Consider the following 112,003-nt stretch of genomic DNA (forward strand, 5'->3'; position numbering starts at 1 on the left):
CACCGCGCCGAGGAACCCCAGCAGCGCCGGCCGGCCCTCGTCGCCGGCGGTGAAGGCCGCCAGGCGTGCGAGACCGGCCTGCGGTTTGGGGGGAGTGGGAGCGATCGCGGACATGGGTCTAGGCCGACCGGTTGGCGGCCAATCTCGCGAGTTCGGTCAGGCCGGCCTTGGCCGGCGCGTTGATCGGCCCGCTCTCGAGCAGACCCAGCGCGTGGTTGGTCAGCAGTTCGATGCGGCTTTCCACCGCGGCCAGTGCGCCGACCGATTCGATGATGTCGCACAGCTGGCGGACCGCGCCGTCGGTGAGCTCGGTGCCGATGCCGGCGCGCAGCCGATCGGCGGCGTCGGGGTCGGCCGCGGTAGCCCGCTCCAGAGCCTCGGCCAACAGGACGGTGCGCTTGCCGGACCGCAGGTCGTCGCCCGACGGCTTGCCCGTCACCGCGGGATCGCCGAACACGCCCAGCACGTCGTCGCGCAGCTGAAACGCGACACCCAGATCGGTGCCGAGCTCGTAGAAGATTCGCTGCACGTCGGGTCGGTCGGCGGCGGCCGCCGCGCCCAGCTGCAGCGGTCGCGAGATCGTGTACGACGCGGTCTTGTAGGTGTTGACGTTCATCGCCGACTCGATCGACTCGGCGCCACTGGATTCCGCGACGATGTCGAGGTATTGGCCGCCGAGCACCTCGGTGCGAATGTCGGACCACACCCGCCAGACGCGGCGCTGGTCGGCGACGGGCAGATCCACCCCGGCGACGATGTCATCGGCCCACACCAGCGACAGGTCACCCAGCAGGATGGCCGCCGACCGGCCGAACTGCACCGAGTCCCCGCGCCAGCCGCGGCTGCGGTGCAGGTCGGTGAAGTGGACGTGGGCGGTGGGCCAGCCGCGCCGGGTCGCCGAATCGTCGATGACGTCGTCGTGGACCAGGGCGCAGGCGTGCAGCAGCTCCAGTGCCGAGAACAGCAGCAGGATCCCGTCGTCCACGCTCGCGTCGGGCTCGGCGGTCACCGCGCGGTATCCCCAGTAGGCGAAGGCCGGGCGGACTCGTTTGCCACCACGCAGGACGAAGTCCTCGAGAGCGGCGATGAGCCCGTCGTAGTCGGTGCCGATGTACGCGGCGTCGGCCCGGCGGCCTGCCAGGTATCCCCGCAGTTGATCGGTGACGGCGCCGGCCAGCTGGACGGCCGACGGGGCTGCTGCTTCGACGCTCAGCGCGGCGCCCCTTTCTGTGTACGAGGGTGGGTGCGCAACCAGAGTAAGGCGTCGGGGGAACTTTGCCCCACCAAGCGGCTAGCTCTCGCTTTGATCAGCGTTGGCGAATCGGGGTGAGCGGTCCCGGCTGACCCATGCCAGCGACCCGATCACGCCGCAGACCACCAGCGCGCCGAGCCCGAGCCACAGTGCCGCGCCGGTGAACGAGCGGGTGCTGGGATCGGTGTAGCGGGCCTGGGCGCTCATCGTGGAGACGACACCCGGCTTGAGCTTCCACTCGACGACGTCGGTGTCGATCCGGTCGCCGTTGGTCGACGTCACTTCGCCGGGGAAGGACACCGTCAGCTCCACATCGGCGTCGGGATCGCTGACGCTGGTCAGGTCGACTCGGCCTTCGAGGATCACCAGATTTCCCGCCCGCCGCAGCGAGATGTCGACGCCGGCCGCCTCGCGGTTGAGGTTGGCCAGCTGCGGCACCTCGGAGAAGCTCAGGTTGGAAAACACCGCCTGGGAGCCGACGTAGTCGTCGGTGTCGTACTTCGACACCGAAATCTTCTGGCTGAACGGCACATTGAGGTCGAACTGCGGACCCTGGTCGTCGGAATCGCGCGGTTTCGCCGCGGCCAGGATCTGGCCGGAAACCTGATCGTCAGGCGACACCGTGATCGAGGCGTGCACGCGCACGCAGCCGACCGCCAATGGCGCCACGAGGAGCAGCAGCAACGCCACGGCGCGTAAGCGCAGGCGGCGGGATCGGTCGCGCACGTGGGTATCGTGCCAGATTCGCGCTAAAGCGGGAGGCTGCGGCCCAGAATGGCGAACGCGCGCGGGTCGCCGGCGAAGTGGTAACCGCGGATCACGTCGGTGAAGCCCAACCGCCGGTACAGCCGCCATGCGCGGTTTGCCTCGCCGATGATCTCCGGGGTGGACAGCAGCACGTGGGCCTCGCTGCGGCCGGTCAGCAGCCGCCGGGCCAGGGCCTCGCCAAGGCCCCGGCCCTGGGCGCTCGGGTGGATGTGCAGCTCGGTGAGCTCGAAGTAGTTGCCCATCAGCCGGCCCACTTCCTCGGCCGGCACGCCGATCCGGTGCAGGCCCGCCACCACCTGCTGCTGCCACCACTGGTCCGGAGCTCCGCAGTAGCCGTACGCGATGCCGAGCAGGGGAGCGCCGTCGAGCGCCTCGGCGCTGGCCTGCTCGCCGACGGCGGTGTCGGTCTCGACCGCCGCAACGGCTTTCCAGCCCTGTCGCCGGGTGTGCTCGAGCCACATCGCGGCGCGCTGGCTCTCGGTGCCACGGGGGTAGCGCATGGCATCGACGTACACGGTCAGGGCGTCCTGGAGGCGCTGCGCCATGTCGTTGGCCGACAGATCGATGAGGAAAGTCGCCAACGCCTCGGTGCCCTTCGGAGTCTGCTGATCAGTCATGGGTGTACGGCCATTATCGGTGCAGTCCCGGCCGGGCCTGCACCGGTGAGGTGATGACGGGCCTCTTACGTGATGATGGCGGGAACAGAACAACCCCTGGACACAGCTACAATCGGGTGGACCAACTAGGTGGTACGGCGCACCTTCAGCTCGTATCATTTGGTTAGTTGCCCGGGGAATCGCTGGGCAGCCAAGTTTTATCGGAATCGTGACCGGCCGCGTCGGCAAGGAGGGACGAATGCCACTCTCCGATCATGAGCAGCGCATGCTCGATCAGATCGAGAGCGCTCTCTACGCCGAGGATCCCAAGTTCGCCTCGAGCGTACGAGGCGGAACTCTGCGGGCTCCCTCCACGCGTAGACGGCTTCAGGGTGCCGGCCTGTTCGTGATCGGTCTGGCGATGCTGGTCGCCGGTGTGGCGTTCAAAGCCACCATGATCGGCAGCTTCCCGATCCTCTCGGTCGTGGGCTTCGTGGTGATGTTCGGCGGCGTCGTGTTCGCGATCACCGGCCCGCGCGTCGCCGGTGGGCGGGACAAGTCCGGCCCGTCCCCATCGTCTGGCTCGCGTCAGCGCAAGGCCAAGGGTGGCGGCGGATCGTTCACCAGCCGCATGGAGGATCGCTTCCGGCGTCGTTTCGACGAGTGAGCAGCAGCTTCACGCATACGGGGTAGCCAGCCGGCTGCCCCGTTTTTTGTGCCTCCAACCCTCCCCACTCCGCCCCACCGGGCGCTGAGCTGGACTTTTGGTGCCCACCGGAGAGCGCTGGCGGGCCAAGAACTGCTTGCGGTGGCAGACAGTGGTGGATGTGGGCCGAAATCGATGCATTATGTGGAGCAAAGTGGGGGATTGTGGGGTATTGTGGCGGTTAACGGGGCGACGGCTCCGGGGCGGTAGGAGCAAGGAGATGTGCACAGCATGTTTCTCGGCACCTACACGCCCAAGCTCGACGACAAAGGGCGGCTGACACTGCCCGCCAAGTTCCGCGACGCACTGGCAGGAGGGTTGATGGTCACCAAGAGCCAAGATCACAGCCTGGCTGTCTACCCGCGTGCGGAGTTCGAACAGCTGGCCCGGCGGGCTACGCAGACCTCGCGCAGCAATCCTGAGGCGCGTGCGTTCCTGCGCAACCTGGCCGCCGGCACCGATGAGCAGCATCCCGACTCCCAGGGCCGGATCACGCTGTCCGCGGACCATCGGCGCTACGCCAACCTGTCCAAGGACTGCGTGGTGATCGGCGCCGTCGACTTCCTCGAGATCTGGGATGCCCAGGCCTGGCAGGAATACCAAGAAACCCACGAAGAGAACTTCTCCGCGGCCAGCGATGAAGCACTCAGCGACATCATCTGAGCTGGCCGCCCAGCCGGAGGTAGCCCGTGCATCGTGGCCTCTGCCCGAACCGACCCTGACGTACTTCCCCAACGCCAGGTTCGCGATCTCGGACAGGGACCTCGATTCAGGGGCGCGCCCACATTCATCCGGAGGTCCCGTCGTGGTTGACGAATCCGGCCCCGAATCCCGCCATGGGGGCCACGTCCCCGTCCTGCTGGACCGCTGTGTCGAGCTCTTGGCCCCCGCGCTGGCCCGCCCGGGAGCGATCCTCGTCGACGGCACACTGGGCGCGGGCGGGCACGCCGAACGCTTCCTGACCCAATTCCCCGAGCTGCGCCTGATCGGCCTCGACCGCGACCCCGGTGCGCTGGCCATCGCGGGCGCCCGGCTGGCGCCGTTCGCCGACCGGATCACCCTGGTCCACACCCGCTACGACGGCATCGCCGACGCGTTGGTCGAAGCCGGTTGCACGCCTTCGGATTCCATCGACGGCGTGCTGCTCGATCTCGGCGTTTCCTCGATGCAGCTCGACCAGGTCGAGCGCGGGTTCTCCTACGCCAAGGACGCGCCGCTGGACATGCGGATGGACACCGACGCCCCGCTGACCGCCGCCGAGATCCTCAACACCTACGACCGCAAAGAGCTGACCGACATCCTGCGCCGCTTCGGCGAGGAGAAGTTCGCCCACCGGATCGCGGGGCTGATCGTCGAGCGCCGCCAGCGGGCACCGCTGTCCACCACCGGCGAGCTCGTCGAGATCGTCTACGCCGGCATCCCGGCACCGGCCCGACGCACCGGCGGTCATCCCGCGAAGCGGACCTTTCAGGCATTGCGAATCGCGGTCAACGCCGAGCTGGACTCGCTGTCGGAGGCGCTGCCCGCGGCCCTGGACGCGCTGCGCGAGGGCGGGCGCATCGTGGTGATGTCGTACCAGTCGCTGGAGGACAGGATCGTCAAGACCACGTTCGCCGCGGCGACGGCCTCCCGGTCACCGGCGGGGCTGCCCGTCGAATTGCCCGGCTACGAGCCGGAATTCAGCGCGATCACCCGTGGCGCCGAGCGGGCCGACGCAGACGAGATCGAACGTAATCCGCGCAGTGCGCCGGTCCGGCTGCGGGCACTGCAACGCGTGATGCCGGGCAATCCTCGACGGGGAGGGAAGAACTGATGAAGGTCGGGCGTAAGCCAGCGGGTCCGGGGGACCGTCGCGAGGCCAAGAGCGAAGCCAAGCGGGGCAAGAAAGAGGACCCGAAGAAGGCCGCCAAGAAAGGCACGACCGCAACCGCGCGCCGTCGCGGCGCCGAGAGCGCGGCGCGGCCCGCGCGCACGTCGGCGCGCCGGCCCCACGAGCCCCGCGCGCTGCGCCAGGGCCCGCAGACCGCACCCGTCGCCCGGCCCGCCGAACGCCCGGCACGGGCCAAGAACGTCAGCCAGGCCAAGGCTCGGGCGAAGGCGCGTAAGGCCAAGGCCCCCAAGGTTGTCCGGCCGCCATTACGCGATCGACTGATCGCCCGGCTCGCCGGCATCGATCTGCGCCCGCAGACCTTGATGACGAAGGTCCCGTTCGTCGTCCTGGTGATCGGGTCGCTCGGGATCGGTCTGGCCGTCACGCTGTGGTTGTCCACCGATGCCGCGCAGCGGTCCTATCAACTGGGCGCCGCGCGCTCCACGAACGAGGCGCTCTCGCAACAGAAAGAAGCGCTGGAGCGCGATGTGCTCGAGGCCGAGTCCGCGCCCGCCCTGGCCGAGTCCGCACGCAATCTGGGCATGATCCCGTCGAAGGACACTGCCCACCTGGTGCAGGACCCGACGGGCAACTGGACGGTGGTCGGCAAGCCCAAGCCCGCCGAGGGCGCACCGCCGCCACCGCTGAACAACAAGCTGCCCGACGCGGTGCCGGCACCCCCGGCCGCGCCCGCCCCGCCCGCCGCGCCCGCACCGAAGCCGGGAAGTTCGCCCGAGGTTCCCGTGCGTGTCGTACCGACTCCGCTCGCCACGCTGCCGTTCAATGGTGCAGTGACTTTGCCGCCCGGAGCCGTGACGGTCCCGCCCGGAACTGTTCTACCGCCCGCTGCGGTGGCCGTACCTGGTGCAGTCCCGCTGCCCGGTGCGCCGATGCTGCCCGCTCTGGCACCCCAGCCCGGTGTGCTGGCCGTGCCCGCCGGAGTCCCGCAGCCCGCACCGCTGGCTGCCCCGGCCGACGCCGCCCCGCCGGCGGTGACCCCTGATGTCGCCCAAGCCGTGCCGGTCGCGCCCGTCGCGCCCGCCGGAGCGGGCCAGTGAGTCGTCGGGACAAGTCCGACAAGGTCACCGGACCGGCGAAGGCCACGCGCCAGCGCTCCCGGGTGGTCAAGACCCAGCCCGATCCGGGACCCGGCCGCTCGGCCAAGGCGCGCCGCACCCGCGAACTCGTCGAAAGCGGCAGCCGCACAGCATCATTCGTGTTCCGCCATCGGGCGGGCAACATGGTCATCTTTCTCGCGCTCGGTGTCGCGGCCGTCCAGCTGTTCAACCTCCAGGTGCCCCAGGCTGCCGGTCTGCGCGCCGAGGCCGCCGGACAGCTCAAGGTGACCGACGTCGAAAAGGCCGTCCGCGGCAGCATCGTCGACCGCAACTTCGACAAGCTCGCGTTCACCATCGAGGCGAGGGCGCTGACCTTCCAGCCGGTCAAGATCCGCAAGCAACTGGCCGAGGCCAAGGAGAAGTCGCCCGCCGCACCGGATCCCGACAAGCGGCTCACCCAGATCGCCACCGAGGTGGCGGGCAAGCTGGGTAACAAGCCCGATGCGGCCACCCTGCTCAAGAAGCTGCGCAGCAACGAGACCTTCGTCTACCTCGCCCGCGCCGTCGACCCGGCGATCGCCGATGCGATCACCAAGAAGTTCCCCGAAATCGGCGCCGAGCGCCAAGATCTGCGGCAGTACCCCGGTGGTGCGCTGGCGGCCAACCTCGTCGGTGGCATCGACTGGGACGGCCACGGCCTGCTCGGCCTCGAGGACTCGATGGATGGGAAGCTGTCGGGCACCGACGGGTCGATCACCTACGACCGCGGGTCCGACGGGGTGGTCATCCCCGGCAGCTACCGCAACAAGCACGACGCGGTGAACGGCTCCACCATTCAGCTCACCATCGACGACGACATCCAGTACTACGTGCAGCAGCAGGTCCAGCAGGCCAAGGACCTGTCTGGCGCCAAGGACGTGTCCGCAGTCGTGCTGGACGCGAAAAGCGGTGAAGTGCTGGCGATGTCGAACGACAACACCTTCGACCCCAGTCAGGACATCGGGCGCCAGCAGGACAAGCAGATGGGCAATCTGGCGGTCACCTCGCCCTATGAGCCCGGGTCGGTCAACAAGATCGTCACTGCCTCATCGGTGATCGAGTACGGGCTGTCGAACCCCGACGAGGTGCTTCAGGTACCCGGGTCGATCAACATGGGCGGCGTCACCGTCGGCGACGCATGGAACCACGGCGTGATGCCGTACACCACGACCGGCGTGTTCGGGAAGTCCTCCAACGTCGGCACTCTGATGCTCGCGCAGCGGATCGGGCCGGAGCGGTACTACGACATGCTCGGCAAGTTCGGGCTCGGCCAGCGCACCAACGTCGGGTTGCCCGGCGAGAGCGCCGGCCTGGTGCCGCCGATCGACCAGTGGTCGGGCAGCACGTTCTCGAACCTGCCCATCGGACAGGGTCTTTCGATGACGCTGTTGCAGATGACCGGGATGTACCAGACCATCGCCAATGACGGGGTCCGTATCCCGCCGCGAATCGTCAAGTCCACCATCGCTGCCGACGGCACTCGCACCGATGAGCCGCAACCGGCAGGCATCCGGGTCGTTTCGCCCGAGACCGCCCGCACCGTGCGGAACATGTTCCGCGCCATCGTGCAGCGCGACCCGATGGGGTACCAGCAGGGCACCGGCGCGCCGGCTGCTGTCGACGGCTACCAGATCGCCGGCAAGACCGGCACCGCGCAGCAGATCAACCCGGCCTGCGGCTGCTACTACAGCGACGTCTACTGGATCACCTTCGCCGGTATGGCGCCCGCCGACGATCCCCGCTACGTCATCGGCATCATGATGAACAATCCGCAGCGCAACCCGGACGGCACACCCGGTCACTCGGCGGCGCCGCTGTTCCACAACATCGCCGCCTGGCTGCTGCAGCGGCAGAACGTCCCGCTCTCGGCCGACCCCGGCGCGCCGCTGATCCTGCAGGCCACATAGCCGCGCGAGCCGAGTTGCTCGGTAGGGTGACAACCCGATGAACAATGCCCTGCGGCCCCGCACCACTCCGGCGCTGATCCTGCCGACGCTGGCCGCCCGGGTCGGCGCGGTACCCGCCGGCGGCGGTGTGGCTCCCGAGGTGGCGATCACCGGCGTCACTCTGCGCGGCCAGGAGGCACGGGCCGGCGATCTGTTCGCCGCGTTGCCCGGCTCGTCATCACACGGCGCCCAGTACACGGGCGTGGCCATCGAGAACGGCGCCGTCGCGGTGCTCACCGACGCCGAAGGCCTGACCGTCATCCAGCGCACGCTCGGCGCGCCCGCGGTACCGGTTCTCGTCCATCCCGCGCCCAGGACGGTGCTCGGGCAGCTGGCCGCGGCGGTGTACGGCCACCCGTCGGATCGGGTCGTGGTCATCGGTGTCACCGGAACGTCCGGCAAGACCACCACCACCCACCTGATCGAGGCGGGCCTGCAATCGGCCGAGCGGACGCCCGGCCTGATCGGCACCGTCGGCGTGCGGATCGCCGGGGCCGACGTGCCGAGTGCGCTGACCACCCCGGAGGCCCCGGCCCTGCAGGCGCTGCTGGCCGTGATGGCCGAGCGAGGGGTCGACACCGCCGTCATGGAGGTTTCCAGTCACGCGCTGGAACTCGGCCGCACCGACGGCATCCGCTTCGCCGCGGGTGGGTTCACCAACCTGTCGCGCGACCACCTCGATTTCCACCCGACGATGGACGCCTACTTCGAGGCCAAGGCCCGGTTGTTCGACCCGGCTTCGCCCGCGCATGCCGCCGTCTCGGTGATCTGTGTCGACGACGAGGCCGGCCGCAATATGGCCCGCCGCGCCGCCGACGCGGTCACGGTGTCCGCCGAAGGCCACCCCGCGAACTGGCGCGCCGAGGATGTGGTGGTGCTCGACGGCGGCGGGCAGGAGTTCACCGCGGTGGACCCCGTCGGTGTGCATCACCGGCTGCGGATCGGGCTGCCCGGTCGCTACAACGTGGCCAACGCGCTGCTCGCGCTGGCCCTGCTCGACGCCGTCGGGGTGTCACCCGAGCAAGCCGCGCCGGGCCTGCGCGATGCCACGGTCCCCGGCCGGCTCGAACGCGTCGAGCGCGGCCAGGACTTCCTGGCTGTCGTCGACTACGCGCACAAACCCGGTGCGCTGCAGGCGGTGCTGGAGACCCTCAAGCGGCCGCGGGGCAGGCTCGCCGTGGTGTTCGGTGCGGGCGGTGACCGCGATCCTGGCAAGCGAGAACCCATGGGCCGCATCGCCTCCGAGCTGGCCGACCTGGTGGTCGTCACCGACGACAACCCCCGCGACGAGGAGCCGCAGAGCATTCGCGCGGCGATCCTTGCCGGCACCGGGCAGGGAAGCGCTGAAGTCGTCGAGATCGGCGACCGGCGCGCGGCGATCCGGCATGCCGTGGCCTGGGCCCGCGAAGGGGATGTCGTGGTCATCGCGGGTAAGGGGCATGAGAAGGGGCAGACCGCGAACGGGCAGACCCGGCCGTTCGACGACCGTGACGAGCTCGCGGCCGCCCTCGACGAACGGGGTGCCGCCCGATGATCGCGCTGACCGTCGCCCAGATCGCCGAGATCGTCGGCGGCGAACTCGCCGATATCAGCGCCGAGGAGGCCGCCCGCCGAACCGTCACCGGGACCGTCGAGTTCGACTCGCGGAAGGTCGGCCCCGGCGGGCTGTTCCTGGCGCTGCCGGGCGCGCGCTCCGACGGTCACGACTTCGCCAAAGGCGCCGTCGAGGCCGGGGCCGCGGCGGTGCTCGCGGCGCGGCCGGTCGGGGTGCCCGCGATCGTCGTCCCGCCCACCAGCAGTTCAGTGGCCATTGACGCCCAGGCCGGGGTGCTCGAACACGACGTCGACGGCTCGGGCGCGGCCGTGCTGGCCGCCCTGGCCAAGCTGGCCGCGGCCGTCGCCACCGAACTGGTCGCGGGTGGGCTGACGATCGTCGGGGTCACCGGCTCGTCGGGCAAGACGTCGACGAAGGATCTGATCGCCGCGGTGCTGCGCCCGCTCGGGGAGGTGGTGGCTCCGCCGGGATCGTTCAACAACGAGCTCGGCCATCCGTGGACGGTGCTGCGGGCGACGGAGGACACCGACTATCTGGTCCTGGAGATGTCGGCGCGCCATCCCGGCAACATCGCCGCGCTGGCGGCGATTGCTCCGCCGTCGATCGCGGTGGTGCTCAACGTCGGCACGGCCCATCTGGGTGAGTTCGGCTCGCGTGAGGTCATCGCGGCCACGAAAGGTGAACTGGTAGAAGCGGTTCCGTCCTCCGGAGTGGCGATCCTCAACGCCGACGATCCGATGGTGGCGGAGATGGCAGCCAGGACGGCCGCGCGGGTGGTGCGGGTCGGGCAGTCCGCCGCGGCCGATGTCCGGGCTGTGGATGTCGAACTCGACGTCCTGGCCCGGCCGCATTTCACGCTGATATCGCCGGTCGGCTCGGCCATGGTGCAACTGGTCGTGCACGGCGAACATCAGGTCGGCAACGCGCTGAGTGCGGCCGCGGTGGCACTCGAATGTGGAGCGACACCCGCTCAGGTGGCCACGGCGCTGTCCACCGCGGGCCCCGCGTCGCGGCACCGCATGGAGGTGCACACCCGAGCCGACGGCGTGACCGTCGTCAACGACGCGTACAACGCCAACCCGGATTCGATGAAGGCCGGTCTGCAGGCACTGGCCGTGATGGCACGCTCGGGTGGACGGCGTCGTAGTTGGGCAGTGCTGGGTGAGATGGCGGAGCTGGGCGATGAGTCGATAACCGAGCACGATCGCGTCGGCCGACTCGCCGTGCGCTTAGATATCAGTCGACTCGTCGTCGTCGGAACCGGGAGGCCCATGAACGCCATGCATCACGGGGCGGTCATGGAGGGATCCTGGGGTTCGGAATCCACCATGGTCGACGACGCCGACGCTGCCCTGGAATTACTGCGCGCCGAAGTGCAGCCCGGTGATGTCGTTCTGGTCAAGGCATCGAACTCCGCGGGTCTGGGGGCGCTGGCCGAGGCGCTGTTGGAGCCCACCTCATGAGACTGATCCTGATCGCCGTCGGCATCGCGCTGACGGTGTCGATCCTGCTGACCCCGGCGCTCATCAGGCTGTTCACCCGCCAGGGCCTCGGCCACGAGATCCGCGAGGACGGCCCGCCCAGCCACAAGGCCAAGCGCGGAACGCCGTCGATGGGCGGGGTGGCGATCCTGGCCGGCATCTGGGCCGGCTACTTCGGCACGCACCTGGTCGGTCTCGCGCTCGACGGCGACGGCCCGTCGGCCTCCGGGCTGCTGGTGCTCGGGCTGGCCACCGCGCTGGGCGGGGTCGGCTTCGTCGACGACCTGATCAAGATCCGGCGCTCGCGCAATCTCGGCCTGAACAAGACCGCCAAGACGGTCGGACAGCTCACTGCCGCGGTGCTGTTCGGCATCCTGGTGCTGCAGTTCCGCAACGCCGACGGGCTGACTCCGGGCAGCCCGGAACTGTCCTATGTGCGCGAGATCGCCACGGTCACCTTGAGTTCGGCGGTGTTCGTGCTGTTCTGCGTGGTGATCGTCAGCGCCTGGTCCAACGCGGTGAACCTGACCGACGGCCTGGACGGGCTGGCCGGCGGCAGCATGGCGATGGTCAGCGCCGCCTACGTGCTGATCACCTTCTGGCAGTACCGCAACGCCTGCGCCACCGCGCCGGGGCTGGGCTGCTACAACGTCCGCGACCCGCTGGATCTGGCGGTGCTGGCCGCAGCGACCGCGGGGGCATGCATCGGCTTCCTGTGGTGGAATGCCGCGCCCGCCAAGATCTTCATGGGTGACACCGGGTCGCTGGCGCTGGGCGGCATGATCGCCGGGCTGTCGGTCACCAGCCGCACCGAGGTGCTGGCGGTGGTGCTCGGCGCGTTGTTCGTCGCCGAGGTGACCTCGGTGGTGGTGCAGATTCTGGCCTTCCGAACCACCGGGCGCCGGGTGTTCCGAATGGCGCCGTTCCACCACCATTTTGAGCTGGTCGGCTGGGCCGAGACGACGGTGATCATCCGGTTCTGGTTGCTCACCGCGATCGCCTGCGGGCTCGGGGTGGCGTTGTTCTACGGCGAGTGGCTGTCGGCCATCGGGGCCTGACGTGCTGCCCGGTCTGGCTGAGCTGAGTCCGGGGGCGCAGGTCCTGGTGACCGGCGCCGGGATCACCGGACGCGCGGTCGTGGGCGCCCTGGCGTCCTGGGATGTCGGCATCCGGGTGTGCGACGACAATGTCGACTCGCTGAAAGCATTGGCGGCCAACGGTATTGACACCATCACGCCCGCGGAGGCGGTCGCCGGGATCGGTGACTTCACGCTGGTGGTCACCAGCCCGGGTTTCCCGCCGAGTGCGCCGGTCCTGGCGGCGGCGGTCGCAGCCGCGATCCCGATCTGGGGTGACGTCGAGCTGGCCTGGCGACTGGACGCGGCCGGGCACTACGGGCCGCCGCGACGCTGGTTGGTGGTCACCGGGACCAACGGCAAAACCACCACCACCTCGATGCTGCACGCCATGCTGGTCGCCGACGGGCGCCGCGCGGTGCTGTGCGGCAACATCGGTGACCCGGTGCTCGACGTGCTGAGCGAACCGGCCGATTTCCTGGCGGTGGAATTGTCCAGCTTCCAGCTGTTCTGGGCGCCGTCCCTGCGCCCGGCGGCGGGCGCGGTGCTCAACGTCGCCGAGGACCACCTCGACTGGCACGGCTCGATGGCTGCCTACGCCGAGGCCAAAGCCCGCGCGCTCGACGGAGCGGTCGCGGTGGTCGGGCTCGACGACCCCGTTGCGGCCTCCCTGACTTCGACTGCAGCAGCGCCCGTCAAGACCGGCTTCCGGCTCGGCGAGCCTGGGCCAGGGGAGTTCGGCGTGCACCACGGCATGCTCGTCGACCGGGCGTTTGCCGACGACCTCGCGCTGGCCCCGGTCGCCTCGATCCCCGTCGCAGGCCCGGTCGGTGTGCTGGACGCACTCGGTGCGGCCGCGCTGGCCCGGGCCGTTGGCGTCGCGCCCGCCTCGATCGCCGACGCGCTGGCCCATTTCCAGGTGGGCCGGCACCGCGCCGAACGGGTGGCCGTCGTCGACGGCGTTACCTACGTCGACGACTCCAAGGCCACCAACCCGCATGCTGCCCAGGCCTCGGCGCTGGCCTACCCGCGGGTGGTGTGGGTGGCCGGCGGCCTGCTCAAGGGCGCTTCGGTCGACGAGATGGTCACCGCGGTCGCGGATCGGCTGGTCGGAGCCGTGCTGATCGGCCGCGACCGTGCCGTGGTTGCCGACGCGTTATCGCGACACGCGCCCGATGTCCCCGTCATCGAGGTTGTGACGCGGGAGGATGCTGTGGTGCATGAGACCAATGAGTCAGCTGTTACTCATGAGACTCGCGTGGTCGACGCCTCCGGGCCCGGCCTGGGTGCCCAGGTGATGACCGAGGTCGTCGCCGCGGCGGCAAGCCTCGCCCGTACCGGTGACACCGTGCTGCTGGCTCCTGCCGGCGCCTCGTTCGACCAGTTCGCCGGCTACGCCGACCGTGGCGACACGTTCGCCGCCGCCGTGCGCGCCGCGGCCCGGTAGCCGCCGTGGCCAAGATGCTGTCCCGGCTGCGCCGTCGCGGCTCGGCGGACGCTCCCGATACCGCCGCCGAGGGGGACACCGCCGACGCTCCCGAAGGGGCCGATACCGAATCCGCCACCGAGCCCGTCGCCACCGCTGAGGCGCCCGCCGAGTCCCGGTTCCGGGTTCCGCGCAGGTTCGGCACCTGGCTCGGCAGGCCGATGACGTCGTTTCACCTGATCATCTCGGTGTCCGCGCTGCTCGTCACACTCGGCTTGATCATGGTGTTGTCGGCCTCGGGTGTGCACTCCTACGACGAGGACGGCTCGCCCTGGGCGATCTTCGGTCGCCAGGTGCTGTGGACCTGCGTCGGCCTGATCGGATTCTGGATCGCGCTGCGGGTGCCCGTGAGCTTCCTGCGCAACACCGCGTTCTCCGCATTCGCGGTCACCATCGTGATGCTGGTGCTGGTGCTGATCCCCGGTATCGGCCACGAATCCAACGGCTCGCGCGGCTGGTTCGTCTTCGCGGGTCTGTCGATGCAGCCGTCGGAGCTGACCAAGATCGCGTTCGCCATCTGGGGCTCGCACCTGCTGGCGACCCGGCGGATGGAGCGGGCGTCGCTGCGCGAAATGCTGATCCCGCTGATCCCCGCCGCCGTGGTGGCGCTGGTGCTGATCGTCGCCCAGCCCGACCTCGGGCAGACCGTGTCGCTGGGCATCATCCTGCTGGCCATGCTCTGGTACGCCGGCCTGCCGCTCAAAGTGTTCGTCAGCTCCCTGCTGGCGGCCGTCGGCGCGGCCGCGGTGCTGGCGGTCTCGGAGGGTTACCGCTCCGACCGGGTGCGATCCTGGCTCGACCCCGGCGCCGACGCCCAGGGTTCGGGCTATCAGGCGCGCCAGGCGAAATTCGCGCTGGCCAACGGCGGCGTCTTCGGCGACGGCCTGGGCCAGGGCACCGCGAAGTGGAACTACCTGCCCAACGCCCACAACGACTTCATCTTCGCCATCATCGGCGAGGAGCTCGGCTACGTCGGAGCCTTCGGGCTGCTGGCGCTGTTCGGGCTGTTCGCCTACACCGGCATGCGGATCGCCAAACGCTCGGCCGACCCGTTCCTGCGCCTGCTGACCGCGACAGCCACGATGTGGGTCATCGGTCAGGTCTTCATCAACGTCGGCTACGTCATCGGCCTGTTGCCGGTCACCGGGATTCAGCTCCCGCTCATCTCGGCGGGCGGAACATCAACGGCGACAACGCTGTTCATGATCGGACTGATGGCAAACGCCGCCCGCCACGAACCCGACGCGGTGGCCGCGCTGCGCGCGGGCCGTGAGGACCGGATGAACCGGATCCTGCGGCTGCCGTTCCCCGAGCCCTACGTGCCGCCGCGCCTGGAGACCGCACGCGACCGGCTGCGCGCCAAGCCGGCCGACAAGGCCGCCAAACCGGCCAAACCGGCCGCCGGGAAACCCGCCAAGAAACCGGCTCGCAAAGCCCAACCCGCCCGCGAACGTGCCGCTCTACCTGCTAAAACCCGGACGGCCCAGCGACCCACCCGACGCTCAGGGCATCATGGTGACGCTCCGCGCAACAGCGCGCAGCATCCGAATGAGGGAAGCAGCCGCGCACGGCGGTCCCGCACATTGGAAGGTCAGCGTTACGGGTGAGTGTCTCGGTGTCGGTTGTGCTTGCTGGTGGAGGCACCGCCGGGCATGTCGAACCGGCCATGGCGGTTGCCGACGCGTTGCGGACGCTGGACGCGGATATCCGGATCACCGCGCTGGGTACGGCGCGTGGCTTGGAGACCCGGCTGGTGCCTGACCGCGGTTACGACCTGGAACTCATCACACCCGTACCGCTGCCGCGCAAACTGAACGGCGATCTCATGCGCCTCCCGATCCGGGTGCGCCGGGCGGTGCGGGAAACCCGTGCCGTGCTCGACCTCGTCGAGGCCGACGTGGTGATCGGATTCGGCGGCTATGTCGCGGTCCCGGCCTACCTGGCGGCACGGCGTCGTGTCCCCGTCGTCGTGCACGAGGCCAACGCACGGGCCGGTATCGCCAACAAACTCGGCGCCCGCAATGCCCGCAAAGTGCTGGCGGCCGTACCTGATTCGGGACTGCGGCACGCCGAAGTCGTCGGTATGCCGGTGCGGGCGTCGATCACATCGCTGGATCGCGCCGCGCTGCGCGCGCAGGCCCGGGAGCACTTCGGCTTCGCCGACGACGCCACGGTGCTGCTGGTGTTCGGCGGCTCCCAGGGCGCTGCCTCGATCAACCGCGCGGTATCGGCCGCGGCCGAAGACCTTGCCGCCGCGGGTGTTTCGGTGCTGCACGCGCACGGCCCCAAGAACACCCTGGATCTGCGGACTCCGAAACCGGGTGAACCGCCATATGTGGCGCTGCCCTACCTGGACCGGATGGACCTGGCGTATGCCGCCGCCGACCTGGCGATCTGCCGGTCCGGGGCGATGACGGTGGCCGAGGTGTCCGCGGTCGGACTGCCCGCGGTCTACGTGCCGCTGCCGATCGGCAACGGGGAGCAACGGCTCAACGCGCTGCCGGTGGTCAATCCCGGCGGTGGCCTTCTGGTCGAAGATGCCGCGCTGACACCGGATTTCGTTGCCCGCGAAGTCACCGGTCTGCTCACCGACGGGCCACGGCTGCAGGCGATGACGGCGGCCGCCGCCCTGGTCGGCCACCGCGACGCGGCACAGCGGGTCGCCGAGGTCGCGCTGGACATCGCGCGAAAGGGCAAGCGGTGAACGCGCTTCCGCCCGAACTGCAGCGGGTGCACATGGTCGGGATCGGCGGCGCCGGGATGTCCGGTATCGCCAGGATCCTGCTCGACCGCGGCGGCATGGTGTCGGGATCCGACGCCAAGGAGTCACGCGGGGTGGTGGCGCTGCGCGCGCGAGGCGCCGCGATCAGCATCGGCCACGACGCGGCCAACCTGGACCTGCTGCCCGGTGGGGCGACCGCGGTGATCACCACCCACGCCGCGATCCCGAAGACCAATCCCGAATTGGTCGAGGCCCGCAGGCGCGCAATCCCGGTGATCCTGCGCCCGGTGGTGCTGGCCAAGTTGATGGCCGGGTACCGCACATTGATGGTGACCGGCACAGCCGGCAAGACGACGACGACGTCGATGATCATCGTCGCGTTGCAGCACGCCGGGCTGGACCCGTCCTTCGCCGTTGGTGGTGACCTGGGGGAGGCAGGCACCAACGCGCACAACGGAAGTGGTGACTGCTTCGTCGCCGAGGCCGATGAGAGTGACGGCTCGCTGCTGGAGTACACCCCCGACGTGGCGGTGGTGACCAATATCGAGGCCGACCACCTGGATTTCTTCGGTACTGCCGAGGCCTACAGTGCCGTGTTCGACGCATTCGTGGAGCGGTTGGCCCCCGGGGGTGCGCTGATCGCGTGTGCCGACGACCCAGGTGCCGCTGCGCTTGCCGACCGATCCGAGGAACTCGGCATTCGGGTGCTCCGCTATGGCAGTGCGCAGGATGGTCAACCGTTGCCTGGCGTTGCGGCGACACTCACCGGCTGGGAACAGCATGGCACCAATGCGGTGGCGCACTTTGCGCTTGCGGGCGAACCACATCCACGGGTGCTGCGGCTGGCGGTGCCGGGACGGCATATGGCGCTCAATGCCCTTGCCGCACTGCTGGCCGCGGTTGAGGGCGGTGCCCCGATCGACGAGGTACTCGACGGGCTGGCCAGTTTCGAGGGTGTGCGGCGGCGCTTCGAGCTGGTGGGCACGATCGCCGGGGTGCGGGTTTTCGACGACTATGCCCATCACCCCACGAAAGTTCGTGCCGCGCTGTCGGCGTTGCGCACGTTGGCCCGAGAGGGCGAGAAGACCCATGCTGGAGCGGGGCGGGCCATTGTTGTGTTTCAGCCCCACTTGTATTCGCGGACAAAGATTTTCGCCAAGGAGTTCGGGGAGGCTCTGAGCGACGCGGACGAGGTGTTCGTGTTGGACGTCTACGCCGCGCGCGAGCAGCCGATGCCCGGGGTCAGTGGAGCGTCGGTGGCCGAGCATGTCAGCGTGCCGGTGCACTACGTGCCCGACTTCTCGGCGGTGGCCGCGAAGGTTGCCGCGGTCGCGCGGCCGGGCGATGTCGTCGTCACCATGGGCGCCGGTGACGTGACGATGCTGGGCCAGGAGATCCTGACGGCGTTGCACACCAGGGCAAACCGGTCGATGCCGGGGGATACCCGGTGAACGAGGAAGGGCGGGACGAAGGCGAAGCCGAGGACGCCCCCATCCTGCCCAAACCGACAGATGGCAGCGAAAACACGAGTGACGACGTGCACAACGTCGATCTCGACGAAGAACCGGACAGCGCACCCGACGAGAAGCCTGACCTCGAGGGCCCGCGCATGCGGGAACGCCGCGAGCGCGCCGAGCGTCGCGCCGCGCAGGCCCGCGCGACGGCGATCGAAGATGCCCGCCGCGAAGCGAAGCGCAAGGTTCGCGGGCAAACGGTGGAGGCCCCGAAGCCGCTGGGCCGCAGCGCTGTTCGCGGCCTGAAGCTGCTGACCTGGCTGATCGTGCTGACGATCGTCAGCGTCGGGCTCGGCCTGATCCTGTATTTCACCCCGGTCATGTCGGCCCGCTCGCTGGTGATCACCGGCATCGGTGCGGTCACTCGCGAGGAGGTCGTCGACGCGGCGAAGGTCGCGATCGGCACCCCGCTCCTGCAGATCAATACCGACCAGGTCGCCGACCGGGTGGCCGGCATCCGGCGAGTGGCCAGCGCACGAGTACAGCGGGAGTACCCGTCGACGCTGCGGATCACGATCGTCGAGCGGATCCCGATCGTGGTGAAGGACTATCCCGACGGACCGCACCTGTTCGACAAGGACGGCGTGGATTTCGCGACCGCGCCGCCCCCGCCCGGGCTGCCCTATATCGACGTCGACCACCCCGGGCCGACCGATCAGCCGACCCGGGCCGCGCTCGAGGTGATGACGGCGTTGCGCCCGGAGGTGGTGGCTCAGGTGAGCCGGGTGGCCGCGCCGTCGGTGGCGTCGGTGACGCTGACGCTGACCGACGGCCGGACCGTGGTGTGGGGGACCACCGATCGCACCGAGGAGAAGGCCGAGAAACTGGCCGCGCTCCTGACGCAGCCCGGCAAGGTCTACGACGTCTCGAGCCCGGACCTGCCCACGGTCAAGTGAGAAATTGCCGGCGACACCCCGGCGCGCCTCCCCAATCCAGCCCCGACCAGCCATACCGTTCTGGTTGCGCGGCCCAACCTGACATAACTCTAAGCCTCTAGTAGAGGTTAAGGGTTTGCCACACAAGCCGCAAGACCCGATCCCCACCTGGGAGGAAGACAGACGATGACCCCCCCGCATAACTACCTCGCCGTCATCAAGGTCGTTGGCATCGGCGGCGGCGGCGTCAACGCCGTCAACCGAATGATCGAGCAGGGACTCAAGGGCGTGGAGTTCATCGCGATCAACACCGACGCCCAGGCGTTGTTGATGAGCGACGCCGATGTCAAGCTCGACGTCGGCCGTGACTCCACCCGAGGGCTGGGTGCCGGCGCCGACCCCGAGGTCGGCCGCAAGGCCGCCGAGGATGCCAAGGACGAGATCGAGGAGCTGCTGCGCGGCGCCGACATGGTGTTCGTCACCGCAGGTGAGGGCGGCGGCACCGGCACCGGTGGCGCACCCGTCGTCGCGACCATCGCCCGCAAGCTCGGCGCGCTGACCGTCGGTGTGGTGACCCGGCCGTTCTCCTTCGAGGGCAAGCGCCGCTCGAATCAGGCCGAGTCCGGCATCCAGGCGCTGCGCGAGAGCTGCGACACCCTGATCGTCATCCCCAACGACCGGCTGCTGCAGATGGGCGATGCCCAGGTCTCGTTGATGGACGCCTTCCGCAGCGCCGACGAGGTGCTGCTCAACGGCGTGCAGGGCATCACCGACCTGATCACCACGCCTGGCCTGATCAACGTCGACTTCGCCGACGTCAAGGGCGTCATGAGTGGAGCGGGCACCGCCCTGATGGGTATCGGCTCGGCTCGCGGTGACGGCCGTGCGCTCAAGGCTGCCGAGATCGCGATCAACTCGCCGCTCCTCGAGGCCTCGATGGAAGGCGCCCAGGGCGTTCTGCTGTCGGTGGCCGGCGGCAGCGACCTCGGGCTGTTCGAGATCAACGAGGCCGCCTCGCTGGTGCAGGACGCCGCGCACCAGGACGCCAACATCATCTTCGGCACGGTCATCGACGACTCGCTGGGCGACGAGGTCCGGGTCACGGTCATCGCCGCCGGGTTCGACTCGGCCAGCCCGAGCCGCAAGCCCGTCGTCGGTCCAGGGACCACCGGCGCCCAGCCCATCGCACCCGGTGCGGCGGGCAAGCTCAGCTCCTCGCTGTTCGATCCGATCGACGCCGCGAGCGTGCCGGTGCATACCAACGGTGCGACGGTGAGCATCGGTGGTGGCGACGACGGCGGAATCTCCGACGACGACGTCGACGTGCCGCCGTTCATGCGGCACTGACCCACCTTTCGCTGCAGGGATACTGGGTTTGTGACAGTCATCCGTCGCGTGACCACCACCCGCGCCGGTGGTGTCTCGGCGCCACCGTTCGACAAGTTCAATCTCGGTGACCACGTCGGCGACGACCCCAAAGCCGTTGCGGCCAACCGCAAACGGCTGGCCAGTACCATCGGGCTCGCCGACGACCACGTGATCTGGATGAACCAGACGCACAGCGATCACGTCGCGCTGGTCGACGAACCCCGCACCGAAGCACTCGACGACACCGACGCGCTGGTGACCACCACGCCCGGGTTGGCGCTGGCCGTGGTGACCGCCGACTGTGTGCCGGTGCTGATGGCCGACGCCAAGGCGGGTGTGGTGGCCGCGGTCCATGCGGGACGTGTCGGCGCCGCCGACGGCGTGGTGCTGCGCGCCCTGGAGGCCATGCTGGCCAACGGCGCGCACACACCGGACATCTCGGTGCTGCTGGGCCCGGCCGTCAGCGGCGCCAACTATGAGGTGCCCGCGCAGATGGCCGCCGACGTCGAAGCCCGACTGCCCGGCAGTCGGACCAAAACCGCCAACGGCACGCCGGCACTGGACCTGCGGGCCGGGATCGCCCGCCAATTGATCGATGCGGGTGTGACGGCCATCGATGCCGACCCACGCTGCACGGTGGCCGACAAGAATTTGTTCAGCCATCGGCGCGACGCTCCGACCGGTCGGCTGGCCTGTCTGGTGTGGATGGAATGACGGAAGCGGCGGGCAGGGAAGCCGATCTCGCGACCGCCCTGGCCGCGCTGCGAGAACGGCTCGCCGATGCCGCGCAGGCCGCCGGCCGCGATGTCGGCGACGTCGAACTGCTCCCCATCACCAAGTTCTTCCCGGCCACCGACGTCGCGATCCTGTGGCGGCTGGGTTGCCGGGCGTTCGGCGAATCCCGCGAACAGGAGGCATCGGCCAAGATCGCCGAGTTCGGCGAGCTCACCGGTGCCGACGGCGTGCGCTGGGACATGGTCGGCCAGATTCAGAGCAACAAGGCCAAAGCCATTGCGGCATGGGCGGATACGGTGCACTCGGTGAGCACGGCCAAGGTGGCCGCCGCGCTGGATCGCGGTGCCGCGCACGCCATGGAAGAAGGCAGCCGGACCGCGCCGGTGCGGGTGTTCGTTCAGATCAGCCTCGACGGCGACACCTCCCGCGGCGGCGTCGACATCGGTGATTCCGGTGCGGTCGACGCGCTGTGCGCGCAGGTCGCCGACGCCGGCGCGCTGCGGCTGGCCGGCCTGATGGCCATCCCGCCGCTGGGCGCCGACCCCGACGCCGCGTTCGCGGCGCTGGCCGCCGAGCACGAGCGGGTCGTGCGCAACCACCCCGACGCGACAGAGCTGTCGGCGGGGATGTCCGGTGACCTGGAGGCCGCGGTGCGACACGGTTCGACGTGTGTGCGTGTCGGAACCGCGCTTATGGGACAACGTCCTCTAACGTCTCCCTGAGTAGTCACTCCAGTCACATCTTCATCACAGACACCGAACTTCACGCATTCAGAAGGGTCCAGCGATGAGCACTCTCCACAAGGTCAAGGCCTACTTCGGCATGGCGCCTTCGGACGATTACGACGACGAGTACTACGACGACGATGACCGCGGCGCTCACCGCGGCTACTCCCGCCGTGAGCGCTTCGCCGATGACGAGTACGAGCGCCCCGGTCGCTACGACGACCCGCGGATGGCGCGTGAGTACGAGGATCTCCGGGACCCGCGCGAGGCCGACTACGCGCCGACCGGCGGCTTCCGCGCGCAGTACGGCGACGAGCCGCGGTTCCGCCCGCGCGAATTCGAGCACCCCGATATGGGGCGCCCGTCCCGCTTCGGCTCACTGCGTGGCTCGACCCGCGGCGCACTGGCGATGGACCCTCGCCGGATGGCCGAACTGTTCGAGGCCGGCAGCCCGCTGTCGAAGATCACCACGCTGCGGCCCAAGGACTACAGCGAGGCCCGCACCATCGGTGAGCGCTTCCGCGACGGCCAGCCGGTGATCATGGATCTCGTGTCGATGGACAACGCCGACGCCAAGCGGCTGGTGGACTTCGCCGCCGGCCTGGCCTTCGCCCTGCGCGGGTCGTTCGACAAGGTCGCCACCAAGGTGTTCCTGCTGTCGCCGGCCGACGTCGATGTCAGTGCCGAGGAGCGCAGGCGGATCGCCGAAGCGGGTTTCTACAGCTACCAGTAAGCGGCCTGACGGCTGGTCGTCGGAAGCACTGGAAGACTTGGGTAGGCTGACGGCGTCGCGCTGGGCAATCCAGCGATGTCGTCAATGTCACATCCGCTGTTGATTAAGGGCCGGCTTTAGTTGTCGCTGTTCTTCGAAATCCTTGGCTTCGCGCTGTTTGTCTTCTGGCTGCTGCTGATCGCCCGGGTCGTCGTCGAGTTCATCCGCTCGTTCAGCCGGGATTGGCACCCGCGCGGGCTCACCGTCGTGATCCTCGAGCTGATCATGACCGTCACCGACCCGCCGGTGAAGCTGCTACGTCGCCTTATCCCACAATTGACGATCGGCGCCGTCCGGTTCGATCTGTCGATCATGGTGCTGCTGCTGGTGGCGTTCATCGGGATGCAGCTGGCCTTCGGCGCTGCCGCCTGAGAGCGGCAAGCTACCCCATGATGCGGTGAATCGCGATTAGCCACGCCGTGGCGGTGGTACCGAATAATTGAAATTAGCTCTTAATTAGGCAACCGGCGGTTCTGGTGTGACAGGATGGACGCCAGTTACAGTACGGACCGAACGTTTGACGCGTTCTACTCTTTGCAGACCGGTTTGACCGCCCAGACCCGAGGGGGCAGATGATGCCGCTTACACCGGCCGACGTGCACAATGTGGCATTCAGCAAGCCGCCCATCGGCAAGCGAGGCTACAACGAGGACGAGGTCGACGCCTTCCTCGACTTGGTGGAGAACGAGCTGACTCGCCTCATCGAGGAGAACTCCGACCTGCGCCAGCGGGTCGCCGAGCTCGACCAGGAGCTGGGTGCCGCCCGCTCCGGTGGCGCCGTACCGCAGCCCACTCAGGCGATTCCGCTCTACAAGCCCGAGCCGGAGCCCGAGCCCACGCCGGCTCCCGCGCCCGCACCGCAAGCCGCCCCGGCGCCCGCGCCGAGCCCGGCCGCCAGCGAGGAACAGGCCATCAAGGCGGCTCGCGTGCTGGCCCTGGCCCAGGACACCGCCGACCGCTTGACCGGCACCGCGAAGGCTGAGGCCGACAAGCTGCTGGCTGATGCCCGCGCGAACGCCGATCAGATCGTCTCGGAGGCGCGGCACACCGCGGAGACCACGGTCGCCGACGCCAAGCAGCGTTCCGAGGCCATGCTCAGCGATGCGCAGACCCGCTCGGAGACCCAGCTGCGCCAGGCGCAGGAGAAGGCCGACGCCCTGCAGGCCGACGCCGAGCGCAAGCACACCGAGATCATGGGCACCATCAACCAGCAGCGCACTGTCCTCGAGGGACGGCTGGAGCAGCTGCGGACGTTCGAGCGCGAATACCGCACCAGGCTCAAGACGTACCTGGAGTCCCAGCTCGAAGAGCTCGGGCAGCGCGGGTCGGCCGCACCGGTCGATTCCGGTGCCAACAGCGACGGCGGCGGGTTCAACCAGTTCAACCGGGGCAACAACTAAAAGCCCTGCGTCGACTGGAGGTTGATCGATGCTGATCGTTGCCCTGGTACTGGCGGTGATTGGCCTCGCGGCCCTGGTCACTGCGGTCGTCACCAGCAATGAGCTCGTTGCGTGGGTGTGTATCGCCGCCAGCGTGATCGGCGTCATCCTGCTGATCGTCGACGCGATCCGAGAACGGCAGAACCGCCGCGGCGGTGAGGCCGAGGCTGTGCCGGCAGCGGTGGGCGCCGAGTCCATGGAGTCGTCGGCCACCGCCGAGACCACCGCCTATTCGGAGACCGACGAGACGGTCGACTCCACGTATTCGACGTTCGACGCCGACTATCCCGACGACGAGGCGGTCACCGAGGAGCCTGCCGACGAGGTGTCGGATGCCTCCGACGAGGCCGCTGATGAGCCCGACGAAGCGGCCTCGGAACCCGAAGGCGGGTCCGACGAGGAGTCGGCCGAGGAGAAGCCGGACGAGTCCGGCTCACGCTGATTCTTTTCGGTGCCCGCCGGGGTAAAGGAACACCATGGGCATCCACTACGAAAGCGTCGTCGATCATCCCATCGACGAGGTGTTCGCCTGGCACACCCGGCCCGGCGCCATGCGGCGGCTGATCCCGCCGTGGCAACCGATGCACGTGGTGACCGAGACCGAGTCGCTGGCCGATGGGCGCGCGGTCCTCGGCTTGCCGGGTGGGCTGCGCTGGATCGCCCGCCACGATCCGGCCGGTTTTGACCCGCCGCACCAGTTCGTCGACGTCTTGTCCTCCGACGGCCTGATGACGCTGCCACCTCGGATCATTGGGTGGTGGCGCCACATTCACCAATTCAGCGACGCCGGTGCGGGCAGCACGCGCGTGCACGACGAGGTCGACACGACGGTGCCGGGCGCGGCGCTGCGCGCGACCTTCGTCTACCGGCATCGCCAGCTGGCCGACGACCTCGCCGCGCATCGGGATGCCGCGCGGGCGGGTGCAGGCGATCTGTCCGTGGCCATCACCGGCTCGTCGGGCCTGGTCGGAACCGCGCTGACGGCACTGCTGACCACCGGTGGGCATCGGGTGATCCGACTGGTGCGCGGCGAGCCCGTTCGGCCCGACGAACGCCGTTGGGACCCAGATGATCCCGCTCCTGACCTGTTCGAGGGCATCGATGCCGTCATCCATCTGGCTGGTGCGACGATCGCCGGACGGTTCACCGACGCCCACCGCAGGGCGATCCGGGATTCGCGGATCGAGCCGACCCGTCGACTGGCCGAAGTGGCCGCCAAGACCACCGGATTGCGGGCGTTCGTCAGCGCATCGGCGATCGGCTTCTACGGCTACGACCGCGGCGATGCCGTGCTGTGCGAGGACAGTGCCCGCGGCGACGGTTTCCTGGCCGACGTGGTCGCCGACTGGGAGGCGGCCACGGAGCCTGCGGCCCGCGCCGGGGTCCGGACGGTGTGCGTGCGCACCGGCATCGTGCAGGCCGCCCGCGGGGGCACACTGCGGTTGATGCGGCCGCTGTTCTCCGCGGGTCTCGGCGGCCGGCTCGGCAGCGGTCAGCAGTGGTTGTCGTGGATCGGCATCGACGACCTGCTGGATATCTACTACCGGGCCGCCTACGACGACACGTTGGCCGGGCCCGTCAATGCCGTTGCGCCAAACCCGGTGCGTAACAACGCATATACCAAGGCGCTGGCGGCCACACTGCACCGTCCCGCGGTGGTGCCGGTCCCGTCGATCGGGCCGCGAATACTGCTGGGCAAGCAGGGTGCCCGTGAACTGGCCGAGGCCGATCAACGCGTGCTGCCCACCAAGCTGCAGACGCTGGGGCACCGATTCCGGCAGCCGGCGATCGAGGACGTGCTGGCCCATCAGCTGGGCCACGAGAGTTAGTCAGGGTAATCCGGGGAGCCCCGCCACGACCGGAGGCTGCGCAGCAGCGGGCTCTTCTTGTACTCATGGCCGGCCATCCTGCCCAGGATGTCGTCGAGGGTGATCACCGCGTCGGCGATGTACGGCCCCTTGTTGAGCATCACGCACTCGGCGCGTTCAGCCATTGCCGCATCACTGATTTCGGCGCGTGACGGCCTGCCGGTGGTGGCCAGTTGCTCGAGCACCTGGGTCGCCCAGATCACCGGCAGGTGGGCCGCCTCGCACAGCCACAAGGTCTCCTCCTGCAACTCGGCCATCCGCTCGTAGCCGGTCTCCACCGCCAGATCCCCGCGGGCGATCATCACCCCGACGCGGCGGCGGCGCATCGCGGTGAGCAGCAGCTGCGGCAGATGTTCGAAGGCCTGACGGGTTTCGATCTTCAGCACGACACCGAGATCGTGGTCGCCGAGGCAGTCCAGCTCGTCGAAGAGGCGGATGACGTCGGCGGGTTCCCGGACGAACGAGAACTGGACGACGTCGGCCAGCTCGACCACCATGGCCAGATCGGCCAGGTCCTTGTCGGTCAGCGCCGAGATGGGCAGGTTGGTATCGGGTACGTTGATTCCCTTGGCGGAGCGCAGCTTTGCCGTACCGTGCGGGGGATGGTCGATGCGGACGTCGATGGTGTCGGCGGCCACCTCGATCACCTCGCCGCCGATCTTGCCGTCGTCGAAGAAGATCCGCTCACCGACTTCGACGTTGTCGAAGACCTCAGGCAGCGTGCACCCGATCCGGGGTGACTGGTCGTCATCGACCGGGGCGGGGGAGCAGTCCCGGGTCACGCGGACGACGTCACCGGCGGACAGCCGGATGGCCTGTTCGACGGCGGGCAGTTCACCGATGTCGGTGGTGTCTTTCCCGCCGGCCTTCAACACGGTTCCGGTGCCCACGTAGGTCGTCTTCTCGGTGGTGACGACGAACCCCCCGGGAGCGGCCGCGGCGAGCAGCAGCCGTCGTTTGGATCCGCGGGTGTCGCGCAATATGAGCTCGTCACCTTCGGCGCGGCGGGCCAGCCACTCGGAGTCGACCGGCAGCGCGGTCAGGCCGGGCTCGGGTGGGCGGGCCGGACGTTTGGCCGAGGTCAGCCAGCCACGGGCGGCGGCCACCACTTGCCCGTGTGCGTTGCGGGTCGGACGCAACCGCGCCACCTGCGGGCCGGGCTCCAACGGACCCGTGCGCAACTTGGGGCCGCCGAGATCCATCGCCACCAGGCAGGTGCGCCCGGCCGCCGCGGCCGCCGATCGGACGTTGGCGGCCATGGCTTTCCATGCGGTGGCGTCGTCGTGTGCACAGTTGATCCGGGCGATCCGCATGCCGGCATCGACGAGCGTGCGCACCATCGCGGCGTCCCCGGCGGCTTCCGACGGCAGGGTGACCATGATCCGCGCCGCCCGGTCGTCGGCGGCCGGGCCGAGCAGCTCGACAGCGTTGCGTTCGAGCAGTCGGGTGCCCTCGGTGACCTCTACGCAGGCTTCCTCGGCCGGTGTCCAGCCCTGGCCGCGCATCGCCGCGATGGCGGCCGACACCAATTGCAGGGTCGCCTGCACGTGGGCTTCGCTGCGCCCCAGGGAGGACAGCCCGAAGCCGGTGAGCCGTTCCTGAAGATCGCGAAGGTCCGTCTGACGCAGCGCCCAGTAGTGCACCAAATTGATGGCACTGCAATAGTTTTCGGTGGCGACCGCAGCCGTCCATGGCCGCCACCTGGCCTCGGCGTCGGCGAGGCTGGACAGGAGAGCGTCGACGTCGCTCTGTAGCCGGTCCAGTTGTTGCGGCGTGGCGGACATGGCGGGCACGCTAGTCATCTCAAGTTGCGAGTAGGTGAACGGTTGGGTGCAGGTAAGGGCCGGCTGAATTGTCGCTACTTCGCCGGTGGCAGCGGCGGGGCGTCGTCGGGTGCCAGCTGCGCGCCGATCCTACGGAACAAGGTGTCGGCCTCGTTGGCATAGTCGCCCTGTGCTTCGAACGCGTCCTGGGCGTAGGTGACGGCCACGGCGATGGCGATCTTGCGGCTGGGCAGGTAGGCCTCGATGGCGGCGTAGCCGGAGAACAGCGGGTTCTGCAGGAGCCAGTTCCCGGAGATCACGATGCCCAATCCGTAGGTGTAGAAGTCGGTTTGGACCCCGCACGTGGTGCAGCCCGGCAGTGGCGTGGTCTTACCGCGCAACTGCGTCGAGATCATCTTCTGGTAGGAGTCACCCGACAGCAGGCGGCCCGAGCCGATCCCCTCGGCGGTCGCCGCCAGGTCGTAGATGTCGGTGGTCTGGATCGCGCCGTGGGTGATGGTCCACGACGGATTCCAGAATGTGGACTCCTCGTAGAACGGTGCGCCTGTCGGGATGTGTAGGGCCTGGCGGCGTTCCGAGCTGAACGCGTGCAGCGCCGGTTCCGGAATGTCAGGAGTGAACGAGTTGGTCGTATTCGTCAGGCCGAGGGGCCCGAGTACCTTCTCGTTCAACAGCTTCGGCATGTCCTGGCCGGTGGCCTTCTCCAGGGCCAGGCCCAGCAGCACGTAGTTGGTGTGGGCGTAGTTCCAGTTCGTGCCTGGTGTGTAGAGCAATGGCTTGTCCAGCGCGTAACCGAGCAGCTGGTCGGTTGTCCACTGCCGGAACGGATCTCGGTAGAGCTCTGCGTTCATCGGTTCGTTGCCGATCACGTAGTCGACGTAGCCGGACGTCATCTGCGCGAGCTGGCCCAGAGTCACCCGGTCGGCGTTCGGCACGTCGGGCAGCCATCGGGAGAGCGTGTCGTCGAGGCTGACCTTCTTCTCGTCGACGAGTCGCAGCAGCAGGGTGGCCACGTATGAAATCGCCACCGCGCCGTTGCGGAAGTGCATCGCGGTGGTGGCGGGCACCCCGGTCATCGACTCGCCGTCGGCGCGGGTCAGCACCTCCTTGCCGTCGACGGTGACCCGGACCAGCGCCGAGCGCAGGTGCGCCTTGGCCATCGTGTCGCGCACGATCGTGGCGATCGCGTCGGCCTGCGCGGACGTGGTGGGTGCGGTCGCGGGCGTGGTCGGCGACCCGCACCCGGTCAGCACCATCACCGCGGCCAGCGTGACCGCGACGACGGACCGGACCGCGCCCATGACGGGCTAGCCGGCGACCTTGTCGAGGAAGCCCCGAACCAGCAGGCGCAGCCGCCGGGCGGCGTCGTCGACGTGGGTGGTGGTGTCTGACCGCAGGTCGTCAGCACTCAGCCCGAGCTTGACGATGTCGCCACCGCCGCGGTTGCGATCGTCGTCGATCCACAGCTCGAGCAGCTTGTGGTCGAGTTCAGGGTGGAACTGCAGGCCCATCGCCCGGCCGAGGACGAAAGCCTGTGTGGCCCGGTCATTCTCGGCCACCACAGTGGCTCCCGGCGGGGCAGTGAATCGGTCGAAGTGCCACTGGAACCACGGCCCGTCGTCGGGCACCAGATCGGGGTCGGCACTGCGCACCCGATGCCAGCCGACCTCGGGATCAGTCGAGCGCGCCACCGAGCCGCCGAGCGCGGTGGCTACCAGCTGGCCGCCGAAGCACACCCCGAGCACACCGACGCCGTGCTCGACCGCACGCCGCACGACGTCGATCTCACCGGCCACCCACGGCAGTCGTTCGTCGTACACCGCCCACCGGGATCCCAGCGGCACGATCACGTCGTAGCGGGTCGGGTCGGGGAAGGTGACGTCGAGCACCGGGTCCGACGCTCGGTCGGCGGGAACCACCTCGAATGTGTCGACGTCGAAACCGAGTTCGGTGAACGTCTCGCCGAGTAGCGCCTCAGGCGCGATCGGATCGTTGTAGATGAACAGGACCTGGCGGGGCACCCGATCACGGTACGGCAGGAACGCCGCTATACGCAGTCCGAGGCGCCGTCGACCACCAGCACCGCGCCGTTGATATAGCTGCTCTGCGCGGTGCACAGGAACGCGATGGCGGGGGCGACCTCGCCCACGGTGCCCATCCGCCCGGCGGGAATGTGCGCGATCTCGGTCGCCACGATCTCCGGCACGGCATGCATCGGCGCGGTCATCGCGGTCTCGATGGTGCCCGGCGCGACGGCATTGATCCGGATTCCGTGCTTGGCCCACTTGACCGCCAGGTTGCGGGTGACATTGATGACACCGGATTTCGCCGCCCCGTAGCCGGGCACCATGGTGACCGCACGCAGCGCCGACATCGACGCCAGGTTCACCACGCTCGCGCCGCCGGTCGCGGACGACGCCTTGAGTGCGCGACGCAGCGCCACCGTGAGGCGGTAGGGCCCGGTGAGATTCAGCGCGACCGAGGCGGCGAACCCGTCGGGGGTGGACTCGTCGAGGCCGCCGGGGAAGTTGGCGCCGGCGTTGTTCACCAGGACGTCGAGCTCGGGGATGCTCTCGGCCAGGCTGTCAATGGATGCACTGTCGGTGAGCACAAGTTGGCGGTAGGTCATCCCGGACAGGTCGGTGTCGTAGTCGGCGGCAGCGGGTTTGGTGCCGGTGACGATGACGTCGGCTCCCGCGTCGCGGAACAGCACGGCGACGGCATGCCCGATCCCGCTGGTCGCCCCGGTGACCAGAGCCCGGGTACCGGTGAAGTCGAAACTCAGCTGGGCGGTCATGTGTACCTTTCGATCTGCTTGGTCAGCCACGCGGTTTCCCAGAAGTTGACGCTGCCCGCGAGCAGGTGTTCGTGGGCGTGTTTGAGGACCGCTCGCGCCCCGGCATGCTCGGGGATCGCCTGGGTGACGAGCTCGGCGAGGTGGATGGCCTCCAGCGGGCGATCGCCGTCCAGATGGGCGCGGGCACGGTCGGTCAGGGCGTCGGCACCGGCCAGCTCCACCAGGTCGGCGCTGACGGCGTCGGGTCCGACCGGGTACAGCTCCGTGGTCGAGCGGTGGTGAAACCAGCCGGAGTAGTTCTCCCAGATCGCGCGCACATCCCAGGCGAGCTTGCCGTAGCCCTGGCCGACCTCGAGATGCTCGGGCAGCGTGATCTCGCGCATCAATGTCAGAACGTCCTTGCCCGCGTTCATCCCTGCGACGGTTTCGTCGTGCAGGTACTGGACGGCGTCGCGCAGCCTGGTCAGCTCGGCGTCGATCAGGTCGGCCCCGCGGATGGGGTCGAAGTGTCCGGTGAGCAGGGTCTCGGGCTGCAGGGCGCGGACCCGTTCGATGGTGTCGATGACCGCCAGTGCATCCCGGTAGCGGTCGCCGCGAATGGTGACCAGGTTCGGAATGTGTCCGACTATCGGCCCGAAGGTGTTGCTGCACAGGCATACTCGCTCGTCGGGCAGCCAGATCACCATGGAGTCGGTGGTTTCCCCGCCCGGGGTGGCGATCAGCTCGAAGCGGCGGTCGCCGACGGTCAGCTCGAGGCGTTCGTCGACGACGATGTCGGCGGTGGCGGCGCTCTGGGCGGGGAGCTTCTTGCCGAACCGGTCCTGGATGTGCTTGATGCCGTCGGCGAGGCGACCCGAGAAGGCGAAGGCGCTGCGGTTGGCGCGGTAGGGCAGTAGCCGCTCGTTGTCGTCGCGCCATTGCTCCCAATTGGCTTGCGCCACAACCTTGGTGTCCGGGTCGCGCAGAGTGTCCAGACCGCCGACATGGTCGTAATGGCCCTGGGTGATCAGGATGTAGCGCACCGGCGACGAGTCGACGGCGTCGAAGACGGCGCGGTGCACCGGGCCTTCGAATCCCATGCCGGTGTTGACGACGACGCGGCCCTCGGAGGTGGTGAGCAGGTAGGCGTTGGTCAGGCCCGGTGAGCACCAGATCCCCGGCGCGACTTCCTCGGCGTGTTCGGCCGAGGCCGGTGCCATGGCGTCGGCGCCGGGGCGGCTGCGGTAGATGGGTTGCACGGTTGACCTCTAGATCTCGGGGCGGACGTCGAAACGGTCGAAGTAGAAGGCGAACCGGGAGCGCAACTCGTCCGGATCGACACCGAAGTGTTTCCTGATGTCGTAGGGGATGCGGCCCTTGGCGCCGCGACGATTGCTGTCGATATAGGCCTGGAATCGCCTGGCCACCTTGGGCGGAATGTCTACGCCCGCTTGCTCGTAGAACGAGGTGAGCACCGGCATCTCGTTGCCGTTCAGATGATGGAAGCCGATGTCGACACTGCGTTCGGCGGGCACGAGCTCCCGGTCCCGCACACACGCGCTCAGTAACCGGTGGATCCGGTCGCTCCAGTAGTCGACCAGCCAGTCCGGGTCGATGCTGCTGCGGCGCAACCGATCCGAGTACGCCATCATCGTGATCGCGGATTGGATCACGGCGACGGGGTCGCGGTGGGTGAACGCGACGGTGGCGTCGGGGAATGTCGTCATCAGCGGGCCGAGCTGTTCGGCGTGCTGCGGCGACTTCAGCACCCAGGTCCGCGGGCCCCGCAGGAACGTCAGCGCCTGCAGCACCGTCTTCAGGTAGCCGTAGTGGCGGGTCTGGTCCAGCCCGAGGTAGTAGTCGCGCCAGCCGGGTACGCGGGCATGCCATTCGAGGACGTAGCCGGCCATGTCGAGGTCCAGCAGTTCGACCTCTTCTTCGATGGCCTCGGGGAAGCGGTCGTGCATCGCGGCCACGTACGGCGTGCTGGCCATCAGCGCCTCGTGCTCGGCTTTGACGCGGGCATAGCGGGGATCCACCCCGAAGACGTCTGGCCCCTGCCCGAGCGCCGGGATCGGATCCTCGCTCTCCCAGTACGGCAGGGCGCGCCGGCGTGGGTCCTCGGCGATCAGGTTCACCAGATGGGTGGTCCCTGAGCGGGGCATGCCGACCACGATCAGCGGCCGCTCGATCGGGATCGAGGCGATCTCGGGGTAGCGCTTGAGCAGGTCGACGAGGGACAGCCGGTTGCGGACCTTGCGAACCACTCTGGCGCGCAAGGAGCTTCGAATCAGCTGGCGCAGCCCGGTGTCGGCTTCGATGGCCGCCACGTGGGCCGCCAGCCGGTCGGCGAATCCGTCGTCGTCGGCCAGGTCGTCGGCGCCGGCCTCTTCCACGGCTTCGGCGAGCATGGCGTCGAGGTCGAAGGTGACCTCGCGGGACTCGGTGTAGTCGAGGATCTGCCGCTGGGTGTCGGTCAGCACCGGGTCGGTCAGGTCGTCGAGGTTCAGCGTCTCCATTGATGACTGCGTCGTCATGACTTGTTCCTGTCGAATATTCGACGTACCGTTCGGCAATATGACGCTCAACGTAGACCCAGCCAAGATGGCGGGTCAAGCGTCCTCACCGCCCACCGGACGGGTGATCGCCGTGATGGAAATGCTCGGCGCCGACCCCGCCCGGCAGTTCTCACTGGCCGAGATCTCCCGCACGCTCGACATCAGCCGGGCCACCGGTCACGCCATCCTGGCCACGCTCGTCGCCCATGAATGGGTGACCCGCGATCCGCGCTCGGCCCGCTATGCATGGGGGCCCGCCATCGCCAGCCTGGCCAAACCTGCCGACCTCTTCCGCGGCGAGCTGGAGGAGTTGGCCGCGGCTACCGGCACGCAGGTCTATCTGGCCCGCCGCGAGGCCAACAGTCTGGTGATCATCGACGTCGCGGGCGAGAGCCTGACCGCGCCGCGGATCGGTCGGGGGACCAAGACCCCGTTCGTCGCGCCATTCGGCCGCGACTACGTGGCGTGGTCCTCCGCGGAAGCCCAACAGGCGTGGCTCGAGGCGATCGGCCAGCCCAGCGGTGCCCTGCGCAAGCGAATCTCGGCCGTGCTCAACGAAACCCGCGAACGCGGCTTCGTGGTGGAGCGGCTCACCCGGGAGTATCTGCGGGTGTATTCGGCGCTACAGGCGCTGTCCGGTGACGGCGAGGTGGACGCGATCACCGCGCAGCTCGCGAAAGCGTTCGCCGATCTCAGCGTGATCGACGTGCTGCCAGGCGAATTGGGCGAGGGCGCGACCCACAGCATCGCCACGGTGTCGGCACCGATCGCCAATGCCGAGGGTGTGGTGACGATGTCGGTCACCGCCGCGCCGTTCGCCACCGTGGATTCGCGGGAGATCACCCGGCTCGGCGAGCGGGTTCGGCTGGCGGCCATCGCAATCGGCGAGCGGCTGAACCGCTACGGCGATCAGGCCTGACCCCACCCGTCCTCGCGCCAGGCCACCCAGTCGATCTCGACGAGGGCACCGACGGCCAGTCCCGTTGTACCGACGCAGGTCCGGCTGGGCAGCCGGTCGGGAAACCACGGCGCGTAGGCGCCGTTGAACGCCGCGTAGTCGGTCCAGTCGGTCAGAAACGCCCGCACCGACACCACGTCGCCGATGCCACCTCCGCACAGCTCGGTGACCCGCAACAGATTCGCCAGCACCTGATCGGTCTGGGTGGCCACGTCGTCACCGACCACCGCGCCGGTCGGGTCGGTCGGCATCTGCCCGGTGACGTAGAGGGTCTGGCCTGCCGCGGTCGCGTGCGAGAACGGCGCCACCGCGGGCGGTACGCCGTCGGCCGGCGTGAACGTGAACGCCTGAATACCACTCATGCAGCGGGATTCTGCCAGCGCGGGAAGCAGCGTTTGTCGATTCGGCCGTGCACGCCCTGCCGCTGATCGACCACCTGGGTGACCGTGAAGTCCACCGCCACCGACATGAACGAGTACGCGTCGGCGCGGGAAAGCCCGAAGTGGTTCTGCAGGAGCTGAAGGGTGCGCAGGGTCGCGCACTTCATCGCGGCGTCCAGGCTGTCCCCGAAGCCGTGCACCAACAGCTCGGTCGCGGTCTCCAGCACCGGAACGATGAAGGGAAGGTCGCGGCGAATAGTCAAGCGCAGCAGGCCATTCAACGACGATTCCAGCGCGGTGCCGCTGACCTCGCCGTCGCCCTGAGATACGTGCGGATCGCCGATCGACAGCTTTGCGCCGGGCACCTGGACGGGGTAGTACATCCGGCCGCCGGCACCGATGCGCCAGTTGTCGACATTGCCGCCGTGATCGCCCGGCGGGACCGACGAAACGCGCACCGGCTCGGCCGGCGCGACGCCCATCGTGCCGAAATGCGGGCGCAGCGGCACCACGACGCCGGGCAGCGCCGGTTCGCGGCTGGCGGCATCGGGGGTGACGATCGTGCCGGGCTCGTTGGCCAGCGGGGTTGCGGTCCAGTCGTAGCCGAACAGCGCGCGTCCCAGCAGCGCGTCGACGTCCAGCTCGTAGACGGTGACCCGCTCGACGGGAATCTCGTTGTAGAGGTAGCCCCAGTGCCCCGCGAGGTTGGACCCGTAGGGCAGCCGCGGAGTCGCTTCCAGGATGTCGACCTGGAGCACGTCACCCGGTCGTGCCCCGGCCACCGCGATCGGCCCGGTGAGAATGTGCGGTCCGGGCCCGCGCTCGTCGACCTCGGCGAACACCTGCGCGATGCGCTCGTCCATCAACAGGTCGGGAGCGTCGCCCGCGTGATGGGTGAGCGTCTCGATCGCCACCAGATCGCCGGATTCGACGGTCAGGGCGGGCGCCTGCCGCGGGTCGAAATACCCCCAGTGCACGGTCTGCGCCGTCGCCGGAAGGTGGTGCACTGTCATAAGCGTCAGATCATGCCAGCGGGTCCCGCATGGCGCGCGGCGAGAATTACACCGCGTGGTAGCGGCGTTCGGGACGTCCCGCCCCGTACTGCAGTCGCAGGCCGACAGCGCCGATGCTGAGGAAGTGCTCGAGGTAGCGGCGGGCGCTGACCCTGGAGATGCCGACCAGTTCAGCGCATTCGGCCGCCGACACCTCGCCGGCCCCGCGCACCGCGCTGAGCACCAAGGCGCCGGTTTCCTCGCCGAGGCCCTTGGGCATGGGCGCATGCCCACCGGTGGCGGCCGGCCGCCCGAAGAGGTTGTCGACGAAGCTCTGGTCGATTCCCGCGGTGGAGCCCAGTGCGTCCGCCCGGGCCGCGAACGCTTCCAATTTGGTTCGCAGCTGGTCGAATTCGAACGGTTTGATCAGATAGTCGGCGGCGCCGCCGTCCAGCGCGCCGCTCACGGTGTCCAATTCCCGTGCGGCGGTGATCATGATGACGCCGACCGCGTCACCCTCGGCGCGCAGCCGCTGCAACACCTGCAGGCCCGTCATGTCGGGAAGGTAGACGTCCAACAGGATCAGATCCGGGCGCAGCTCATGTGCGGCGTCGAGTGCGGCGGCGCCGGTGTGAGCGACGTCGACAGTGTGGAAGCCGTCGATACGGTCGACGAAGCGCTGATGGATCTGCGCGACCATGAAATCGTCGTCGACGACCAGCACTTCACGCATGGCTGACCGAATCGACGCGGGGCAGTCGCGCGATGAACAGCGCGCCGCCACCGGGCGCATCGTGGACCTCCGCCGTACCGCCGTGCTGGGCGGTGATCAATCGGACCAGGGCCAAGCCGATCCCGCGACCCCCGGGGACATCGGGTTTGGAGGTCACACCGCGGGAGAAGATCTGCTCGCGCTGGGCCTGTGGTACGCCGGGGCCCGAGTCGGCGACCGCGATGGTGAGCTCGTCGACATCGGAGATGCTCACCGTAACTGTCGGTGCGGCAGTGCCTTCGGAGACGTCGACGGCGTTGTCGATCAGATTGCCCAGCACGCTGATGACGTCGGTGGCCAGCGCCGGGGTCAGTGCGCTCAGGTGCGAATCGGCGGCCAGTGCCAACTTCACTCCGCTCTCGGCGGCCAGCGTGGTCTTGGCGATCAGCAGAGCGGCGACGGCAGGGTCTGAAATATGTTGGGTGACAGCGTCACTGATTTCGGCTCGCCGTCGGGTCAACGCGCCGACCAGGTCGCGCACCGAGTCGTATTCGCCCAGCTCGACCAGCCCGGAGATGGTGTGCAACTGGTTGGCGAACTCGTGCGTCTGGGCTCGCAAGGTATCGGTCACGCTCTTGTGCGAGGACAGCTGGCCCTGCATCGACGCCAGCTCAGTGCTGTCCCGCATCGTGGTCACGGTACCGATCCGCTGGCCCTGGCTGGTCGCCGCACGCCGGTTGAGCGCGAGAACCCGGTTGGGGGTGACGATCACGACGTCGTGTCCGTCCTCTCCGGACATCAGGAAGTCGGCCACCGCCGGATCGATGCCGGCCTCGCGCACTTTGGTGTCGACGGCATCGGGCCCGATGCCGAGCAATTCCTGGGCGCTGTCGTTGACGACGGTGATCACCCCGTCTGTGTTCACCCCGATCACGCCTTCACGAATGCTGTGCAGCAACGCTTCTCGATGTTCGGCCAGCCCGGCGATCTCGGCCACCTCCAATCCGCGGGTATGGCGTTTGATCCGCCGCGAGAGCAACCACGACGCGGCAAGGCCCAGCGCCGCGCCAAGGCCGAGGTAGACCAGCAACCGCTCGCCCGCACCACTGAGCAGTTGCCACACCGACGGATACGGCTCGCTGACCGACACAGCCGACAGCATCGCGCCGGTTGGCGACAGGATCGGGACCTGCCCGGCCAGTGCGTGGTGGCCGTCGACATCGAGATCGCCGAACCAGGCGCGGCCCTGGACTACCCGAGACGGTCCGAAATCCGCACTGTGGCCCACGCGCGACGGATCCGAGGACACCCGAACCAGCCCGGACGGGTCGATGATCTCGGCGAGTCCGGCGCCTGACAGCGCGACCGCCCGATCGACGTCAGGTGCCAAGATCTGCGACGCGAAAGGATCGTTGTAGCGGTCGCGCACGATCGGAGTCGAGGCCAGGTTCTCGGCGACGGCGATCAGCCGCTGGCCGCGCACCTCGCGGAACTCCTGGGTGGACTGGGCCACCGAGACCGCGGCCACCGCGATCAGCACGACCGCCACCACGAGCAGTTGGAAGGCGAGGAACTGGCCCGCCAGGCTCCGCCCGCTACGTACCAGCGATGACCACAACGACCACAACTTCCTCTGCGTCCTAAAGAGTGACCTGCATCACCCTGTAAGCCAATATTACTGAGCATCACATCAATGCGAAGGGGCACGACGATGTTGCGGCGTAGTCGACCACGATCAATCCGGCTGATTGCCATCGCGGTGATCTCGACGCTGCTGCTCGCCGGCTGCGGCGTGACACGTGGCGACGACCCGTCCGGTCTTCACCGGCTGAGGATGATGGTGCCCAACAGCCCCGGTGGCGGCTATGACCTGACCGCGCGAACGGCGGTGAAAATCATGGAGGACCAGGACATCACCGGCCGGGTCGAGGTGTTCAACGTTCTCGGCGCCGGTGGCACCGTCGCGATGGCACGGCTCATGAACGAGCGCGGTAATGACGACTTGATGATGACGATGGGTCTGGGTGTCGTCGGCGCCACGTACACCAACGGATCCAAGATCAAGGCCTCCGATGCGACGGCCCTGGCGAAACTGATCGAGGACCCGGGTGCCATCTTCGTGCCCGCCGATTCACCGTTCAAGACGGTCGCCGACTTCGTCGCCGCCTGGAAGGCCGACCCGTCGAAGATCACCATCGGCGGTGGCTCCTCGCCGGGCGGACCCGATCATCTGTTCCCGATGGAACTCGCCAAAGCCGTTGGCGTCGAACCCAAGCGCGTCAACTTCGTCACCTACGACGGTGGCGGCGACCTGCTCACGGCGCTGCTCGGCAAGAAGATCACCGTGGGAACCTCCAGTCCGGGCGAGCTCATCGACCAGATCGAGGCGGGCCAGCTGCGGGTGCTCGCGGTGTCCAGCGAGCAGCGTGTCCAAGGCGTCGACTCACCGACGCTCAAGGAAGCCGGTATCGACCTGACGTTCGCCAACTGGCGCGGTGTCCTTGCGCCACCGGGCATTTCCGACACCGCCAAGCAGCAGATGGTGAAGGTGCTCGAGGAGATGCACGGCACGCAGCAGTGGCGGGACGCGCTGGCCAAGAACGGCTGGACCGACGCGTTCGTCACCGGGCCTGCCTTCGAACAATTCCTCACCGATCAGGACAACCGGGTCTCGTCGACTCTGACCGAATTGGGGCTGCTGTGAGCATTGACGACAAACAGACTGAGCAACGCACGGTCGACTATGCGCAGTACATCGTGGTCGCCGTCCTGGCGATCGTCGGCGGATTTCTGGTCTACAACGGACTGACCCTGGACGAGGGCTTCGCCAAGGTGGATCCCGTTGGGCCAAAATTCTTTCCGTTGGTCATCGGCATCGCGGCGTTGGTGCTCGCGGTGATCCTGGCCGTCGCAATCCCACGCGGCAGCAAGGGCGAGGCCGACGCCGGTGAGGACATCGATCCCGAGGCGCCGGGCGATTGGCGCACCGTCGGACTGCTGATCGTGCTGTTCGTCGCGCTGATTGTGCTAGTCCATCCGCTGGGCTGGGTGATCACCAGCGGGCTGTTCTTTGCCGGTGCGGCAACGATTCTGGGCAGCAAGCACTACGTGCGCAACATCGTCATCGGCGCGGCACTCGCACTGGCCAGCTTCTACGCGTTCTACTCAGGGCTCGGAATCCCGCTGCCCGCAGGCATCTTGGACGGGATTCTGTAAATGGACAACTTCAACTGGCTGCTGCAGGGTTTCGCCGAGGCGGCGACCCCGATGAACCTGCTCTACGCCGTGATCGGGGTGCTGCTGGGCACGGCGGTGGGTGTCTTGCCCGGCATCGGACCGGCCATGACGGTGGCTCTGCTGCTTCCCATCACCTACAACGTCAGTCCCAGTGCGGCATTCATCATGTTCGCCGGCATCTTCTACGGCGGCATGTACGGCGGATCCACCACATCGATCCTGCTGAACACGCCGGGGGAGTCGTCGTCGGTGATCACCGCGATCGAGGGCAACAAGATGGCGAAGGCCGGCCGGGCCGCACAGGCCCTGGCCACCGCGGCCATCGGCTCGTTCGTCGCGGGCACCATCGGCACCGTGCTGCTGGCCGCGTTCGCACCCGCGATCTCGCGCTTCGCGGTCACCCTCGGTGCGCCGTCGTATCTGGCGATCATGCTCTTCGCGCTCGTGGCGGTGACCGCGGTGCTCGGCTCGTCGAAGCTGCGTGGCGCCATCTCGCTGGTGCTCGGCCTGGCGATCGGCATCGTCGGTATCGACTTCCTCACCGGTCAGCCGCGGGCCACGTTCGGCATCCCGCAACTGTCCGACGGTATCGACATCGTGGTGGTCGCGGTCGCCATCTTCGCGGTCGGAGAGGCGCTGTGGGTCGCGGCGCATCTGCGGCGCAGGCCCGCCGATGTGATTCCGGTCGGCCGACCGTGGATGGGGCGCGACGATTGGCGGCGCTCCTGGAAACCGTGGTTGCGCGGCACAGCATTCGGATTCCCGTTCGGTGCGTTACCCGCGGGCGGGGCCGAACTGCCCACGTTCCTGAGCTACATCACCGAGAAGAAGCTGTCCAAGCATCCCGAGGAGTTCGGCCGGGGCGCCATCGAAGGGGTGGCCGGACCCGAAGCGGCCAACAACGCGTCGGCCGCCGGCACCCTGGTGCCGATGCTGTCGCTGGGCCTGCCGACCAACGCCACCGCCGCGGTCATGCTGACCGCCTTCGTGTCCTACGGAATCCAGCCCGGGCCAACGCTTTTCAGCAAGGAACCGCTGTTGATCTGGACGCTGATCGCGAGTCTGTTCATCGGCAACCTGCTGCTGTTGGTGCTCAACCTGCCGCTGGCGCCGCTGTGGGCCAAGCTGCTGCGTACGCCGCGGCCGTATCTGTACGCGGGCATCCTGTTCTTCGCCACGCTCGGGGCGTTCGCGGTGAACGTGCAGCCGCTGGATCTGGCGCTGCTGTTGATCTTCGGTCTGCTCGGGCTGATGATGCGGCGCTTCGGATTACCGGTGCTGCCGTTGATCATCGGCGTAATCCTGGGGCCGCGCATCGAACGGCAACTGCGCCAGAGCCTGCAGCTCGGCGGGGGCGAGTGGTCGAGCCTGTTCACCGAGCCGGTCGCAATCGTGACGTACGTGTGCATGGCGGTGCTGCTGGCCATCCCGCTGGTGCTGCGCCTGCTGCACCGCGATGAGGAGACGCTGCTGATCGTCGAGGACGACAAGGATCAGAGGGAGAAGGCGAAGACAACATGATCGTCGTGGGATATACCAACGACCAGTTCGGCGCGGCGGCGCTTTCCGCAGGCATCGCCGAGGCGGCCCTGCGCGACACCGACTTGCTGGTGGTCAACTCGACACAGGGGGACTCCTACGTCGACGCCGCGTTCGCCCACACCCGCAAGGTGCACGACATCGAGGACCGCCTGAAAGACTGCGGGGTGCGCTACGAGCTGTCGCAACCGGTCGGGGTGTACGCCGCCGATGCACTGCTGGAGGCGATGGAGCGCCCGGAGGCCGAACTGCTGGTGATCGGGCTGCGGCACCGCAATCCGGTCGGCAAACTGCTGCTGGGCAGCGTCGCGCAACAGCTACTGATGGAATGCCCAAAACCCGTGCTCGCGGTCAAGCCTGGCTAATACCGAATAATGGAATCATGACCGTTTCGTTGATGGTGTGGGTCGTGACGTGCGCGGTGATCCTCGGGTTGTTCGTGTTCGACTTCTACGCGCATGTACGCGTGCCGCACGAGCCGACCTTCAGAGAGTCCGCGATCTGGTCGTCGGTGTACATCGGCCTGGCGGTGGTGTTCGGGTTCGTCGTGTGGTGGTTGTGGGGTGGCACCTACGCCGGTGAGTACTTCGCGGGTTATGTCACCGAGAAGGCGCTGAGCGTGGACAACCTGTTCGTGTTCACCGTGATCATGGGGACGTTCGCGGTGCCGCGACAGTTCCAGCAGAAGCTGCTGCTGATCGGCATCGTGATGGCGCTGATCATGCGGGCGGGGTTCATCGCCGTCGGTGCCGCGGCCATCAGCACGTTCAGTTGGGTGTTCTACCTCTTCGGAATCTTCTTGGTACTCACCGCCGTCAAGCTCGCGAAGGAAGCCGGCCACGAAAAAGAGGTCGAGGAGAAGCGCGACAGCCGGATCATCGCCCTGGTGCGCCGGTTCGTCCCGACCACCGACGACTACGACGGCGACAGGTTCCTGTCCAAGCTCGACGGCAAGCGGGTCGTCACACCGATGTTGTTGGCGCTCATCGCGATCGCGTTCACCGATGTGTTGTTCGCGCTGGACTCGATTCCGGCGATCTACGGCCTGACCGAACAGCCCTATATCGTGTTCACCGCGAACGCATTCGCGTTGATGGGTCTGCGCCAGTTGTACTTCCTCATCGGCGGCCTGCTTGACCGGCTGATCTACCTGTCCTACGGGCTATCGCTGATCCTGGCGTTCATCGGCGTCAAACTCGTGCTGCACGCTCTGCACGAGAACAGCCTGCCGTTCATCAACGGCGGCCGGCATGTTGCGGTGCCCGAGATTTCGACGGGCATGTCGATAGGCGTGATCGGGGTGGTGCTCTTGGTGACGACGGTGGCGAGCCTGGCCAAGACGCGGGGACGCGTCGAGTCGAGCTAGTTGCTGGTCGGACAGTTGAGGTCCACGTAGACCGAACCGGGGTTGCCCGGGTCCATCCGCATCATCAGGCTGCCGTCCGGCATCATCATGACGACGAGGCCGTGCACGCCGGTGACGGTGCATCGGGACAACGGCATCGTCGACGGGCTGTTGAATTGCACGCTGTACCCCTGGTCTTGCAATGCCTTGACGACATCGGCGGCCGAGCCGCTGGTGGGAATGGCGGCGGCGGTCGCGGGCGCGGACAGTGCCGCGCCCACGGCGATGCCGATCGCGGCGGCGACAACGGTGACCTTCATGTCGGACTCCTCGAGTACATGCACCGCGTTGCGGCGCTTTGATGTTCCGACAGTGAGTGATTCGCGGGCACATGTGCGTTACGCCCCCGATGTGACGAACTTCTTACCGCCAGTCGCGAAACGCGTCGAGGAGCCTGGTGCGAAAGGCAGGGTCGAGCTGTTCGGGACCGATCCGGCCGACCGTGTCGACGGTGGCCTGAAACTGCTGGAGGTAGTTCGCGCACCCGTCACAGTCGAGCAGGTGCAGGTCGAAACGGGCTCGCGTCGGCAGGTCGAGCGATCCGTCGAGGTAGGCGGTGACGAGCTCGACGAACTCGTTGCAGTCCATCGATTCTGTGCTCACGGCGCCTCCCTCACGTAATCCTCGAGCGCCTGCCTGATCGCCGCGCGTCCGCGGTGCAGTAGAACACGTTGGTTCGCCACGGTCAGGCCCAACAATTCGCATACCTCCGCCGAGTCGAACCCCATCATGTCCCGCAAGGTGACAACGGCCCGTTGGCGCTCAGGCAGCTTGTCGAGTTCGCGGCGGGCGAGAGCGATGAACTCGGCACCCAGCACCGACCCCTCGGGCGTGTCGGGAAACGCCGAAGGGGCGCTGTCATCGCGCCAGTGTCCGGGCCAGGCGGGATCGTTCATGGGCCGGAATCGAGCCGGGTCGACGGTCGTGGCGCCGAAGGCCGACAGCTCGGCATCGAGGACACGCTGATCCCGGACGCCGCGGGTCTTGGCGATATTGATCATCACGGTGAAAAGCCAAGTGCGAAGCGAGGATCGGCCCTCGAATTTCGCGATGCCCTTGATCAAAGCGATCCAGGTCTCCTGGACGACTTCCTCGGCTGCTTCGTTGGTTCGGACGTAGCCGCGGGCAACCCTCAACAGTGCCGGGGTGTGTTGGTCGACCAAGCTGGCAAAGGCCGACTCGTCGCCGGCCCGCAACGATGCGAGCAACGTCGATTCGTCGTACCCCGTCCCGGTCATCGGGTCGAAATACTATCCCGTCAACGGTATTCCGGATTGGCGAAATCATAGCGACAGCCGGCATCCCAGCCCGTTCGAACGTTGCCGTACGCCGGTATGCCACCGGCGCTTCGCAGCATCTTTGCCAGATGCATCAGGTTCCAGGTCATGAACGTGGTGTTGCGATTGGTGAAGTCGTTCTCGGGCCCCCCGGAGCCCGGATCGAGGTACGACGGTCCCGGGCCGGCCTCGCCGATCCATCCGGCATCGGCCTGCGGAGGGATGGTGTAGCCGATGTGCTGCAGTGTGTAGAGCACGTTCTGTGCACAGTGCTTGACCCCATCCTCGTTTCCGGTGATCAGGCAGCCGCCGACCCGGCCGTAGTACAGGTATTGGCCGGCATCGTTGAGCAGATGCGAGCCTCCGTAGAGCCGTTCGTGTACCTGTTTCATCACCGAGCTGTTGTCGCCGAGCCAGATCGGGCCGGCCAGCACCAAAATATCTGCGGCGAGGACTTTTTCGAAGATTTCCGGCCAGTCGTCGGTGGTCCAGCCGTGCTCGCGCATATCGGGCCACACGCCGGTGGCGATGTCGTGGTCGACGGCCCGCAGCTCGTCGACGACCACACCGTGCTTGACCATGATCGACCTGCTGATGTCGACCAACCCCGCAGTGTTACTGGGTTCGGGTGAACGCTTCAGGGTGCAGTTGATGAACAGCGCGCGTAAACCGGTGAAGTCATGCTCAGGACGGGCCATCAGGCGCCTCCTCTTCGTCGTCCCCAACTGGCAGTGGGGCATTGCGCTGAAACCGTTACAGCGGGCGGGTCTGTAACGCATCGCGTACCGCGTGGCACCCAGCGGTCGTACGAGCACCCTTCAGAAAGGTTTTCACCATGACGGCCACCCACACGTCGACCCCTGTCGGCGCAACAGCTTCCACGACGTCGCACTTCGGCGCACTGGCCGCCCGCTACGGCCTCGTGGTCGTGATCGCCTGGATCGGAGTCCTGAAGTTCACCGGTTACGAAGCCGAGGGCATCCAGCCGCTGGTGGCGAACAGCCCGTTCATGAGTTGGATCTACGACTTTCTCTCGGTCACGACGTTCTCGGCGCTATTGGGCGTCGTCGAGCTGGCAACGGCACTGCTGCTCGCCGTCAAGCCCCTGTCGGCAAGACTGTCGGTCGTCGGCAGCGTCGCCGCTATCGGGCTCTTCATCGCCACGATCAGCTTCCTGTTCACCACGCCGGGGGTCGGTGAGCAATCCGCCGGCGGCTTTCCTCTGCTGTCCTCGACGGGTCAGTTTCTGGTGAAGGACATCGCCCTGCTCGGCCTGGCGATCTGGACTCTCGCGGACGCAATACGCGCCGTTCGTGCTGGGCGGCCCGCCGGAAGCTAAAGCGCCTCCCGCACACACTGACGAAGCCAGCGATGCGCACCGTCGGCATCGTGGCGAGGATGCCATGCCATGCTGATCGTCAACGGTGGGAGATCGAGCGGGATCGCAAAAGTGTTGAGGTTCAACGCCTCTATCGCGTAGCGCCCCAGCCCGGCCGGCATCATGGCGACGAGATCGCTACTGCGGACGAGGAACAGGCCGCCCGCCGGGGTGGGGGCGCAGACAGCGACGCGGCGTTGCAGGCCGTGTTCGGCGAGCAATTCGTCGACCGGCCCGCGCAGCCGTCCCCGGCGCGAGAACACGACGTGCTCGGCATCGGCGTAACGCTTGACGGTGACGCGCCGCTTCACCAGTGGATGTCCGGCCCGCACGACACCGATCATGCGGTCGGTGACCAGATCCTCGACCCGGATCTCTGGGTCGACATGACTGGTCTGGCCCACCTCGAGGTCGACACTGCCGTCACGCAACGAGTGGGTGTCCTCGTGGCTCTCGCCGACGAAGCGCAGCACCACGTCGGGTGCTTCGGCCCGTACGCGTGTCAGGAGCCGCTCGGCGACCGTGCTGAGCATGCCGATATCGCCGATCTGCAACGAGAACGTGCGTGACAACCGACGTGGCTCGATGGCCTTGGGTGATGCGAAAAGCGTTCGGGCACGGTCGATCACGTCGCGCACGTCGGCCTGCATCGCCAAGGCGCGGGGAGTGGGGACCATCTGCCGGCCGGCCCGCACCAGCACGGGATCGTCCAGCTTGCGCCGTAGCCGCCCCAGTGTGCGACTCATCGCGGGCGCCGAGGTATGCAGACGTTCGGCGGCCAGACCGACGCTGCGCAGCTCGAGCAGCGCATCGAGCGCCAGCAGCAGGTTCATGTCGAGGTCGTTCGTGGATTCCATTTCAGATAATCCCTACTTATCAATGATGCACTGGAGGTAATCCAGAATCGAGCATACGTTGAGTTCATGACAAACTCCCTCACAACCCCTGCGGTTTCCGTTGTCCTGCAACGCCTTCTGTCGAGCGAACAGGCGGGTGACGAGGCCGCCGTCGCGGCGGTGCTCGACGCGCCGCACTCGCCGTGGGATCTCGATGCCGGCCAGCGTGCTGACGTGTTCAAGGACGTCTACATGTCCGTCTCCGGTGCGGGCGGGCAGCTGCTCTACCTGTTGGCCAGGGCGACGGGGGCACGCAACGTCGTCGAATACGGCACCTCATTCGGGGTGTCCACGATCCACCTCGCGAGCGCGGTCCGCGACAACGGCGGTGGCACCGTCATCACCACCGAGATGCAGAGGGGCAAGGCCGACGCCGCGCTGGGCAACTTCGCCGATGCCGGCGTCGCCGATCTGATCGAGCTGCGCTTCGGCGACGCCCGCGAGACGCTGGCCGAACTGCCATCTGTGCCGGACCTGGTGCTGCTGGACGGCTGGCCCGATCTGGCGCTCGATGTCCTGCGGGTGCTCGAGCCGAACCTGCGGGCAGGCACCTTGGTCCTGATCGACGACGTGACCGCCGACTTCGGCCGCGATGTGCACGGGGCGCTGCTGGCCTATCTCGGGGATGAAGCCAATGGGTACGCGACGATGACGGTGCCGATCGGCGACGGCATTCAAATTGCCGTCCGACTGTGAAGAGAGTGTCCGAGGGGGGACTTGAACCCCCACGCCCGTTAATAGGGCACTAGCACCTCAAGCTAGCGCGTCTGCCATTCCGCCACTCGGACCTTCCCCTGAAGACCAGCCCAGGGGCGCTTAAGGCTAACGGATCGAGCACTCCAGTCCCAAATGAGGCCGGCTCAGGCGCTCGGCAGCCGTCCGGCGATCTGCCCGGCGATCGCACTCGCCGCCGCTGTGGGCCCGTTCAAGCTGCATGCCTCGACATCGACCGCGACATTGCTGTGCACGGTCAGCGCCCGCTGGCAGTCCCACTTCATCGGGCTCTGCTGCACCCGCGACACCGCCAGCACGTTGTTGTCGGTGCTGGTCTGGCCGACCGACCACACCTGGGGCGGACCGATCGGCTGGGCGTAATCCAGCTGCCGGTTCGAGCAGGCCGCCCAGCCCTGCTGCGACGCGGTGAAGAAATCGGCCGCCGCCTGCGCGCTGGGGAAGGCCACCACCGCCTGCACGGCATAGTGCGACCACTCCTGCGACGTCGGCGGGTCGCGCAGCACCTGGCCGTGCACGGCCGTCGACCCGCTGCTCGCATACACACCCTGCTGGGCGGCACCGGCAATGGCCAGGCAATTCACGTCGGCGAAGTGCGCGCTGTCGTTCCAGGCCTTGTTCACATCGGTGGTGACGACCACGTCGTCGCTCGACAGCGCCGCACCGACGTCGGGAGCCGACAGCAGCAGGGTCGGCAGGGCATCCGGGCTGGTCAGCGGTGCCGGGGAGGTGGGCATCGCGGTCCCCGCCGTGATCGCTGAACAGCCGCTGACCGACAGGCACAGCGCCGCGGCGATCAAGGGGAGGCGGGGGGTCACCCGGTAAATCAAACCCTATATCGGCGTGTTGCGCGAGTGGTTGAAGGGAATCTTGTGATAATGCGCGACCTCCACTCCCGCAACGCCGAGCAGCCAGTGGTAGGAAAGGGGACTGTGACAGAACCTCAGGACGAAGTGGTCGATCTCGTCAGCGCCCTCATCCGGTTCGACACCTCCAACACCGGTGACCTGGCCACCACCAAGGGCGAAGCGGAATGTGCCCTCTGGGTCGCCGAGCAGCTCAGCGCGGTCGGGTACACATGCGAGTACGTCGAGTCCGGTGCGCCGGGCCGGGGCAACGTCTTCGCCCGCCTGCCCGGGGCCGACCGCACCCGCGGCGCCCTGCTGATCCACGGCCATCTCGACGTCGTTCCCGCCGAGCCGGCCGACTGGAGTGTGCACCCGTTCTCCGGCGCTGTCGCCGATGGCTATGTGTGGGGCCGCGGCGCGGTCGACATGAAGGACATGTGCGGCATGATGATCGCCGTCGCCCGGCACTTCAAACGGGCCGGCATCGTCCCGCCGCGGGATTTGGTTTTCGCCTTCGTCGCCGACGAGGAGCACGGCGGCACCTACGGCGCCCAGTGGTTGGTGGACAACCGGCCCGACCTCTTCGAGGGCATCACCGAGGCCATCGGCGAGGTCGGCGGCTTCTCACTCACGGTGCCACACAAGGACGGTGGCGAGCGCCGGCTCTACCTGATCGAGACCGCCGAAAAAGGCCTGTCGTGGATGCGGCTGACCGCCCGTGGCCGGGCCGGTCACGGCTCGATGGTGCACGACGACAACGCCGTCACCGCCGTCGCCGAAGCCGTTGCCCGCCTGGGTCGTCACCAATTCCCGTTGGTGCTCACCGATTCCGTGGAGCAGTTCCTTACCGCAATCGCCGAGGAGACCGGTTACAGCTTCGACCCGGCCTCGCCGGATCTCGAAGGGACGATCGCCAAACTGGGTGGCATCGCCCGCATCGTCGGTGCGACGCTCCGAGACACCGCCAACCCGACCATGCTCAAGGCCGGCTACAAGGCCAACGTCATCCCGCAGACCGCCGAGGCCGTGATCGACTGCCGGGTGCTGCCCGGGCGTAAGGAGGCGTTCGAGCGGGAGATCGACGAACTGATCGGTCCCGACGTCACCCGGTCCTGGGAGCGCGACCTGCCGTCGTACGAGACGACGTTCGACGGCGACCTGGTGGACGCGATGAACGACGCACTGCTCGCGGTCGATCCGGAAGCCCGCACCGTGCCCTACATGCTGTCCGGCGGTACCGATGCGAAAGCCTTTGCTCGCCTTGGTATTCGCTGCTTCGGATTCATCCCGCTGAGGCTGCCGCCGGAGCTGGATTTCGCCGCGCTGTTCCACGGCATCGACGAACGGGTGCCGGTGGACGCACTGCAGTTCGGCGTGAAAGTGCTCGAACACTTCTTGAAGAACTGCTGACACACACGAAAGGAAGCCCGTCACATGGCATTTCCCTACAACCCCTACGAATTCCTCCCCGAACTGCCCGGTTTCACGCTGACCAGTACCGATTTCGAAGACGGTCAGCCGTGGAAGAACGCTCAGGTCAGCGGCATCATGGGCGCCGGTGGTGAGGACGTCTCGCCGCAGCTGAGCTGGTCGGGCTTCCCGGAGGAGACCCGCAGCTTCGCCGTCACCGTCTACGACCCGGATGCTCCCACCGCGTCCGGCTTCTGGCACTGGGCGGTGGCCAACCTGCCCGCCACGGTGACCGAGCTGCCATCCGGCGTCGGTGACGGTTCTCTGCTGCCCGGCGATGCTCTGACCCTCGTCAACGACGCCGGCATCCGCCGCTTCCTCGGCGCCGCACCGCCGCAGGGTCACGGCTATCACCGTTACTACGTGGCCGTGCACGCCCTCAAGGTGGAGAAGCTGGAGCTCACCGAGGACGCCAGCCCCGCCTACCTCGGGTTCAACCTGTTCATGAATGCGATTGCGCGCGCGGTCATTCACGGCACTTACGAGCAAAATTAGGGCCGTCGCCGCGCTGGCCGCCATGGTGTTGGTGGCCGGCTGCAGCACGGCAATCGACGGGAAGCCCCAGGCGACGACACCCGCGCTGGGGCCACCGGCGCCGGTGGCGTGGTCGCCATGCCGCACGGCCGGTGCCGAATGCGGTGCGGTCGAGGTCCCCGTCGACTACTCCGAGGACCACGGCCCCGTCGCGCGTTTGGCTCTGGTCCGCTTTCCGGCGACCGGCCAGAAGATCGGCTCGCTGGTCGTCAATCCTGGCGGCCCCGGCGTGTCCGGCGTCGACGCCGCGGTCAAGCTGGTGAATTCGCTGCCGCCGCAAGTCCGTCAGCGGTTCGATTTCGTCGGATTCGACCCACGCGGCATCGGTGCGTCTACTCCGGCGCTGTGGTGCAACTCCGATGCGGACAACGATGCGAACCGTGCCGACCCGCAGGTCGACTACAGCCCTTCGGGTGTCGAGCACATCGAGAACCTCCAAAAGCAGTTCGCCCAGCGCTGTTTGGACAAAATGGGCGTGGATTTCCTGGCCAATGTCGGCACGCTCAACGTCGCCCGAGACCTGGACCGGATCCGGATGGCGCTGGGTGACGAGAAGCTGACGTATCTGGGCTACTCGTACGGCACCGACATCGGATCGACCTATGCCGAGGCCTACCCGGACAAGGTGCGGGCGATGATCCTCGACGGCGCCGTCGACCCCAATGCCGATCCGCTGCAGGCCGGCATCGACCAGGCGGCCGCCTTCCAGAAGGCGTTCAACGATTACGTAGCCGACTGCATCAACAGCGGCAATTGCCCGCTCGGAGATGACCCCGCCAAAGCCGTCGACGCCTACCACCGCCTGGTTGACCCGCTGGTGGCCGATCCTGCTCCCACACTTCATGACCGCGAACTGGGTTACAGCGACGCGATCACCGGCACGCTGTTCGCGCTGTACTCGCCGACGATGTGGTCGACTCTGTCCTACGGACTGTCCGAGCTGGCCCAGGGCAGGGGCGACGTCCTGCTCAAGCTGGCCGACGCATACTGGAGCCGCGACAGCCACGGCCACTATACGAACGCCAATGACGTTCAGAACGCCGTCAATTGCGTCGACGCACCACCCAACGCCGACCGGGCGAAGGCCGTCGATCAAGACCGGCAGCTGCGTCAGGTGGCACCCTTCGCCACGTATGGACCCTTCACCGGCAATGCGCCCCTTGGCATTTGCGCGTTCTGGCCAGCGCCGCCATCGAGTGGGCCGCACGTCGTGTCCGCGCCCGGCCTTCCGCCGGTGTTGGTGGTCTCCACCACGCACGATCCGGCGACGCCGTACCAGTCGGGTGTCGAGCTGGCCAGGGATCTCGGAGGCGTGCTCTTGACGTTCGACGGCACACAACACACGGTGGTGTTTCACGGTGAAACGTGCGTCGACAACTACGCGACGGCCTACCTGATCGATCTTGCCCTGCCGCCCAAGGATTCTCGATGCTGAAAGCTCTCGCGCTGCTGGTTGCGGTGGCCTGCGTGGCCGGATGTAGTTCAGAGACAAGCCCGTCGCCGTCAGCCGATGTGCAGAGCTACACCGTGCCGTGGGTGGGATCCCCGGACTTCGCCAACCTGCGGCGCACACTCAAGGTCGAGGCCTCGGTCAACGGTGGCGCGGCATCGCCGTTCACCGTCGACACGGGGTCGGTGGGCGTCGTCGTGCCCGCCTCGGAGGTGCCCAACATTCCTGCGGGTGCCCCACCCGGAACCCTGACCTACAGCTCCAGCGGGCTGCAGCTCACCGGGGTGTGGGCGACGGTTCCGGTTCGGTTTCCGGGCGCCGTCAACGCCACGGGCGCCACCGTCGCCGCCGAGACAACGGTTCCGGTACTGGCCGTGACGAGCTCGAAATGCCTTGGCGGTGGCGTCAACTCACACAATTGCACCGGCGATATTCCGCACATGATGGGCGTTGGGTTCGGCCGTGGCGACAACCGGCCGCCGACCTACAACCCGTTGTTGAACCTCACCGAGATGGCGGCGGGCACCATGCGGCGCGGGTACGTCATCGGCCGCGGTGGACTGTCGCTGGGCCTGACGGACACGAACACCACGGGCGCGTGGAGCAAGCAGCAGCTGACAAACGCCGGGCCGCCGAAAGAGGGCGCCCACAACGACTGGATGACGCCGATGGGCGGCTTTCAATTGGGTTCCGGCCCCAGGTATTCCGGCAAGGTACTGATCGACACCGGCCTGCTGGACATGATCGTCGAGGGCGATGGTCTTCCGTCGAGCGGGACTGTGCCCGCGGGCACCCCGATGACGATCGACGTGGGCGAGCTGCACTACAGCTTCGTGGTGGGGGACGGCGCTGCCCAGACGCCGATCGGTGTGCATCACGCGAAGGCGGCGAACGGCACCTTTGTGAACACGGGCCTGCGGGCGCTGGGCCACTACGACCTGCTGTACGACGCCGACGCCGGACAGTTCGGGCTGCGGCCGAACTAGCGCTCGACGGCCGATCCGACTGCCTCGGCCAGCGAACTGAAGCCGCCCGCATGCAGCCGCGCGGCGATGCCGTCGTGAATCTCCTTGGCCCACAAGCCACCGCCGTAGATGAACCCCGTATAGCCCTGCAGCAGTGCGGCGCCGGCGGTGATCCGTTCCCAGGCGTCGTCGGCGGTCTCGATGCCGCCGACACTGATCAGCACGAGGTCGGTGCCCACCCGCGTGTACAGCCGGCGCAGGATCTCCAGCGACCGTTGCGCGACAGGGGGTCCCGAGATCCCGCCGGACCCGAGGTCGTCCACCCCGGGTGTCCGAAGGCCGGCCCGCGAGATCGTGGTGTTGGTCGCGACAATTCCGGCGAGTCCGAGTTCGACGGCCAGGTCGGCGACGGCATCGACGTCGTCGTCGGACAGGTCGGGGGCGATCTTCACCAGCACGGGCGTCGTGGTCTCTTCCAGCACGGCCGACAGGATCGGGCGCAGGGATTCCACGGCTTGCAGGTCGCGCAACCCGGGGGTGTTGGGGGAACTGACGTTGACCACGACATAGTCGGCCAGCGGGCCGAGTAGCCGTGCGCTGGCGCGGTAATCATCGGCGGCCAGCTCGGGTGGAGTGACCTTCGACTTGCCGATGTTCACCCCGACGGGGGCCTCTGGCCGGTTGCGTGCCAACTGCAGCGCCAGCTGTCCTGCGCCGTGGTTGTTGAACCCCATCCGGTTGAGCAATCCCCGGTCTTCGGGCAGTCGGAACAGCCGCGGTTGGGGATTTCCCGGTTGTGGCTGGGCGGTCACGGTGCCCACTTCGGCATAGCCGAATCCCAATGCGCCCCAGGTGTTCAGGCCCAGCCCGTCCTTGTCGAACCCGGCGGCCAGGCCGAGCGGGCCGGGGAACCGCACTCCGAACACCGTGCTGGCCAGCACCGGATCCTGCGGTGCGAGCCTGCGGCGCAACGCCCGTCGCGTCAGCTCGGTGGCCGTCGCGGCACGCAGCGTGCCGAACACCAGCGTGTGGATCCGTTCGGCGGGCACCAGGAAGAAGGCCCGCCGCAGCGCGGCGTATATCACAGGCCCGGCTGGTCCGCGGTGTTGCTGACCCGGGATTTCTTACGCCGCAAGAGAACTCGTCGACTTCCGTCGGTGTACAGACGCACTCTGGTCAGCTCCCAGCCGCGGTATTCGGCCTCGATCGACAGTCGTGTCGAGGCGCTGATTCTGGTCACATCCGGCGGCAGCCGAAGGGGGATCCATTCGTAGTCGTCGGACAGTTCGTTTTCCCAGCTCGCCGGCATCCGGCCCCGGTGTGCCGCACTCACCGGGCACCGGCCGCGTTGCGGATCACCTGCACACCGGCACCCGTTGCCGACACGACATACAAGGTGTCGGACGTGTCGTCGAAAGCCAGCGAGTTCGGTTGCTGCACGGTCGGGTAACGCACCTTCTCCACGGGAATACCAGTCGTCAAATCGTAACCAACAACCATATTCGCCGCGGTCTGAGAAACCCATGCCAAATTGCGTGATCCCGCCAACCCGTAGGGCGCCTGCGGAACCGGGTAGGCCTGCCGTTCGATCAGCGGGTCGACACCGAACACCAGCAGCTGCCCGCCGCGGGTATCGGCCACCAGGACGCGGCCCATCGGATCGGCCGCCAGCGTGGTGGCCCCCACCCCCGCGCGCAGCGACAGCTGGGTGCGCCCGTCGCTGTTCAGCGAGGTCACCGATGTCTGCCCACGGTCCAGGACGACGGCATTGTTCCCCTCGGTGACGATCGCATCCACGCGGGCGAAGATCTTCACCTTCTCGGCTACCGCGGTCTCCGAACCCAGCGTGTACGCGGTGCCGTCGGCGCTGCCGAGGACCAGCCGTCCGTCGGCGCGCCGGGCGATCGCGGTGAAATCGGTGTCGGTCTCGCCGGTGACGGACACCGGCGTCGCCGCGCCGGCCGCCAGATCGACGGTGACATAACCACCGCGGGTGGACAGGTATGCGGCGCCCTGGCCGTCACCGGTCAGAGCCGTCGCCGGGCCGGGCAAGGTGAGCTCGCGGGTGCCACCCGAGGCGGCGAACAAGGCCAGCGTCGCGGGCGATTGCGGGTCGGTGCCGGGGGACAGGACCGCCAATGACCCGGTGCGTCCGTCGAAGATCGCCGCTTGCGGACGGCCGCCCAGCGGCAACAACTCGCCGGCCGGTCGGGTGCCGGGCGGGGGAGAAACCGCGGGCGTGGCGGGCTCGATCGTCGGCGGCGGCGCGGTCAGCGGATTGGACGAACATCCGGTCGCGAGCACCGCAAACGTCAACAACACGACGGCCGACCTGCGTAAACCGTTTCTGTTTACAAGCATTGGCAGTGGGTAGCCCTCGGGTGTGTTCAAGATCAGGCGATCGTGTCGCCCTCTGTCGATCAGGAATTCTAGAGGCGTGGAGGAAAGACAATTTGACGTCTTTGTCTTCTCTCAGCCCGTAACCCGCGTTATGGTGTCCTGATGACGTTGGCCGTAAGACCGCAGTCAGACGGGCGCGAGTTTGCTATCGAGGACATTTCCACTGGTGTATTCGCCAGCGGATTTGGCCAGCTCGGCGATGGTCGCAGCTTTTCGTTCCAGGTTCATCGCGGGCAGCTGCTGGTCGAGGTCTACCACCCGCGGCTCGTCGGCCCGGTGCCCCACGCAGAGGACGTTGTCGCGACCGCGTCCCGCAGCCTGACCGACTTCGACGTCGACGACGAGCGCAGCCTGACCGCTGCCGTGCGTGACGCCGTGGCGAGCGCCCAGCCGGTCGCCCGCGCCGCGCGCTGATACTCCAGGTCTATCCAGTACGGTCGGCCCGTGGAGCCGATGTCGTGGTTGCAGGTCGTCGTTCTGTCGATCGTCCAGGGTTTGACGGAGTTCTTGCCCATTTCGTCCTCGAGCCATCTGGCGATCGTGTCGCGGATCTTCTTCGCCGGAGACGCCGGAGCGTCCTTCACGGCCGTCTCCCAGCTGGGAACCGAAGTCGCCGTGCTCATCTACTTCGCCCGCGACATCGGGCGCATCCTCAAGGCCTGGTTCAACGGCCTGTTCGTCAAGGCGCACCGTGACAACCCCGACTACCGACTCGGTTGGTACGTCATCATCGGCACCGTGCCGATCGTCATTCTCGGTGTGGCATTCAAACAAGTCATCCGTGGCGAGGTCCGCAACCTCTGGATCATCGCCACCGCCATGCTGGTGTTCTCCGCGGTGATCGCGGCCGCCGAGTACTACGGCAGGCAGACCCGCCACTTCGAGCAACTGACGGCCAAGGACGGTCTGCTGGTCGGCATCGCCCAATGCCTGGCGCTCGTGCCCGGTGTGTCCCGTTCCGGATCCACGATCAGTGCCGGCCTGTTTCTGGGACTTGACCGCGAGCTGTCCGCGAGATTCGGCTTCCTGCTTGGCATTCCGGCCATCTTGGCGTCCGGACTGTTCTCGCTGCCCGATGCCTTCCATCCGGTCACCGAAGGCATGAGCGCGACCGGCCCGCAGCTGCTCGTCTCCGTCGTCATCGCGTTCGTCGTCGGTTTCGCGTCGATCACCTGGCTGCTGCGGTTCGTCGCGCACCACGCCATGTACTGGTTCGTGGGCTATCGCGTGGTGCTGGCGCTGGTTGTGATGGCGCTGCTGTCCACGGGCGTGGTCGCCGCGTCGTGACCGTCATCCTGCTGCGGCACGGCCGCTCGACGTCCAACACCGCGCACACGCTGGCCGGCCGCACCGAGGGCGTCGAACTTGACGAGAAGGGGCAGGAACAGGCCCAAGCTCTGGTGGGGCGGGTCAAGGGCCTGCCGATCAAGGCGATCGTGCGGTCCCCGCTGCTGCGCTGCCGGCTCACCGTGGAACCACTGGCCGCTGAGCTCGGCCTGGAACCGGTGATCGAGGACCGGCTCGCCGAGGTGGACTACGGCCAGTGGACCGGTCTGGCGCTCAAGGATCTGATGAAAGAGCCGCTGTGGTCGGTCGTGCAGCACCAGCCCAGCGCTGCTGTCTTTCCCGGTGGCGAGGGCCTGGCACAGGTGCAGGCGCGTGCGGTGACCGCGGTTCGTGAGCATGACCGCCGGCTCGCCGACGAGCACGGTCACGACGTGCTGTGGATTGCCTGTACGCACGGTGATGTGATCAAGTCCGTCGTTGCCGATGCGCTCGGCACCCACCTGGACACGTTCCAGCGGATCACCGCCGACACGGCGTCGATGAGCGTGATCCGCTACACGCCGATTCGTCCATTTGTGGTGCATGTCAACCACACCGGCGCCGAACTCGCGTCGGCGCTGTCCGCGCCGCCACCGGCTCCCGACGACAAGTCCGCCGACGACGCGGTCGTGGGCGGGTCGACGGACTGACCGCGACTCACGCCGCCAATTACGACTCAGCTCCTGATGCCGGTATTTTGGAAATAACATGCCCCGCGCAATTCACGTCTTCCGCACACCCGACCGATTCGTCGCCGGGACCGTCGGGCAGCCCGGAAACCGGACCTTCTACCTGCAGGCCGTGCACGACAGCCGGGTGATCTCGGTCATTCTGGAGAAGCAGCAGGTCGCTGTGCTGGCCGAGCGCATCGGCGCACTACTCGTCGAGATCAACCGCCGCTTCGGCACGCCGCTGCCGCCGGAAACAGACGTCGACGACCTGAGCCCGCTGGTCACTCCGGTGGATGCGGAGTTCCGGGTCGGCACGATGGGCCTTGGCTGGGATTCCGAGGCGCAGACCGTCGTGGTCGAGCTGCTGGCGGTCTCCGATACCGAATTCGACGCCTCTGTGGTGCTCGACGACGCCGAGGAAGGTCCCGACGCGGTGCGGGTGTTCCTCACGCCCGAGTCGGCCCGGCAGTTCGCCTCCCGCTCGACCCGCGTCATCTCGGCCGGCCGCCCGCCCTGCCCGCTCTGTGACGAGCCGCTCGATCCCGAGGGGCACATCTGCGTGCGTACCAACGGATATCGGCGCGGCGCACTCGGCGGGGCCGAAGACGATCTGGACTCGTGACGGGCACCGACGAGGCGTCGGCCCGCGAGGCATTGCGCTGCGGTGAACTGACGCTCCTCGGGCGTATCCGCTCGGCGAGCAACGCCACGTTCCTCTGTGAAGCGACCTGGTCGGGCGAGACCGTGCACTGTGTGTACAAGCCGGTCGCCGGTGAACAGCCGCTCTGGGATTTCCCCGACGGCACGCTGGCCGGCCGTGAACTGGGCTCCTACCTGGTGTCGACGGCACTGGGCTGGAACATCGTGCCGTACACCATCATTCGTGACGGTCCCGCCGGACCCGGCATGCTGCAGCTGTGGGTCGACCAGCCGGGAGACAGCGACGGGAGCGAGCCGGCCGGCCCCGGCCTCGTCGATCTGTTTCCGCCGGAATCGATTCCGGCAGGCTATCTTTCGGTGCTGCGCGCCTACGACTACGCGGGCAATGACGTCACGCTGGTGCACGCCGACGACCTGCGCCTGCGGCGGATGGCGATCTTCGACGTGATCGTCAACAACGCCGACCGCAAGGGCGGCCACATCCTGACCGGGATCGACGACCGGGTCTACGGCGTCGACCACGGAGTGTCACTGCACGTCCAGGACAAGCTGCGCACCGTGCTGTGGGGCTGGGCCGGGAAACCGGTCGACGACGAGTCGCTGGAGTCGGTCGCCGCCCTCGGGGAGCAGCTGTCCGGGCCGCTGGCCGACGAGCTGCGCGAGCACATCACCGCCGACGAGGTCGCCGCGTTGCGCAGACGCGTCCGCACGCTGCTGCGCGAACCGGTGATGCCCGGTCCCGATCGGCACCGCCCGATTCCGTGGCCGGCGTTCTGACCGGTGATACTGACGTGATGACCATGACCGACGCGGCGCTGGCCGCCGACCTCGCCGAGGAGGCGGGCCGGCTGCTGCTGTCGGTGCGTGAGGAGGTCGGCTTCGACTTTCCGCCCGCGCTGGGCGACGCCGGTGACGTGCGGGCCAACGCGCTGATCCTGCGCCGTCTGCGTGCCGAGCGGCCCAACGACGCAGTGCTCTCCGAAGAGGCCTACGACGACCTCAAACGGCTCGAGAACGACCGGGTGTGGATCATCGACCCGCTCGACGGCACCCGCGAGTTCTCGATGCCACGGCGGCCCGACTGGGCGGTGCACGTCGCCCTCTGGCAGCGGACCGGCGGACCAGACGGCTCGATCACCGATGCCGCCGTCGCGCTGCCGGCCACCGGCGAGGTGTTTCGCTCCGACACCGTGACCGCACCGCCGCCGCCCGGACCCGGGCCCATCCGGATCACGGCCAGCTCGAACCGTCCGCCCGCGGTGCTCTGGCGGCTGCGCGATCGCCTCGACATCGACTTCATCCGGATCGGGTCGGCGGGTGCCAAGGCGATGGCCGTGGTCCGCGGCGACGCCGACGCCTACATCCACGCCGGTGGCCAGTGGGAGTGGGATTCGGCCGCCCCGGCCGGCGTCGTGCAAGCCGCGGGTCTGCACGCCACCCGGATCGACGGGTCGCCACTGCGCTACAACCAGCCCGACCCCTACCTGCCGGATCTGCTGATGTGCCGCGCCGAAGTGGCCGATCTCCTGCTCGATGCCATGTGGCTGGCCAGCTAGGGAATGGATCTGGCGCCACCGTTGTCCTTATCGCGAGACAGCCGGTCCCCTCACCACCCGGAGTGCAGTGAACACCGAAACCCCTAGAGTCGAGGCCATGCAGTCGTGGCCGGCCGTCGATATCCCGCAGCTGCCCGGTCGTGGGCCGGCGCTGCGCTTGTTTGACACCGCCGACCGCCAGGTGCGCCCGACCTCGCCGGGGGAGACCGCGACGATGTACGTCTGCGGGATCACCCCGTACGACGCGACGCACCTCGGTCACGCCGCGACATACCTTGCCTTCGATCTGGTGCACCGCATCTGGCTCGACGGCGGGCACCAGGTGCACTACGTGCAGAACATCACCGACGTCGACGACCCGCTGTTCGAGCGGGCCAACCGTGACGGCATCGACTGGCGTGAACTCGGCGCTCGGGAAACCCAGCTGTTCCGCGAGGACATGACCGCCCTGCGGGTGCTGCCGCCGCGGGATTATGTCGCGGCGACCGACACCATCGGCGAGGTCGTGGAGCTGGTCGAGAAGATGCTCGCGTCCGGGGCGGCCTATGTGGTCGACGACGCCGAGTACCCCGATATCTATTACCGCGCCGACGCCACCACGCAGTTCGGCTACGAGTCGGGTTACGACCACGAAACGATGACGCGGCTGTTCGCCGAGCGTGGCGGCGACCCCGACCGCGCGGGCAAGGCGGATCCGCTGGATGCGCTGTTGTGGCGGGCCGCCCGCCCCGACGAGCCCAGCTGGCCCGCGCCGTTCGGTCCGGGCCGCCCCGGCTGGCACGTCGAATGTGCGGCCATTGCGTTGAACCGCATCGGCTTTGGTTTCGACGTGCAGGGCGGCGGCAGCGACCTGATCTTCCCGCATCACGAATTCTCCGCCGCGCACGCCGAATGTGTCACGGGCGAGCGCAGATTCGCGCGGCACTACGTGCATGCGGGGATGATCGGCTGGGACGGGCACAAGATGTCCAAGAGTCGCGGCAACCTGGTGCTGGTGTCCCGGTTGCGCGCGCAGGGCGTCGACCCGGCGGCCATCCGGCTGGGCCTGCTGGCCGGGCACTACCGCGACGACCGGTTCTGGAGCGACGCGGTGCTCGACGAGGCCAACACCCGGCTGCATCGCTGGCGCACCGCCGCGGCGCTGCCCGCGGGCCCGGACGCCAACGATGTCATCGCGCGGCTGCGCCAATACCTGGCCGATGATCTGGACACACCCAAAGCACTTGCCGCCATTGATGGTTGGGTCACCGACGCGCTCGAGTACGGCGGTCACGACGCCGCTGCGCCCGCCGCTGTTGCCGCGGCGGTCGATGCGCTCCTGGGTGTGCCGCTGTAAGGCCTACAGCGAGACGACCCCGTACTCGCCGACCTGCTTGCTGAGGAAGCGCAGCTGGTCGGTGGCCGATCCAAGGGTCTGGTCGATGGCCGTCAGCCGTGCGGCATAGTGCGCCACCGGGTATTCCGCCGTGACGCCGATACCGCCGTGCATCTGGATCGACTCCTGCGCGATGTGCTTACCCGAGCGGCCGATCTGCAGCTTGGACCGGGCCGCCACTACGGGATCGAGCCGGCCGTCGGTGATGGACATGGCCGCGTAGTAGTTCATGCTGCGGGCCAGCTCCAGCGAGACGTACATATCGGCCGCGCGCTGGGTGAGCGTCTGGAATGTCTTCAGCGGCACCCCGAACTGCTTGCGGGCGTTCAGGTACTCCGTTGTCAGGCGAAGTGATTCGTCCATGGCACCGACGGCCTCGGCGCACAGCGAGGACGACCAGCGGATCAGCGTGGCGTGGATGCGCTCACTGGCGTCGCCGCCGTCGCCGAGCGGTTGTGCCGGCGCGTCGGTGAAGTCGATCTCGGCGCCACGATGCCCGTCGAAGGTCCGATACGCACGACGCGTGGTCGCCGCGGCGTCGACCAGAAACGCGCCGACCCCGCCGTCCGGCAGGCCGGCGGTGACGACCAGGACATCGGCACTGCCGCCGGCCAGCACCGGGTTCTTGCGTCCCGTGATGGTCCAGCCGTCGCCGTCTTTGGTTGCCCGGGTGGACAATTCGTCCAGGCCGCGCAGGCCCTTCTCGGCGTGGGCCAGGGCGAGCAGCTTCTCGCCGCCGGCGACGTCGTCGAGGACGGCGCGTTGTTCTGCGGACCCGAGTTCGGCGATCAGACCGCCGGGGATCAGGGCGGCGGTCGCGACCGGTTCGGGAGCCAGCCGGCGACCGAGCTCGGTCATCACGACCATGATCTCGATCTGGCCGGACTCTTCAGGCTCGAAACCCAGTCCCAGGATGCCGATCTCGGCCAGCTGGCGCCACACGTCGCGGCTCCAGCCGAGCTCGGAGTCGACGGTCTTGTTGCGGGTCTCGATGTCATAGGTGCGGGAGAACACCTCGCGAGCGGTGTCGCGCAGGAGTTCCTGTTCGTCGGTCAGGTCAAAGTTCATGTCACAGCCCCAAGATCGTCGAGGAGATGATGGTGCGCTGGACCTCGTTGCTTCCGCCGTAGATCGAGGTCTTGCGGTAGTTCAAATACTTGGGCGCGGCGTGCTGCGCCCACAGCGGTGATTCGATGTCAGTGCCACCGTCGAACGGCAGGGCATCGGGGCCGGCGACCTCCACCGCGAGTTCGGTGATGGCCTGCTGCAACTGGCTACCCCGCAACTTCAGGATCGACGACGCCGGGTTCGGCTTGCCGGTCGCTTCGTCACCGCTGACCCGCAGCTGCGTGAGTTCCAGTGCCAGCAGCTCGTTTTCGATCTCGGCGACCTTGGCCGCGAACAGCGGATCCTCCAGCAGGCTGGTGCCACCGACCTTGGTCTGCGACGCGTGCTCTTTGACGTCGGAGAGCCACAGCTTGGTGGTGCCGATGCGCGCGATGCCGGTGCGCTCGTTGGACAGCAGGAACTTGGCGTAGGTCCAGCCCTGGTTCTCCTCGCCGACGAGCTGGTTGACGGGCACGCGGACGTCTTCGAAGAAGACTTCGTTGACCTCGTAGCTGCCGTCGATCAGCTTGATCGGGCGGATGGTGATGCCCGGCGTGTTCATCTCGACGAGGATGAACGAAATCCCGGCCTGCTTCTTGGGCGCGTCCGGGTTGGTGCGGGCCAGCACGAAAATCCAGTCCGCGTACTGGCCCAGCGTCGTCCAGGTCTTCTGGCCGTTGATGACGTACTCGTCGCCGTCGCGGATCGCGACGGTCCGCAGCGAGGCGAGATCCGAACCGGCTTCGGGCTCGGAAAAGCCTTGGCACCACCAGATGTCGAGGTTCGCCGTCGGGGGCAGGAAGCGTTCCTTGATCTCCTGCGACCCGAAGTGAGCGATCACCGGCCCGACCATGCTGGCGTTGAACGCCAGTGGCTCGGGAACACACGCCATGCGCATCTCGTCGGCCCAGATCTGGCGCTGCAGCGGGGTCCAGTCCTTACCGCCCCATTCGACGGGCCAGTTCGGCACGCCCAGGCCGGCCTTGTTCAGGATGCGCTGGGTCGTGATCGCGTCATCCGGGAAGTTCAGGCTGTCGGTGCGGGCCCGCTCCCGGATGTCGGCGGGAACCTGGGTGGTGAAGAACTCGCGTAACTCATCGCGGAACTTCGCGTCCTCGTCACTGAGTGCCAGTTTCACGAGCGCAACCTCAATTCGTTGTTACTCGGCGGTATCCACTGCACGTTAGCGCAGGCCGACCAACTGGTCGGCAGGACCACCCATTGACGGCGATTCTTGTCAGTCGTCGATCAGCGACAACTGGTCGTACACCACCAGAGCCAACCGCTCTGGATCGCCTTCCGGGTGGACGAACAACGTGTGATGAGGGGTGGGTGCGTCGCTGACGATCACGACCGTCGTGGTTCCGCTGGGCAGGTCGGCCGGGTTGTCGATTTCATCGGTGGGCTCGTCGACCAGCACGTACGCGCGTTTGCCGGCCAGGCCCGACGCGTCGTAGGGAAGAGGGGCTCTTTCCACGCCTAGCCCCGGAAGCCGGGACCGCGCCTGCGCAGGTAGCGCTCGAACTCGGCGGCCAGTTGATCGCCGTCCACCTTGGACAGTGCCTCGTTCATGTCCACCTCGGCGTCACCGCGCTGCTCGAGGGAGGCCACGTACTCGGCGATCTCCTCGTCCTCTGCGGTCATCTCGGTGACGGCCTGCTCCCATTCCTCGGCCTGGGCGGGCAGGTCGGCCAGCGGCACCTCGATGTCGAGCACGTCTTCGACGCGGCGCAGCAGCGCCACCGTGGCTTTCGGATTGGGCGGCTGCGACACGTAGTGCGGAACCGCGGCCCAGAACGTCACGGCCGGGATACCGGCCGCCACGCAGGCGTCCTGGAACACCCCGGCGATACCCGTCGGCCCCTCGTAGCGGGTCTCCTCGAGGCCGAAGAACTTGGCCGACTCGGGGGAGTAGGCCGCGCCCGACACCGGTACCGGCCGGGTGTGCGGGGTGTCGGCCAGCAACGCCCCGAGGATCACGACGGTGTCCACGTTCAGCTTGTCGGCGATCGCCAGCAGCTCGGCGCAGAACGTGCGCCACCGCATGTTGGGCTCCACCCCGTGCATCAGCACGATGTCGCGGTCCGAGCCGGGCGGCCGGCAGTGCGATATCCGCATGGACGGCCACACCAGTTCCCGTGTCACCCCGTCGACCTGCCGGATCACCGGGCGATTCACCTGGTAGTCGTAGTAGGCCTCGTCGTCGATCTCGATGATCGTGTCGGCTTCCCAGATCGCGTCCAGGTGCTCGAGCGCGTCGCTGGCGGCATCACCGGCGTCGTTCCAGCCCTCGAAGGCCGCAACAATGATCGTGTTCTGCAGTTCGGGCAGATCCGGGCCTTTCGCTCCGCTGAAGTTCGACGGGGTCACGAGTTCAGCGTAAGGGGTGATCGGCCGCGATGAGCCTTCTCGGACCGACTACGGCCCCGGCGTGTGACGGCCGGTGTCGGCCCCGCGCGCAGGCTGCCACGGGTCGTGGCGAAATACGTTCGGCGGCAATCTCGTTAATCTCGGTAACTACACTGCGGTCGCGTCGGCGGGGTGACGACGTAGACTTTTCACCGTCGAGAGGCGTTGCAACGGGTCTGGGGACCCGCCACGCTCGGCAGAGTCAAGGACGCCTTCCGTCATACGGAAGGAATGTGTGTGAGCTCTAGCGTGGCGAGCGAAGCGACGGGAAGTGGCTTCGAGCCGAACATTCGCCCGGACTGCACCGATGAGCTGACCGCCGCCCTGCGCGAGCGGATCGTGGTGATCGACGGCGCGATGGGAACGGCGATCCAGCGGGACCGCCCCGATGAGGCGGGCTACCGCGGCGAGCGGTTCAAGGACTGGCCCAGCGATCTCGTGGGCAACAACGACCTGCTCACCCTGACCCAACCGCAGATCATCGAGGGGATTCACCGCGAGTACCTCGAGGCGGGTGCGGACATCCTGGAGACCAATACGTTCAACGCGAACGCGGTCTCCCTCTCCGATTACGGCATGGCCGAGCTCAGCTATGAGCTGAACTACGCCGGCGCCGCCCTGGCCCGCACGGCCGCCGACGAGTTCAGCACCCCCGACAAGCCCCGCTACGTGGCCGGGGCGCTGGGCCCCACGACACGCACCGCGTCGATCTCGCCCGACGTCAACGACCCGGGCGCGCGCAACGTGTCCTACGACCAGCTGGTCGCGGCCTACCTCGAAGCGGCCAACGGGCTGGTCGACGGCGGTGCCGACCTGCTGATCATCGAGACGATCTTCGACTCGCTGAACGCCAAGGCGGCGGTGTTCGCCGTCGAAACGCTGTACGAGGAGCGCGGCCGCCGCTGGCCGCTCATCATCTCGGGCACCATCACCGACGCGTCCGGGCGGACCCTGTCCGGCCAGGTCACTGAGGCGTTCTGGAACGCGATCCGGCACGCCAAGCCGATCGCGGTCGGCCTCAACTGCGCCCTGGGCGCGCCGGAGATGAGGCCCTACATCGCCGAGATGGCGCGGATCGCCGACACCTTCGTCTCGTGCTACCCGAACGCCGGACTGCCCAACGCCTTCGGCGAGTACGACGAGTCCCCGGAGCGTCAGGCCGGCTACATCGCCGAGTTCGCCGACGCCGGTCTGGTCAACCTGGTCGGCGGGTGCTGCGGCACGGCGCCGCCGCACATCGCCGAGATCGCCAAGGTCGTCGAGGGCAAGGCGCCGCGGGAGGTGCCGCACATCGACGTGGCCACCCGGCTCTCGGGCCTGGAGCCGCTCAACATCACCGACGACTCGCTGTTCGTGAACATCGGTGAGCGCACCAACATCACCGGTTCCGCCCGGTTCCGCAACCTGATCAAGGCCGAGGACTACGACACCGCGCTGTCGGTGGCCCTGCAGCAGGTGGAGGTCGGTGCGCAGGTCATCGACATCAACATGGACGAAGGCATGATCGACGGCGTCGCCGCGATGGACCGGTTCACCAAATTGATCGCCGCCGAACCCGACATCAGTCGCGTCCCGGTGATGATCGACTCCTCCAAGTGGGAGGTCATCGAGGCGGGCCTGAAGAACGTGCAGGGCAAGCCGATCGTCAACTCGATCTCCATGAAGGAGGGCGAGGAGAAGTTCATCCGCGAGGCGCGGTTGTGCCGCAAGTATGGCGCCGCCGTCGTCGTGATGGCCTTCGACGAGAAGGGGCAGGCCGACAATCTGGAGCGCCGCAAGGAGATCTGCGGGCGCGCCTACCGGATCCTGACCGAAGAGGTCGGCTTCCCGCCCGAGGACATCATCTTCGACCCGAACTGCTTTGCGCTGGCGACCGGTATCGAGGAGCACGCGACCTACGGGATCGACTTCATCGAGGCGTGCGCCTGGATCAAGGAGAACCTGCCCGGGGTGCACATCTCCGGCGGTATCTCAAACGTGTCGTTCTCGTTCCGGGGCAACAACCCGGTCCGCGAGGCGATCCACGCGGTGTTCCTGTACCACGCCATCAAGGCCGGCCTGGACATGGGCATCGTCAACGCGGGTGCGCTGGTGCCCTACGACTCGATCGACCCCGAGCTGCGGGACCGCATCGAGGACGTCGTACTGAACCGGCGCGAGGACGCGGCCGAACGGCTGCTGGAGATCGCGGAACGCTTCAACAGCAAGGACAAAGGCGAGGATCCGGTCGCTGCCGAGTGGCGCAGTCTGCCTGTGCGCGAGCGGATCACGCACGCACTGGTCAAGGGCATCGACGCCAACGTCGACGAGGACACCGAGGAGTTGCGGGCCGAGATCGACGCCGCGGGTGGGCGTCCGATCGAGGTGATCGAGGGCCCGCTGATGGACGGGATGAACGTCGTCGGCGATCTCTTCGGCGCAGGCAAGATGTTCCTGCCGCAGGTGGTGAAGTCGGCCCGGGTGATGAAGAAGGCCGTCGCGTACCTGCTGCCGTTCATCGAGAAGGAGAAAGAGCAGAACGGCACCGCGGACGCCAAGGACACCAACGGCACGATCGTGATGGCGACGGTCAAGGGTGACGTCCACGACATCGGCAAGAACATCGTCGGAGTTGTGCTGCAATGCAACAACTTCGAGGTGATCGACCTCGGGGTGATGGTGCCCGCCCAGAAAATCCTGGACGCGGCCAAGGAACACAACGCCGACATCATCGGGCTGTCCGGTCTGATCACCCCGTCCCTGGACGAGATGGCCAACTTCGCCGTCGAGATGGAACGTGAGGGCCTGCAGATCCCGCTGCTGATCGGTGGGGCGACCACCTCGCGAGCGCACACGGCCGTCAAGATCTCGCCGCGGCGCAGCGGTCCGGTGGTGTGGGTCAAGGACGCATCCCGCTCGGTGCCGGTCGCGGCCGCGCTGCTCGACGACAAGCAGCGGCCCGCCCTGCTGGAGGCCACCGAGAAGGACTACGCCTCCCTGCGTGAACGGCACGCTCAGAAGAACGAGCGGCCGATGCTGACGTTGGAGAAGGCCCGCGCGAACCGGACGCCGATCGAGTGGGACGGCTACACGCCGCCGGTGCCCGCTCAGGGTCTGGGGGTGCGGGAGTTCCTGGACTACGACCTGGCCGAGTTGCGCGAATTCATCGACTGGCAGCCATTTTTCAATGCGTGGGAGATGAAGGGCCGATTCCCCGACATCCTCAACAACCCGGCGTCGGGCGAGGCTGCGCGCAAGCTGTACGACGACGCTCAGCAGATGCTCGACACCCTGATCAAGGAGAAGTGGCTGACGGCCAACGGCGTGATCGGATTCTTCCCGGCCAATGCCGTCGGCGACGATGTCGAGGTCTACACCGACGACACCCGCACCGAGGTGCTCACCACGCTGCACAACCTGCGCCAGCAGGGTGAGCATCGCGACGGCATCCCGAACCGGAGCCTCGGTGACTTCGTCGCGCCCAAGACCACCGGCCTGGCCGACTATGTGGGCGCCTTCGCGGTCACCTCGGGGCTGGGCAGCGGGGAAAAGATCGCCGAGTTCAAGGCCGCGCTCGACGACTACAGTGCCATCCTGCTGGAGTCGGTCGCCGATCGGCTGGCCGAGGCGTTCGCCGAGCGGATGCACCAGCGGGTCCGCAAGGAGTTCTGGGGATACCAGCCCGACGAGCAGCTGGACAACGACGCACTGATCGGGGAGAAGTACGTCGGAATCCGTCCCGCCCCAGGCTATCCGGCCTGCCCGGAGCACACCGAGAAGGCGACGCTCTGGGAGCTGATGGACGTCAAGAAGCGCACCGGTATCGAGCTGACCGAGTCGATGGCGATGTGGCCCGGCGCCGCGGTCAGCGGCTGGTACTTCTCGCATCCGCAGTCGCAGTACTTCGTGGTCGGCCGGTTGGCCCAGGACCAGGTCGCCGACTACGCCAAGCGCAAGGGCTGGACCCTGCAGGAGGCGGAGCGCTGGCTGGCACCCAACCTCGGCTATAACCCCGAGGACTGACTCCGGAAGTACAGATTGCCCCGGAACTGAAGCAGCAGAGCGACAGTCGCGGTCCAGCCGGTCTGGTGGCTGGCGCCCAGGCCCCGGCCGGTGTCCCCGTCGAAGTACTCGTAGAACGGCACCAGATCGCGCCAGTGCGGGTCGTTCTGGAAGTACTCGTTGTCGCCGAACACGGCGCGCCGGCCGGTGTCGTCGCGGACCAGCAGGCCGGTGAGTTGGCGGGCCAGCCGGTCGGCGACCACGCCCACGGTGACCTCCTCAGCCGATCCCGTCGGGTCGGGTACCCGGTAGGTGTCGCCGAGAAATCGCGCGTAGGAGTTGAGCGCTTGGACCAGAAGGAAATTGGTGGGCAGCCAGATCGGGCCGCGCCAGTTGGAATTGCCGCCGAACATCCGGCTGCGTGATTCGGCGGGCTGGTAATTCACCACGTAGTCCACACCGTCGAGGTGATAGGCGTACGGGTGGTCGTGATGGTAGCGCGACAGTGAGCGGATTCCGTTGGGGGAGAAGAACTGTTCCGGATCGAGCACCCGCCGCAGGATCTCCCTGAGCCGATCGGGGTGCACGACACCGATCATGAAATAGCGTCCGTCGCCGCCGTCCATCGCCAACTGGACATCGTCACTGGTGTGCTCGTAGGTGGCATCCAGCGCCGCCAGACAACCCTGCAGGGTGGAGACGGCCTCGGCGGCGCTGGCCGGAATGGCGATCGCCGCGAACAGCGGAATGATCGCCTGCATGGAGAACACCTCCAGCGATGTGCTTGTGCCGTCGGGCATCTCGATGACGTCGTGGTAGAAGTCGGTGTCGTCATTCCAGAAGCTGATCCGGTAGGTGCCCTTTTCCAGCGAGTTGGCGATCAGCCAGGCATCCCACACCCAGCGGCTGAACATGTAGGTGTAGCTGGGATCCCGATGGGACAGTTCGATCGCCATCTCCAAGAGATGGAAGACCAGCGCCGCCATCCACGCCGTGCCGTCGACCTGGGCGAGTTCACCACCGGTCGGTAGCGGCTCGTCGCGGTCGAACACCCCGATGTTGTCCATGCCCAGGAAGCCGCCCCCGAAGACGCCCCGGTTGGCGTCGTCCTTCTGGTTGAGCCACCACATGGCGTTGAGGGTGGCTGACCGGTATGCGCTGGCCAGGAAATCCCAGTCGCCCACGCCGGTCTGCAGTTGCTCGAGTTGATAGACCTGCCAGGCTGCCCAGGCGTGAAGAGGCGGGTTGGTGTCGCCGAACTTCCACTCGTAGGCCGGGATCTGGCCGTGTGGATGCTGGGCGGTGGATTCTTGCAGTACCAGGATCTGGGCCTTGGCGAACTCGGGGTCGACGAGCGCCATCGTGACGCAGTGGAATGCCAGGTCCCAGGCGGCGAACCAGGGGTACTCCCAGGCGTCGGGCATCAGAATCACATCACTGACCGCGAAGTGCTGCCAGTCTTTGTTGCGGCCCTTCCAGCGTTCTCTCGGCGGTTTCGGTTGTCCGGGATCGCCTTTGAGCCAGCGTCGTACCGAGTAGTTGTAGAACTGCTTGCACCACAACAGTCCGGCCAGCGCCTGGCGTTGCACAAGCCGTTCGTCGTCGGTGAGATCCCCGGCCGCGATCGCGCGGTAGAACTCGTCGGCGTCGCGTTTGCGTTCCGCCAACACCGCATCGGCGCGTTCGAACGGATCGGCCGCGTCCGTCGTGGCGAAATATAGGGTGACGGTCAAGGTTTCACCGGATTGCAGTGTCGTCGTCACGTGTGCGGCGGCCTTGCTGCCCTCCGCCGGGTCGACGGCGGCGGAGATGCCGTTGACGACGTAGTCGTCGATCCCGTCTTTGGTAGTTGCTGATTCATTGGCCGACCCGAACAGGAGCCGGTTGTTGGTTTCGTTCTCGCAGAACAGCAGTCGCGGAGCCTCGTCGCAGGAAGAGGTGACCGAGAACCACCGCTGACCGAGCTTCGGGTGCCGGGTGCGGGCGACACCCGGCCCGCAGGCGGTGATCCGAGGACGTGTTTGGGTCGGGTCCCACGACCAGGTGTTGCGATACCACAGTTGGGGCAGTACGTGGATCGGTGCGGCGTCCGGGCCGCGGTTGGTCACCGTGATGCGGCAGTAGACGTCCTCGGGACCGTCCTTGGCGTAGGTGACGTCGACGTCGAAATAGCGCTGCGCCAACCACTGTTCGCGTAACGCGTCGAACAGCTCGTACTCGTCGTCATCGGGACCGCGCTGCTGGTTGGTTCGCAGCAGGTCCTCGTACGGGAACGCCGCCTGCGGGTACTTGTAGACCATGGACGCGTGCGCATGGGTGGGCAGATTGTCGGTGTAGAACCAGTAGTCCTTGGCATCCTCGCCGTGATTGCCCTCCTCGTTGGCCACGCCGTACGGCCGCTCCTTGAGGATGGGATCGTGGCCGTTCCACAGCGCCACGCCCAGGCAGATGGTCTGTTCGTCATCACACCAGCCCGCCAGACCGTCCTCGCTCCACCGGTAGGCCCGGCTGCGTGCGTCGTCGAACGGGAAATACGCCCAGGCGTCACCGTCGGCGCTGTAGTCCTCGCGCACGGTGCCCCAGGCGCGCTCACTCAGATAGGTGCCCCAGCGACGCCACGGGGACGTGCCGGCCGTGGTCTCGTCGAGGCGCTTATGCTCGGCGGTGCTCACTTCTGCGCTGGCAGCCAGGGCTGATGCCACGCCGGGTATCCGGCGACCAGCGCATCGGCGCCCGACGGTCCCCATGAGCCCTGCTCGTAAATCTCCACCGGCGGCGGCGACTCCAGCAGCGGCTGAACGATCCGCCAGGTCTCCTCGACGCCGTCCTCCCTGATGAATTGGCTCGCGTCGCCGTGCATGGCATCCCCGAGGAGCCGCTCGTAAGGTTCAGGGGCGTCGGCCATTTCGTCGCTGAACACCAGGCAGAGGTTGACGGCCCGGGTGGTGTCGGCGCCGCTTTCCTTGGCTTGCAAGATCAGATCCACGCCGGGGGCGGGGTCGATCCGGAAGACCAGCTGGTCGGGTTCCTTGACGGCCGGCAGGAAGGGGAGTGGCGGCGGTCGCTTGAAGATCACCCGAATCTCGGTGTCTCGCAACGGAAGAGCCTTGCCCGCCCTGATGAAGAACGGCACGCCTGACCAGCGCCAGTTGTCGATGTACAACTTGAGCGCCGCGAAGGTCTCGGTCTGCGAATCGGGCGCGACACCCTCGACGTCCAGGTAGCCGGCGTACTGGCCACGCACGTAGTGCCTGGGGTCGATGGGGCGGATACACCGGAACAGCTCGACTCGCTTGTCCCGGAACCCGTCTGCTCCGCCACTGGACGGTTCGGACGCGATCAGCCCGATCAATTGCAGGAGGTGGTTCTGCACCACGTCACGCAATGCCCCGACCGGATCGTAGAAATGGCCGCGATCCTCGACACCGAAGTTCTCGGCCATCGTGATCTGCACGGCCTCGATCCGGTCGCGATTCCACAGCGGCTCGATGATCGAGTTGGAGAACCGGATGTAGCGGATGTCCATCGCCGGTTCTTTGCCGAGGAAGTGGTCTATCCGGTAGATCTGCCACTCCGCAAGGTGCGTACTCAACTGGTCGTTGAGTGCCTTGGCCGACGAAAGATCATGTCCGAACGGCTTTTCCACCACGACCCGGGCGTTCGCAGTGAGCCCGGCGGCGGCCAGTCCATCGACGACCCGCCCGAACAGGAATGGCGGAATCTCCAGATAGAAAACGGGATTCGCGTACCCCTTGAGCGCGGCGGCCACCTTGTCGTAAGTCGCGGCATCGGCGAAATCACCGGACACCATCGACAGCCGCGCCGCGAAGCGGCTGAAGACGTCGTCCTCGACCGGTTCGCCGGTGGCCTCGATAGCCGCCCGAGCGTGCTGGCGCAGGGTATCGGCCGACCAGTCGTCGAGGGCCACGCCGACGATCGGGCAGTCGAGTAGGTTCCGGCGCTCCAGACGGTAGAGCGACCGAAACGTCATCTTCTTGGCCAGGTCGCCGGTGATGCCGAAGATCACCAATACATCTGCGGGAGTGGTGTTTTCAGCGGTCACCGGCGTCACTTCTTCTCGGCGTGGCCGCCGAACTCGCTGCGCATCGCCGAACATATCTGGTCGGTGAACTCGCCGAGCTGACGTGACTGGAAGCGCTCGTAGAGCGAGGTGGTGATGACCGGGGCGGGCACCCCTTCGTCGACGGCGGCCAGCACCGTCCAGCGTCCTTCGCCGGAATCGGACACCCGTCCGGAGAACTGGTCGAGATTCGGGGATGCGGCGAACGCGTCGGCGATCAGGTCCACCAGCCAGGAACCCACCACTGATCCGCGGCGCCAGACCTCGGCGACCTCGCCGACATTGATGTCGTACTGATAGGCCCACGGGTCGCGCAGGGGAGTGGTTTCCGCGTCCACCACCCGGTCGACCTTGCCGGCATCGGCGTGCTTGATGATGCTCAGGCCTTCGGCGATGGCCGCCATCATCCCGTACTCGACACCGTTGTGGACCATCTTCACGAAGTGCCCGGCGCCGTTGGGGCCGCAGTGCAGATAGCCCTCGGGTGCGGTGCCGGGGGCGTCTGCCGGCCGGCTCGGGGTGGGTTCGGCCGTGCCGATCCCCGGTGCGATCGTTTTGAAGATCGGATCGAGGCGGGTCACCACATCGGTTTCCCCGCCGATCATCAGGCAGTAGCCGCGGTCCAGGCCCCACACCCCGCCGCTGGTGCCGCAGTCGACGTAGTGCAACCCCTTCTCGGCGAGCTTCTGCGCCCGGGTGATGTCGTCGCGGTAGTACGAGTTGCCGCCGTCGATCACGGTGTCGCCGGCCGCCAGCAGCGGGACCAGCGCATCGAGGGTCGAGTCGACGATCGCGGCGGGCAGCATCAGCCAGATCGCCCGCGGGCCGTCCAGCTTGGCGACGAAATCGTCGAGGGTGGTGGCGCCGGTGGCGCCCTCGCCTTCCAGTTCGCTGACCGCGGCGGGATTCACGTCGTAGACCACGCAACTGTGTCCATCCCGCATCAACCGTCGAACCAGATTCGCGCCCATTCGGCCCAGGCCGACCATGCCGAGTTGCATATCGCCACCCTAGTGACCTGTTTGCTCGGGCTCCTGTGGATTCGAAGTGATGGCCTGCTGCATGGCACAATCGTCGGCGTGCGAGCGGTCTTATGGGATATGGACGGCACGCTTGTCGACTCCGAAAAACTCTGGGACGTCGCGATCAATGAGCTCTATGCGCGTCGCGGTCGGGTGTTGGCGCCCGAGGTCCGTGACGCCACGGTGGGCGGCTCCGCAGACGGGGTGATCCGCATCGTGTTCGACGATCTGGGCCTGGACCCGGATCCCGGGCACATGGCCGAGGTCGCCGACTGGATGCACGACTACGTCGGGGAATTGTTCACGACGGGTTTGCCGTGGTGTCCGGGCGCGCGGGAACTGCTCGACGCACTGCTGGCCGCCGGTGTGCCGATGGCGCTGGTCACCAACACCCGCCGCGACCTGACCGAGAATGCGTTGAACAGCATTGGCAGACACTATTTTTCGGTGACCGTGTGCGGTGACGAGGTGCCCGAGGGCAAGCCCGCTCCGGACATCTACCTCCGGGCCGCTGAACTGCTCGGCTTTGACGCGGGCGATTGCCTGGCGATCGAGGATTCGGTCACCGGCACCGCCGCCGCCGAAGCGGCCGGATGCCCAGTGCTGGTGGTGCCCAACGAGGTCGAGGTACCGGTGACCGCCCGCCGGCATCAGATTTCGTCGCTCGCCGCGATGCGCATCCCGCAGCTGCGACAGATCTACGCCGACCTCCAACTCGGTCTCGGCGAACGCACCGCTTGAACTGCTGACCGATAACGGCCTGTCGCGGCGCTGACTGTGCAATCGTAGTTGCCACCAGGTTTCACAGCGCTGTGTGAAAGGACGCTCATGGCCGGCCAAGGCCCTACCAGCGACACACCATCGGCATTCGAGGACGAGGACTTCTCATCGGGCGGCACCGCCATCCGAATCGCCTCGGTAGCAGCACTCGGCGGCTTGCTTTTCGGCTATGACAGCGCCGTCATCAACGGTGCGGTCGCCTCCATCCAAAGCCACTTCGGCATCAACGATGCCTCGCTCGGTTTTGCGGTCGCCTCGGCGTTGCTGGGCGCTGCCGCCGGTGCCATGACCGCCGGCCGGCTCGCCGACAAGATCGGCCGGATCTCGGTGATGAAGATCGCCGCGGTGCTGTTCTTCATCAGCGCCATCGGGACCGGTCTGGCCACCAGTGTGTGGATGATCGTGGTGTTCCGCATCGTCGGCGGCATCGGCGTCGGTGTGGCATCGGTGATCGCGCCGGCCTATATCGCCGAAACCTCGCCGCCGCGCATTCGCGGCCGTCTCGGCTCACTGCAGCAGCTGGCCATCGTGTCCGGCATCTTCCTGTCGCTGGCCATCGACTACGCGCTGGCGCAGCTCGCCGGTGGCGCCTCCAAAGAGCTGTGGCTGGGCATGGAGGCCTGGCGGTGGATGTTCCTGATCATGGCGGTACCGGCGATCGTCTACGGCGCCCTGGCGTTCACCATTCCGGAGTCGCCGCGTTATCTCGTTGCCACCCACCGCATTCCGGAGGCCCGCAAGGTTCTGACGAGGTTGCTGGGGGAGAAGAACCTCGAGATCACCATCAGCCGCATCCAGAGCACGCTGGACCGCGAGGACAAGCCGTCCTGGCGGGACATGCGCAAACCCACCGGCGGGCTGTACGGCATCGTGTGGGTGGGCCTGGGTCTGTCGATTTTCCAGCAGTTCGTCGGTATCAACGTGATCTTCTACTACTCGAATGTGTTGTGGGAGGCCGTCGGATTCGACGAGAGCTCCTCGTTCGTCATCACCGTCATCACGTCGATCGTCAACATCGCCACCACGCTCATCGCGATCGCGCTGATCGACAAGATCGGACGTAAGCCGCTGCTGCTGATCGGATCGACCGGTATGGCGGTCACCTTGGCCACCATGGCGATCATCTTCGGCACCGCGACGACGCATCTGGTCGACGGAAAGGAACAGCCGTTCCTCGGTGGCACGACCGGCCCGATCGCGCTCATCGCCGCCAATCTGTTCGTGGTGGCGTTCGGCATGTCCTGGGGTCCGGTGGTGTGGGTGCTGCTCGGTGAGATGTTCCCCAACCGCATCCGCGCGGCGGCACTGGGCCTGGCCGCGGCCGGTCAGTGGGCGGCGAACTGGTTGATCACCGTGACCTTCCCTCAATTGCGCGACGTGCTCGGCGTGGCATACGGGTTCTACGCGGTGTGCGCGATCCTGTCCGGGCTATTCGTGTGGAAATGGGTCATGGAGACCAAGGGCGTCTCACTGGAGGACATGCACGCCGAACTTCTGCACGAGGACAAGCCCGCCTGATCACGGGATGTCGGTGTACTGCCAGTTCACCCCGGTGTTGGAGAACGTGAAACCGTTCCCGGTCTGCTCGCTGATGCAGGAGATCCCGGTTTCCTGCTGAATGTTGCAGTGGAATCCGGCGGCCGCGAGGATCTTGTTGAACGGCAAGGTCTTCGCGGTCCCCGTCGGCTGCTTGACCTGATCGACGGGCACCGCGGCGAACTGCGGGTCACCGAGCGTGCGCACCACGATGGAATTGGGCGCGACGTTCTGCCCGGTGTCATCGGTCACGGTCTGCGGCGCACCCGCGACGCCGATGCGCCCGGTGCCGGTGCTCGACTGGCAGCCGGCCCAGGTCCGGGGCACGATCACGCACCGCCAGCTGCCGCTCGGGCTGGTGAAGTAGTAGCCGGAGCGGACGTCGTCGATCCTGAGGTAATAGTCGAACGCATTGACCAATTTGTCATTGCTGGGACGTGTTGAGGCCGTCGTAGAGGCTGGTGGTGCGGTTTGCTGATCGGTTTCTTTGGTGGTGACGATCGGGTTCGAGCAGGCGGTGAGAACGACGACGGCCGCACCCACGATCGTCATCGCCCGGGATCCTCGCACGAGACGCCAGCCTAGCCGCTGATCGTGGGTCGACCCGAAACCGCCGTGACGGCGCATCGGCGCGCATGGAACAATCGCAGGCCGTGAAGACCTTCGAGGAACTGTTCGCTGAACTGGGGGAGCGTGCCCGCACTCGCCCCGCAGGCAGCGCCACCGTCGCCGCGCTCGACGCCGGCGTCCACACCCTCGGCAAGAAGATCCTCGAAGAGGCCGGCGAAGTGTGGCTGGCCGCCGAACACGAATCCGACGAGGCGCTGGCCGAGGAGATCAGCCAGCTGTTCTATTGGGCCCAGGTATTGATGGTGGCCCGTGGCCTGACCCTCGACGACATCTACCGGAAGCTCTAGGTGGCTGCCATGTTGCGTGTTGCCGTCCCCAACAAGGGGGCACTGTCCGAGTCCGCGGCCGAGATCCTGTCGGAAGCCGGCTACCGACGGCGCACCGACCCGAAGGACCTCACCGTCATCGACCCGGTCAACGGTGTCGAGTTCTTCTTCCTGCGCCCCAAGGACATCGCGATCTACGTCGGGTCCGGTCAGCTCGACTTCGGTATCACCGGCCGGGACCTGGCCGCCGAATCCGACGCCCCCGTGGACGAACGTCTCGCGCTGGGCTTCGGATCCTCCACCTTCCGATACGCCGCCCCGGCCGGGCGGGACTGGACGGTCGCGGATCTGGCGGGCAAGCGGATAGCCACCGCCTACCCGAACCTGGTCCGGAAAGACTTGGCGAGCAGAGGAATCGAGGCGACGGTCATCCGCCTCGACGGCGCCGTCGAGATCTCGGTACAGCTGGGTGTCGCCGACGCGATCGCCGACGTCGTCGGGTCGGGGCGGACGTTGAGGTTGCACGATCTGGTGGCTTTCGGTGAGTCGCTGTGTGATTCGGAAGCCGTGTTGATCGAGCGGGCCGGCAACGGCGACGACGAAAACCGCGCCGCGCGCGATCAATTGGCGGCGCGCGTCCAGGGCGTGGTGTTCGGCCAGCAGTATCTGATGCTCGACTACGACTGCCCGCGTTCGGTACTCGACCGCGCCACCGAGATCACTCCCGGCCTGGAGTCGCCGACCATCGCGCCGCTGGCCGACCCGGACTGGGTGGCCGTGCGCGCCCTGGTCCCGCGGCGCGCGGTCAACGCGATCATGGACGAGCTCGCGGCCATCGGAGCCAAGGCGATTCTGGCCTCCGACATCAGGTTCTGCCGCTTCTGACGTTGGCCCGGCCCGCGGCGCGGGTGCGTGTTAGCGTCCCTTTAGTTGCCGCCGGCCCGGAGGACCGTCATGACGCACGTTCTCGTTTTGTTGTTGGCTCTGCTGATTGGCGTGGTCGCCGGTCTGCGTGCGCTCACGCCGCCCGCGGTGGTCGCCTGGGGCGCCGCACTCGGATGGATCAACCTCGCAGGCACCTGGGTGTCGTGGATGGCGAGCTGGATCACCGTGGCGATCCTGACCGTCCTTCTGGTCGTCGAGCTGATCACCGACCAGCTGCCCAAGACCCCGAGCCGCAAGACGACGGCGCAGTTCGCCACCCGCCTCATCACCGGTGGCTTCGCCGGAGCGGTCATCGGAACCGCGTGGGGCTACACGCTTGGCGGTGTCGGCGCCGGCGTCGTCGGTGCGGTACTGGGCACTCTCGGCGGCGCGCAGGTTCGTGGCGCGCTCGCTGCCAAGTTCGGTAAAGACCTGCCTGCCGCTCTCATCGAAGACGTCATCGCGGTGGGCGGCGGCTTCCTCGTCGTCTATCTGGCCAGCGTTCTGTGACCCACTTCGATGCGATCGTCGTCGGCGCGGGGCAGGCCGGACCGCCCTTGGCAGGCAGGCTGACCGACATCGGTCAGACCGTCGCGGTGATCGAGCGCAAGCTCGTCGGCGGAACGTGCGTCAACTCCGGCTGCATTCCGACCAAGACGTTGGTGGCCAGCGCGCACACCGCCCACGCCGCGCGCCGAGGGGCCGATTACGGGGTGTTGACCGGCGATGTGTCGATCGACATGGCAAAGGTCAAGGCGCGCAAGGACGGAATCGTGCTGGGCGACCGCGGTGGGGTCGAATCGTGGATCGAAGGGATGCCCGGTGCGACGTTGATCCGCGGCCACGCTCGTTTCGAGGATCCGCACACCATTCGCGTCGGTGACGAGGTCTTGACCGCGGACCGGATCTTCCTCAATGTCGGCGGCCGCGCGGTGGTGCCCGACCTGCCCGGCCTGTCCGAGATCGACTACCTGACCAATGTCGGCATTCTCGAACTCGACACCGTGCCCGAGCATCTGGTGATCATCGGCGGAAGTTACATCGGGCTGGAGTTCGCCCAGATGTATCGCCGGTTCGGCGCCCGGGTCACCGTGCTGGAGCGCGGCCCGCGGCTGACACCGCGCGAAGACGAGGACGTCTCGGCGGCCATCGAGGGCATCCTCACAGCGGAGGGCATCACGGTCGTCACCGGCGCTGATGGACTGCGATTCACCAAGCGGGACAACGGCTTCGAAGTTGTCCCGACGGATGGCGCAGAACCCATCGCCGGCTCACACCTGCTGGTGGCGGTCGGTCGTCGGCCCAATACCGACGACCTGGGTCTGGAGCTGGCCGGGGTGGAGGTCGACGGCCGTGGGTACGTCGTCGTCGACGATCAGTTGCGGACGTCCGTCGACCACATCTGGGCGATGGGGGACTGCAACGGGAAGGGTGCCTTCACCCACACGTCGTGGAACGATTATGAGATCGTGGCGGCCAACCTGCTCGACGACGATCCGCGCCGGGTCAGCGATCGGGTGCCCACCTACGCCCTCTACATCGACCCGCCGCTGGGCCGGGCCGGGATGACCGTCGCGCAGGTCCGGGCCTCCGGCCGGCGGGCACTGGTCGGTAAGCGGCCGATGACCAGGGTGGGCCGGGCGGTGGAAAAGGGTGAGACACAAGGTTTTATGCAGGTCGTGGTCGACGCCGATACCGACGAGATCCTCGGCGCGGCGATCCTCGGTGTGGGCGGTGACGAGGTGATCCACTCGATCCTGGACATCATGTCCGCGAAGAAGCCCTACACGGCGATCTCGCGCACCATGCACATCCACCCGACGGTCAGCGAGCTGGTGCCGACCATGCTGCAGGAGATGGTCCCGCTCACCTAGTGGCGGCCAGCCGGCCCGCCAACAGCTGAGTGGTCACGGTGGCGACCCGCTGCCCCAGGTGCTCACAGGTGCGCAGATCCGCGTCGTGTACGGCCGCCGGGTCGGCGTCCACATCGGTCGAGGCGCCCGCGCCCAGCCAGAACCCGAGCCGGTTGAGGTCGAATTCGCTTGCGCCACTGGTGTTCCACCCGGGCGTCAGGCCGAGGTTGACCCAGTGCATGTGGTGCTGAGCGGCGAACACCGATAGCGCGGACAGGGTCTGCAGCTTGTCGCCCGCCTTGGAGCCGGAGTTGGTGAACCCAGCGCCGACCTTGTCGCGCCACGTGCCTTCCATGCAACGCCTGCCCGTTTGTTCGGCGAAAGTCTGGAAACCCGCCGACGCGTTGCCCATATAGGTCGGGCAGCCGAAGATGATGGCGTCGGCACCGTCGAGCGTCGCCCAGTGTTCATCGTCGACGGTGTCGACGGGGATCAGACTCACTGTCGCGCCGGCCGATTCGGCCCCGCGCCCGACGGCCCGTGCCAGCGTCGCGGTATGGCCGAAGCCCGAGTGGTAGGCCACCACAATCCGCGGCGTCACCATTGTTGACCTCCGTATGCGCTCTCGGCCACCTCGCGGTAGCGCTGCTGCCAGTCAGGGATCTCGGCCCCGGACAGATGTGCGTCGAGGCGATCGAGGTAGGCATGGGTTCCCGGCCGAAAACCGTTGGCACTACGCACCCCGAGGCCTCGGTGGCTGAACCGCAGCAGGGTGCCGTCACCGTCGGCCTGAAGCTCGTAGCGTACGACGCCCGGTTCGACGATCCGCTGATTCCACTCGTGCTCGAAAACATGCGGTGGGTCCCACACGAGAATTCGCCCGGTCATGCGCTTCTGATCGCCGGGGATCGGCGGGGAAGTGGGCATCATCTCGATGGTTCCGCCCTCGCGGGCGTCGATCGTGGTGTCACCCATCCACTGGCCGCGCTCGCCCGGGTCAGTGATGGCAGCCCATACCCGATCTATCGCGTGCGGGAGCCGGCGCTCGAAAGTCAGCACCGCGCGGTCGTTTTCGATGCTGATTCGGCCCTCGGGGGTGGTCATGAATCCTCCTGGGTCGTGTTGAGGTGCCGCTCGAGGGCGTCGAGGTGGCCGGTCCAGAACTTGCGGTACTGCTCGATCCAGCCGTCGATGGTGACCAGCCCGTCGGCGCGCAGTGCGTAGATCCGGCGCTGGGCGTCGGGCCGCACCTCGACCAAGCCGACCTCCCGAAGGATGCGCAGGTGCCGGGAGACCGAGGGCTGGGTCAGATCCGGCAGCGCCGCAACGAGTTCACCGGCGGTGCGGTCTCCGGCGGCCAGGGTGTCCAGCAGGACTCGGCGACTGGGCTCGGCGATCGCCTCGAAGACATCCATCTGGCCAGTATTGCATCTGGTCTATATAGACACAAGTAGATATGAAAAGGCTGCCGCAACCCTGTTGCTACCCACCAAGATTTGCGCTGAGTGCTTACTGCCCAGGCCGGCGGGGTACGAGCCTGGTCGACAACAGAACTCGGCCCGGAGAAAGGTCACACGCATGGTGTCTACGCAACCCACGGACGGTGCAAGCTCGGACGAGGTCGCCGACGAGGTAGTCGCCACCCCGGCGACGCCCGGAGCGGAAGGGCTTGGCACCGCTGACGCCGATGAGGCCGATAGCTGAGCTTTACCCGTCTGCGGTGTCGGTCAGGGCTTCCTCAACGGTGCGATAGAGAGCGATCACGCTGTCCAGGCCCAGGACTGACATGCTTCGGCGGGCGGAACCTCCGGCAACGACCCCGAAGGCGGTACTCGGTGGAACCTGGTTGCGGGTCGCGAGCAAGGCGGTCACGCCTGCTGACGCCAAGAATTCGACTCGGGACAAATCCACGATCAGGCCTGCCTCCGGAGCCGCGGCCCGGGCCTCGCGGATTGCCATGGTCAGCCGCGGTGCCGTCAGCGCGTCCACCTCGCCGTTGACCGCTACGACCACCAGGTGCCCCACCGAATAGTGTTCGACGTGCCAGCCCTCAGGAGGGTCTGAAGTCTCGACGTCATCGCCATCGCCCTCGTCGGGCCGGTTCTGACTCATCGCCCCTCCATCGCACCCATAATCGCTGAAAATCGGCGGCGGTCGAGAGTATTTCGGCCAACGGAGCGCTTGTCATGCACGATGCGGGCGGCCAAGACCTGCGCGCAACCCGGCACTGCAGGGTCGCGTAGATTCTTCACCATCATGTCCGAGGATCAGAACGCAGACGTTCCGCCCAATCATCTCTCCATCGATCCGCGCAGCCCCTTCTATGACGAAGAGGTGCTCCTGCGCGACGTGGGTATTCGTTTCAATGGTGCCGAGAAGACCAATGTCCACGAATACGACGTGGATGAGGGTTGGGTGCGTGTTGAGGTCCCTACCGCGAAGGACCGCCGCGGCAATCCGATGGTCGTCAAGCTCAGCGGCACGGTTGAGCCGTATTTCCGCTCGGCGGAATAGCTAGCGGCGCTGCACCAGCAGCGTCTGGGCGGACGTGCCGATGAACCCGTCGCGGTCGAACAGCTCGGCGGTCGTCACACCGATACCGTCCGGCCCGATCGATCCCCGGGCGCGCACGCCGAAGTCACTCCCGGTGGGAGCGCGATGCAGGTGCACGGCGGTATCGGTGTTCATGTAGATGAACTGCTGTGGATCGATCGCTGCCCCAATGCCATTCGCGGAATCGACCACCATCGCCAGGCGCTGTAGCGCGGTCGTCGGCTCATCGTCGACCAGGTTCGCGATCGGCGACATCCAGTACACCGTGCCGGTATCGGACCTGTCCTTCTGCGGTCGCCACTCCACGGACTCGATATAGCCGCCTGCGTCCTTCCAATGCAGTTCCAGCGGCGCGGTCTCGCCCTCGGCCAACGGCGGGTAGCGGTCGGTGGCCGCGTCGGCGGTGTCCGATGTGGCCAAAGCCCACGCGGTGACTCGGGCCACCGCGCGCGGCGGGCCATCCGGGTGTTCGGCGGACATCTCGGCCGACAGCATCGCGATACGACTGCCCGGCCGATCGACGCGCGCCTGCACCCGCACCTCGGTGACCGGAATGGCGCCCAGGATGTCCAGCGTCAGCCGCCCGATGCGCATGCTGCCGCTCAGGATCTCTTCGATGGCTTTGGTCAACAGTGCCAAAGGTGGTGAGCCATGCTGGATTTCGGGTGTCCAGTTGCTGCGGGTCTGATCGGTCGACGCGAACAGATCAGGTCCGAGCCGCCGGTAGTAGCAGCTCACGCGGCCGGCTTTTCGGGCCAGCCGGGATAGGGCGGCGGTGTGCCGCCGTAGACCGGGCACAGGGCGTGATGGCTGCACCAGTTGCACAGCCGTGTCGGGTTGGGCCGGAAATCGCCTGTGGCACCGGCAGATTGGATCGCTCGCCAAATCGCCATCAACGTCTTCTCGAAGCGCAGCAGCTCGTCCAGCTCGGGGGTGTAGTCCAGCAGCTGACCGTCGGCCAGATAGATCAGCCGCAACCGGCTGGCCAGCACCTCGCGGGAGCGCAGCAGCGCCACGGCGTAGAACTTCATCTGGAACAACGCCTTGAACTCGGCCAACGCTCTGGCGGCCGGAGGCGCCTTGCCGGTCTTGTAGTCGACGACACGCAGCTCACCGGTGCCGGCTACGTCGATGCGATCGACGTAGCCGCGCAGCAGTGTGCCGTCGGCGAGCTCGACCTCGATGCGCTGCTCGCAGCTCTGCGGGTCGAAGCGGGTCGGGTCTTCGAGCCGGTAATAGCCGGTCAACAGCTTGCGCGCCTCGGTCAGCAGCTGGCCGCGCTGCTCGTCGGTGAAACCCTCGGCGAGGTCGGGATGCTCGGAAAGCACCTTCTCCCAGGCCGGGTCGACGAGCGAGAGCGCGGTCTGCGGCACGCGGTCGGCAGCAGGCATGCCGTACAGCTGTTCGAGGGCGGCATGCACCACCGAACCGCGTAGCTGCGCCGTCGACGGTGGCTCCGGCAATCGGTCGACCGCCCGGAAGCGGTACAGCAGCGGGCACTGCTTGAAATCGGCTGCCCGCGAAGGCGACAGCGCGGGACGGCGCGTCTCCAACGTCTGAGCGGACATATCCGCAGCCTAGGACTGCGGGCCGACAACCAGACGGCATCTCGCACGGCGAGTCCGCTATGGCAGGCTGAACGGCTGTGACCGACCACCCTGCACAAGCCGCGCGACGGACCGGACCGTTCGTGATCGGGGATCGCGTGCAGCTCACCGACCCCAAGGGCCGGCATTACACGATGGTCCTCAACCCCGGCAGCGAGTTCCACACCCACCGCGGGGCCATCGTGCACGACGCGGTGATCGGCCTGCCGGAGGGCAGCGTGGTCAAGTCGACGAACGGCGACGCGTTTCTGGTGCTGCGGCCGCTGCTGATCGACTACGTGCTGTCGATGCCGCGCGGCGCCCAAGTCATCTACCCCAAAGATGCCGCCCAGATCGTCCACGAGGGCGATATCTTCCCCGGCGCCCGGGTGCTCGAGGCGGGAGCCGGTTCCGGGGCGCTGACGTGCTCCCTGCTGCGGGCGGTCGGCCCGACCGGTGAGGTGATCTCGTATGAGGTGCGCGATGACCACGCCGTGCACGCCCAGCGCAACGTGGAGACTTTTTTCGGACAGCCACCGGAGAACTGGCAGCTGATCATCGGCGACCTCGTCGACTCCGAGCTCGCCGAGGCGTCCGTCGACCGGATCGTGCTGGACATGCTGGCGCCCTGGGAGGTGCTGGAGACCGTCGCGCGGCTGCTGATTCCGGGCGGGGTGCTGATGGTGTACGTGGCCACCGTGACTCAGCTGTCCAAGGTCGTGGAGGCACTGCGCGAACAGCAATGCTGGACCGAACCCCGGTCGTGGGAGTCGCTACAGCGGGGCTGGGACGTCGTCGGCCTCGCGGTGCGCCCGCAGCACAGCATGCGCGGTCACACGGCATTCCTGGTGTCGGCGCGACGGCTGGCCCCGGACACGGTCACGCCGACCCCGTTGCGCCGCAAGAAGGTCGTGCCGCCGGCCGCCGAGAGTTAGTCGTCGCTGCGGTGCAGCCCGCGCCGCACCGACAGCAGCTCGATCTCGGGGCGCGCGGCCACCAGTCGTTCGGCGGCGTCGAGCACGTCGACGATGTGCGCGCGATCGCCTGCCACCACCGCCACCCCGATGCCTGCGCGCCGGTGCAGGTCGGTGGAGCCGGTCTCGGCGGCCGAGATCGTGAAGTGCCGCCGCAGTTCGGCGAGGATCGGGCGCACGATCGCCCGCTTCTGTTTCAGGGAGTGGACATCACCGAGGAGGAGGTCGAACTCCAGCCAGCCGATCCACATTCAGGGCGTCGGGGTGGGGCTGGCGGGGCTGACCGGGCTGGTGGGGCTAGCGGGATTAGCGGGGCTGGCGGGACTCGCGGGACTCGCGCCGCCGCGCGCGTTGCCGAAGGCCAGGAGCATGTTCGCCGTTTCCCGGGACAGCTGCCAGGCGCCCTTGTCCTGGCGGAACTCCATCGGGAACGTGAAGTTGCCGGGGTTGGCCGGGTTCGACGTCGTCACGTTGATCGACGCCAGGGCATCGCTCGGCTGGCGATCAGACCAGCGGATCTCGGTGGCGGTGAAGGTCAGTGGCGTGAACCCGCCGTCGCGCAGTGCCGCCGCGAACTTGTCGATGGTCGCGGCGTCGTCGGGCGTCGTCGATTCGACGAGCGCGAGCTTGTCGGCTCCCTTGACCGCAGGGTCGGCCAGGCGGTACAGCACGTCGGTCAGCGCGTCGGGGGTCGGCAGCGCGGCCGCGGTGGACTCCGGTGGCGCGAGGGCCGTCGACGACTGTTCGAAGGGCCGTTGCGTGGAGTTCTGCTCGGTCTGGTCAGAACACCCAGAGAGGCTGAGCGCCGCCACGATTGTGGCGGCGCTCAGGACTCCGAACAGCGGGTGACGCATCCAGCGGCGACTCAGCCGGCGCCCTGCATCAGCGCAAGCGCCGACTGCTTGGTGAGCTGCCAGCCGCTGGGGCTTGGCCCTTCGACGAATTGGATGCTCTGCGTCGCGGTCTGACCGTTGGGTGCGGTCGCGGTGACGTTGGCCGTGGCGGTCGGGCCGTCCTGGTCGATGTCGGCGACGTTGAAGTTGAGCGGGAACAGGCCCTTGGCCGAGGCGTTGTTGAATGCCCGATCGGCGGCGATGCCCTCGAAGCGGCCCAGGCCGAACTGGATGTAAGAGGCCTTGTTGCCGGAGAACGACCCGCCGCCCTGGAGGCCGTTGAGGGTCGCGACGAGCTGGCTCTGGAGCTCGGGTGCCGGCGTCTGCGGCAGCGGTGCGCCGAAGACGACGGGCTGCACCGCCGGGGCTACCGGCGAGCTGAATGCAACCGATGTCACACCGGCGGCGGCACCGCCGACGATCGCGGCGGCTGCAACGCCCGTGGCTAGCAGTTTCAGGGTCACGGTGGTCCTCTCGATCGACCCGACTCATCGATGAGATTAACAGTCTTGCCAGTGTGTCGAAATTCCCCGAACGCACATGATCGAGGTTGGGCCGGTAGCGTTGAGGTATCCGCCGCACCAACTCTCGGTGTGGGAGAGGAGCGCAACATGAGCGAGGCACAAGACCCCCAACTGTCGAGCGAGGATGCTGCCGAGCTCGAGGAGCTGCGCCGCGAGGCGTCGATCCTGCGCGAGCAGCTAGAGAATGCAGTAGGACAGGGCCCCGCCCGCAGCGCGCGTGACGTGCATCAGCTCGAGGCGCGCATCGACTCCCTGGCCGCGCGTAACGCCAAGCTGATGGACACCCTCAAAGAGGCACGCCAGCAGCTGCTCGCGCTCCGCGAGGAGGTCGACCGGCTGGGCCAGCCGCCCAGCGGATACGGCGTGCTGCTGAGCTCCCACGAGGACGACACCGTCGACGTGTTCACCTCAGGCCGCAAGATGCGGCTCACCTGCTCTCCCAACATCGACGTCAAGGCGCTGAAGCAGGGCCAGACGGTCCGGCTCAACGAGGCCCTGACCGTGGTCGAGGCCGGCAACTACGAGTCCGTCGGCGAGATCAGCACGCTGCGCGAGATCCTCGCCGACGGCCACCGTGCGCTGGTGGTCGGGCACGCCGACGAGGAACGCATCGTGTGGCTGGCCGAACCGCTGGTCGCCATCGAGGACCTGCCCGTCGACGTCGCCGAGGCGCTCGATGACGATCTGCGTCCGCGCAAGCTGCGCCCGGGTGACTCGCTGCTGGTCGACACCAAGGCCGGATACGCGTTCGAGCGCATCCCCAAGGCCGAGGTCGAGGACCTGGTGCTCGAAGAGGTGCCCGACGTCGCCTACCACGACATCGGTGGCCTGACCCGGCAGATCGAGCAGATCCGCGACGCCGTGGAACTGCCGTTCCTGCACAAGGAGCTCTACCGCGAGTACGCGCTGCGGCCGCCCAAGGGTGTGCTGCTCTACGGCCCGCCCGGCTGCGGTAAGACGTTGATCGCCAAGGCCGTTGCCAATTCACTGGCCAAGAAGATGGCCGAGGTTCGCGGCGACGACGCCCGCGAGGCGAAGTCGTACTTCCTCAACATCAAGGGCCCGGAGCTGCTGAACAAGTTCGTCGGTGAGACCGAGCGGCACATCCGGTTGATCTTCCAGCGGGCCCGCGAAAAGGCTTCCGAGGGAACGCCTGTCATCGTGTTCTTCGACGAGATGGACTCGATCTTCCGTACCCGCGGCACGGGCGTGAGCTCGGACGTGGAGACGACGGTCGTGCCCCAGCTGCTCTCCGAGATCGACGGTGTGGAGGGGCTCGAGAACGTCATCGTCATCGGCGCTTCCAACCGCGAGGACATGATCGATCCGGCGATCCTGCGGCCCGGCCGCCTGGACGTCAAGATCAAGATCGAGCGGCCGGATGCCGAAGCGGCACTGGACATCTTCAGCAAGTACCTCACCGAGGAACTGCCGGTGAACGCCGACGATCTGGCCGAATTCGGCGGCGATCGCGGGTTGTGCATCAGGGCGATGATCGAGAAGGTCGTCGACCGCATGTACGCCGAGATCGACGACAACCGATTCCTGGAAGTCACCTATGCCAACGGTGACAAGGAAGTCATGTACTTCAAGGACTTCAACTCCGGCGCGATGATCCAGAATGTCGTCGACCGGGCCAAGAAGTACGCGATCAAGTCGGTCCTGGAAACCGGGCAGAAGGGCCTGCGGATCCAGCACCTGCTCGATTCGATCGTCGACGAGTTCGCCGAGAACGAGGACCTGCCCAACACCACGAATCCGGATGACTGGGCGCGGATCTCGGGCAAGAAGGGCGAGCGGATCGTCTACATCCGCACGCTGGTCACCGGCAAGAGTTCGAGCGCGAGCCGGGCAATCGACACCGAGTCAAACCTGGGTCAGTACCTGTAGCGGTCCTGCCCAGGTTCGGGCTCGACGTCAGCAGAGGTGTGCAGCGGCCGCGTTGTAGAAGAACGCGGCATCCTTCGGCTCGACGCCGTCGGTGGTGTTGTCCGAAATCGTCTGCAGCGTGGTCGCCTGCGGCACGCCGGCAGCGATGTCACTGCAGATGTGCTGGCCAACGGCCACGGCGGCGGAGACCGGTCCGCTCCAGCCGTCGTTGGCGAGCGTGGTGATGAAGGCGTCCTGGTCCGCGTACGCCGGTGCCGCGAGTGCCAAACCAAGCCCTGCCGCGGCCAGCGCGGTGATTGCAATCTTCTTCATGTCAGTCCCTTTCCCGACCTGGGCATTTTATGGGAAGGCATACCTTCCTTGCAGCGATATCGTCGTACCCGTCAATTCGTTACAGCTCAATCAAAGGCAATTCTCAGCTCGCTCAAAACTCCAGCGAGTAGCTGTTGGCGAAGTTGTCCTGGGTGACGTGGGCATCGCGGGTCGTGGTGTCCACACTCAGGCGCTCGGTCAACGTGCGGGTCTCGTAGCGCCAGCCCTCCGGCAGGGTCAACCGCGCGGCGAGATCCGGCAGGCTTGCCAGGCTCAGGCTGGGGTCGACCCCCTGACTGTAGGTCTGCATGACCCAGCGCTGCCCCTCTGGATCGATGAGTTCGAAGACCGGTCGCCCGGCGTCGAAGTTGAACACCGTCTTGCGGTCCACTCGATTGACGCTGTACGGAGCGGGGTTCATCGATGACAGCGTGACCGTCGCCTGGCGCATCATCTCGATACCGCCGAACGTCATGGTGTCCGGTTCGCCCTGGGCATCCTTCTCGATGCTGCTCATCAGCCAGTGTCGCGGGCCGTTCAGCAGTGCCGCGACCGCGCCGTGCTCCTTGGCGATCGCCTCGGCGTCGAGCTTGTCCCACAGTTCGGCGGGGCAGTCGTTCAGCGGAAAGCTGCAGTAGACGGCCGCTTGCGGCCCGCCATCGTCCGCCGTGACCAAAAGCACCTCGCCGTAACGCTTGTCGAAGACGTCATCGCGCTCTGTCATCGCCTGCCTCCATTTCCAGATACGCGTCGCGGCCGGCCAGGCTGACAGCGACGTCGGCGATCAACGGGTCGAAGAACCGCTGCCGGTACAGCGGGTCGACGCTGGTGCTGACGGTGAAGTACAGCCCGGACAGCACCGCCACAAATAGGGAAGTGTGCACCACCGTCTGAGGTATCGGGACGTGGATGCCGAACCACGTTCCGGCGCAAGGTGGTTCACCCACCGAACAGGATTGCTCGCCGGCCCACAGCACGGTGACGTCGTCGGGAATCGCAATGGTTCCCAGCGCCAGGAAGAACGCGAACAGCCCGGTGGTGAAGAACACCACCTGAATCGCCTGCGACACCACCATCACCGCCACGACGTTGACCTGCTCGGCCAGCGACAGCGGTGTGCGGGCCGGGTCGGATTCGCCCGCCAGCGGGGTGCCGGCCAGCAGGGTCGCGGTGTCGCGCTGCCCGGACCTGTCGTCGCGCAGCGCCTTCACTTCGTCGCGAATGGTCACCACCATGAACACGATCGCCACCAGCGACAGGAAACCAATTGTCTGCCAGAGTCGTTCGCGCGTCATCCGAGCCGACAGCTGCCACAGTTCTCCGGTGAAGTACACCACCACGGTCAGCATCAGCAGCGGTAGCGCGCGACTCATCAACGTCCCGAGTGCGCCGAATTGCACCCACGCAAACCGGAACGCCCACAAGGCAATCGACCCGATGCCCAGATAGGTCAGCCATATCGCGAGCACAGCGACAAGGCCGAAACCGGCCACCTCGGCCGCGGCCAGGCCCGTCCAGCCGCTGTCTGCCAGTGGGAAGCCGATCACGAATAGTGCCATCACCAACAGTGCGGCGCTGCGGCGCCCGGCCTCACTGCGTGTCGTGCCCGCCTGATGCAGCAGATACAGGACGAAGGGTGCGGCGATCAGCAGGACAGCCATCGCGCCCAGTCGCACGACGGTGCTGAATTCGGCACTGCCGTCGCTAAAGTCGGCGATCAGCGCCGTCACCGCGATCAGTGCCCCGATGCCGCTGACGACCGGCGCCGAGCGCACGATCAGGGCCCGCGATCGCACCCGGCGAGTCAGCACCAGGGGCAGCCCGCGGCCCAGAAACCACTCGTGGACGTCGCGGCTGTCGGTGGTCATCAGTGCCCCCTGCGCGACGAGCGGTAGCGATCTCGTGCCACCAACGTGAGGCGCAGATTGTCCAGCAGTGGATCGAGGAATTGTGAGCGATACTCCTTGTCGGTCACCGCTTTTGCGGACAGGTACATGAACGTGATGGCGCTCAGCATCATCGTCGTCTGGATCAGCGGATCGGGAACCGGCAGGATCATCCCCAGGAAATGGCCGTCGTTGCTTCCCGCGTCGCGTGTCCATGCCGCCAGCAGCGGCGGGCTGACCACGATCAGGCCGAGCACGAAGAAGATCGCCCCGGTGGCCAGGGCCACGGTCAGTACCTGCCCGACCTGGGAGGCGGCCACCACGAACACCACATTGGCGCGTTCGGGCCCCGACAGCGGGTCCGCGCCGGGCTGGTCGGGGATACCGCCGAACGGCGTATCCGCCAGACGGTCCTCGTCTTCGGGCAAGGCGTCGGGTGCGGCCAGGATGGGGCGCACCCGCTCCAGCGTGCTCGACACCATGAATGCGGCGGCGATCAGGAACAGGAAGCCAATGGCCAGCCACAGCCGCTCGCGACTGACGATCGCCGCCATCAGCCAGACGTAGGTGTTGAAGAACACCAGAAAGGTCAGCAGCACTACCGGCAGCGCCCGCACGAACATGCCGCTGGCCAGCGCCAGATTCGACATCGTGTCGCGGGCGGCCCAGCCCAGGATCGATCCGACGCCCGACGCGGTGGCGATCACGATCAGAGCGATCGCGATCGCCGACATCGTCAGATTCACGATTACTCGCGGGCTGGGCCCGCCGAAGAAACAGCCCAGCAGGATCACCGCGAGCGAGACGTTGGCGGCCAGCACGCGTCGCAGGGGGGTTTCGATCCGCGATACCAGCCATCCCGCCAAGCCGGCCAACGGCACGAGCAACACGATCAGCGCCAGGACGAACCCTTCGGTCACCGTCGGGTGGCCGTCGATGTCGATGGTGTGCTTGCCCGACAGTTCCACGACGAGAATCGAGTTGGCTGCCACTACGGCGAGGCCGGCCAGCGCGGGCGCCGAGCGGCCCCAGACCCGGCGCACGAGGGCGCTGCGGCGGACGACGGCGGGGAGTCCTCGGACCAAGAACCAGCGCTCGGCGGCGAACCGGTCCGGTGATGTCATTGCTGGCGGCTCCGCGCTGGAGGCATCCGTTGGGTGTCGAAGGGTGAAGCCACCCTAGCCGGAAGTCGCCGTGTGCACCCGTGAGGCGCGCGACACCGCCTGTCCCAGGCCCCGTAGGCTGGCGGCCATGCAACGGATCATCGGAACCGAGGTCGAATACGGCATTTCATCGCCGTCCGATCCGACCGCCAATCCGATCCTGACTTCGACGCAGGCGGTGCTGGCGTACGCCGCGGCCGCCGGCATTCAGCGGGCCAAGCGCACGCGGTGGGACTACGAGGTGGAGTCGCCGCTGCGTGATGCCCGCGGGTTCGACCTGAGTCGCGCGTCCGGCCCGCCACCGGTGGTCGACGCCGACGAGGTCGGCGCCGCCAACATGATCCTGACCAACGGCGCCCGGCTCTACGTCGACCACGCGCACCCGGAGTATTCGGCTCCCGAGGTCACCGATCCGATGGACGCGGTCATCTGGGACAAGGCCGGCGAGCGGGTGATGGAGGCTGCGGCCCGGCATGTGGCCAGCGTGCCCGGCGCGGCCAAGCTGCAGTTGTACAAGAACAACGTCGACGGCAAGGGTGCGTCGTACGGAACCCACGAGAACTACTTGATGAGCCGGCAGACGCCGTTCTCCGCGGTGATCTCGGGTCTGACACCCTTCATGGTGTCGCGGCAGGTCGTGACGGGTTCCGGCCGCGTCGGCATCGGCCCGTCCGGTGACGAGCCCGGCTTTCAGCTCTCCCAGCGGGCCGACTACATCGAGGTCGAGGTCGGCCTGGAAACCACCCTCAAGCGGGGCATCATCAACACCCGCGACGAGCCGCACGCCGACGCCGACAAGTACCGCCGCCTGCACGTCATCATCGGTGACGCCAACCTCGCCGAGACATCCACCTACCTCAAGGTGGGCACGACGTCGCTGGTGCTGGATCTGATCGAAGAAGGCCCGCAACACGGCCTGGACCTCTCGGACCTGGCCCTGGCCCGGCCGGTGCACGCGGTGCACGTGATCAGCCGCGATCCGTCGCTGCGGGCCACGGTCGCACTGGCCGACGGCCGGGAGCTGACCGCGCTGGCCATGCAGCGCATCTACTTGGACCGGGTGGCCAAACTGGTGGACGCCCGCGATCCCGATCCGCGTGCCAGCCACGTCGTCGAAACCTGGGCTCACGTGCTTGACCTGCTGGAACGCGACCCGATGGAGTGCGCGGAGCTGCTGGACTGGCCGGCCAAGCTGCGGCTGCTGGAGGGGTTCCGCCAGCGGGAGAACCTGGGCTGGTCGGCGCCGCGACTACACCTGGTCGACCTGCAGTATTCCGATGTCCGGCTGGACAAGGGCCTCTACAACCGGCTCGTCGCGCGCGGATCGATGAAGCGTCTGGTCACCGAGCAACAGGTGATCGACGCCGTCGACAACCCGCCGACCGACACCCGGGCGTACTTCCGCGGTGAATGCCTGCGCCGGTTCGGTGCGGATATCGCGGCGGCGAGCTGGGATTCGGTGATCTTCGATCTGGGCGGTGATTCGCTCGTCCGGATTCCGACTCTCGAGCCGCTGCGGGGCAGCAAAGCTCATGTCGGTGCGCTGCTCGATTCGGTCGATAGCGCAGTGCAACTCGTGGAACAACTGACGACCTGAGGTTCGTTAGAGGGAGCAATACCGGTTGCGACCGGTAATGTGGAGGAACCGGCGGCCCGGCCGAATGGCACGACATAGTCGCCGATAACGAGCAGGAGGCAGCGATGGCTCAAGAGCAGACCAAGCGTGGTGGCGGTGGCGGCGAGGACGACGACCTCTCCGGCAACGGCGCCGCCGGGCAGGAGCGTCGCGACAAGCTCGCCGAGGAGACCGACGATCTGCTGGACGAGATCGATGACGTCCTCGAGGAGAACGCCGAGGACTTCGTGCGGGCATATGTTCAAAAGGGCGGACAGTGACCTGGCCGTTTTCTGATCGCCTGGCCACTAGTTCACCTCTGACGGATCTTTCTTCCTTCTCCGATTTTCTGCGGCGGGAAGCCCCGCAGCTGTTGCCGACCCCGACCGGCACAAGTGGTGTACTGCCCGGAGACGCGCTGCCGCACGGCACCACGATCGTCGCGCTGAAATATCCGGGCGGGGTGCTGATCGCCGGTGATCGCCGCTCGACGCAGGGCAACATGATCGCGGGCCGCGACGTGCAGAAGGTGTACATCACCGACGACTACACGGCCACCGGCATCGCCGGTACCGCGGCCATCGCCGTCGAGTTCGCCCGGCTGTATGCGGTCGAGCTGGAGCACTACGAGAAGGTCGAGGGCGTCCCGCTGACGTTCCCCGGCAAGGTGAATCGACTCTCGACCATGGTGCGCGGCAACCTCGGTGCGGCGCTGCAGGGATTCGTCGCACTGCCACTGCTGGTGGGTTACGACCTGGACGATTCGAACGCCGAAGGGGCGGGCCGGATCGTGTCGTTCGACGCCGCAGGCGGCTGGAACATCGAAGAAGAGGGCTACCAGTCGGTCGGTTCCGGATCGCTGTTCGCCAAGTCGTCGATCAAGAAGCTGTATTCCGGTGTCACTGACGCCGATTCGGCGCTGCGCGCGGCTGTCGAGGCGCTCTATGACGCTGCCGACGACGACTCCGCGACCGGCGGACCCGACTTGGTGCGCGGCATCTTCCCGACGGCCGTCACCATCGAAGCCGAAGGCGCCGCCGAGGTCACCGAGCAGCGGATCTCGGCGCTGGCGCGCGAGGTCATCGAGAAGCGATCCAGGACAAACACATTCGGTCCCGGCAACGGACCCAGCAACGAAGCACCGCGGGTGGACTAAGTGAGCTTCCCATATTTCATCTCGCCTGAGCAGGCGATGCGTGAGCGTTCGGAGCTTGCGCGCAAGGGTATTGCCCGGGGCCGCAGTGTGGTCGTGCTCGCCTACGACTCCGGTGTGCTGTTCGTCGCCGAGAACCCGTCGCGGTCCCTGCAGAAGATCAGCGAGCTCTACGACCGGGTGGGCTTCGCCGCGGTGGGCCGGTTCAACGAGTTCGACAACCTGCGCCGTGGCGGCATTCAGTTCGCCGATACCCGCGGCTATGCCTACGACCGTCGCGACGTGACGGGCCGTCAGCTCGCCAACGTGTATGCCCAAACCCTCGGGACGATCTTCACCGAACAAGCCAAGCCGTACGAGGTGGAGCTGTGCGTGGCCGAGGTGGCGCACTACGACGAGACCAAAGCCCCTGAGCTGTACCGCATCACGTATGACGGCTCGATCGCCGACGAACCGCATTTCGTCGTGATGGGCGGCACCACCGAACCGATCATCACCGCGCTCAAGGAGTCCTACTCCGAGAACGCCGCGCTCGGTGACGCGGTCGGGATCGCGGTGGAGGCGTTGCGGGCAGGCATCAACGGCAGTGGTAGCGGTAGCGGCGGCACGCCGCCAGCTGAGCCGCGGGTGCTCGGACCGACCACGCTCGAGGTGGCCATCCTGGACGCCAAGCGGCCGCGGCGGGCATTCCGGCGGATCACCGGCTCGGCGCTGGAAGCGCTTCTGCCCAAAGCGGACGAATCGTCCTGACCCAGCTCGTCATCGGTGCCAGCGGGTTCCTCGGCTCGCATGTGACGCGTCAGCTGGTCGCCAGCGGCGCGGATGTGCGTGTCATGGTCCGCAAGACCAGTTCGACGAAGGGCTTCGACGACCTCGACGTCGAACGCCACTATGGCGATATCTTCGACGACGACGCGCTACGCGCCGCGATGAGTGGCTGTGATGTCGTCTACTACTGCGTGGTCGACGCCCGGATGTGGTTACGCGATCCGGCGCCGTTGTTCCGGACGAATGTCGAAGGCCTCCGGCATGTTCTGGACGCCGCCGCCGAGGCCAGCTTGAGCAAGTTCGTCTTCACCAGCACCACAGGAACATTGGCGATCAGCGACGGTAGACCGGTCACCGAGGCGGATCCACACAACTGGACCGGCGGCGGACCCTATATCGAGGCCAGGGTCCGGGCCGAAGACCTCGTGCTGAGCTACGCCCGCGACAGGGGATTGCCCGCCGTCGCGATGTGCATCTCGACCACCTACGGCCCTGGGGATTGGCAACCCACGCCGCACGGCTCGATGATCGCGCAGGTCGCCTCCGGGCGGTTCCCGTTCTATCTCGACTTCTCCTCGGAGGTCGTCGGAATCGAAGATGCCGCACGCGCAATGCTTCTCGCCGCCGAGCATGGCCGGGCAGGGGAGCGCTACATCATCTCCGACAAGTATCTGAGCACGCGCGAGGTGCACGAGATCGCCGCGGGCGCCGTCGGCGCCGCGCGGCCGCGGATCAAGATTCCCATGCCGTTGCTCTACGCGGGCGCCCATGTCAACGACCTCGCGTCCCGGCTGCTGGGCCGCGATCTGCCGTTCGCGGTGGTCGGATTGCGGATGGCGCAACTGATGTCGCCTCTGGATCACAGCAAGGCAGAACGCGAGCTGGGCTGGAAGCCCGACCCGGTCGAGGAGTCGATCCGCAGGGCGGCAAGGTTTTTTGTCGAGCAAGGGATCCGCTAGAACGTACGTCAACCGGCGGCTTGGCGGTCTTCGGCAAGTAGGCGAATGATGTCCGACACGTTTGCGCCGTCCAGCTCGGCGCTTCTGGCGATGAGTTTGACGAATGTGTCGGCAAGGCCCTTGTCGTCGACACGGGAGGCCAGGATATCGCCCAATTCTCGACCGGTGGCGACCAGTTCGGCAGGGATGGGTGGGGTGGGCGTTGTGCCGGCGGCGGCCTCGAGCGCGGTAGCCTTCCCCACGAGGTATGTCACATCCAACACAAATCGGACAACTCTGCGCCGAAGTGCCTTGTCTTCCTTGAGGATCCGGGTGATGTCTCGTGTCGCATCGACATCGAGCTCGTCGAGTGTCATCGCGATCGGCGAATCCGGGAAGCGGCGGTGGATGTTGCACAGTGGAAAGTAGAGAATGCTGACTTCTGCGGAATTCTCCGGCGACTTGTCGTCAGATGAAACGTGTTCGGTGAACAGCGATTGCATGACCCGAGGTGGCGGCCCACTGGTGACAGGCGAGACTTCGCCACCCGAGTGTTGACAGGCCAGGACGTCTCCCATGTCGTAGACCCGCATTCCATTCAGTTCGCCACCGACACAGGTGCCGATAGGTGTTGGTTCGATGGGCATTACGCCCCCCTTTCCGATTGTTGTGGTTAGCCGAGATTGTCGATGGCGCGCTGTGCCTGCTGGCGGCGGAACTCGCCGATGAAGGGCGGGAGTGGATTGACCAGAACTTGGAGTCCGCCCTGGGGCGTGGTCAGGACGTCGATGACGTCGACATTGCCGTTGCCGGTCTGGTCTATGCCCGTTGGAATGCTGGCGATGAACACTGCCCCGTCGGGCACTTCCGGGTGCACGGGGTCGGCGCTGCCGCGCCAGAAGGCCGATGCGATCCCGTTGTAGACGCCGCTGGCGATCTGACCGCTGGCAATCCCGTTGGCGGTCACCCGATGCCAATCCAGGGCCGCGACCAGGGTTTTCGAAGCCGGTGCGGTGAATGCGGGCAGCCACACGAGACTGAACCGCAGACGCATCGTGATATCGAAGTCGGTATCCGGCAGTAATCCGTTGTCGCGGAATCCGTGAAGGGCGATCGTCACCAGCCTGGGCGAAGCGGCCCAGAACCCATAGCTCCACGGCGATACTTCCACGATTTCGGTCTGGGGATGCAGGCCCAGGTTCTGCCCCGCCCTGTGCACGCCGTCATCGATGAACTTCCGGAACATGATGCGCAGCCGTTCGGGTGAGAGATTGGCCGCGGCAGCCTCTTTCACGCCGTCGACGGTCGCGATCATCGCACCGTTCTGGAACAGCGACCACGCCACTTTCGGATTGTCCGGGGGATAGAGGCCGGGGACATGATAGATGTCGGCAACGGGATAGCCGAGCGGGCCGTTTTCCCAACCGGCCGCGGCCCATCGAGCGCGGACCATGCCGGTGATGATCATCGGACCGGTATCCGGGGTCCAGTAGATGGAACCCGTCTCGAAGTGGTTGTAGCGACCGATTCCGTCGGGAGTCCCCGTCTCATCCGTCGTCGGCAAGCCGAGCTGCCCGATACCGTTGGCCGCCTTGTATTTGGCCAGGATGTCGCCGTGAAGCTCGTGTGCTCCAGTCTTTTCGCTGAAGTAGATGTTGTAGTCGGCGTAACGGATGACATAGCCGTTGCCCGCGGTGCGCAGGGAACCTTGCGGGGCGCCCGCGCCGATCTGTGCCGCCTTCCGGGTGATCTCTTTCTCGGCCTTGTCTCGCCGGATGGCTTCTGCGAGGAGACTGCCGACGTCGATGGCGGGCTTGAGTATCTCGTCTGAGCCAGTGAGCCACGGAGGTGAATCGACGACCCGGATCCCGGCGTGTACATCGATGTGTTCAGTGCCCGCGCCACCCTCGAGCACGACCGGATCCTTGAGGTCGCGCAAAGTCGCCAGGCGCGTGAGCAATTCGGGGGCGGGGACGTCACGGAGTTGATCGCCGAGCCGCACCGCGTCACCGAGTGCGGTGACAAGGGCATTGTCGTCGGTCACGGCGATGAGCTCGTTGGCCAGCGTGGTGCCGTCGTCGATGAGCCGGTCGGCTGTGACCGTGCCGTCTTGTTCATGGATCGCCTGGGCAGCCAGCCGGCAGGCGTCGAGTGTCCATTGGGTGAAGCGCTGCTTCAGCTCCGGCGAACCGTCGAGGATGGGGGCGAGAACGTCATAGAAGGCGGTGTCGATGGTGTCGAGAGTCTTGATGAGATCTGACCCGCGGGCATCGTGTCGCAGCGTGCGGAGCGGCATGGCCAGCAGATCGGCCACGACGGAACCTTTGCCGTCGAGCAGTGTCGTGACGGCGGTCCGCGTCAAGCGCGGGCGGCTACCGCCCTCTCCGGTGTCATCGAGATCGTCTCTCGCCCAGCATGTTCCATTTCGGACAGTGTTCTCGGTACCCGCGGTCATCGTAGTCCCCCCTCGTCAACCGGACCAGTCGATGATGGCTCGAGACGCACCCGGGCCGACAGAGTAGCGACCTACTCGAATCACCTTCGGATCCGTCGAGTAGTTACTCAGGCGCTACCCGCTCACCTCACCCGGATGTGCTCGCGGTCGCCGCTGATGACCGCGAGGATGTTGTGCCAGGCGTCGGACGGCTCGTTGACGACGTCGCCGTGCGCGGAAGGGCCCGCCATCGGTGTGCCCGTCAGGCGGCGGCCGGGGTCGAGCCGGATGACACCGGGCATCTGGTCCGGGTCTGCGCCGTGCGGGCCGAACGGGATGCCCTGAACCAGGCCGATCGGATCGCCCGGTGCGGTCATGGAGAACCGCACCACCGCGGGGTTGCGATTGTGCCAGCCCGACGGATCCCGCACGCCCACACCGGCTCCCGCGGCTTCGACGTAGATCACCCGGTCGGCGGTCAGGCCGAAACATTCGGCGGTGCCCAGGATCGATCCGCCGTACGAATGACCCACGTACGTCACCGGTTTCGGGCCGGCCTGGCGGTCGACGTCCTCGCTGAAGGCGGCCAGCCGAGGGGCCATTTGCAGGGCATGGTGAGGATCCGCGGCGTCCACCACCCCGGCGGGCAACGGGCCGGTGGGGAAGTGCCCACCGAGATAGCGGATCATCGCCACGTCACCGCCGGATCCGGCGACGAATCGCCGAGCGGTGGCGACATCGTCGGCCGAACCGCCGAATGTGGTGTTGAGCCCGGGGACCAGCACGCCCAGTGCGTGGGCTCGGTCGAGGTCGCCGGACAGCTCGATGAGTGATTCGCGTGCGGGGTCGAACGCCAGGATCTGCCGCGGCACCCGGTGGTCGCGGTCCAGTGGATCGGGGACGTCGGCCAGCAAGCTCTCGTAGTACTCGACGCGGTGGCGCGCCTCGCGGTCATAGCCGGCGATGGTCGCGGCCCGCAGCGCGGGATCGACCTGCATTGTCGCCCAAAGCCGTTCGGCGTCAGCCGGGTCCAGTGTCGGTGCGACGGCGGCGCGCAACTTCACCTCGTCCGGTGCGTCGAGTGTGCGGTGCTCGTCGAGGATCGCGTGAGCGATGTTGATCCGGTTGGCTGCCACTCGCAGTTCCCACGGCACGCCGTCGGTGTTGCCGACCTGGGCGGGCTGCCGTTCGACCAGCCGCTGGCGTTCGGCATTCGACATGGCCGCGATCTGGGCGGCGATGCTGTCCTGGCTCATGTGCGGCCATTCGGCCACCGGATCGCCTGGGGCCGCGGCCGGCCGGACCTGCGCTGGCCCGCCCGATGCGGCGTCGAACGCCGCGTCGATCGCGCGGGCGGCCTCGTCATCGGCCGCACCGAGTGCGCGCAGCGCGTCCCGCAGCACGTGGGTCAGGTCGGCGGCCCGCGCATCGAGCATCGCTCGGGCCGCCGAACCGGATCCACCGCTGCACGCAACCAGCAGAGCCGACGGCGCGGCGGGCGGCCCGACCGTCCCGTCGTCGGCCACCGCGCAGCCCTCGTTTCGCGCATCGGCAAGGGCTGCCAGCACCCGATCCCGGCCGCGTCCGATGACATCGGCGGCGTCACGCGCCTCGGCAGCGGCGAGAACCAGCGCCTGGCACATCCGGCGCAATCCCGCGGCAGTCGGGCCGATGGCGTGCCGGGCCGCACCCGCCGCCGTTCCGGTGAACACGCCCGGGGTACCGGCCATCGCGTCGTCGACCGCATCCGCCTGTGTCTGGAGCCGGCCCGCGGCCGCGACCCACTCGTCGGCCAGTTCGGTCAGTGCCTCGGGCCGCCAGGCAAGCACCTGCGCGACGGTCGCGATGGTCACTGCGGCAGTCGCTCGGCGCCCGCGCGGTCGGCGGCGGCGAGTTCGTCGACCGAGCGGTCTGCCGAGCAAACCCACTCCTGCACGGCCGCGCCAAGTCGGCGCACTTCAGCGGTGACACGCCGGGGCAATGTCAAACCGCCCAGCGCAGACCCGGGTAACGCGTCGAGACCACGGATCGGGATCGCGGCGAGGTCGTCAGCGGCGCGGGTCAGGCGCCCTGCCAGTGCTCTGAGAGTGGCGGGATCGACGGCGACCGGCTCGGGCACGGCTCATGCTGACATGACCGGCGGTCCCGTCTTCTCGGCGATCCACAGGTATTGCGAACGCGTTTCGCGGACCGCTTGCACACCACTAGCGCAAACGAACCAGTAGGCTCGGTGTCGTGCAGCGGAGAATCATGGGCATCGAAACCGAATTCGGTGTCACCTGCACGTTCCACGGCCATCGTCGGCTCAGTCCGGACGAGGTCGCCCGGTACCTGTTCCGCCGGGTGGTGTCGTGGGGCCGCAGCTCGAACGTGTTCCTGCGCAACGGTGCGCGGTTGTATCTCGACGTGGGTAGCCACCCGGAGTACGCCACCGCCGAGTGCGACAACCTGGCGCAGCTGGTCACTCACGACCGTGCCGGTGAACGGGTGCTGGAGGACCTGCTCATCGACGCTGAGCAGCGTCTGGCCGATGAGGGCATCGGCGGTGACATCTACCTGTTCAAGAACAACACCGACTCGGCCGGAAACTCCTACGGCTGCCACGAGAACTACCTGATCGTGCGCGCGGGCGAGTTCTCCCGGATTTCCGACGTCCTGCTGCCGTTCCTGGTCACCCGCCAGCTGATCTGCGGTGCCGGCAAGGTGCTGCAGACCCCCAAGGCCGCGACGTTCTGCCTCTCGCAGCGCGCCGAGCACATCTGGGAAGGGGTCTCCAGCGCGACGACCCGTTCCCGGCCGATCATCAACACCCGCGACGAGCCGCACGCCGACGCCGAGAAGTACCGCCGGCTGCACGTGATCGTCGGCGACTCCAACATGTGCGAGTCCACCACCATGCTCAAGGTCGGCACCGCCTCACTGGTGCTGGAGATGATCGAAGCCGGGGTCGCCTTTCGCGACTTCTCGCTGGACAACCCGATCCGCGCCATCCGCGAGGTCAGCCACGACCTGACCGGCCGCCGGCCGGTTCGGCTCGCAGGCGGGCGGCAGGCCAGCGCCCTGGACATTCAGCGCGAGTACTACGCCCGCGCGGTGGAGTACCTGCAGACCCGCGAGCCCAACACCCAGATCGACCAGGTTGTCGACCTCTGGGGACGCCAGCTCGACGCCGTCGAGAGCCAGGACTTCGCGAAGGTGGACACCGAGATCGACTGGGTGATCAAGCGCAAGCTGTTCCAGCGCTACCAGGACCGCTACAGCATGGAGCTGTCCGACCCCAAGATCAGCCAGCTCGACCTGGCCTACCACGACATCAAGCGTGGTCGCGGCGTGTTCGATCTGCTGCAGCGCAAGGGCCTGGCGACCCGGATCACCACCGACGAGGAGATCGAAGCCGCCGTCGACACGCCGCCGCAGACCACCCGCGCCAAGCTGCGCGGTGAGTTCATCAGCGCCGCCCAGGAAGCCGGCCGCGACTTCACCGTGGACTGGGTGCACCTCAAGCTCAACGACCAGGCCCAGCGCACGGTGCTGTGCAAGGACCCCTTCCGCTCGGTCGACGAGCGGGTCAAGCGGCTCATCGCGAGCATGTGACAAGCGCGCCGCACGAGCGGCGCGCTGATCCCCGCTAAGGTTTTCCGAGTGGCGACATCCAAGGTCGAGCGGTTGATGAATCTCGTCATCGCGCTGCTGTCCACGCACGGCTTCATCACCGCCGAGCGCATCCGAGCCAGCGTGGCCGGCTATGCCGACAGCCCCAGCGACGAGGCGTTTTCCCGGATGTTCGAACGCGACAAGAACGAGCTTCGCGATCTGGGCATCCCGCTGGAGACCGGACGGGTTTCGGCATTCGACCCCACTGAGGGCTACCGGATCAACCGGGACGCCTACGCGCTGCCCGATATCGAGCTGACGAACGAAGAGGCGGGCGCGGTCGCGATCGCCACCCAGCTGTGGGAGTCGCCGGAGCTGATCACCGCCACTCAGGGGGCGTTGCTGAAATTGCGGGCCGCCGGCGTCGACGTCGACCCCGATGCCGCCGTTTCCATCACCACCGCCGCCGGACCGGCCGGGTTGCGCGGGTCGGAGGATGTGCTGGGAAACCTGTTGTCCGCCATCGACTCCGGGCAGGCGGTGCAATTCCGGCACCGTTCACTGCGTACTGATCCCTACACCGTGCGCACCGTGGAGCCGTGGGGTGTGGTCACCGAGCGGGGGCGTTGGTACCTTGTCGGCCACGACCGAGATCGCAACGCCACCAGAACCTTTCGGATATCCCGCATCGACACTGACATCAAGGCCGTCGGGGCGCCGGGATCGGTGGTCCGGCCGGCCGGTGTCGACCTGCGGGCCATCGTCGCCCAGGTCATCGGGGAGGCCCCCAGCGGTGTGACGGCTTTGGTGTGGGTCGCCGACGGCCGGGCAATGTCATTGCGCCGCAACGGTAAATCGACTGGTGCGCGCACCATCGGCGGACGCGCAGGCGAGGTCATCGAGCTCGACATCGGCACCAGAGACCGGCTGGCCCGCGAGGTTGCGGGCTACGGGGCCGACGCGCTGGTGCTGGAACCCGAAACGCTGCGCGACGATGTGCTGGCGCGGCTGCGTGCGCAGGCAGGGGAGAGCGCGTGACTCCCGTTTCGACGCGGCTGGTGCGGCTGCTGAACATGGTGCCGTACCTGAAGGCCAACCCCTCCATCACCTATGAGGAGGCGGCAGCCGATCTCGGCGTGAGCCGCAAGCAGCTGCAGCAGGATCTCGACCAGCTCTGGATGTGCGGCCTCCCCGGCTACGGTCCGGGTGACCTGATCGACTTCGAATTCTCCGGTGACACCATCAAAGTCACGTTCTCGGCGGGCATGGACGAGCCGCTGCGGCTGACGTCGCCGGAAGCCACCGGACTGTTGGTCGCGTTGCGTGCGCTGATCGACATTCCCGGCGTTGTCGACCCGCAGGCCGCGCTGAGCGCGATCGCCAAGATCGAGTCAGCCGCGGGAACCGTCAGCCACGACCACACACACGCCGTCGGCGCGGTGGAGGAACGGGCGCCCATCGAAAGCGATACCGCCGCGGCGGTGCGTGCCGCGGTCCGCGACGGCCGCGCGCTGTCCATCGAGTACTACTCGGCATCTCGGGACACGTTGTCGAGCCGGGTCGTCGATCCCATCCGGGTTGTCCTCGTCGGCGACCACAGCTATCTGCATGCGTGGTCGCCCGACGCCGACGGGGTGCGTCTGTTCCGATTCGACCGGATCGTCGAGGCGACGGTCCTCGACCAGGCAGCCGTGCCGCCGGAACCGGCCGCCCCGCCGGACACCTCGTTGTTCGATGCCGACCCCGCCCTGCCCGCGGCGACGCTGCTGCTGGCCCCGGCTGCGTCGTGGATGCTCGAGTACTACCCGATGCGGATCCTCGAGGAGCTGCCCGACGGCCATCACAAGGCCGTGATGACGTATGCCTCCGAGGAGTGGATGGCCCGGGTGCTGCTGGGATTCGGTGCCGACGTCCGGGTGCTGGAGCCGCAGTCGCTGGTCGCCAGGGTGCGAGAGGGCGCGGCGGCGGCCCTGGCCGCCTACGCCGAACTGTCCGGCTGACCTGCATCCCGGCTCGTCAGGGGGTCAGTGGGGTAGCATCGAACCAACGTCTGGAGGTGACCAAATTGGGTGCTCTACAACCGTGGCACTGGCTGATTCTCATCGCCGTGGTCGTGCTGCTCTTCGGGTCGAAGAGGTTGCCTGACGCGGCCCGCTCGCTGGGCAAGTCGATGCGCATCTTCAAGTCCGAGGTGAAGGAGCTGCAGAGCGAGAACAAGACGGATACTCCCGTCACGCCCGCGCAGCCGCCGACCCAGGTTCAGTCCGAGCGCGTCGAGGCCCCGGTGACACCGCCGGCCCAGAGCCACACCGACGCCAAACCGGCCTGAAACCCATAACGACCAGGCGCTTCTGCGCCGTAGTTAGACGCTGCCGTGCGCACCCCTAAAATCCTGTCGCGGCTCGATCCTCGGCAACGCCGCAGCCGCACCAATCCCGACGGGACGATGTCCCTCGTCGACCACATCCGGGAGCTGCGGACCCGGCTGCTGATCTCCCTGGCCGGCATCACGCTGACCACGATCATCGGCTTCCTCTGGTACAGCCACGGGTTCTTCGGTATCGAGAGCCTGGGTGAATGGCTGCGCGAGCCCTACTGTTCGCTGCCGCAGTCGGCGCGGGCCGAGATCAGCGCCGACGGCGGATGCCGATTACTGGCGACCGCGCCGTTCGACCAATTCATGCTGCGGCTCAAGGTGGGCCTGACCGCGGGTATCGTGCTGGCCTGCCCGATCTGGCTACACCAGCTGTGGTCGTTCATCACCCCCGGGCTGTACCGCAACGAGCGCCGCTTCGCGTCGATCTTCGTGTTCTTCGCCGCCGTGCTGTTCGTGTCCGGCACCGTGCTGGCCTACTTCGTGCTGTCGAAGGCCCTGCACTTCCTGCTCACGGTCGGCAGCGACGTTCAGGTCACCGCGCTGTCCGGCGCTGAATATTTCGGCTTCCTGATCAACCTGCTGCTGATCTTCGGCGTCAGCTTCGAATTCCCCCTGCTGATCATCATGCTCAACATGATCGGGGTGCTGCCGTACGCCAAGCTCAAGTCATGGCGCCGCGGGCTGATCTTCGGGGTGTTCGTGTTCGCCGCGTTCGCCACGCCGGGCTCGGACCCGTTCTCCATGCTGGCGCTCGGCCTGGCGCTGACACTGTTGCTGGAGTTCGCCATCCAGATCGCCCGACTGCACGACCGGCGAAAAGCCAAGCGGGAGGCGCAAGCCGAGATTCCCGACGATCAGGCCGCGCCCATCGAGGCGCCGACTCCGGTGGCCGCCCCGGTGACGACGTTCGCGGCACAGCATGACGACATCACCTAGCCAGCTCGCGGAGTTCACTGAGCTGCTGACGTTTCGGCTCGATCCGTTCCAGGTGCGGGCGTGTGAGGCCCTCGAACGCGGCCACGGCGTGCTGGTGTGCGCACCGACCGGTGCGGGCAAGACCGTCGTCGGCGAATTCGCGGTACACCTGGCGCTGGCGGCGGGCCGAAAGTGCTTCTACACCACGCCGATCAAGGCGCTGAGCAACCAGAAGCACAACGATCTGGTGCGCCGCTACGGCGCGGAGAACATCGGGCTGCTGACCGGCGACCAGTCGGTCAACGGCGACGCGCCGATCGTGGTGATGACCACCGAGGTGCTGCGCAACATGCTGTACGCCGGGTCTGATGCGCTGCACGGACTTTCGCATGTGGTGATGGACGAGGTCCACTTCCTTGCCGACCGGATGCGCGGTGCGGTGTGGGAAGAGGTCATCCTGCACCTGCCCGAGGATGTGCGCCTGGTCAGCTTGTCGGCCACCGTGAGCAATGCCGAGGAATTCGGTGGCTGGATCCAGACCGTGCGCGGCGACACGACCGTCGTCGTCGACGAGCACCGGCCGGTTCCGTTGTGGCAACACGTGTTGGTGGGCAAGCGGCTGTTCGACCTGTTCGACTACGACCGCGAGGGCAAACAACATCTCGTCGACCCGGACCTGATCCGGCACATCGCCCACCGGCGCGAGGCCGAACGGCTGACCGACTGGGAACCGCGCCGTCGCGGGCCCGGCCGCCCCGGCAACCGATCGGGCCTCTACCGCCCGCCGGCCCGACCGGACGTGATCGCCTCGCTCGACCGCGAAGGGCTGTTGCCCGCCATCACATTCATCTTCTCCCGGGCCGGCTGCGACGCCGCCGTGAAGCAGTGCCTCCGCAGCCCGCTGAAGCTGACCAGCGACGAGGACCGCAAGCGGATCGCGGAGGTGATCGACCGCCGCTGCGGGGATCTCGCCGATTCCGATCTGGTGGTTCTCGACTATTACGAGTGGCGGGAGGGCCTGCTGCGGGGGCTTGCGGCTCACCACGCCGGCATGCTGCCGGTGTTTCGGCACACCGTCGAAGAACTCTTCACCGCAGGTCTGGTCAAGGCCGTCTTCGCCACTGAGACACTGGCTTTGGGCATCAACATGCCCGCCCGCACCGTCGTGCTGGAGAAGCTGGTCAAGTTCAACGGTGAACAGCACATGCCACTGACGCCGGGGGAGTACACCCAGCTGACCGGGCGTGCCGGGCGGCGCGGGATCGACATCGAAGGCCACGCCGTCGTGCTGTGGCACCCGGACGTGGAGCCCGCCGAAGTCGCCGGGCTGGCGTCGACCCGTACCTTCCCGCTGAAGAGTTCGTTCGCACCGTCGTACAACATGACGATCAACCTGGTGAACCAGATGGGTCCCGAGCAGGCGCATGCGCTGTTGGAGCGGTCCTTCGCGCAATATCAGGCCGACCGGTCGGTCGTCGGGCTGGTCCGCGGTGTGGAGCGCGGCGAGAAGATGCTGGGCGAGATCGCCGCCGAGATGGGCTGGGATCGCCGCGCCCACCCTGACCGCGAGCCGCCGATCCTCGATTACGTGCGGCTGCGCGCGACGATCAGCGAGCGGGAGCGCGCACAGTCGCGGGCCTCGCGACTGCAGCGTAGGCAGGCGACCACCGACGCGCTGGCCGCACTGCGTAAGGGCGACATCATCAACATCACCCAGGGCCGCCGCGGCGGATTGGCCGTGGTGCTCGAGGCGGCTCACGAAACCGACGATCCGCGTCCGCTCGTCCTGACCGAACACCATTGGGCCGGAAGGGTTTCCTCGGCCGACTTCGCCGGGGCGGCGGCGCCGCTCGGGTCGATGTCCTTGCCCAAGCGGGTCGAGCATCGCCAGCCGCGGGTGCGCCGCGATCTGGCCTCGGCGCTGCGGTCGGCGGCGGTCGGGCTGTCTGTGCCCTCGGCCCGCAGGCGGCGCGGCGAGAGCGACGAAGCGGCCGATATCGATCCCGAGCTACTGGCCCTGCGCGAGTCCATGCGCAAGCATTCGGCGCACGGGCTGGCCGACCGGGAAGCCAAGGTGCGGATCGGTGAGCGCTACCTGCGGGTGGAACGCGACAACGAGCAGATCCGCAAGAAGGTCAGCGCGGCGACCAATTCGCTGGCCCGCACCTTCGACCGGATCGTCGGGCTGCTGACTGAGCGCGGGTTCATAGAAGACCGGGATGGCGACCCGAGGGTGACGGCCGACGGGCGGCTACTCGCGCGGATCTACAGCGAGAGCGACCTGCTGGTCGCCGAATGCCTGCGCACGGGGATCTGGAAGGGGCTGGCCCCAGCCGAGCTGGCGGCGGTTCTCTCGGCCATGGTGTTCGAGGCCCGGGGCAGCGACGGCCCGACACCGGCGCATGCGATCGAGATGCCCACCGGGAACGTGCGACGCGCCCTCGTCGAGACCCGTCGACTGTCCGGGCAGCTGCGTGCTGACGAGAACCGGCACCGGATCGCCCCGTCGCGCGAGCCCGACGAGGGATTCGTCGCCGCCATGTACCGGTGGGCGACGACCGGCGACCTGGCCGCCGCGCTTGCGGCCTCCGATGTCGCCGGAGGTGGCACACCGCTGCCCGCGGGCGACTTCGTGCGGTGGTGCCGTCAAGTGCTCGACCTGCTCGATCAGGTGCGCAACGCGGGGCCGGAAGCGGGCCTGCGTAGCACCGCGAAACGCGCCATCGACGACATCCGGCGCGGCGTCGTCGCTGTTGATGGCGGGTAGGGTGATGCAAACGCTACGGTGGGAGCGGCGAATCGCGACCAGATCAAGGAGAGACGATGAGCGGACCGCAGGGATCTGACCCCAATCCCTGGCAGGGCCAGCCCGCACAGGGTCAGGATCAGCCCGCCTCCGGCTCCGAGCAGCCCACGCCCGCCTGGCAGCCGCCGGAAACACCGGCCCCGGAAACCCCGGCCTGGGGGCAGCAGCCGACCGGCGAGCCTCCGGCGTGGCAGCCACCCGCCTACACCCAGCAGCAGTACCCGCAGTACGGCCAGCAGCCGACGCAGGGCTACCCGCAGCAGCAGCCGTACCAGGCGCCGACCGAATACAACCCGGGCACCTACGGCCAGCCCGGCCAGTACGGTCAGCAGCCTCAGCCCGGTCAGTACGGCCAGCCCGGTCAGTACGGCCAGCCCCAATACGGGCAGTATCCGCAGCAGCCGGGCCAGTACCCGGGCGACCCCAACCAGCCCGGTCAGTACGCCCCGTACCCGCAGCTGGACGGTGGAGAGGCCGCCAAGAAGTCCTCGGCGGTGATCTTCACCGTCATCGGTGTGCTGGCCGCGATCGTCGTGGCGGTCGTGCTGGTGATGGGCTTCTGGAAGCCCGGCTTCTTCGTCACCACCAAGCTGGATATCGCCAAGGCTCAGGTGGGCGTGCAGCAGATCCTCACCGACGAGACGAACGGCTACGGCGCCAAGAACGTCAAGGACGTCAAGTGCAACAACGGCGCCAACCCGACGGTCAAGAAGGGCGACACGTTCACCTGCGAGGTGAGCATCGACGGCACCAAGCGCCAGGTGACGGTGACGTTCCAGGACGACAAGGGCACCTACGAGGTCGGCCGGCCCAAGTAGTCAGTCGAGGGCGTCCAGCGCCTTCTGCAGGCGACCGATAGACGAACCGACTCCGTACGCGTGCGCCAGCTCGGCGACGCGGGCGGGGTCGGCCGCGGACAGCGGTAACCGGTCGTCGGCCATCGAGAACTCCACGGGTGCATCGCGGGCGACCGCCACCACCGGCCCGGCCAGGTCGATGTAGTCGGTGGCGGCCAGCAGCTTCGCGCGAAAAGCCTTGGACAGCTTCGATTTCGGATCGTGCGCGGCGGCCAGGATGTCCTCCAGCGACCCGTATTGGGCCAGCAGTGTGGCCGCGGTCTTCTCCCCGACACCGGGCACGCCGGGCAGCCCGTCGGACGGATCACCGCGCAGCAGGGCCAATTCGGCGTAGGCAGGTCCGGCCCGGTGGGCCGGCACGCCGTATTTCTCGGCGACCTCGGTCGGCCCGAACATCGTCGCGTTGGACAGTCCTCGGCCCAGATACAGCACCCGCACCGCCACCGGGTCGTCGCCGACCAGCTGCAGCAGATCGCGGTCACCGCTGACAACCACGACGGGATCACGCGTCTCGGCGGTGGCCAGGGTGCCCAGCACATCGTCGGCTTCGTAGCCTTCCGCGCCCGCGGTCGCGATCCCGAATGCGTCCAGCAGCTCCATGATCATGTCGACCTGATGGCTCAGCTCGTCGGGTACTTCCTCCACATCCGTTTGGCCACTGGGGTTTTCCTCCGCCACCCGATGGGCCTTGTACGACGGGATCGCGTCGACCCGGAACTGCGGGCGCCAGTCCAGATCCAGGCAGACCACCAGCCGCGACGGCCGCTCGCGGGTGATCAGCGTCGCCACGCTGTCGATGAAGCCGCGCACGGCGTTGACCTGCCTACCGTCGGGCGCCTTGATCGACGAGGGCACGCCGAAGAAGGAACGAAACCACATGCTCGCGCCGTCGAGCAGCAACACCGGTGCAGACATGCCAGTCATCCTGCCAGTAGCGTTGGGGGATGTCGTTCGCCATCGAGCGGATCGACCACGTGGTGCTCAACTGTCGTGACGTCGACGCGGTCGCCGACTGGTACGTCCGCGTCCTCGGTATGCGCCGCGAGGTGTTCGCGGGCGGCCGGGTGGCACTGCGATTCGGCGACCAGATGCTCAATCTGCGGCCCACCGGCGCACCGAACTGGCCCACGGCGGCGGCGGATTCGCCGGGCTCGGTGGACCTGTGCTTCATCACCACCGCGCCGCCCGACGATGTCGCGGTCGGGTTGCGGAAAGCCGGCGTGACGATCACCGAAGGGCCCGTCCCCAAAACTGGTGCGCTGGGTCCGATGACGTCGTACTACTGCCGTGACCCCGAGGGAAATCTGGTCGAGATCGCGAGTTATCCGCGCCCGTAACGGAACACGTACGAGGCGGCGGTGATGGCCTTGTCGCCGGCGCCCTCGTCGTACATCGTGGCGCGCACCGCGACCGTGCCTGCCGTGCCGGGGATCGGCTCCGCCTCCACCCGGAACGGCCCGATCTTGCCGCGCGCCAGGAACATCACATGCGAACTGGCGCCTTGTAGCTGATCGGTGCCGACCGCGGCGGCTGCGGCGTCCAGGGCGGCGGTTTCGAGCACCACGAACTGCGGGCCGATGTGCAGCGCGGCATCCGGCGACGCCACTTCGACGGACAGTTCGGGGAGCGCCCAGACACCGTCGGGCCGGCGTGCCGCGCCGAACACCTGCCACAGCGGGGGCAGGTCGGGGGAGTCGACGACCTGGATCGGGTTGAGTTCCATCTTCTCCAGCCCCTCGGGTGGGACGCCGATACTGACGCCCTGGCCCTCGTTGAGTGCGAGCACGCGAGAAGGGTTGTCCGCGTCCACGATCCGGGACCGGCTGTACGACATCTGCCTGCCGCGCTTGAGGTCTTCGGATTGGATCTCGATGCGGCGGACGTCGCGGCCCGGATCGAGCACCTGGATGGAGATCACCACCGGGTTGGGCACGGCCTCCCGGTCGGAGACCAGTCCGCTGTCCGGTGAGACGATGCCCAGCACTGCCAGGAACAGCCCGCCTGTCGGATTGCGCATGTCGTGGCGGATGTCGACGGTGTCGTCGGCGCCGACGTCCATCGACGAGTAGCTGCGGCCCAGGTAGCGATAGCTGAGCAGCCCGCCCCACCGGCGGTTGAGTTCGGCGGCATAGGCCGCGGGGTCGTCGGTGAGCTCACGGATGTCGCGCAGCATCGCGTCATCGTATGCCTGCGGCTAGCCTGGCTGGCATGAGCTCGGATCGTTTCAGCAGCGATGTCTATGCCCGCCGGCTTGCCGCCGCAGCTGCCCTGGCCGCCGACGCCGATCTGGCCGGTCTGGTCATCACGCCCGGCTATGACCTGCGCTATCTGGTCGGCTCGGCGGCACAGACGTTCGAGCGACTGACCGCGCTGGTGGTGCCGGCCACCGGTCAGCCGATCATGGTCGTGCCGCGTCTGGAGCTGGCCTCGCTGAAGGATTCCGCCGTCGTCGACCTCGGTTTGCCCGTGCAGGACTGGGTGGACGGCGAGAACCCCTACGACATCGTCGCTGTCGCCCTCGGTGGACACGCGCGGGTCGCGGTCACCGATTCGATGCCCGCGCTGCACCTGTTGCCGCTGGCCGAGCGCTTCGGTTCGACGCCGGTGCTGGCCACCGACGTGCTGCGCTCGCTGCGGATGGTCAAGGATCCGGCCGAGATCGACGCGCTGCGCAAGGCGGGCGCCGCGATCGACCGGGTGCACGCGCGCGTGCCCGAATTCCTGGTGCCCGGTCGAACCGAAGCCGACGTCGCCGACGACATCGCCAAAGCCATTGTGGCCGAAGGGCATTCATCGGTGGCGTTCATCATCGTCGGCTCCGGTCCGCACGGCGCCGACCCGCACCACGAATGCTCCGATCGGGTGCTGCAGGCCGGCGACATCGTCGTCGTCGACATCGGCGGGCCGTACGCGCCCGGCTACAACTCCGACTGCACCCGCACCTACAGCCTGGGCGAGCCCAGTGCTGAGATTTCCCAGCAGTACGCGGTGCTGCAGCGGGCTCAGGCCGCGGCGGTCGCGGCCGTGCGTCCCGGTGTGACAGCCGAACAGGTCGACGCCGCCGCCCGCGACGTGCTGGCCGACGCCGGGCTGGCCGAGTACTTCGTGCACCGCACCGGGCACGGGATCGGGCTGTCGGTGCACGAGGAGCCCTACATCGTGGCGGGCAACGACCTGCCGCTGACCGAAGGCATGGCATTCTCGGTCGAGCCGGGTGTGTACTTCCCGGGCAAGTGGGGCGCCCGAATCGAAGACATCGTGATCGTCACCGCGGACGGCGCGCTGGCCGTCAACAGCGGCCCGCACGAACTGACGGTGGTGCCGGTCTAGCCCTTGCGGTCGAGCAGATCCGAGGACCCGAGAACCCGCGTCACGTGCACTTCGATGACGACGCGCTTCGGATTGACGCGCGGGGTGCGGTAGCGCTGGGCGTAGCGCAGCTCGGCGTCGCGGACCGCGGCCGGATCGCGGTTGACGCTGGCCTGGCCCTCCAGCGACAGCCAGCGGGCGCCGTCGACCTGGGAGAGCACGCCCGCGGCACCGTCCCGGTCGGCGTTGATCGCCTTCTGGGAGCCGTCGCTGGTAATGACCCGCGCGATGTGGGTCTTGGGATCGAAGGTGAAACCGACAGCCACCACGTGTGGTGAATTGTCCGAGCGCAAGGTCGTCAGCATCGCCAGGTGGCGTTCGGTGAGAAATGCCAGTGCGTCGCTGGTCAGCCGGGTCGTTGAGTTGCCCATCAACGTCCACGCTAGCGCAGTGGATAATCACAGCCGTGAATGACACGGGTCCGGTTGTGATCTTCGGCGGTCGCAGCGAGATCGGTGTCGAAGTCGCCGCGCGATTGGCGCCCGGAGCCACGGTGGTGCTGGCCGCCCGACGTGCCGACCAGCTCGAGGATGAAGTCCGTGCAGTGCGTGCGGCCGGAGCGACGGCGGTGCACACGGTCGAATTCGACGCCGACGATCTGGCGTCGCACGGCCCCCTGGTCGAGCGGCTGATCGCTGAGCACGGTCCGATCGGTACCGCCGTGCTGGCGTTCGGGATCCTGGGCGATCAGGCCCGTGCCGAGGCCGACGCAACGCATGCCGCCGCGATCATGCAGACCGACTTCGTGGCGCAAGTCGGCCTGCTGACCCACCTGTCGTCCGCGATGCGCGCGGCGGGCGGTGGCGCGCTGGTGGTGTTTTCGTCGATCGCGGGGGTGCGGGCGCGCCGCGCCAACTACGTCTACGGCTCGGCGAAGGCCGGACTGGATGCGTTCGCCTCCGGGCTGGCCGATGCGTTGCACGGCAGCGGGGTGCGGCTGCTGCTTGTGCGGCCGGGCTTTGTCGTCGGGCGGATGACGACAGGAATGGACCCCGCACCGTTGTCCAGCACGCCGGCACAGGTGGCCGACGCGGCGGTCAAGGCGCTCCGCAAGGGCCGCAGCTCGGTGTGGGTACC

116 protein-coding genes and 1 tRNA gene (2 of these 117 running past the window's edge) are annotated in these 112,003 nt (G+C 67.4%); 65 read left to right on the forward strand and 52 right to left on the reverse strand.

The genetic code is table 11. The features are described 5' to 3' along the window. The 4 genes from EV580_RS17445 to EV580_RS17460 form a co-directional block, all read right to left on the reverse strand. Window positions 1-114: the start of an alpha-(1->6)-mannopyranosyltransferase A gene (locus EV580_RS17445; protein WP_133692466.1), read on the reverse strand. The gene continues 1,440 nt to the left of window position 1, outside the view; only the first 114 of its 1,554 coding nucleotides appear in the window; its start codon is at window positions 112-114; the stop codon falls past the left edge of the window. Window positions 115-118: 4 nt separating this feature from the next. After that, a complete protein-coding gene (idsA2, locus tag EV580_RS17450; RefSeq protein ID WP_133692467.1) occupies window positions 119-1,177 on the reverse strand; it encodes a bifunctional (2E,6E)-farnesyl/geranyl diphosphate synthase in 1,059 nt (352 codons plus the stop codon). A 114-nt stretch (window positions 1,178-1,291) separates the two neighbouring features. Beyond that, window positions 1,292-1,978, reverse strand: a complete 687-nt coding sequence (locus EV580_RS17455; protein WP_133692468.1) for an LppM family (lipo)protein — start codon at window positions 1,976-1,978, stop codon at window positions 1,292-1,294. A gap of 23 nt (window positions 1,979-2,001) precedes the next feature. Next, a complete protein-coding gene (locus tag EV580_RS17460) occupies window positions 2,002-2,601 on the reverse strand; it encodes a GNAT family N-acetyltransferase (RefSeq protein WP_166654796.1) in 600 nt (199 codons plus the stop codon). A gap of 274 nt (window positions 2,602-2,875) precedes the next feature. Here EV580_RS17460 and EV580_RS17465 point away from each other — a divergent pair, with 274 nt between their 5' ends. The 21 genes from EV580_RS17465 (at window position 2,876) to EV580_RS17565 (ending at window position 25,812) form a co-directional block, all read left to right on the forward strand. Then, complete coding sequence (locus tag EV580_RS17465) at window positions 2,876-3,283, forward strand: SCO2097 family morphological protein (protein WP_133692470.1); 408 nt, start codon at window positions 2,876-2,878, stop codon at window positions 3,281-3,283. Window positions 3,284-3,553: 270 nt separating this feature from the next. Further along, the gene (gene mraZ, locus EV580_RS17470; RefSeq protein ID WP_094484486.1) at window positions 3,554-3,985 is read left to right on the forward strand and encodes a division/cell wall cluster transcriptional repressor MraZ; all 432 of its coding nucleotides are present in this window, start codon (window positions 3,554-3,556) and stop codon (window positions 3,983-3,985) included. Next, a complete protein-coding gene (gene rsmH / locus EV580_RS17475; RefSeq protein WP_133692471.1) occupies window positions 3,960-5,135 on the forward strand; it encodes a 16S rRNA (cytosine(1402)-N(4))-methyltransferase RsmH in 1,176 nt (391 codons plus the stop codon). The genes mraZ and rsmH overlap by 26 nt, the downstream gene beginning before the upstream one ends. Continuing rightward, window positions 5,135-6,250, forward strand: a complete 1,116-nt coding sequence (ftsL, locus tag EV580_RS17480) for a cell division protein FtsL (RefSeq protein ID WP_133692472.1) — start codon at window positions 5,135-5,137, stop codon at window positions 6,248-6,250. Before rsmH ends, ftsL begins: the two co-directional genes overlap by 1 nt. 62 nt (window positions 6,251-6,312) lie before the next feature. Further along, window positions 6,313-8,196, forward strand: coding sequence for a peptidoglycan D,D-transpeptidase FtsI family protein (locus EV580_RS17485; protein WP_286171711.1), 1,884 nt, complete (start codon window positions 6,313-6,315; stop codon window positions 8,194-8,196). A 37-nt stretch (window positions 8,197-8,233) separates the two neighbouring features. Beyond that, window positions 8,234-9,769 carry a UDP-N-acetylmuramoyl-L-alanyl-D-glutamate--2,6-diaminopimelate ligase gene (locus EV580_RS17490; protein ID WP_133692474.1) on the forward strand — a complete coding sequence of 512 codons (1,536 nt, stop codon included), beginning with the start codon at window positions 8,234-8,236 and terminating at the stop codon, window positions 9,767-9,769. Beyond that, window positions 9,766-11,253 carry a UDP-N-acetylmuramoyl-tripeptide--D-alanyl-D-alanine ligase gene (locus tag EV580_RS17495; RefSeq protein WP_133692475.1) on the forward strand — a complete coding sequence of 496 codons (1,488 nt, stop codon included), beginning with the start codon at window positions 9,766-9,768 and terminating at the stop codon, window positions 11,251-11,253. Before EV580_RS17490 ends, EV580_RS17495 begins: the two co-directional genes overlap by 4 nt. Then, complete coding sequence (mraY, locus tag EV580_RS17500; RefSeq protein ID WP_133692476.1) at window positions 11,250-12,329, forward strand: phospho-N-acetylmuramoyl-pentapeptide-transferase; 1,080 nt, start codon at window positions 11,250-11,252, stop codon at window positions 12,327-12,329. Before EV580_RS17495 ends, mraY begins: the two co-directional genes overlap by 4 nt. Before the next feature lies 1 nt (window position 12,330). Beyond that, the gene (gene murD / locus EV580_RS17505) at window positions 12,331-13,794 is read left to right on the forward strand and encodes a UDP-N-acetylmuramoyl-L-alanine--D-glutamate ligase (protein WP_133692477.1); all 1,464 of its coding nucleotides are present in this window, start codon (window positions 12,331-12,333) and stop codon (window positions 13,792-13,794) included. 14 nt (window positions 13,795-13,808) lie between these two features. Next, entirely contained in the window at window positions 13,809-15,440 is a 1,632-nt protein-coding gene (ftsW, locus tag EV580_RS17510; RefSeq protein WP_208114643.1) for a putative lipid II flippase FtsW, read from the forward strand. Further along, the gene (gene murG / locus EV580_RS17515) at window positions 15,437-16,537 is read left to right on the forward strand and encodes an undecaprenyldiphospho-muramoylpentapeptide beta-N-acetylglucosaminyltransferase (RefSeq protein WP_286171622.1); all 1,101 of its coding nucleotides are present in this window, start codon (window positions 15,437-15,439) and stop codon (window positions 16,535-16,537) included. The genes ftsW and murG overlap by 4 nt, the downstream gene beginning before the upstream one ends. 32 nt (window positions 16,538-16,569) lie before the next feature. Next, window positions 16,570-18,006: a UDP-N-acetylmuramate--L-alanine ligase gene (gene murC / locus EV580_RS17520; protein WP_221218331.1), complete on the forward strand. Its 1,437-nt coding sequence runs from the start codon at window positions 16,570-16,572 to the stop codon at window positions 18,004-18,006. Further along, a complete protein-coding gene (locus EV580_RS17525) occupies window positions 18,003-18,965 on the forward strand; it encodes a cell division protein FtsQ/DivIB (RefSeq protein WP_133692480.1) in 963 nt (320 codons plus the stop codon). The genes murC and EV580_RS17525 overlap by 4 nt, the downstream gene beginning before the upstream one ends. A 165-nt stretch (window positions 18,966-19,130) precedes the next feature. Then, window positions 19,131-20,291, forward strand: coding sequence for a cell division protein FtsZ (ftsZ, locus tag EV580_RS17530; protein ID WP_133692481.1), 1,161 nt, complete (start codon window positions 19,131-19,133; stop codon window positions 20,289-20,291). 30 nt (window positions 20,292-20,321) lie between these two features. Continuing rightward, window positions 20,322-21,026: a peptidoglycan editing factor PgeF gene (pgeF, locus tag EV580_RS17535; RefSeq protein ID WP_133692482.1), complete on the forward strand. Its 705-nt coding sequence runs from the start codon at window positions 20,322-20,324 to the stop codon at window positions 21,024-21,026. After that, window positions 21,023-21,769 carry a YggS family pyridoxal phosphate-dependent enzyme gene (locus EV580_RS17540; RefSeq protein ID WP_133692483.1) on the forward strand — a complete coding sequence of 249 codons (747 nt, stop codon included), beginning with the start codon at window positions 21,023-21,025 and terminating at the stop codon, window positions 21,767-21,769. The genes pgeF and EV580_RS17540 overlap by 4 nt, the downstream gene beginning before the upstream one ends. 64 nt (window positions 21,770-21,833) lie before the next feature. After that, a complete protein-coding gene (locus tag EV580_RS17545) occupies window positions 21,834-22,505 on the forward strand; it encodes a cell division protein SepF (RefSeq protein ID WP_133692484.1) in 672 nt (223 codons plus the stop codon). 120 nt (window positions 22,506-22,625) lie between these two features. Next, complete coding sequence (locus tag EV580_RS17550; RefSeq protein ID WP_005144500.1) at window positions 22,626-22,916, forward strand: YggT family protein; 291 nt, start codon at window positions 22,626-22,628, stop codon at window positions 22,914-22,916. 203 nt (window positions 22,917-23,119) lie between these two features. Next, window positions 23,120-23,944, forward strand: a complete 825-nt coding sequence (wag31, locus tag EV580_RS17555; protein WP_133692485.1) for a DivIVA-like cell division protein Wag31 — start codon at window positions 23,120-23,122, stop codon at window positions 23,942-23,944. A gap of 28 nt (window positions 23,945-23,972) precedes the next feature. Next, window positions 23,973-24,425, forward strand: coding sequence for a DUF308 domain-containing protein (locus EV580_RS17560; protein WP_133692486.1), 453 nt, complete (start codon window positions 23,973-23,975; stop codon window positions 24,423-24,425). A gap of 34 nt (window positions 24,426-24,459) precedes the next feature. Next, on the forward strand, window positions 24,460-25,812 hold the full coding sequence (locus tag EV580_RS17565; RefSeq protein ID WP_133692487.1) for a TIGR01777 family oxidoreductase: 1,353 nt from the start codon (window positions 24,460-24,462) through the stop codon (window positions 25,810-25,812). On the opposite strand, the gene EV580_RS17570 is transcribed toward EV580_RS17565, so the two are convergent. The 6 genes from EV580_RS17570 to EV580_RS17595 form a co-directional block, all read right to left on the reverse strand. After that, on the reverse strand, window positions 25,809-27,635 hold the full coding sequence (locus EV580_RS17570) for a pyruvate kinase (protein WP_286171624.1): 1,827 nt from the start codon (window positions 27,633-27,635) through the stop codon (window positions 25,809-25,811). The two genes, EV580_RS17565 and EV580_RS17570, sit on opposite strands and share 4 nt — an antisense overlap. A 74-nt stretch (window positions 27,636-27,709) precedes the next feature. Continuing rightward, window positions 27,710-28,936 (reverse strand): serine hydrolase domain-containing protein, encoded by a 1,227-nt coding sequence (locus EV580_RS17575; protein WP_133692489.1) that lies wholly within the window; start codon window positions 28,934-28,936, stop codon window positions 27,710-27,712. Window positions 28,937-28,942: 6 nt separating this feature from the next. Then, window positions 28,943-29,656: a type 1 glutamine amidotransferase gene (locus EV580_RS17580; RefSeq protein ID WP_133692490.1), complete on the reverse strand. Its 714-nt coding sequence runs from the start codon at window positions 29,654-29,656 to the stop codon at window positions 28,943-28,945. Window positions 29,657-29,682: 26 nt separating this feature from the next. Then, the gene (locus tag EV580_RS17585) at window positions 29,683-30,432 is read right to left on the reverse strand and encodes an SDR family NAD(P)-dependent oxidoreductase (RefSeq protein ID WP_133692491.1); all 750 of its coding nucleotides are present in this window, start codon (window positions 30,430-30,432) and stop codon (window positions 29,683-29,685) included. After that, on the reverse strand, window positions 30,429-31,631 hold the full coding sequence (locus tag EV580_RS17590; RefSeq protein WP_133693112.1) for an MBL fold metallo-hydrolase: 1,203 nt from the start codon (window positions 31,629-31,631) through the stop codon (window positions 30,429-30,431). The genes EV580_RS17585 and EV580_RS17590 overlap by 4 nt, the downstream gene beginning before the upstream one ends. A 48-nt stretch (window positions 31,632-31,679) precedes the next feature. Next, window positions 31,680-32,948 (reverse strand): sulfotransferase family protein, encoded by a 1,269-nt coding sequence (locus tag EV580_RS17595; protein WP_133692492.1) that lies wholly within the window; start codon window positions 32,946-32,948, stop codon window positions 31,680-31,682. Between the two features lie 40 nt (window positions 32,949-32,988). Here EV580_RS17595 and EV580_RS17600 point away from each other — a divergent pair, with 40 nt between their 5' ends. Further along, on the forward strand, window positions 32,989-33,888 hold the full coding sequence (locus tag EV580_RS17600) for a helix-turn-helix domain-containing protein (protein ID WP_133692493.1): 900 nt from the start codon (window positions 32,989-32,991) through the stop codon (window positions 33,886-33,888). Here EV580_RS17600 and EV580_RS17605 read toward each other — a convergent pair. From EV580_RS17605 to EV580_RS17620, 4 genes are read right to left on the reverse strand one after another with little or no spacing between them, the layout of a single operon-like run. After that, a complete protein-coding gene (locus EV580_RS17605; RefSeq protein WP_133692494.1) occupies window positions 33,879-34,289 on the reverse strand; it encodes a RidA family protein in 411 nt (136 codons plus the stop codon). The genes EV580_RS17600 and EV580_RS17605 overlap by 10 nt on opposite strands. Continuing rightward, window positions 34,286-35,320 (reverse strand): acetamidase/formamidase family protein, encoded by a 1,035-nt coding sequence (locus EV580_RS17610; protein ID WP_133692495.1) that lies wholly within the window; start codon window positions 35,318-35,320, stop codon window positions 34,286-34,288. Before EV580_RS17610 ends, EV580_RS17605 begins: the two co-directional genes overlap by 4 nt. Before the next feature lie 46 nt (window positions 35,321-35,366). Further along, on the reverse strand, window positions 35,367-36,032 hold the full coding sequence (locus EV580_RS17615; protein WP_133692496.1) for a response regulator: 666 nt from the start codon (window positions 36,030-36,032) through the stop codon (window positions 35,367-35,369). After that, window positions 36,025-37,638, reverse strand: a complete 1,614-nt coding sequence (locus tag EV580_RS17620) for a sensor histidine kinase (protein WP_166654760.1) — start codon at window positions 37,636-37,638, stop codon at window positions 36,025-36,027. The genes EV580_RS17615 and EV580_RS17620 overlap by 8 nt, the downstream gene beginning before the upstream one ends. Window positions 37,639-37,722: 84 nt before the next feature. On the opposite strand from EV580_RS17620, the gene EV580_RS17625 reads away from it, so the two are divergent. Genes EV580_RS17625 through EV580_RS17645 form a run of 5 tightly spaced genes read left to right on the forward strand, consistent with a single transcriptional unit; the run spans window position 37,723 to window position 42,153 of the window. Further along, window positions 37,723-38,715, forward strand: a complete 993-nt coding sequence (locus EV580_RS17625) for a Bug family tripartite tricarboxylate transporter substrate binding protein (RefSeq protein ID WP_133692498.1) — start codon at window positions 37,723-37,725, stop codon at window positions 38,713-38,715. Beyond that, complete coding sequence (locus EV580_RS17630) at window positions 38,712-39,227, forward strand: tripartite tricarboxylate transporter TctB family protein (RefSeq protein WP_133692499.1); 516 nt, start codon at window positions 38,712-38,714, stop codon at window positions 39,225-39,227. Before EV580_RS17625 ends, EV580_RS17630 begins: the two co-directional genes overlap by 4 nt. Next, window positions 39,228-40,769, forward strand: coding sequence for a tripartite tricarboxylate transporter permease (locus tag EV580_RS17635; RefSeq protein ID WP_133692500.1), 1,542 nt, complete (start codon window positions 39,228-39,230; stop codon window positions 40,767-40,769). Next, window positions 40,766-41,152, forward strand: a complete 387-nt coding sequence (locus EV580_RS17640; protein WP_133692501.1) for a universal stress protein — start codon at window positions 40,766-40,768, stop codon at window positions 41,150-41,152. Before EV580_RS17635 ends, EV580_RS17640 begins: the two co-directional genes overlap by 4 nt. Window positions 41,153-41,169: 17 nt before the next feature. Next, window positions 41,170-42,153, forward strand: coding sequence for a TerC family protein (locus EV580_RS17645; protein WP_133692502.1), 984 nt, complete (start codon window positions 41,170-41,172; stop codon window positions 42,151-42,153). Here EV580_RS17645 and EV580_RS17650 read toward each other — a convergent pair. The 4 genes from EV580_RS17650 to EV580_RS17665 all read right to left on the reverse strand — a co-directional run bounded on the left by EV580_RS17650 (window position 42,150) and on the right by EV580_RS17665 (window position 44,167). Next, complete coding sequence (locus tag EV580_RS17650; protein WP_133692503.1) at window positions 42,150-42,452, reverse strand: hypothetical protein; 303 nt, start codon at window positions 42,450-42,452, stop codon at window positions 42,150-42,152. The two genes, EV580_RS17645 and EV580_RS17650, sit on opposite strands and share 4 nt — an antisense overlap. A gap of 103 nt (window positions 42,453-42,555) precedes the next feature. Then, a complete protein-coding gene (locus tag EV580_RS17655) occupies window positions 42,556-42,795 on the reverse strand; it encodes an anti-sigma factor family protein (protein ID WP_286171627.1) in 240 nt (79 codons plus the stop codon). Beyond that, entirely contained in the window at window positions 42,792-43,430 is a 639-nt protein-coding gene (locus tag EV580_RS17660; RefSeq protein WP_133692504.1) for an RNA polymerase sigma factor, read from the reverse strand. The genes EV580_RS17655 and EV580_RS17660 overlap by 4 nt, the downstream gene beginning before the upstream one ends. A gap of 20 nt (window positions 43,431-43,450) precedes the next feature. Next, window positions 43,451-44,167, reverse strand: a complete 717-nt coding sequence (locus EV580_RS17665) for a flavodoxin family protein (protein WP_133692505.1) — start codon at window positions 44,165-44,167, stop codon at window positions 43,451-43,453. Window positions 44,168-44,304: 137 nt separating this feature from the next. Between EV580_RS17665 and EV580_RS17670 the strand changes: the two genes are divergently transcribed. After that, window positions 44,305-44,808 (forward strand): YkgB family protein, encoded by a 504-nt coding sequence (locus tag EV580_RS17670; protein WP_133692506.1) that lies wholly within the window; start codon window positions 44,305-44,307, stop codon window positions 44,806-44,808. Here the strand turns inward: EV580_RS17670 and EV580_RS17675 are convergent. After that, on the reverse strand, window positions 44,805-45,704 hold the full coding sequence (locus EV580_RS17675; protein WP_133692507.1) for a LysR family transcriptional regulator: 900 nt from the start codon (window positions 45,702-45,704) through the stop codon (window positions 44,805-44,807). The genes EV580_RS17670 and EV580_RS17675 overlap by 4 nt on opposite strands. A gap of 66 nt (window positions 45,705-45,770) precedes the next feature. Here EV580_RS17675 and EV580_RS17680 point away from each other — a divergent pair, with 66 nt between their 5' ends. Next, complete coding sequence (locus tag EV580_RS17680; RefSeq protein ID WP_133692508.1) at window positions 45,771-46,439, forward strand: O-methyltransferase; 669 nt, start codon at window positions 45,771-45,773, stop codon at window positions 46,437-46,439. Window positions 46,440-46,445: 6 nt separating this feature from the next. On the opposite strand, the gene EV580_RS17685 is transcribed toward EV580_RS17680, so the two are convergent. After that, window positions 46,446-46,531 (reverse strand) — tRNA-Leu (locus EV580_RS17685). Between the two features lie 72 nt (window positions 46,532-46,603). Then, the gene (locus tag EV580_RS17690) at window positions 46,604-47,293 is read right to left on the reverse strand and encodes a sensor domain-containing protein (protein WP_133692509.1); all 690 of its coding nucleotides are present in this window, start codon (window positions 47,291-47,293) and stop codon (window positions 46,604-46,606) included. A 60-nt stretch (window positions 47,294-47,353) separates the two neighbouring features. Here EV580_RS17690 and EV580_RS17695 point away from each other — a divergent pair, with 60 nt between their 5' ends. The 4 genes from EV580_RS17695 to EV580_RS17710 are packed head-to-tail and all read left to right on the forward strand — an operon-like array spanning window position 47,354 to window position 51,763. Continuing rightward, window positions 47,354-48,733, forward strand: a complete 1,380-nt coding sequence (locus EV580_RS17695) for a M20/M25/M40 family metallo-hydrolase (RefSeq protein WP_166654761.1) — start codon at window positions 47,354-47,356, stop codon at window positions 48,731-48,733. A 24-nt stretch (window positions 48,734-48,757) separates the two neighbouring features. Continuing rightward, entirely contained in the window at window positions 48,758-49,288 is a 531-nt protein-coding gene (locus EV580_RS17700; RefSeq protein ID WP_133692511.1) for a YbhB/YbcL family Raf kinase inhibitor-like protein, read from the forward strand. Next, a complete protein-coding gene (locus EV580_RS17705) occupies window positions 49,242-50,762 on the forward strand; it encodes an alpha/beta hydrolase (RefSeq protein WP_166654762.1) in 1,521 nt (506 codons plus the stop codon). The genes EV580_RS17700 and EV580_RS17705 overlap by 47 nt, the downstream gene beginning before the upstream one ends. Then, entirely contained in the window at window positions 50,756-51,763 is a 1,008-nt protein-coding gene (locus EV580_RS17710; protein WP_133692513.1) for a hypothetical protein, read from the forward strand. Before EV580_RS17705 ends, EV580_RS17710 begins: the two co-directional genes overlap by 7 nt. Here EV580_RS17710 and EV580_RS17715 read toward each other — a convergent pair. The 3 genes from EV580_RS17715 to EV580_RS17725 are packed head-to-tail and all read right to left on the reverse strand — an operon-like array spanning window position 51,760 to window position 54,103. Beyond that, window positions 51,760-52,824, reverse strand: a complete 1,065-nt coding sequence (locus EV580_RS17715) for a quinone-dependent dihydroorotate dehydrogenase (RefSeq protein ID WP_133693114.1) — start codon at window positions 52,822-52,824, stop codon at window positions 51,760-51,762. The two genes, EV580_RS17710 and EV580_RS17715, sit on opposite strands and share 4 nt — an antisense overlap. Further along, window positions 52,824-53,075, reverse strand: coding sequence for a DUF5703 family protein (locus tag EV580_RS17720; RefSeq protein ID WP_133692514.1), 252 nt, complete (start codon window positions 53,073-53,075; stop codon window positions 52,824-52,826). Before EV580_RS17720 ends, EV580_RS17715 begins: the two co-directional genes overlap by 1 nt. After that, window positions 53,072-54,103, reverse strand: a complete 1,032-nt coding sequence (locus tag EV580_RS17725; protein ID WP_133692515.1) for a YncE family protein — start codon at window positions 54,101-54,103, stop codon at window positions 53,072-53,074. The genes EV580_RS17720 and EV580_RS17725 overlap by 4 nt, the downstream gene beginning before the upstream one ends. A 141-nt stretch (window positions 54,104-54,244) precedes the next feature. On the opposite strand from EV580_RS17725, the gene EV580_RS17730 reads away from it, so the two are divergent. The 7 genes from EV580_RS17730 (at window position 54,245) to mshC (ending at window position 59,691) form a co-directional block, all read left to right on the forward strand. Beyond that, window positions 54,245-54,556 carry a hypothetical protein gene (locus EV580_RS17730; protein ID WP_133692516.1) on the forward strand — a complete coding sequence of 104 codons (312 nt, stop codon included), beginning with the start codon at window positions 54,245-54,247 and terminating at the stop codon, window positions 54,554-54,556. 39 nt (window positions 54,557-54,595) lie between these two features. Then, window positions 54,596-55,429, forward strand: coding sequence for an undecaprenyl-diphosphate phosphatase (locus EV580_RS17735; RefSeq protein WP_133693115.1), 834 nt, complete (start codon window positions 54,596-54,598; stop codon window positions 55,427-55,429). Continuing rightward, window positions 55,426-56,118, forward strand: coding sequence for a histidine phosphatase family protein (locus EV580_RS17740; protein ID WP_133692517.1), 693 nt, complete (start codon window positions 55,426-55,428; stop codon window positions 56,116-56,118). The genes EV580_RS17735 and EV580_RS17740 overlap by 4 nt, the downstream gene beginning before the upstream one ends. Window positions 56,119-56,176: 58 nt before the next feature. Then, a complete protein-coding gene (locus tag EV580_RS17745) occupies window positions 56,177-56,761 on the forward strand; it encodes a DUF3090 domain-containing protein (RefSeq protein WP_133692518.1) in 585 nt (194 codons plus the stop codon). Continuing rightward, window positions 56,758-57,576, forward strand: coding sequence for an SCO1664 family protein (locus EV580_RS17750; protein ID WP_133692519.1), 819 nt, complete (start codon window positions 56,758-56,760; stop codon window positions 57,574-57,576). Before EV580_RS17745 ends, EV580_RS17750 begins: the two co-directional genes overlap by 4 nt. A 17-nt stretch (window positions 57,577-57,593) precedes the next feature. Further along, complete coding sequence (locus EV580_RS17755; protein WP_133692520.1) at window positions 57,594-58,355, forward strand: 3'(2'),5'-bisphosphate nucleotidase CysQ; 762 nt, start codon at window positions 57,594-57,596, stop codon at window positions 58,353-58,355. 97 nt (window positions 58,356-58,452) lie between these two features. Further along, entirely contained in the window at window positions 58,453-59,691 is a 1,239-nt protein-coding gene (gene mshC / locus EV580_RS17760; RefSeq protein ID WP_133692521.1) for a cysteine--1-D-myo-inosityl 2-amino-2-deoxy-alpha-D-glucopyranoside ligase, read from the forward strand. Window positions 59,692-59,694: 3 nt separating this feature from the next. Here mshC and EV580_RS17765 read toward each other — a convergent pair whose 3' ends face one another. The 4 genes from EV580_RS17765 to EV580_RS17780 all read right to left on the reverse strand — a co-directional run bounded on the left by EV580_RS17765 (window position 59,695) and on the right by EV580_RS17780 (window position 63,207). Next, the gene (locus EV580_RS17765; protein ID WP_133692522.1) at window positions 59,695-60,798 is read right to left on the reverse strand and encodes an acyl-CoA dehydrogenase family protein; all 1,104 of its coding nucleotides are present in this window, start codon (window positions 60,796-60,798) and stop codon (window positions 59,695-59,697) included. A 1-nt stretch (window position 60,799) separates the two neighbouring features. Beyond that, window positions 60,800-61,975: an acyl-CoA dehydrogenase family protein gene (locus EV580_RS17770; RefSeq protein ID WP_133692523.1), complete on the reverse strand. Its 1,176-nt coding sequence runs from the start codon at window positions 61,973-61,975 to the stop codon at window positions 60,800-60,802. Window positions 61,976-62,074: 99 nt separating this feature from the next. Continuing rightward, a complete protein-coding gene (locus EV580_RS17775; protein ID WP_133692524.1) occupies window positions 62,075-62,314 on the reverse strand; it encodes a DUF7161 family protein in 240 nt (79 codons plus the stop codon). A gap of 2 nt (window positions 62,315-62,316) precedes the next feature. Continuing rightward, the gene (locus tag EV580_RS17780) at window positions 62,317-63,207 is read right to left on the reverse strand and encodes a PAC2 family protein (RefSeq protein ID WP_133692525.1); all 891 of its coding nucleotides are present in this window, start codon (window positions 63,205-63,207) and stop codon (window positions 62,317-62,319) included. 270 nt (window positions 63,208-63,477) lie between these two features. On the opposite strand from EV580_RS17780, the gene metH reads away from it, so the two are divergent. Continuing rightward, on the forward strand, window positions 63,478-67,248 hold the full coding sequence (gene metH, locus EV580_RS17785) for a methionine synthase (RefSeq protein ID WP_133692526.1): 3,771 nt from the start codon (window positions 63,478-63,480) through the stop codon (window positions 67,246-67,248). On the opposite strand, the gene EV580_RS17790 is transcribed toward metH, so the two are convergent. Genes EV580_RS17790 through gnd form a run of 3 tightly spaced genes read right to left on the reverse strand, consistent with a single transcriptional unit; the run spans window position 67,230 to window position 72,309 of the window. Beyond that, complete coding sequence (locus tag EV580_RS17790; protein WP_208114632.1) at window positions 67,230-69,929, reverse strand: MGH1-like glycoside hydrolase domain-containing protein; 2,700 nt, start codon at window positions 69,927-69,929, stop codon at window positions 67,230-67,232. The genes metH and EV580_RS17790 overlap by 19 nt on opposite strands. After that, window positions 69,896-71,290: a glucose-6-phosphate dehydrogenase gene (gene zwf / locus EV580_RS17795; RefSeq protein WP_286171630.1), complete on the reverse strand. Its 1,395-nt coding sequence runs from the start codon at window positions 71,288-71,290 to the stop codon at window positions 69,896-69,898. The genes EV580_RS17790 and zwf overlap by 34 nt, the downstream gene beginning before the upstream one ends. A gap of 5 nt (window positions 71,291-71,295) precedes the next feature. Beyond that, on the reverse strand, window positions 71,296-72,309 hold the full coding sequence (gene gnd / locus EV580_RS17800; RefSeq protein ID WP_133692529.1) for a phosphogluconate dehydrogenase (NAD(+)-dependent, decarboxylating): 1,014 nt from the start codon (window positions 72,307-72,309) through the stop codon (window positions 71,296-71,298). Between the two features lie 78 nt (window positions 72,310-72,387). Between gnd and EV580_RS17805 the strand changes: the two genes are divergently transcribed. After that, on the forward strand, window positions 72,388-73,071 hold the full coding sequence (locus tag EV580_RS17805) for an HAD family hydrolase (protein WP_133692530.1): 684 nt from the start codon (window positions 72,388-72,390) through the stop codon (window positions 73,069-73,071). Between the two features lie 87 nt (window positions 73,072-73,158). Then, entirely contained in the window at window positions 73,159-74,628 is a 1,470-nt protein-coding gene (locus EV580_RS17810) for a sugar porter family MFS transporter (protein WP_133692531.1), read from the forward strand. Here EV580_RS17810 and EV580_RS17815 read toward each other — a convergent pair whose 3' ends face one another. Continuing rightward, on the reverse strand, window positions 74,629-75,198 hold the full coding sequence (locus EV580_RS17815; RefSeq protein WP_133692532.1) for a hypothetical protein: 570 nt from the start codon (window positions 75,196-75,198) through the stop codon (window positions 74,629-74,631). 83 nt (window positions 75,199-75,281) lie between these two features. On the opposite strand from EV580_RS17815, the gene EV580_RS17820 reads away from it, so the two are divergent. The 4 genes from EV580_RS17820 (at window position 75,282) to EV580_RS17835 (ending at window position 78,340) form a co-directional block, all read left to right on the forward strand. Continuing rightward, complete coding sequence (locus tag EV580_RS17820; protein WP_133692533.1) at window positions 75,282-75,563, forward strand: phosphoribosyl-ATP diphosphatase; 282 nt, start codon at window positions 75,282-75,284, stop codon at window positions 75,561-75,563. 9 nt (window positions 75,564-75,572) lie between these two features. Then, complete coding sequence (hisG, locus tag EV580_RS17825; protein WP_133692534.1) at window positions 75,573-76,427, forward strand: ATP phosphoribosyltransferase; 855 nt, start codon at window positions 75,573-75,575, stop codon at window positions 76,425-76,427. Between the two features lie 69 nt (window positions 76,428-76,496). After that, window positions 76,497-76,976 (forward strand): DUF4126 family protein, encoded by a 480-nt coding sequence (locus tag EV580_RS17830; RefSeq protein ID WP_133692535.1) that lies wholly within the window; start codon window positions 76,497-76,499, stop codon window positions 76,974-76,976. Further along, window positions 76,973-78,340, forward strand: a complete 1,368-nt coding sequence (locus EV580_RS17835; protein ID WP_133692536.1) for an FAD-containing oxidoreductase — start codon at window positions 76,973-76,975, stop codon at window positions 78,338-78,340. The genes EV580_RS17830 and EV580_RS17835 overlap by 4 nt, the downstream gene beginning before the upstream one ends. On the opposite strand, the gene EV580_RS17840 is transcribed toward EV580_RS17835, so the two are convergent. The 4 genes from EV580_RS17840 to EV580_RS17855 all read right to left on the reverse strand — a co-directional run bounded on the left by EV580_RS17840 (window position 78,333) and on the right by EV580_RS17855 (window position 80,431). Continuing rightward, window positions 78,333-78,923, reverse strand: a complete 591-nt coding sequence (locus EV580_RS17840; RefSeq protein ID WP_133692537.1) for a flavodoxin family protein — start codon at window positions 78,921-78,923, stop codon at window positions 78,333-78,335. The two genes, EV580_RS17835 and EV580_RS17840, sit on opposite strands and share 8 nt — an antisense overlap. Then, window positions 78,917-79,423, reverse strand: coding sequence for an SRPBCC family protein (locus EV580_RS17845; protein ID WP_133692538.1), 507 nt, complete (start codon window positions 79,421-79,423; stop codon window positions 78,917-78,919). The genes EV580_RS17840 and EV580_RS17845 overlap by 7 nt, the downstream gene beginning before the upstream one ends. Next, entirely contained in the window at window positions 79,420-79,734 is a 315-nt protein-coding gene (locus tag EV580_RS17850) for an ArsR/SmtB family transcription factor (RefSeq protein ID WP_133692539.1), read from the reverse strand. The genes EV580_RS17845 and EV580_RS17850 overlap by 4 nt, the downstream gene beginning before the upstream one ends. A gap of 292 nt (window positions 79,735-80,026) precedes the next feature. Then, the gene (locus EV580_RS17855) at window positions 80,027-80,431 is read right to left on the reverse strand and encodes an STAS domain-containing protein (RefSeq protein ID WP_133692540.1); all 405 of its coding nucleotides are present in this window, start codon (window positions 80,429-80,431) and stop codon (window positions 80,027-80,029) included. A gap of 144 nt (window positions 80,432-80,575) precedes the next feature. On the opposite strand from EV580_RS17855, the gene EV580_RS17860 reads away from it, so the two are divergent. Continuing rightward, entirely contained in the window at window positions 80,576-80,833 is a 258-nt protein-coding gene (locus EV580_RS17860) for a DUF3297 family protein (RefSeq protein WP_133692541.1), read from the forward strand. Here the strand turns inward: EV580_RS17860 and EV580_RS17865 are convergent, their stop codons facing one another. Further along, the gene (locus tag EV580_RS17865) at window positions 80,834-81,610 is read right to left on the reverse strand and encodes a thioesterase family protein (protein WP_133692542.1); all 777 of its coding nucleotides are present in this window, start codon (window positions 81,608-81,610) and stop codon (window positions 80,834-80,836) included. After that, window positions 81,607-82,440, reverse strand: a complete 834-nt coding sequence (locus tag EV580_RS17870) for a RecB family exonuclease (RefSeq protein WP_133692543.1) — start codon at window positions 82,438-82,440, stop codon at window positions 81,607-81,609. Before EV580_RS17870 ends, EV580_RS17865 begins: the two co-directional genes overlap by 4 nt. 77 nt (window positions 82,441-82,517) lie before the next feature. Here EV580_RS17870 and EV580_RS17875 point away from each other — a divergent pair, with 77 nt between their 5' ends. After that, window positions 82,518-83,393: a tRNA (adenine-N1)-methyltransferase gene (locus tag EV580_RS17875; RefSeq protein ID WP_133692544.1), complete on the forward strand. Its 876-nt coding sequence runs from the start codon at window positions 82,518-82,520 to the stop codon at window positions 83,391-83,393. Here EV580_RS17875 and EV580_RS17880 read toward each other — a convergent pair. The 3 genes from EV580_RS17880 to EV580_RS17890 are packed head-to-tail and all read right to left on the reverse strand — an operon-like array spanning window position 83,390 to window position 84,789. After that, window positions 83,390-83,683, reverse strand: a complete 294-nt coding sequence (locus EV580_RS17880) for a DUF503 domain-containing protein (RefSeq protein ID WP_133692545.1) — start codon at window positions 83,681-83,683, stop codon at window positions 83,390-83,392. The genes EV580_RS17875 and EV580_RS17880 overlap by 4 nt on opposite strands. Next, window positions 83,684-84,286 carry a lipoprotein LppK gene (gene lppK, locus EV580_RS17885; RefSeq protein WP_133692546.1) on the reverse strand — a complete coding sequence of 201 codons (603 nt, stop codon included), beginning with the start codon at window positions 84,284-84,286 and terminating at the stop codon, window positions 83,684-83,686. Window positions 84,287-84,297: 11 nt separating this feature from the next. After that, window positions 84,298-84,789 carry an MTB12 family secreted protein gene (locus EV580_RS17890; RefSeq protein ID WP_133692547.1) on the reverse strand — a complete coding sequence of 164 codons (492 nt, stop codon included), beginning with the start codon at window positions 84,787-84,789 and terminating at the stop codon, window positions 84,298-84,300. A gap of 147 nt (window positions 84,790-84,936) precedes the next feature. On the opposite strand from EV580_RS17890, the gene arc reads away from it, so the two are divergent. Further along, window positions 84,937-86,739, forward strand: coding sequence for a proteasome ATPase (gene arc / locus EV580_RS17895; RefSeq protein ID WP_133692548.1), 1,803 nt, complete (start codon window positions 84,937-84,939; stop codon window positions 86,737-86,739). A 27-nt stretch (window positions 86,740-86,766) separates the two neighbouring features. Here the strand turns inward: arc and EV580_RS17900 are convergent, their stop codons facing one another. From EV580_RS17900 to EV580_RS17915, 4 genes are all read right to left on the reverse strand, one after another. Next, window positions 86,767-87,051 carry a DUF732 domain-containing protein gene (locus EV580_RS17900; protein WP_133692549.1) on the reverse strand — a complete coding sequence of 95 codons (285 nt, stop codon included), beginning with the start codon at window positions 87,049-87,051 and terminating at the stop codon, window positions 86,767-86,769. A 112-nt stretch (window positions 87,052-87,163) separates the two neighbouring features. Next, the gene (locus tag EV580_RS17905; protein WP_133692550.1) at window positions 87,164-87,775 is read right to left on the reverse strand and encodes a hypothetical protein; all 612 of its coding nucleotides are present in this window, start codon (window positions 87,773-87,775) and stop codon (window positions 87,164-87,166) included. Continuing rightward, window positions 87,759-88,919, reverse strand: a complete 1,161-nt coding sequence (locus EV580_RS17910) for a hypothetical protein (RefSeq protein ID WP_133692551.1) — start codon at window positions 88,917-88,919, stop codon at window positions 87,759-87,761. The genes EV580_RS17905 and EV580_RS17910 overlap by 17 nt, the downstream gene beginning before the upstream one ends. Further along, window positions 88,919-90,061 carry a hypothetical protein gene (locus EV580_RS17915; protein WP_133692552.1) on the reverse strand — a complete coding sequence of 381 codons (1,143 nt, stop codon included), beginning with the start codon at window positions 90,059-90,061 and terminating at the stop codon, window positions 88,919-88,921. Before EV580_RS17915 ends, EV580_RS17910 begins: the two co-directional genes overlap by 1 nt. A gap of 127 nt (window positions 90,062-90,188) precedes the next feature. On the opposite strand from EV580_RS17915, the gene dop reads away from it, so the two are divergent. The 5 genes from dop to EV580_RS17940 all read left to right on the forward strand — a co-directional run bounded on the left by dop (window position 90,189) and on the right by EV580_RS17940 (window position 94,595). Continuing rightward, window positions 90,189-91,697, forward strand: a complete 1,509-nt coding sequence (gene dop, locus EV580_RS17920) for a depupylase/deamidase Dop (protein WP_133692553.1) — start codon at window positions 90,189-90,191, stop codon at window positions 91,695-91,697. Between the two features lie 104 nt (window positions 91,698-91,801). Further along, the gene (locus tag EV580_RS17925; protein ID WP_005144398.1) at window positions 91,802-91,996 is read left to right on the forward strand and encodes a ubiquitin-like protein Pup; all 195 of its coding nucleotides are present in this window, start codon (window positions 91,802-91,804) and stop codon (window positions 91,994-91,996) included. After that, complete coding sequence (gene prcB / locus EV580_RS17930) at window positions 91,993-92,871, forward strand: proteasome subunit beta (protein WP_133692554.1); 879 nt, start codon at window positions 91,993-91,995, stop codon at window positions 92,869-92,871. The genes EV580_RS17925 and prcB overlap by 4 nt, the downstream gene beginning before the upstream one ends. Continuing rightward, entirely contained in the window at window positions 92,872-93,618 is a 747-nt protein-coding gene (gene prcA, locus EV580_RS17935; RefSeq protein WP_133692555.1) for a proteasome subunit alpha, read from the forward strand. Continuing rightward, window positions 93,609-94,595 carry an NAD-dependent epimerase/dehydratase family protein gene (locus EV580_RS17940; protein ID WP_133692556.1) on the forward strand — a complete coding sequence of 329 codons (987 nt, stop codon included), beginning with the start codon at window positions 93,609-93,611 and terminating at the stop codon, window positions 94,593-94,595. The genes prcA and EV580_RS17940 overlap by 10 nt, the downstream gene beginning before the upstream one ends. 8 nt (window positions 94,596-94,603) lie before the next feature. On the opposite strand, the gene EV580_RS17945 is transcribed toward EV580_RS17940, so the two are convergent. From EV580_RS17945 to EV580_RS17960, 4 genes are all read right to left on the reverse strand, one after another. Continuing rightward, window positions 94,604-95,221, reverse strand: coding sequence for a hypothetical protein (locus EV580_RS17945; RefSeq protein WP_133692557.1), 618 nt, complete (start codon window positions 95,219-95,221; stop codon window positions 94,604-94,606). Window positions 95,222-95,247: 26 nt separating this feature from the next. Continuing rightward, a complete protein-coding gene (locus tag EV580_RS34080) occupies window positions 95,248-96,936 on the reverse strand; it encodes an LGFP repeat-containing protein (RefSeq protein ID WP_286171635.1) in 1,689 nt (562 codons plus the stop codon). A 215-nt stretch (window positions 96,937-97,151) separates the two neighbouring features. Beyond that, a complete protein-coding gene (locus tag EV580_RS17955) occupies window positions 97,152-98,861 on the reverse strand; it encodes an alpha/beta hydrolase (RefSeq protein WP_133692558.1) in 1,710 nt (569 codons plus the stop codon). Continuing rightward, window positions 98,858-99,127 (reverse strand): DUF7162 family protein, encoded by a 270-nt coding sequence (locus tag EV580_RS17960; protein WP_133692559.1) that lies wholly within the window; start codon window positions 99,125-99,127, stop codon window positions 98,858-98,860. Before EV580_RS17960 ends, EV580_RS17955 begins: the two co-directional genes overlap by 4 nt. A gap of 116 nt (window positions 99,128-99,243) precedes the next feature. Here EV580_RS17960 and pafA point away from each other — a divergent pair, with 116 nt between their 5' ends. The 7 genes from pafA (at window position 99,244) to EV580_RS17995 (ending at window position 107,518) form a co-directional block, all read left to right on the forward strand. Further along, the gene (gene pafA, locus EV580_RS17965) at window positions 99,244-100,602 is read left to right on the forward strand and encodes a Pup--protein ligase (protein WP_133692560.1); all 1,359 of its coding nucleotides are present in this window, start codon (window positions 99,244-99,246) and stop codon (window positions 100,600-100,602) included. Between the two features lie 48 nt (window positions 100,603-100,650). Further along, on the forward strand, window positions 100,651-101,640 hold the full coding sequence (locus EV580_RS17970) for a helix-turn-helix transcriptional regulator (RefSeq protein ID WP_133692561.1): 990 nt from the start codon (window positions 100,651-100,653) through the stop codon (window positions 101,638-101,640). After that, window positions 101,637-102,602, forward strand: coding sequence for a helix-turn-helix transcriptional regulator (locus tag EV580_RS17975; RefSeq protein ID WP_133692562.1), 966 nt, complete (start codon window positions 101,637-101,639; stop codon window positions 102,600-102,602). Before EV580_RS17970 ends, EV580_RS17975 begins: the two co-directional genes overlap by 4 nt. Window positions 102,603-102,667: 65 nt before the next feature. Then, window positions 102,668-102,931, forward strand: a complete 264-nt coding sequence (tatA, locus tag EV580_RS17980) for a Sec-independent protein translocase subunit TatA (RefSeq protein ID WP_133693117.1) — start codon at window positions 102,668-102,670, stop codon at window positions 102,929-102,931. A 45-nt stretch (window positions 102,932-102,976) separates the two neighbouring features. Next, a complete protein-coding gene (gene tatC, locus EV580_RS17985) occupies window positions 102,977-103,915 on the forward strand; it encodes a twin-arginine translocase subunit TatC (protein WP_133692563.1) in 939 nt (312 codons plus the stop codon). Next, window positions 103,899-106,661, forward strand: coding sequence for a DEAD/DEAH box helicase (locus EV580_RS17990; protein WP_133692564.1), 2,763 nt, complete (start codon window positions 103,899-103,901; stop codon window positions 106,659-106,661). Before tatC ends, EV580_RS17990 begins: the two co-directional genes overlap by 17 nt. 56 nt (window positions 106,662-106,717) lie before the next feature. Further along, window positions 106,718-107,518 carry a DUF4333 domain-containing protein gene (locus EV580_RS17995; RefSeq protein ID WP_133692565.1) on the forward strand — a complete coding sequence of 267 codons (801 nt, stop codon included), beginning with the start codon at window positions 106,718-106,720 and terminating at the stop codon, window positions 107,516-107,518. Here EV580_RS17995 and EV580_RS18000 read toward each other — a convergent pair whose 3' ends face one another. After that, window positions 107,519-108,472 (reverse strand): 5'-3' exonuclease, encoded by a 954-nt coding sequence (locus EV580_RS18000; RefSeq protein ID WP_133692566.1) that lies wholly within the window; start codon window positions 108,470-108,472, stop codon window positions 107,519-107,521. A gap of 29 nt (window positions 108,473-108,501) precedes the next feature. Between EV580_RS18000 and EV580_RS18005 the strand changes: the two genes are divergently transcribed. Further along, window positions 108,502-108,894: a VOC family protein gene (locus tag EV580_RS18005; RefSeq protein ID WP_133692567.1), complete on the forward strand. Its 393-nt coding sequence runs from the start codon at window positions 108,502-108,504 to the stop codon at window positions 108,892-108,894. Here EV580_RS18005 and EV580_RS18010 read toward each other — a convergent pair. Next, window positions 108,879-109,730, reverse strand: coding sequence for a hypothetical protein (locus tag EV580_RS18010; RefSeq protein WP_133692568.1), 852 nt, complete (start codon window positions 109,728-109,730; stop codon window positions 108,879-108,881). The genes EV580_RS18005 and EV580_RS18010 overlap by 16 nt on opposite strands. 35 nt (window positions 109,731-109,765) lie before the next feature. Between EV580_RS18010 and EV580_RS18015 the strand changes: the two genes are divergently transcribed. After that, window positions 109,766-110,887, forward strand: coding sequence for a M24 family metallopeptidase (locus tag EV580_RS18015; protein ID WP_133692569.1), 1,122 nt, complete (start codon window positions 109,766-109,768; stop codon window positions 110,885-110,887). On the opposite strand, the gene EV580_RS18020 is transcribed toward EV580_RS18015, so the two are convergent. Beyond that, window positions 110,884-111,297 (reverse strand): F420-dependent biliverdin reductase, encoded by a 414-nt coding sequence (locus EV580_RS18020; protein WP_133692570.1) that lies wholly within the window; start codon window positions 111,295-111,297, stop codon window positions 110,884-110,886. The two genes, EV580_RS18015 and EV580_RS18020, sit on opposite strands and share 4 nt — an antisense overlap. Before the next feature lie 35 nt (window positions 111,298-111,332). Here EV580_RS18020 and dprE2 point away from each other — a divergent pair, with 35 nt between their 5' ends. Further along, window positions 111,333-112,003, forward strand: partial view of a decaprenylphospho-beta-D-erythro-pentofuranosid-2-ulose 2-reductase gene (gene dprE2, locus EV580_RS18025; protein ID WP_133692571.1) — the 5' portion only. The gene runs 73 nt beyond the window's last position; only the first 671 of its 744 coding nucleotides appear in the window; it begins with the start codon at window positions 111,333-111,335; its stop codon lies beyond the right edge, outside the window.

The sequence above is a fragment of the Mycobacterium sp. BK086 genome, from assembly GCA_004362315.1.
Lineage (GTDB): Bacteria > Actinomycetota > Actinomycetes > Mycobacteriales > Mycobacteriaceae > Mycobacterium.

What these genes read in the sequence shown, in the direction of transcription:
- EV580_RS17880 (WP_133692545.1), bottom strand. Translation starts at nt 83,683, where the DNA reads ATGTGGATCGGCTGGCTGGAGTTCGACCTCCTCCTCGGTGATGTCCAC.
- EV580_RS17815 (WP_133692532.1), bottom strand. Translation starts at nt 75,198, where the DNA reads ATGACGATCGTGGGTGCGGCCGTCGTCGTTCTCACCGCCTGCTCGAAC.
- EV580_RS17855 (WP_133692540.1), bottom strand. Translation starts at nt 80,431, where the DNA reads ATGAGTCAGAACCGGCCCGACGAGGGCGATGGCGATGACGTCGAGACT.
- EV580_RS17735 (WP_133693115.1), top strand. Translation starts at nt 54,596, where the DNA reads ATGTCGTGGTTGCAGGTCGTCGTTCTGTCGATCGTCCAGGGTTTGACG.
- EV580_RS17755 (WP_133692520.1), top strand. Translation starts at nt 57,594, where the DNA reads ATGACCATGACCGACGCGGCGCTGGCCGCCGACCTCGCCGAGGAGGCG.
- lppK (WP_133692546.1), bottom strand. Translation starts at nt 84,286, where the DNA reads ATGCGTCACCCGCTGTTCGGAGTCCTGAGCGCCGCCACAATCGTGGCG.
- EV580_RS18010 (WP_133692568.1), bottom strand. Translation starts at nt 109,730, where the DNA reads ATGCTGCGCGACATCCGTGAGCTCACCGACGACCCCGCGGCCTATGCC.
- EV580_RS17945 (WP_133692557.1), bottom strand. Translation starts at nt 95,221, where the DNA reads ATGCCCATCGAACCAACACCTATCGGCACCTGTGTCGGTGGCGAACTG.
- metH (WP_133692526.1), top strand. Translation starts at nt 63,478, where the DNA reads ATGTGTGTGAGCTCTAGCGTGGCGAGCGAAGCGACGGGAAGTGGCTTC.
- murC (WP_221218331.1), top strand. Translation starts at nt 16,570, where the DNA reads ATGGTCGGGATCGGCGGCGCCGGGATGTCCGGTATCGCCAGGATCCTG.
- arc (WP_133692548.1), top strand. Translation starts at nt 84,937, where the DNA reads ATGAGCGAGGCACAAGACCCCCAACTGTCGAGCGAGGATGCTGCCGAG.
- EV580_RS17905 (WP_133692550.1), bottom strand. Translation starts at nt 87,775, where the DNA reads ATGACAGAGCGCGATGACGTCTTCGACAAGCGTTACGGCGAGGTGCTT.
- EV580_RS17650 (WP_133692503.1), bottom strand. Translation starts at nt 42,452, where the DNA reads ATGAAGGTCACCGTTGTCGCCGCCGCGATCGGCATCGCCGTGGGCGCG.
- EV580_RS17640 (WP_133692501.1), top strand. Translation starts at nt 40,766, where the DNA reads ATGATCGTCGTGGGATATACCAACGACCAGTTCGGCGCGGCGGCGCTT.
- gnd (WP_133692529.1), bottom strand. Translation starts at nt 72,309, where the DNA reads ATGCAACTCGGCATGGTCGGCCTGGGCCGAATGGGCGCGAATCTGGTT.
- EV580_RS17665 (WP_133692505.1), bottom strand. Translation starts at nt 44,167, where the DNA reads ATGGCCCGTCCTGAGCATGACTTCACCGGTTTACGCGCGCTGTTCATC.
- EV580_RS17605 (WP_133692494.1), bottom strand. Translation starts at nt 34,289, where the DNA reads ATGAGTGGTATTCAGGCGTTCACGTTCACGCCGGCCGACGGCGTACCG.
- EV580_RS17830 (WP_133692535.1), top strand. Translation starts at nt 76,497, where the DNA reads ATGACGCACGTTCTCGTTTTGTTGTTGGCTCTGCTGATTGGCGTGGTC.
- dop (WP_133692553.1), top strand. Translation starts at nt 90,189, where the DNA reads ATGCAACGGATCATCGGAACCGAGGTCGAATACGGCATTTCATCGCCG.
- EV580_RS17465 (WP_133692470.1), top strand. Translation starts at nt 2,876, where the DNA reads ATGCCACTCTCCGATCATGAGCAGCGCATGCTCGATCAGATCGAGAGC.
- EV580_RS17660 (WP_133692504.1), bottom strand. Translation starts at nt 43,430, where the DNA reads ATGACCGGGACGGGGTACGACGAATCGACGTTGCTCGCATCGTTGCGG.
- EV580_RS17850 (WP_133692539.1), bottom strand. Translation starts at nt 79,734, where the DNA reads ATGGATGTCTTCGAGGCGATCGCCGAGCCCAGTCGCCGAGTCCTGCTG.
- EV580_RS17810 (WP_133692531.1), top strand. Translation starts at nt 73,159, where the DNA reads ATGGCCGGCCAAGGCCCTACCAGCGACACACCATCGGCATTCGAGGAC.
- ftsZ (WP_133692481.1), top strand. Translation starts at nt 19,131, where the DNA reads ATGACCCCCCCGCATAACTACCTCGCCGTCATCAAGGTCGTTGGCATC.
- EV580_RS17915 (WP_133692552.1), bottom strand. Translation starts at nt 90,061, where the DNA reads ATGACATCACCGGACCGGTTCGCCGCCGAGCGCTGGTTCTTGGTCCGA.
- EV580_RS17870 (WP_133692543.1), bottom strand. Translation starts at nt 82,440, where the DNA reads ATGTCCGCTCAGACGTTGGAGACGCGCCGTCCCGCGCTGTCGCCTTCG.
- EV580_RS17615 (WP_133692496.1), bottom strand. Translation starts at nt 36,032, where the DNA reads ATGCGTGAAGTGCTGGTCGTCGACGACGATTTCATGGTCGCGCAGATC.
- EV580_RS17625 (WP_133692498.1), top strand. Translation starts at nt 37,723, where the DNA reads ATGTTGCGGCGTAGTCGACCACGATCAATCCGGCTGATTGCCATCGCG.
- EV580_RS17490 (WP_133692474.1), top strand. Translation starts at nt 8,234, where the DNA reads ATGAACAATGCCCTGCGGCCCCGCACCACTCCGGCGCTGATCCTGCCG.
- rsmH (WP_133692471.1), top strand. Translation starts at nt 3,960, where the DNA reads ATGAAGCACTCAGCGACATCATCTGAGCTGGCCGCCCAGCCGGAGGTA.
- EV580_RS17730 (WP_133692516.1), top strand. Translation starts at nt 54,245, where the DNA reads ATGACGTTGGCCGTAAGACCGCAGTCAGACGGGCGCGAGTTTGCTATC.
- EV580_RS17925 (WP_005144398.1), top strand. Translation starts at nt 91,802, where the DNA reads ATGGCTCAAGAGCAGACCAAGCGTGGTGGCGGTGGCGGCGAGGACGAC.
- EV580_RS17645 (WP_133692502.1), top strand. Translation starts at nt 41,170, where the DNA reads ATGACCGTTTCGTTGATGGTGTGGGTCGTGACGTGCGCGGTGATCCTC.
- mshC (WP_133692521.1), top strand. Translation starts at nt 58,453, where the DNA reads ATGCAGTCGTGGCCGGCCGTCGATATCCCGCAGCTGCCCGGTCGTGGG.
- EV580_RS17495 (WP_133692475.1), top strand. Translation starts at nt 9,766, where the DNA reads ATGATCGCGCTGACCGTCGCCCAGATCGCCGAGATCGTCGGCGGCGAA.
- ftsW (WP_208114643.1), top strand. Translation starts at nt 13,809, where the DNA reads ATGCTGTCCCGGCTGCGCCGTCGCGGCTCGGCGGACGCTCCCGATACC.
- EV580_RS17820 (WP_133692533.1), top strand. Translation starts at nt 75,282, where the DNA reads ATGGAACAATCGCAGGCCGTGAAGACCTTCGAGGAACTGTTCGCTGAA.
- EV580_RS17695 (WP_166654761.1), top strand. Translation starts at nt 47,354, where the DNA reads ATGCGCGACCTCCACTCCCGCAACGCCGAGCAGCCAGTGGTAGGAAAG.
- EV580_RS17765 (WP_133692522.1), bottom strand. Translation starts at nt 60,798, where the DNA reads ATGAACTTTGACCTGACCGACGAACAGGAACTCCTGCGCGACACCGCT.
- EV580_RS18015 (WP_133692569.1), top strand. Translation starts at nt 109,766, where the DNA reads ATGAGCTCGGATCGTTTCAGCAGCGATGTCTATGCCCGCCGGCTTGCC.
- EV580_RS17590 (WP_133693112.1), bottom strand. Translation starts at nt 31,631, where the DNA reads ATGGCACCGGCCTCGGCCGAACACGCCGAGGAAGTCGCGCCGGGGATC.
- EV580_RS18000 (WP_133692566.1), bottom strand. Translation starts at nt 108,472, where the DNA reads ATGTCTGCACCGGTGTTGCTGCTCGACGGCGCGAGCATGTGGTTTCGT.
- mraZ (WP_094484486.1), top strand. Translation starts at nt 3,554, where the DNA reads ATGTTTCTCGGCACCTACACGCCCAAGCTCGACGACAAAGGGCGGCTG.
- EV580_RS17570 (WP_286171624.1), bottom strand. Translation starts at nt 27,635, where the DNA reads ATGTCCGCCACGCCGCAACAACTGGACCGGCTACAGAGCGACGTCGAC.
- EV580_RS18020 (WP_133692570.1), bottom strand. Translation starts at nt 111,297, where the DNA reads ATGGGCAACTCAACGACCCGGCTGACCAGCGACGCACTGGCATTTCTC.
- EV580_RS17900 (WP_133692549.1), bottom strand. Translation starts at nt 87,051, where the DNA reads ATGAAGAAGATTGCAATCACCGCGCTGGCCGCGGCAGGGCTTGGTTTG.
- EV580_RS17635 (WP_133692500.1), top strand. Translation starts at nt 39,228, where the DNA reads ATGGACAACTTCAACTGGCTGCTGCAGGGTTTCGCCGAGGCGGCGACC.
- EV580_RS17670 (WP_133692506.1), top strand. Translation starts at nt 44,305, where the DNA reads ATGACGGCCACCCACACGTCGACCCCTGTCGGCGCAACAGCTTCCACG.
- EV580_RS18005 (WP_133692567.1), top strand. Translation starts at nt 108,502, where the DNA reads ATGTCGTTCGCCATCGAGCGGATCGACCACGTGGTGCTCAACTGTCGT.
- wag31 (WP_133692485.1), top strand. Translation starts at nt 23,120, where the DNA reads ATGCCGCTTACACCGGCCGACGTGCACAATGTGGCATTCAGCAAGCCG.
- EV580_RS17995 (WP_133692565.1), top strand. Translation starts at nt 106,718, where the DNA reads ATGAGCGGACCGCAGGGATCTGACCCCAATCCCTGGCAGGGCCAGCCC.
- EV580_RS17680 (WP_133692508.1), top strand. Translation starts at nt 45,771, where the DNA reads ATGACAAACTCCCTCACAACCCCTGCGGTTTCCGTTGTCCTGCAACGC.
- EV580_RS17700 (WP_133692511.1), top strand. Translation starts at nt 48,758, where the DNA reads ATGGCATTTCCCTACAACCCCTACGAATTCCTCCCCGAACTGCCCGGT.
- EV580_RS17595 (WP_133692492.1), bottom strand. Translation starts at nt 32,948, where the DNA reads ATGACGACGCAGTCATCAATGGAGACGCTGAACCTCGACGACCTGACC.
- EV580_RS17560 (WP_133692486.1), top strand. Translation starts at nt 23,973, where the DNA reads ATGCTGATCGTTGCCCTGGTACTGGCGGTGATTGGCCTCGCGGCCCTG.
- EV580_RS17710 (WP_133692513.1), top strand. Translation starts at nt 50,756, where the DNA reads ATGCTGAAAGCTCTCGCGCTGCTGGTTGCGGTGGCCTGCGTGGCCGGA.
- EV580_RS17860 (WP_133692541.1), top strand. Translation starts at nt 80,576, where the DNA reads ATGTCCGAGGATCAGAACGCAGACGTTCCGCCCAATCATCTCTCCATC.
- EV580_RS17725 (WP_133692515.1), bottom strand. Translation starts at nt 54,103, where the DNA reads ATGCTTGTAAACAGAAACGGTTTACGCAGGTCGGCCGTCGTGTTGTTG.
- EV580_RS17610 (WP_133692495.1), bottom strand. Translation starts at nt 35,320, where the DNA reads ATGACAGTGCACCACCTTCCGGCGACGGCGCAGACCGTGCACTGGGGG.
- EV580_RS17565 (WP_133692487.1), top strand. Translation starts at nt 24,460, where the DNA reads ATGGGCATCCACTACGAAAGCGTCGTCGATCATCCCATCGACGAGGTG.
- EV580_RS17585 (WP_133692491.1), bottom strand. Translation starts at nt 30,432, where the DNA reads ATGACCGCCCAGCTGAGTTTCGACTTCACCGGTACCCGGGCTCTGGTC.
- mraY (WP_133692476.1), top strand. Translation starts at nt 11,250, where the DNA reads ATGAGACTGATCCTGATCGCCGTCGGCATCGCGCTGACGGTGTCGATC.
- EV580_RS17600 (WP_133692493.1), top strand. Translation starts at nt 32,989, where the DNA reads ATGACGCTCAACGTAGACCCAGCCAAGATGGCGGGTCAAGCGTCCTCA.
- ftsL (WP_133692472.1), top strand. Translation starts at nt 5,135, where the DNA reads ATGAAGGTCGGGCGTAAGCCAGCGGGTCCGGGGGACCGTCGCGAGGCC.
- EV580_RS17675 (WP_133692507.1), bottom strand. Translation starts at nt 45,704, where the DNA reads ATGGAATCCACGAACGACCTCGACATGAACCTGCTGCTGGCGCTCGAT.
- EV580_RS17575 (WP_133692489.1), bottom strand. Translation starts at nt 28,936, where the DNA reads ATGGGCGCGGTCCGGTCCGTCGTCGCGGTCACGCTGGCCGCGGTGATG.
- EV580_RS17990 (WP_133692564.1), top strand. Translation starts at nt 103,899, where the DNA reads ATGACGACATCACCTAGCCAGCTCGCGGAGTTCACTGAGCTGCTGACG.
- EV580_RS17845 (WP_133692538.1), bottom strand. Translation starts at nt 79,423, where the DNA reads ATGACCACCCCCGAGGGCCGAATCAGCATCGAAAACGACCGCGCGGTG.
- EV580_RS17910 (WP_133692551.1), bottom strand. Translation starts at nt 88,919, where the DNA reads ATGACCACCGACAGCCGCGACGTCCACGAGTGGTTTCTGGGCCGCGGG.
- hisG (WP_133692534.1), top strand. Translation starts at nt 75,573, where the DNA reads ATGTTGCGTGTTGCCGTCCCCAACAAGGGGGCACTGTCCGAGTCCGCG.
- EV580_RS17545 (WP_133692484.1), top strand. Translation starts at nt 21,834, where the DNA reads ATGAGCACTCTCCACAAGGTCAAGGCCTACTTCGGCATGGCGCCTTCG.
- EV580_RS17840 (WP_133692537.1), bottom strand. Translation starts at nt 78,923, where the DNA reads ATGGTGACGCCGCGGATTGTGGTGGCCTACCACTCGGGCTTCGGCCAT.
- EV580_RS17540 (WP_133692483.1), top strand. Translation starts at nt 21,023, where the DNA reads ATGACGGAAGCGGCGGGCAGGGAAGCCGATCTCGCGACCGCCCTGGCC.
- EV580_RS17705 (WP_166654762.1), top strand. Translation starts at nt 49,242, where the DNA reads ATGCGATTGCGCGCGCGGTCATTCACGGCACTTACGAGCAAAATTAGG.
- EV580_RS17745 (WP_133692518.1), top strand. Translation starts at nt 56,177, where the DNA reads ATGCCCCGCGCAATTCACGTCTTCCGCACACCCGACCGATTCGTCGCC.